The sequence below is a fragment of the Sodalis sp. RH20 genome (assembly GCF_047324205.1).
Taxonomy (GTDB): Bacteria; Pseudomonadota; Gammaproteobacteria; order Enterobacterales; family Enterobacteriaceae; genus Acerihabitans.
On the sequence record NZ_CP178733.1, the window covers coordinates 3,917,427 to 4,032,769 of the forward strand.

97 protein-coding genes and 2 pseudogenes (1 of these 99 only partly in view) are annotated in these 115,343 nt (G+C 58.3%); 42 read left to right on the plus strand and 57 right to left on the minus strand.

The window, feature by feature from the left end; translation table 11 throughout:
- The first annotated feature begins 338 nt into the window (after positions 1-338).
- The gene (locus ACL2XM_RS18080) at positions 339-1,547 is read left to right on the plus strand and encodes a conjugal transfer protein TraF (RefSeq protein WP_410012207.1); all 1,209 of its coding nucleotides are present in this window, start codon (positions 339-341) and stop codon (positions 1,545-1,547) included.
- A 217-nt stretch (positions 1,548-1,764) separates the two neighbouring features.
- Here the strand turns inward: ACL2XM_RS18080 and ACL2XM_RS18085 are convergent, their stop codons facing one another.
- Complete coding sequence (locus ACL2XM_RS18085) at positions 1,765-2,427, minus strand: DUF3313 domain-containing protein (protein ID WP_410012208.1); 663 nt, start codon at positions 2,425-2,427, stop codon at positions 1,765-1,767.
- Between the two features lie 236 nt (positions 2,428-2,663).
- On the opposite strand from ACL2XM_RS18085, the gene ACL2XM_RS18090 reads away from it, so the two are divergent.
- Positions 2,664-3,302, plus strand: a complete 639-nt coding sequence (locus tag ACL2XM_RS18090; RefSeq protein WP_410012209.1) for a TetR/AcrR family transcriptional regulator — start codon at positions 2,664-2,666, stop codon at positions 3,300-3,302.
- A 96-nt stretch (positions 3,303-3,398) separates the two neighbouring features.
- Here ACL2XM_RS18090 and ACL2XM_RS18095 read toward each other — a convergent pair whose 3' ends face one another.
- Positions 3,399-4,493 (minus strand): lactonase family protein, encoded by a 1,095-nt coding sequence (locus tag ACL2XM_RS18095; RefSeq protein WP_410012210.1) that lies wholly within the window; start codon positions 4,491-4,493, stop codon positions 3,399-3,401.
- Between the two features lie 171 nt (positions 4,494-4,664).
- On the minus strand, positions 4,665-5,234 hold the full coding sequence (locus ACL2XM_RS18100; RefSeq protein ID WP_410012211.1) for a DedA family protein: 570 nt from the start codon (positions 5,232-5,234) through the stop codon (positions 4,665-4,667).
- Between the two features lie 211 nt (positions 5,235-5,445).
- Between ACL2XM_RS18100 and yajD the strand changes: the two genes are divergently transcribed.
- Positions 5,446-5,787, plus strand: coding sequence for an HNH nuclease YajD (yajD, locus tag ACL2XM_RS18105; RefSeq protein WP_410012212.1), 342 nt, complete (start codon positions 5,446-5,448; stop codon positions 5,785-5,787).
- Positions 5,788-5,797: 10 nt separating this feature from the next.
- On the opposite strand, the gene ACL2XM_RS18110 is transcribed toward yajD, so the two are convergent.
- From ACL2XM_RS18110 to ACL2XM_RS18250, 29 genes are all read right to left on the minus strand, one after another.
- Positions 5,798-6,484, minus strand: a complete 687-nt coding sequence (locus tag ACL2XM_RS18110; protein WP_410012213.1) for a GntR family transcriptional regulator — start codon at positions 6,482-6,484, stop codon at positions 5,798-5,800.
- Between the two features lie 93 nt (positions 6,485-6,577).
- Complete coding sequence (locus tag ACL2XM_RS18115) at positions 6,578-7,159, minus strand: hypothetical protein (RefSeq protein WP_413722050.1); 582 nt, start codon at positions 7,157-7,159, stop codon at positions 6,578-6,580.
- 81 nt (positions 7,160-7,240) lie between these two features.
- Positions 7,241-7,903, minus strand: coding sequence for a hypothetical protein (locus tag ACL2XM_RS18120; RefSeq protein WP_410012215.1), 663 nt, complete (start codon positions 7,901-7,903; stop codon positions 7,241-7,243).
- Positions 7,845-8,471 (minus strand): type III secretion apparatus protein OrgA/MxiK, encoded by a 627-nt coding sequence (locus ACL2XM_RS18125; protein WP_410012216.1) that lies wholly within the window; start codon positions 8,469-8,471, stop codon positions 7,845-7,847. The genes ACL2XM_RS18120 and ACL2XM_RS18125 overlap by 59 nt, the downstream gene beginning before the upstream one ends.
- Positions 8,449-9,207 (minus strand): EscJ/YscJ/HrcJ family type III secretion inner membrane ring protein, encoded by a 759-nt coding sequence (locus ACL2XM_RS18130; RefSeq protein WP_410012217.1) that lies wholly within the window; start codon positions 9,205-9,207, stop codon positions 8,449-8,451. The genes ACL2XM_RS18125 and ACL2XM_RS18130 overlap by 23 nt, the downstream gene beginning before the upstream one ends.
- Positions 9,204-9,488 (minus strand): hypothetical protein, encoded by a 285-nt coding sequence (locus ACL2XM_RS18135; protein WP_410012218.1) that lies wholly within the window; start codon positions 9,486-9,488, stop codon positions 9,204-9,206. Before ACL2XM_RS18135 ends, ACL2XM_RS18130 begins: the two co-directional genes overlap by 4 nt.
- Positions 9,489-9,658: 170 nt before the next feature.
- Complete coding sequence (locus tag ACL2XM_RS18140) at positions 9,659-9,886, minus strand: hypothetical protein (RefSeq protein ID WP_410012219.1); 228 nt, start codon at positions 9,884-9,886, stop codon at positions 9,659-9,661.
- A 13-nt stretch (positions 9,887-9,899) separates the two neighbouring features.
- The gene (locus ACL2XM_RS18145; protein ID WP_413731335.1) at positions 9,900-11,102 is read right to left on the minus strand and encodes a PrgH/EprH family type III secretion apparatus protein; all 1,203 of its coding nucleotides are present in this window, start codon (positions 11,100-11,102) and stop codon (positions 9,900-9,902) included.
- A gap of 376 nt (positions 11,103-11,478) precedes the next feature.
- Positions 11,479-11,760, minus strand: coding sequence for an acyl carrier protein (locus tag ACL2XM_RS18150; RefSeq protein ID WP_410012221.1), 282 nt, complete (start codon positions 11,758-11,760; stop codon positions 11,479-11,481).
- Positions 11,750-13,942: a hypothetical protein gene (locus ACL2XM_RS18155; RefSeq protein ID WP_413731337.1), complete on the minus strand. Its 2,193-nt coding sequence runs from the start codon at positions 13,940-13,942 to the stop codon at positions 11,750-11,752. Before ACL2XM_RS18155 ends, ACL2XM_RS18150 begins: the two co-directional genes overlap by 11 nt.
- A 19-nt stretch (positions 13,943-13,961) precedes the next feature.
- Positions 13,962-14,999, minus strand: a complete 1,038-nt coding sequence (locus tag ACL2XM_RS18160) for an IpaD/SipD/SspD family type III secretion system needle tip protein (protein WP_413722047.1) — start codon at positions 14,997-14,999, stop codon at positions 13,962-13,964.
- A 49-nt stretch (positions 15,000-15,048) separates the two neighbouring features.
- Positions 15,049-16,122, minus strand: coding sequence for a hypothetical protein (locus ACL2XM_RS18165; protein ID WP_413722046.1), 1,074 nt, complete (start codon positions 16,120-16,122; stop codon positions 15,049-15,051).
- A 17-nt stretch (positions 16,123-16,139) separates the two neighbouring features.
- Positions 16,140-17,924, minus strand: coding sequence for a type III secretion system translocon subunit SctE (gene sctE / locus ACL2XM_RS18170; RefSeq protein WP_413722045.1), 1,785 nt, complete (start codon positions 17,922-17,924; stop codon positions 16,140-16,142).
- On the minus strand, positions 17,921-18,427 hold the full coding sequence (gene sicA / locus ACL2XM_RS18175; RefSeq protein ID WP_410012226.1) for a type III secretion system translocator chaperone SicA: 507 nt from the start codon (positions 18,425-18,427) through the stop codon (positions 17,921-17,923). The genes sctE and sicA overlap by 4 nt, the downstream gene beginning before the upstream one ends.
- 183 nt (positions 18,428-18,610) lie before the next feature.
- Positions 18,611-19,771 (minus strand): EscU/YscU/HrcU family type III secretion system export apparatus switch protein, encoded by a 1,161-nt coding sequence (locus tag ACL2XM_RS18180; RefSeq protein ID WP_413722044.1) that lies wholly within the window; start codon positions 19,769-19,771, stop codon positions 18,611-18,613.
- 2 nt (positions 19,772-19,773) lie between these two features.
- The gene (gene sctT, locus ACL2XM_RS18185) at positions 19,774-20,544 is read right to left on the minus strand and encodes a type III secretion system export apparatus subunit SctT (RefSeq protein WP_410012228.1); all 771 of its coding nucleotides are present in this window, start codon (positions 20,542-20,544) and stop codon (positions 19,774-19,776) included.
- 3 nt (positions 20,545-20,547) lie between these two features.
- A complete protein-coding gene (locus tag ACL2XM_RS18190; protein WP_410012229.1) occupies positions 20,548-20,805 on the minus strand; it encodes an EscS/YscS/HrcS family type III secretion system export apparatus protein in 258 nt (85 codons plus the stop codon).
- 23 nt (positions 20,806-20,828) lie between these two features.
- Complete coding sequence (locus ACL2XM_RS18195) at positions 20,829-21,488, minus strand: EscR/YscR/HrcR family type III secretion system export apparatus protein (protein WP_410012230.1); 660 nt, start codon at positions 21,486-21,488, stop codon at positions 20,829-20,831.
- Positions 21,481-22,425, minus strand: a complete 945-nt coding sequence (sctQ, locus tag ACL2XM_RS18200; RefSeq protein ID WP_413722043.1) for a type III secretion system cytoplasmic ring protein SctQ — start codon at positions 22,423-22,425, stop codon at positions 21,481-21,483. Before sctQ ends, ACL2XM_RS18195 begins: the two co-directional genes overlap by 8 nt.
- A complete protein-coding gene (locus tag ACL2XM_RS18205) occupies positions 22,422-23,387 on the minus strand; it encodes a hypothetical protein (RefSeq protein ID WP_413722042.1) in 966 nt (321 codons plus the stop codon). Before ACL2XM_RS18205 ends, sctQ begins: the two co-directional genes overlap by 4 nt.
- Entirely contained in the window at positions 23,375-23,827 is a 453-nt protein-coding gene (locus tag ACL2XM_RS18210; protein WP_410012233.1) for a hypothetical protein, read from the minus strand. The genes ACL2XM_RS18205 and ACL2XM_RS18210 overlap by 13 nt, the downstream gene beginning before the upstream one ends.
- Complete coding sequence (gene sctN, locus ACL2XM_RS18215; protein WP_410012234.1) at positions 23,811-25,106, minus strand: type III secretion system ATPase SctN; 1,296 nt, start codon at positions 25,104-25,106, stop codon at positions 23,811-23,813. Before sctN ends, ACL2XM_RS18210 begins: the two co-directional genes overlap by 17 nt.
- Positions 25,106-25,507, minus strand: coding sequence for an SPI-1 type III secretion system chaperone SpaK (gene spaK / locus ACL2XM_RS18220; protein ID WP_410012235.1), 402 nt, complete (start codon positions 25,505-25,507; stop codon positions 25,106-25,108). The genes sctN and spaK overlap by 1 nt, the downstream gene beginning before the upstream one ends.
- A 19-nt stretch (positions 25,508-25,526) precedes the next feature.
- A complete protein-coding gene (locus ACL2XM_RS18225) occupies positions 25,527-27,560 on the minus strand; it encodes an EscV/YscV/HrcV family type III secretion system export apparatus protein (protein ID WP_410016634.1) in 2,034 nt (677 codons plus the stop codon).
- A gap of 60 nt (positions 27,561-27,620) precedes the next feature.
- Positions 27,621-28,724, minus strand: coding sequence for a type III secretion system gatekeeper subunit SctW (gene sctW, locus ACL2XM_RS18230; RefSeq protein WP_413722041.1), 1,104 nt, complete (start codon positions 28,722-28,724; stop codon positions 27,621-27,623).
- Positions 28,715-30,415: a type III secretion system outer membrane ring subunit SctC gene (gene sctC / locus ACL2XM_RS18235; RefSeq protein ID WP_410012237.1), complete on the minus strand. Its 1,701-nt coding sequence runs from the start codon at positions 30,413-30,415 to the stop codon at positions 28,715-28,717. The genes sctW and sctC overlap by 10 nt, the downstream gene beginning before the upstream one ends.
- Entirely contained in the window at positions 30,412-31,221 is an 810-nt protein-coding gene (locus ACL2XM_RS18240) for a helix-turn-helix domain-containing protein (RefSeq protein ID WP_410012238.1), read from the minus strand. The genes sctC and ACL2XM_RS18240 overlap by 4 nt, the downstream gene beginning before the upstream one ends.
- A 154-nt stretch (positions 31,222-31,375) precedes the next feature.
- Positions 31,376-31,852, minus strand: a complete 477-nt coding sequence (gene iagB / locus ACL2XM_RS18245) for a type III secretion system invasion protein IagB (protein ID WP_413728925.1) — start codon at positions 31,850-31,852, stop codon at positions 31,376-31,378.
- A 5-nt stretch (positions 31,853-31,857) separates the two neighbouring features.
- Positions 31,858-33,606: a winged helix-turn-helix domain-containing protein gene (locus ACL2XM_RS18250; RefSeq protein ID WP_413728926.1), complete on the minus strand. Its 1,749-nt coding sequence runs from the start codon at positions 33,604-33,606 to the stop codon at positions 31,858-31,860.
- A gap of 1,168 nt (positions 33,607-34,774) precedes the next feature.
- Between ACL2XM_RS18250 and ACL2XM_RS18255 the strand changes: the two genes are divergently transcribed.
- The 4 genes and pseudogenes from ACL2XM_RS18255 to ACL2XM_RS18270 all read left to right on the plus strand — a co-directional run bounded on the left by ACL2XM_RS18255 (position 34,775) and on the right by ACL2XM_RS18270 (position 43,761).
- On the plus strand, positions 34,775-35,986 hold the full coding sequence (locus ACL2XM_RS18255; protein WP_410012241.1) for an MdtA/MuxA family multidrug efflux RND transporter periplasmic adaptor subunit: 1,212 nt from the start codon (positions 34,775-34,777) through the stop codon (positions 35,984-35,986).
- Positions 35,983-39,180 (plus strand): efflux RND transporter permease subunit, encoded by a 3,198-nt coding sequence (locus tag ACL2XM_RS18260; RefSeq protein ID WP_413722040.1) that lies wholly within the window; start codon positions 35,983-35,985, stop codon positions 39,178-39,180. The genes ACL2XM_RS18255 and ACL2XM_RS18260 overlap by 4 nt, the downstream gene beginning before the upstream one ends.
- Positions 39,180-42,284 (plus strand): efflux RND transporter permease subunit, encoded by a 3,105-nt coding sequence (locus ACL2XM_RS18265; protein WP_410012243.1) that lies wholly within the window; start codon positions 39,180-39,182, stop codon positions 42,282-42,284. Before ACL2XM_RS18260 ends, ACL2XM_RS18265 begins: the two co-directional genes overlap by 1 nt.
- Before the next feature lie 63 nt (positions 42,285-42,347).
- Positions 42,348-43,761: pseudogene (locus tag ACL2XM_RS18270) on the plus strand (efflux transporter outer membrane subunit).
- Between the two features lie 45 nt (positions 43,762-43,806).
- On the opposite strand, the gene nirB reads toward ACL2XM_RS18270, so the two are convergent.
- The 3 genes from nirB to ACL2XM_RS18285 all read right to left on the minus strand — a co-directional run bounded on the left by nirB (position 43,807) and on the right by ACL2XM_RS18285 (position 49,041).
- Positions 43,807-46,809 (minus strand): nitrite reductase large subunit NirB, encoded by a 3,003-nt coding sequence (gene nirB / locus ACL2XM_RS18275; protein WP_413731339.1) that lies wholly within the window; start codon positions 46,807-46,809, stop codon positions 43,807-43,809.
- 144 nt (positions 46,810-46,953) lie between these two features.
- Positions 46,954-48,225 (minus strand): nitrate- and nitrite sensing domain-containing protein, encoded by a 1,272-nt coding sequence (locus ACL2XM_RS18280; RefSeq protein WP_410016635.1) that lies wholly within the window; start codon positions 48,223-48,225, stop codon positions 46,954-46,956.
- A 147-nt stretch (positions 48,226-48,372) separates the two neighbouring features.
- The gene (locus ACL2XM_RS18285; RefSeq protein ID WP_410012246.1) at positions 48,373-49,041 is read right to left on the minus strand and encodes a TetR/AcrR family transcriptional regulator; all 669 of its coding nucleotides are present in this window, start codon (positions 49,039-49,041) and stop codon (positions 48,373-48,375) included.
- A gap of 375 nt (positions 49,042-49,416) precedes the next feature.
- Between ACL2XM_RS18285 and bhsA the strand changes: the two genes are divergently transcribed.
- From bhsA to cydB, 7 genes are all read left to right on the plus strand, one after another.
- On the plus strand, positions 49,417-49,674 hold the full coding sequence (gene bhsA, locus ACL2XM_RS18290) for a multiple stress resistance protein BhsA (RefSeq protein WP_410012247.1): 258 nt from the start codon (positions 49,417-49,419) through the stop codon (positions 49,672-49,674).
- A gap of 10 nt (positions 49,675-49,684) precedes the next feature.
- Positions 49,685-49,942, plus strand: a complete 258-nt coding sequence (locus ACL2XM_RS18295) for a hypothetical protein (protein WP_410012248.1) — start codon at positions 49,685-49,687, stop codon at positions 49,940-49,942.
- 762 nt (positions 49,943-50,704) lie between these two features.
- Positions 50,705-51,586 (plus strand): PhzF family phenazine biosynthesis protein, encoded by an 882-nt coding sequence (locus ACL2XM_RS18300; RefSeq protein ID WP_410012249.1) that lies wholly within the window; start codon positions 50,705-50,707, stop codon positions 51,584-51,586.
- 171 nt (positions 51,587-51,757) lie between these two features.
- Positions 51,758-54,730, plus strand: a complete 2,973-nt coding sequence (gene fdhF, locus ACL2XM_RS18305; RefSeq protein WP_413731342.1) for a formate dehydrogenase subunit alpha — start codon at positions 51,758-51,760, stop codon at positions 54,728-54,730.
- The gene (locus ACL2XM_RS18310; protein ID WP_410012251.1) at positions 54,730-55,215 is read left to right on the plus strand and encodes a DUF1641 domain-containing protein; all 486 of its coding nucleotides are present in this window, start codon (positions 54,730-54,732) and stop codon (positions 55,213-55,215) included. The genes fdhF and ACL2XM_RS18310 overlap by 1 nt, the downstream gene beginning before the upstream one ends.
- Before the next feature lie 37 nt (positions 55,216-55,252).
- The gene (locus ACL2XM_RS18315) at positions 55,253-56,674 is read left to right on the plus strand and encodes a cytochrome ubiquinol oxidase subunit I (protein ID WP_410012252.1); all 1,422 of its coding nucleotides are present in this window, start codon (positions 55,253-55,255) and stop codon (positions 56,672-56,674) included.
- A gap of 25 nt (positions 56,675-56,699) precedes the next feature.
- Entirely contained in the window at positions 56,700-57,728 is a 1,029-nt protein-coding gene (gene cydB / locus ACL2XM_RS18320; RefSeq protein ID WP_413728930.1) for a cytochrome d ubiquinol oxidase subunit II, read from the plus strand.
- Here cydB and ACL2XM_RS18325 read toward each other — a convergent pair.
- From ACL2XM_RS18325 to ACL2XM_RS18335, 3 genes are read right to left on the minus strand one after another with little or no spacing between them, the layout of a single operon-like run.
- On the minus strand, positions 57,698-58,753 hold the full coding sequence (locus ACL2XM_RS18325; RefSeq protein WP_413728931.1) for a lysylphosphatidylglycerol synthase domain-containing protein: 1,056 nt from the start codon (positions 58,751-58,753) through the stop codon (positions 57,698-57,700). The two genes, cydB and ACL2XM_RS18325, sit on opposite strands and share 31 nt — an antisense overlap.
- On the minus strand, positions 58,750-59,994 hold the full coding sequence (clsB, locus tag ACL2XM_RS18330) for a cardiolipin synthase ClsB (protein WP_410016636.1): 1,245 nt from the start codon (positions 59,992-59,994) through the stop codon (positions 58,750-58,752). The genes ACL2XM_RS18325 and clsB overlap by 4 nt, the downstream gene beginning before the upstream one ends.
- A 2-nt stretch (positions 59,995-59,996) precedes the next feature.
- Positions 59,997-60,758: an endonuclease/exonuclease/phosphatase family protein gene (locus ACL2XM_RS18335; protein ID WP_413733235.1), complete on the minus strand. Its 762-nt coding sequence runs from the start codon at positions 60,756-60,758 to the stop codon at positions 59,997-59,999.
- Between the two features lie 286 nt (positions 60,759-61,044).
- On the opposite strand from ACL2XM_RS18335, the gene phoA reads away from it, so the two are divergent.
- Both phoA and ACL2XM_RS18345 read left to right on the plus strand, forming a co-directional pair.
- Positions 61,045-62,481: an alkaline phosphatase gene (gene phoA / locus ACL2XM_RS18340; protein ID WP_410012255.1), complete on the plus strand. Its 1,437-nt coding sequence runs from the start codon at positions 61,045-61,047 to the stop codon at positions 62,479-62,481.
- A gap of 194 nt (positions 62,482-62,675) precedes the next feature.
- Positions 62,676-63,770, plus strand: coding sequence for a DNA alkylation repair protein (locus tag ACL2XM_RS18345; protein WP_410012256.1), 1,095 nt, complete (start codon positions 62,676-62,678; stop codon positions 63,768-63,770).
- Here the strand turns inward: ACL2XM_RS18345 and ACL2XM_RS18350 are convergent.
- Together ACL2XM_RS18350 and ACL2XM_RS18355 are read right to left on the minus strand one after the other, a co-directional pair.
- Positions 63,767-64,090: a GNAT family N-acetyltransferase gene (locus tag ACL2XM_RS18350; protein WP_413731344.1), complete on the minus strand. Its 324-nt coding sequence runs from the start codon at positions 64,088-64,090 to the stop codon at positions 63,767-63,769. The two genes, ACL2XM_RS18345 and ACL2XM_RS18350, sit on opposite strands and share 4 nt — an antisense overlap.
- A gap of 238 nt (positions 64,091-64,328) precedes the next feature.
- The gene (locus ACL2XM_RS18355) at positions 64,329-65,078 is read right to left on the minus strand and encodes an SDR family oxidoreductase (protein WP_410012258.1); all 750 of its coding nucleotides are present in this window, start codon (positions 65,076-65,078) and stop codon (positions 64,329-64,331) included.
- Positions 65,079-65,176: 98 nt separating this feature from the next.
- Between ACL2XM_RS18355 and ACL2XM_RS18360 the strand changes: the two genes are divergently transcribed.
- A complete protein-coding gene (locus ACL2XM_RS18360; protein WP_410012259.1) occupies positions 65,177-65,581 on the plus strand; it encodes a winged helix-turn-helix transcriptional regulator in 405 nt (134 codons plus the stop codon).
- Here ACL2XM_RS18360 and umuC read toward each other — a convergent pair.
- Both umuC and umuD read right to left on the minus strand, forming a co-directional pair.
- On the minus strand, positions 65,552-66,817 hold the full coding sequence (gene umuC / locus ACL2XM_RS18365; RefSeq protein WP_410012260.1) for a translesion error-prone DNA polymerase V subunit UmuC: 1,266 nt from the start codon (positions 66,815-66,817) through the stop codon (positions 65,552-65,554). The genes ACL2XM_RS18360 and umuC overlap by 30 nt on opposite strands.
- Before the next feature lie 2 nt (positions 66,818-66,819).
- The gene (gene umuD, locus ACL2XM_RS18370; RefSeq protein WP_410012261.1) at positions 66,820-67,236 is read right to left on the minus strand and encodes a translesion error-prone DNA polymerase V autoproteolytic subunit; all 417 of its coding nucleotides are present in this window, start codon (positions 67,234-67,236) and stop codon (positions 66,820-66,822) included.
- A 350-nt stretch (positions 67,237-67,586) separates the two neighbouring features.
- Here umuD and ACL2XM_RS18375 point away from each other — a divergent pair, with 350 nt between their 5' ends.
- The 4 genes from ACL2XM_RS18375 to dmsD are packed head-to-tail and all read left to right on the plus strand — an operon-like array spanning position 67,587 to position 72,139.
- Positions 67,587-70,037 carry a DmsA/YnfE/YnfF family dimethyl sulfoxide reductase gene (locus ACL2XM_RS18375; protein WP_410012262.1) on the plus strand — a complete coding sequence of 817 codons (2,451 nt, stop codon included), beginning with the start codon at positions 67,587-67,589 and terminating at the stop codon, positions 70,035-70,037.
- Positions 70,038-70,040: 3 nt separating this feature from the next.
- On the plus strand, positions 70,041-70,658 hold the full coding sequence (locus ACL2XM_RS18380) for a DMSO/selenate family reductase complex B subunit (protein WP_410012263.1): 618 nt from the start codon (positions 70,041-70,043) through the stop codon (positions 70,656-70,658).
- A gap of 1 nt (position 70,659) precedes the next feature.
- Positions 70,660-71,520: a DmsC/YnfH family molybdoenzyme membrane anchor subunit gene (locus ACL2XM_RS18385; protein WP_410012264.1), complete on the plus strand. Its 861-nt coding sequence runs from the start codon at positions 70,660-70,662 to the stop codon at positions 71,518-71,520.
- A gap of 10 nt (positions 71,521-71,530) precedes the next feature.
- Positions 71,531-72,139 carry a Tat proofreading chaperone DmsD gene (gene dmsD, locus ACL2XM_RS18390; protein WP_410012265.1) on the plus strand — a complete coding sequence of 203 codons (609 nt, stop codon included), beginning with the start codon at positions 71,531-71,533 and terminating at the stop codon, positions 72,137-72,139.
- Positions 72,140-72,192: 53 nt separating this feature from the next.
- Here dmsD and ACL2XM_RS18395 read toward each other — a convergent pair whose 3' ends face one another.
- Positions 72,193-73,095, minus strand: coding sequence for a hypothetical protein (locus tag ACL2XM_RS18395; protein WP_410012266.1), 903 nt, complete (start codon positions 73,093-73,095; stop codon positions 72,193-72,195).
- A 330-nt stretch (positions 73,096-73,425) separates the two neighbouring features.
- Between ACL2XM_RS18395 and ACL2XM_RS18400 the strand changes: the two genes are divergently transcribed.
- Positions 73,426-74,607, plus strand: coding sequence for a benzoate/H(+) symporter BenE family transporter (locus tag ACL2XM_RS18400; protein ID WP_410012267.1), 1,182 nt, complete (start codon positions 73,426-73,428; stop codon positions 74,605-74,607).
- 168 nt (positions 74,608-74,775) lie between these two features.
- Here the strand turns inward: ACL2XM_RS18400 and ada are convergent, their stop codons facing one another.
- From ada to xylF, 7 genes are all read right to left on the minus strand, one after another.
- The gene (gene ada / locus ACL2XM_RS18405; protein WP_413722034.1) at positions 74,776-75,849 is read right to left on the minus strand and encodes a bifunctional DNA-binding transcriptional regulator/O6-methylguanine-DNA methyltransferase Ada; all 1,074 of its coding nucleotides are present in this window, start codon (positions 75,847-75,849) and stop codon (positions 74,776-74,778) included.
- 155 nt (positions 75,850-76,004) lie between these two features.
- On the minus strand, positions 76,005-76,664 hold the full coding sequence (gene darD, locus ACL2XM_RS18410; protein ID WP_410012269.1) for a darobactin export ABC transporter ATP-binding protein: 660 nt from the start codon (positions 76,662-76,664) through the stop codon (positions 76,005-76,007).
- Position 76,665: 1 nt separating this feature from the next.
- Positions 76,666-77,922: a darobactin export ABC transporter periplasmic adaptor subunit gene (gene darC / locus ACL2XM_RS18415; protein WP_413731347.1), complete on the minus strand. Its 1,257-nt coding sequence runs from the start codon at positions 77,920-77,922 to the stop codon at positions 76,666-76,668.
- Positions 77,913-80,300, minus strand: a complete 2,388-nt coding sequence (gene darB, locus ACL2XM_RS18420; protein ID WP_413731349.1) for a darobactin export ABC transporter permease subunit — start codon at positions 80,298-80,300, stop codon at positions 77,913-77,915. The genes darC and darB overlap by 10 nt, the downstream gene beginning before the upstream one ends.
- Positions 80,301-80,599: 299 nt before the next feature.
- Positions 80,600-81,766: a xylose ABC transporter permease XylH gene (xylH, locus tag ACL2XM_RS18425; RefSeq protein ID WP_413722032.1), complete on the minus strand. Its 1,167-nt coding sequence runs from the start codon at positions 81,764-81,766 to the stop codon at positions 80,600-80,602.
- Entirely contained in the window at positions 81,759-83,267 is a 1,509-nt protein-coding gene (locus tag ACL2XM_RS18430; protein ID WP_413723540.1) for a xylose ABC transporter ATP-binding protein, read from the minus strand. The genes xylH and ACL2XM_RS18430 overlap by 8 nt, the downstream gene beginning before the upstream one ends.
- A 105-nt stretch (positions 83,268-83,372) precedes the next feature.
- Complete coding sequence (gene xylF / locus ACL2XM_RS18435; protein WP_413722031.1) at positions 83,373-84,368, minus strand: D-xylose ABC transporter substrate-binding protein; 996 nt, start codon at positions 84,366-84,368, stop codon at positions 83,373-83,375.
- Between the two features lie 483 nt (positions 84,369-84,851).
- Here xylF and xylA point away from each other — a divergent pair, with 483 nt between their 5' ends.
- The 3 genes from xylA to xylR all read left to right on the plus strand — a co-directional run bounded on the left by xylA (position 84,852) and on the right by xylR (position 89,029).
- Positions 84,852-86,171, plus strand: coding sequence for a xylose isomerase (xylA, locus tag ACL2XM_RS18440; RefSeq protein ID WP_413722030.1), 1,320 nt, complete (start codon positions 84,852-84,854; stop codon positions 86,169-86,171).
- A gap of 110 nt (positions 86,172-86,281) precedes the next feature.
- The gene (gene xylB / locus ACL2XM_RS18445; protein WP_413727234.1) at positions 86,282-87,736 is read left to right on the plus strand and encodes a xylulokinase; all 1,455 of its coding nucleotides are present in this window, start codon (positions 86,282-86,284) and stop codon (positions 87,734-87,736) included.
- Between the two features lie 114 nt (positions 87,737-87,850).
- On the plus strand, positions 87,851-89,029 hold the full coding sequence (gene xylR, locus ACL2XM_RS18450; protein ID WP_413722029.1) for a D-xylose utilization transcriptional activator XylR: 1,179 nt from the start codon (positions 87,851-87,853) through the stop codon (positions 89,027-89,029).
- Positions 89,030-89,097: 68 nt separating this feature from the next.
- Here the strand turns inward: xylR and ACL2XM_RS18455 are convergent.
- Positions 89,098-89,490, minus strand: a pseudogene (locus ACL2XM_RS18455) (winged helix-turn-helix transcriptional regulator); the annotation flags it as partial.
- An 80-nt stretch (positions 89,491-89,570) separates the two neighbouring features.
- Between ACL2XM_RS18455 and ACL2XM_RS18460 the strand changes: the two are divergent.
- Complete coding sequence (locus ACL2XM_RS18460) at positions 89,571-90,428, plus strand: SDR family oxidoreductase (protein WP_413723539.1); 858 nt, start codon at positions 89,571-89,573, stop codon at positions 90,426-90,428.
- A 31-nt stretch (positions 90,429-90,459) separates the two neighbouring features.
- On the opposite strand, the gene ACL2XM_RS18465 is transcribed toward ACL2XM_RS18460, so the two are convergent.
- The 4 genes from ACL2XM_RS18465 to ACL2XM_RS18480 form a co-directional block, all read right to left on the minus strand.
- Positions 90,460-90,888 (minus strand): CopD family protein, encoded by a 429-nt coding sequence (locus ACL2XM_RS18465; RefSeq protein WP_410012280.1) that lies wholly within the window; start codon positions 90,886-90,888, stop codon positions 90,460-90,462.
- Positions 90,888-91,262: a DUF3817 domain-containing protein gene (locus ACL2XM_RS18470; RefSeq protein ID WP_413731351.1), complete on the minus strand. Its 375-nt coding sequence runs from the start codon at positions 91,260-91,262 to the stop codon at positions 90,888-90,890. The genes ACL2XM_RS18465 and ACL2XM_RS18470 overlap by 1 nt, the downstream gene beginning before the upstream one ends.
- Before the next feature lie 176 nt (positions 91,263-91,438).
- The gene (locus ACL2XM_RS18475; protein ID WP_413731353.1) at positions 91,439-92,686 is read right to left on the minus strand and encodes an FAD-dependent monooxygenase; all 1,248 of its coding nucleotides are present in this window, start codon (positions 92,684-92,686) and stop codon (positions 91,439-91,441) included.
- Between the two features lie 353 nt (positions 92,687-93,039).
- Positions 93,040-93,687, minus strand: coding sequence for an L-fuculose-phosphate aldolase (locus ACL2XM_RS18480; RefSeq protein WP_413722028.1), 648 nt, complete (start codon positions 93,685-93,687; stop codon positions 93,040-93,042).
- A gap of 626 nt (positions 93,688-94,313) precedes the next feature.
- Here ACL2XM_RS18480 and ACL2XM_RS18485 point away from each other — a divergent pair.
- The 11 genes from ACL2XM_RS18485 (at position 94,314) to ACL2XM_RS18535 (ending at position 107,497) form a co-directional block, all read left to right on the plus strand.
- The gene (locus ACL2XM_RS18485) at positions 94,314-95,813 is read left to right on the plus strand and encodes a sugar ABC transporter ATP-binding protein (RefSeq protein ID WP_410012287.1); all 1,500 of its coding nucleotides are present in this window, start codon (positions 94,314-94,316) and stop codon (positions 95,811-95,813) included.
- A gap of 3 nt (positions 95,814-95,816) precedes the next feature.
- A complete protein-coding gene (locus ACL2XM_RS18490) occupies positions 95,817-96,797 on the plus strand; it encodes an ABC transporter permease (protein WP_410012288.1) in 981 nt (326 codons plus the stop codon).
- A 53-nt stretch (positions 96,798-96,850) separates the two neighbouring features.
- Entirely contained in the window at positions 96,851-97,810 is a 960-nt protein-coding gene (locus ACL2XM_RS18495; RefSeq protein ID WP_413731356.1) for an ABC transporter substrate-binding protein, read from the plus strand.
- 63 nt (positions 97,811-97,873) lie between these two features.
- Positions 97,874-99,634, plus strand: coding sequence for an L-fucose isomerase (locus ACL2XM_RS18500; RefSeq protein WP_413733236.1), 1,761 nt, complete (start codon positions 97,874-97,876; stop codon positions 99,632-99,634).
- 78 nt (positions 99,635-99,712) lie between these two features.
- Positions 99,713-101,188, plus strand: a complete 1,476-nt coding sequence (fucK, locus tag ACL2XM_RS18505) for an L-fuculokinase (RefSeq protein WP_413731358.1) — start codon at positions 99,713-99,715, stop codon at positions 101,186-101,188.
- Positions 101,182-101,610 carry an L-fucose mutarotase gene (fucU, locus tag ACL2XM_RS18510; RefSeq protein WP_410012292.1) on the plus strand — a complete coding sequence of 143 codons (429 nt, stop codon included), beginning with the start codon at positions 101,182-101,184 and terminating at the stop codon, positions 101,608-101,610. Before fucK ends, fucU begins: the two co-directional genes overlap by 7 nt.
- A 90-nt stretch (positions 101,611-101,700) precedes the next feature.
- Positions 101,701-102,423 (plus strand): L-fucose operon activator, encoded by a 723-nt coding sequence (gene fucR, locus ACL2XM_RS18515; protein WP_410012293.1) that lies wholly within the window; start codon positions 101,701-101,703, stop codon positions 102,421-102,423.
- A gap of 194 nt (positions 102,424-102,617) precedes the next feature.
- Complete coding sequence (locus ACL2XM_RS18520) at positions 102,618-103,871, plus strand: DegT/DnrJ/EryC1/StrS family aminotransferase (RefSeq protein ID WP_413727238.1); 1,254 nt, start codon at positions 102,618-102,620, stop codon at positions 103,869-103,871.
- 114 nt (positions 103,872-103,985) lie between these two features.
- A complete protein-coding gene (locus ACL2XM_RS18525; protein WP_413722022.1) occupies positions 103,986-104,507 on the plus strand; it encodes a 5' nucleotidase, NT5C type in 522 nt (173 codons plus the stop codon).
- A 251-nt stretch (positions 104,508-104,758) separates the two neighbouring features.
- Positions 104,759-106,324: an MFS transporter gene (locus ACL2XM_RS18530; RefSeq protein WP_410012298.1), complete on the plus strand. Its 1,566-nt coding sequence runs from the start codon at positions 104,759-104,761 to the stop codon at positions 106,322-106,324.
- A gap of 33 nt (positions 106,325-106,357) precedes the next feature.
- Positions 106,358-107,497 (plus strand): glycoside hydrolase family 88/105 protein, encoded by a 1,140-nt coding sequence (locus ACL2XM_RS18535; RefSeq protein ID WP_413731359.1) that lies wholly within the window; start codon positions 106,358-106,360, stop codon positions 107,495-107,497.
- Positions 107,498-107,517: 20 nt separating this feature from the next.
- Here ACL2XM_RS18535 and ACL2XM_RS18540 read toward each other — a convergent pair whose 3' ends face one another.
- Entirely contained in the window at positions 107,518-108,627 is a 1,110-nt protein-coding gene (locus ACL2XM_RS18540) for a hypothetical protein (RefSeq protein WP_413731361.1), read from the minus strand.
- A 189-nt stretch (positions 108,628-108,816) separates the two neighbouring features.
- Between ACL2XM_RS18540 and ACL2XM_RS18545 the strand changes: the two genes are divergently transcribed.
- From ACL2XM_RS18545 to ACL2XM_RS18565, 5 genes are read left to right on the plus strand one after another with little or no spacing between them, the layout of a single operon-like run.
- Positions 108,817-109,302 carry a MarR family winged helix-turn-helix transcriptional regulator gene (locus ACL2XM_RS18545; protein ID WP_410012302.1) on the plus strand — a complete coding sequence of 162 codons (486 nt, stop codon included), beginning with the start codon at positions 108,817-108,819 and terminating at the stop codon, positions 109,300-109,302.
- A 5-nt stretch (positions 109,303-109,307) separates the two neighbouring features.
- Positions 109,308-111,404 (plus strand): FUSC family protein, encoded by a 2,097-nt coding sequence (locus tag ACL2XM_RS18550; RefSeq protein WP_413722019.1) that lies wholly within the window; start codon positions 109,308-109,310, stop codon positions 111,402-111,404.
- A complete protein-coding gene (locus ACL2XM_RS18555; RefSeq protein ID WP_410012304.1) occupies positions 111,401-111,610 on the plus strand; it encodes a DUF1656 domain-containing protein in 210 nt (69 codons plus the stop codon). The genes ACL2XM_RS18550 and ACL2XM_RS18555 overlap by 4 nt, the downstream gene beginning before the upstream one ends.
- A gap of 6 nt (positions 111,611-111,616) precedes the next feature.
- Positions 111,617-112,540: an efflux RND transporter periplasmic adaptor subunit gene (locus tag ACL2XM_RS18560; protein ID WP_410012305.1), complete on the plus strand. Its 924-nt coding sequence runs from the start codon at positions 111,617-111,619 to the stop codon at positions 112,538-112,540.
- Positions 112,541-112,542: 2 nt separating this feature from the next.
- Complete coding sequence (locus ACL2XM_RS18565) at positions 112,543-114,048, plus strand: efflux transporter outer membrane subunit (protein ID WP_413728941.1); 1,506 nt, start codon at positions 112,543-112,545, stop codon at positions 114,046-114,048.
- 17 nt (positions 114,049-114,065) lie between these two features.
- On the opposite strand, the gene ACL2XM_RS18570 is transcribed toward ACL2XM_RS18565, so the two are convergent.
- Positions 114,066-115,343, minus strand: partial view of a hypothetical protein gene (locus ACL2XM_RS18570; protein ID WP_413731363.1) — the 3' portion only. Its footprint extends 2,949 nt past the window's final position; the window shows 1,278 of its 4,227 coding nt (coding positions 2,950-4,227); its start codon lies beyond the right edge, outside the window; it ends in the stop codon at positions 114,066-114,068.

Consider the following 115,343-nt stretch of genomic DNA (forward strand, 5'->3'; position numbering starts at 1 on the left):
TATCAATGATTAATATAATAAAAAAAAAATTTCATCTGTGAATAAATAATCATTTATTACCCCTTGCAAAAAACGTTTTACGCCGCATTCCAAACCACCCGCCCTACTTCTGCTTGAACAAAGCGCAATATTCCCCCGCGTCATCTCATCCTATTTTGCTTAAGTAGATATATTACCCTGCCTGATATTCGTCAGAATGCCCGCGATTGTTTCAAACGATTAATGAATTCCCTTCCGCTGCCGATAAAAAAATACCCGGCTGGAAATTTATTTAAGGGAGAAATGAATTGATGGCTTTTACCGCAGTTTATTTTTCTGATAGATAAGGTCATATCACGATGAGTCGTAACGGTATTACCCATATATTGCTGTCCGCAGGCCTGCTGGCGTCCATTTCCCCGGCGCTGGCCGCCGGCACCTGGAGCGAGGCGCGTAATGACGCCATGGGCGGCACCGGAGTGGCATCGTCTCATTACGGCGCGGCGGCGCTGGTGAATCCGGCGCTGTTGACCGGCTACGGCGAGGATGATGCTATCAGTATCATCCTCCCGGCCGTGGGCGTCAGGGTGTCGGATCCGGATAACCTGCAGGATGGGTTCGATAACGTACAGTCCTCTTGGGATAGATTAAAAGACGACGCCAACAAAGGCACGGGCTCGCCCGCCTCGATAAAAAGATTTGAGAACGCCCTGCGCGAGGTCTCCGGCGATAAAGGCAAGGCCGAAGCCGGAGTGAATGGCGTGATTGCCGTACCCAACCCGATCCTGCCCTTCGCCCTGGTCGCCAGGGATTGGGCAACGGCCAACGTCAAAGCCGATGTCAGCAATCGCGACCTGGCGTACCTTGACGCCGTCCAGGCGGGCTTGATCAGGCCGGTGCCGGCGGATCTGGACAAGCTGACGTCACGCGCCGAAGGGATGGGCGCGCTGGTGACGGAATACGGCGTGGCCATGGCCCTGCCATTCACCCTGAACGATCATGCTTTCTCGGTAGGCATTACGCCGAAGCTGCAGCGCGTCGCCACCTATAATTACAATGTCGCCATCAACCACTACGATAAAGCGGATTTTCGCAACGAGGAGTTCCGGCGCACGGAAAACGGGGCCAATATCGACCTGGGATTGTCCGCCAATATCACACCGGACTGGATTGCCGGCCTGGCCGCGCAGAACCTGGTGGCGCGCAGCGTCGAGACCAAAGAGGTAGACGGAGTGCGGGACAGTTTTAACATACGCCCGCAGATCACCGCCGGCACCTCCTGGAGCAACGGTTTTTTCACCAGCGCCATTGATATCGACCTGACCCCTGCCAGTGGTTTCTCGGCGCGGGAGAAAAACCAATACGCCGGCGTCGGCGCCGAAATCAACGCCTGGACATGGGTGCAATTGCGTGCCGGCTATCGCGCGGATATGCGTCATAGCGATAATAATGTCTTTACCACCGGCTTTGGCCTGTCGCCCTTTAATGTGGTTCATCTGGATGTGACCGGCCTGGTAGGTGAAGACCGCACCTATGGCGCGGTCGCGCAATTGAGTTATACCTTCTGATACCAGCCTGTCATCAAACGCATGGCATTACGGGCGCATTATCAGGCAAGGACGCAGCCCAGATCATCCCAGGCAAATGCAGCCGCTCAACAGAAAAGTGGCGGCAATTAAGCCCAGCAAGAATAGGTTGTTCATAACGTTTCTCCGGTAGTCTAAAAATAAAGGCCGTGCCCGGTCGCAACGCAGATCCGGGCCGGCCCTTATGCCTGGATCATGCTTATTGCAGCATGGCGGCCAGTTCGTCCGCGCCTTTATCAATCCCCACTTCGGCGGCGCTCAGCGCCCCGATGCTGGCGCTGACGTTCATGGCGTTCGGGTATTGCCTGGCGACAAAGGCGTTCAGCAGTTGATGGGTGTTGGCGTCATAAATTTCCACCGCGTAATTCACGGAACCGTTCATTAAGCCTTCCTTACCCCGGATGGACTGCACTATGTTATAGGGGCCTCCGCCGATATCGAATTTGGTGAAGGTGCCGATAAACGGCGTCGTGGTATCCGCCCCGGTTAACGTCAGTTTTAACCTGAGGGTATTGGCCGCCGGGGTGATAACTTCCCTAAACCGCGGCCTGAGCGCTGCGCTGAATTTATCTTGCATATAGTTGGCCAGCGCCAGACGGTCTTTCTGCGGCATATCGTCAAACTGGCCGTCCGCGCCCTGGTAGACAACCACCGGTTCGATAATGATATTGGTATATTTATTCCAATCGACCGGAACCGAATACCGGTAAGGGATGCGGTATGCCTTGTCGTCGGTGTTGGGCCGCAGCTGTGATGAGGAATCGATACCGGCGTACTGCACAGGCGGGTTTCCCGCGCAGCCGGCTAATAGCATGGTTAGCGTCAGCATTGCCGGACGATAGGCCTGGTAAAATGTGTACATGTCAGTAATCCTGTATAAAATGCCACCGATAATCGGACTGAAGGCGCGGTTAATAGGCCGTATGATCCTTACGGGTACGGTTTGGCGTGCCACCGGCCGGGGCTTTACAACGCCGGCCCTGGGAGGTACGGTACTGACACTCTCCTAAAGAGTACCGTACGGTTCAGTTTTGCATCATTAGCATTTATCTGTCAAGAAAATGTACAACCGGGTTTATTTATATTGCGGGAGTCACAATGAAAGTACGCACTAACGAGCGCCGCGAAGCGATTGTCGAGGCTGCCGCGCAGCTTTTTCAGGAGATGGGCTATGAGCGCGCATCAATGAACGAACTGGCAAAACGCCTGGGCGGTTCGAAAGCGACGCTCTATGGGTATTTTTCTTCTAAAGAGGAATTATTTACCGCCGTCGTGCGCGCCTATGCCACCCAGCACCTGTCCGATGCCACCGTAGCATTGATGCTGGAAGAACGGCCCGATGAGCCGCTCAAAGCCAAACTGACGCGATTCGGCGAACGAATGCTGGCCGTGCTAACCAACGACGGCAGCGCGATCGCGGTGTATCGTATGGTGGTGGGCGAAGCGGGACATTCCGATATCGGTATGCTGTTTAATGATTCCGGACCGAGGGAGAGCATCGAAAAATTATCGGGCCTGCTGTCCACCGCCATGGACCGGGGCGAGCTGCGTCCCGGGGACGCCTATGTGAAAGCGCTGCAATTCACTTCATTGCTTACCGCCGAGATCCAGCACCGCATCTTTCAACGCCATTTACAGCCGGTAAGCCTGACCCGCATCCAGCAAATGGTTGGCTGCGCGGTCAATATGTTCCTTACCGGCGCCGGGACGTTTCCGGCGCCAAAAGGCGGCAAGTGAGCGGGAAATGCGCCGGCCAGGGGTGGGGCCGGCGCACTTCTTTATTATCGCGCCTGCCGGGGGAGAGTTCCCCCAGGCGGCGTCATGTCCCGCCGATCAGTATTTCACCATTTCAATCCAGTTGGCCCCTTTGCCCACCGGGTACCGGCCAAGGCTTTCCAGCGCGCCGCTCGCTTTATCAATGCGATAGACGCTCATCTGCGGCGACAACTGCCCCACCGCCAGCAAATACTGACCCGAGGGATCGATATTGAACCCGCGCGGCTGCTTTTCGGTAGGCCAGGTTCCTATGCGGGTGAGCCGGCCTGATTTTTTATCCACGCGGTAAGCCGCCAGGGTGCTTGACGTCCGCTCGGAGGCAAACAGGAAATGGCCGTCGGGGGTTAAATGCAGGTCCGCGCCCCAGGGTTTATCGCCGCTGAAATCCGCCGGCAGGATCGATATCGTCTGCACCGGTTTCACCCGGTCGTTGTTCTGGTTGAACGCCAGCACATGCAGTTTGCCGTCCAGTTCATCGATAAGATAGGTAAACCGTTTATCCGGTGAAAAGACAAAATGGCGGGGACCGGATTTGGCCGGCAGCGTATAGGCGGGCGCCTGGTCCTGGGTCAGCTGCCCGGTCTTGGCGTCCAGCCGCAGGCGCAGCCAGGCGTCGGCGCCCAGCACCGAGGCGAATACATAGCGATTATCCGGCGCGCTCCTGATGGCGTGCGCCATGGGACCGGTCTTGATAATCTGCCGGACATCCCCCGCCAGGCCGTCCTGATTGATGGCGTTAACCGCCAGCAGGTTGCCGCCATAAGACGCGGAAAACAGCCAGCGGCCGGTGCGGTCGGTGGCAATATACGCCATGCTTTCCGCCAGCGGCGCCGCCTGGCGCTGGGTCAGGCGGCCGTCGGCCGGATTAATGGCCAGGCTCAGTACCTGATAGGGTTTGGAGCGCAGCCCGGCATACAGATGCTGTTTATCGGGGGACAATGCCAGGGGCATTACGGTGCCGCCCACCGCCAGGGTTTGCACCGGCGTGAGCGCGCCGTCGGCCTCGTTCAGGCTAAAGACGGAGATATCGGCGCTGTCGGCGTTGGAAACATAGGCATAGGTCGCGGCATGGGCGGCGCCGGCCAAGGTGGTCGTTAATGCCGCCAGCAGCAGCAGGCTGAATGGGGTACGTCGGTTACAGGTTATTTTCATTATTATATTAATCCATTGATTATTTTATTTATGGAAAATAAGTATAAATAACCCCTATTCCGGCGACAGCTGTCGGCCGCACAGGATTTATCCACGGCGCGGCGGAATTTTTGGGCAGGTGAATAACCTGATGAGAAATGAATCACATAATCGCCCACCGCCGGTCCGGCGCTAGGCTCCCCGGCGCCGGCGCAGGTAACGAATCAACCGCGGCAGCAGCCAAAACAGCGCCAGCAGCGCCGCCAGCAAAAACAGGTATTTCAGGTGATGATCCACCTTCTGCAACCATGGCGCGATAATCCTGCCGCCCGCATAACCCAGGCTGACAAAAATCAGCGCCCAGAGAACAGAGCCGAGGATATTGAGGGGAATAAATTTTTTCGGATCGAGCCTGCTGGCCCCAATCATCAGCGGTCCGATCAGGCGAAAGCCATACATAAAACGCACACCCACCACAAACCACAGCGGATATTTCAAAATTAACTGATTGGCCCGGGCGATATTCGGCTGGGCTTTTTTAAACCGGCGCAATACCCGCTTACCGAACCGGCGACCGATAAAATACAACGCCAGATCACCCACGCTGCCGCCCAGGGCGGCCACCGCCACCGCCGCCGGATAATGCAACAGGCCCTCATGCGCCGCCACGCCGCCCAGCAACGTGACCGTTTCGCCCTCCGCCAGGCAGCCGATAAACAGCGCCCAATAACCGTAGACGGAAATAAAATGCGTGATATCCATTGGCGTCAGCGTCCCTTCAGCTTAAAAATGTCAGGCGATCCTGTCGATTCAGGTAACGTTTCTTAAGCATAGACCTTATCGCCGCCTGCCACGACCAGGATTGACGGGACCCGTCCGCCCTCTTGGCGCGCCGTAGGTTAATACGTAGCCCGGGAGACCGTTTTGGGTTTAAAATAGCCTGTGTCCCCTATCCCGATAAAACAGGTTCCTTATGGCTTTTATTCCAAAAAACTACGCCAGGCTTGAAACCGGCTATCGCGAAAAAGCGCTGAAGCTATTTCCCTGGGTCTGCGGCCGCTGCTCGCGGGAGTTTGTCTATTCCAACCTGCGCGAGCTGACGGTGCATCATATCGATCACGATCACAGCAATAATCCCGAGGACGGCAGCAATTGGGAAATGCTCTGCCTGTATTGCCACGATCATGAGCATTCCAAATATACCGAAGCGGATCTGTATGGCTCGACGGTGATCGCGGGCGAGGATGCGCAAAAAGACATGGGCGTGGCAACCCACAATCCTTTTGCCAATTTAAAGTCCTTGATGAAAAAATAATCTCTGATGCTCATTTCTCATCGAACCAATCGCGGTTCTGCCGCGAAATCGGCGTAATGGAAAAGATCAGCTCCTGGAGATGATCGCGCATAGCCTGCTCGGCGGCATCGGCATCGCGCGCCTTGACGCCGTTGAAGATTTTGTAATGCTGGCTGATTAACCCCTGCGGCGGCGAGACCTGGCCCAGGCTGAGAAAACGCACCCGATCCATGGTGGCCTTAATGGATTCAATAATATCCCAGGCCAGCGGACAATCGGCTATTTCCGTCAGCAACCGGTGGAAATCATCGTCGAGGCCGAAAAATTCCCGCGCCTGCTGATTTTGCGCCGCCAATTCCTGACGATGCAAATTATGCTCAAGCAGCATGATTTGACGTTCGGTAATATTAAGCGCGGCGCGGCGTACGATGGCGCATTCCATGGCCTGGCGGAGAAAACGCGCGTCCGCCACCCGTTTGGCGGAAATCCGCATCACAAAAGTGCCGCGCTGGGGCAGGATCTGCACCAGCCCCGCTTCGGCCAGTTTAATAAACGCTTCCCTTACCGGCTGGCGCGACACGGTGAAACGGGCGGCGATGTCCTTTTCCGATAACAGCTTGCCCGGCTCAATGACACACTCGACGATATCCTTGCGCAGCAGGCGATAAATTTGTTGATTTACCGGCTCGTTGTTATTAAACGGTAACGGTGTATCCATGCGGGGAAATTAACCCTGTTTAATTATCATGGCGGATATAGTACATGCTCCGCCATGGCAATAGCCATAGGCGCCTGCGCCAGGGGCCGCCGCTTAACGGATACTCATCACATCCGTCGCGCAGTGCAGATAACCGTTCATGGCGGTTTTCCATAAGGGGTCGGTGTTGGCCGGCATCGCCGCCCCCGCTCCCGTGCCCGTGGGCTGCATAACGTACTGCGGGAAATACACCGGCTTGCCGATGGCGTCGACCTGCCGGCACAGGGCGGCAAGCTGCTGTCTGTTGCCTAATGTGCCGTTGGCGGATTGCCAAAACAGCTGCTGCTGGTTGGCGTTGATCATTTTCAACGCCTCGCCCAGCATGGAGGAGTGCGCCTGCCTGGCGGCGTCGGTGTCGAGGCGCAGCGCGTCGAAATAGGAGTAGGTGCCGGCCATGGCGAATAAAAATACCGCGTCGGCTTGTCGTCCCGCTTTAATACAGCTGACCATCCCCTGATACAAAACCGGCGGCGTAAGGGTGGGATTGATGGCGGAGGCACCCAGGCAGCCCGGGCTGGCTACCTGCGCCAGATAGGCGCTCTGCGCCGACTTGCCCGGCGCGCCTGGGCGGGGGGAGGTGGCGCAGCCGGAGGCCAGCAGCGCCAGCACCATCGTTATCATTATTGTTGGTTTCATCTTATGCTCATTATTTGATGATAGCGAAACAGGGTAAATTGTAACCTAACGGCCAAATACCTTTAGCGCGCCGATCACAGTTCAGCCACTTTTCTCCGGGTGCGCGCCGCCCACGGCATGATGCTGCAAAAATACCTCATGCAGGCGCCGCAGGCCGGCCTGGGTAAGGCGGCGGCACTCTTGCGCCATAGCGTTAAAACCGCCCAGTCGCCGCACGCCCTCGGTTAAAAACGCTTCGGGGGCGAACTCGGCTACCTGATGGCCATACTTCATCACGACGCGGTTCTCCCGATGATATTCAATCTGGCCGGCGCCCGGAACTGCCGCGTCGATGCGCTGCCTAAGCAGGGCATGGGATCTTCGCGCCGCTTCCGGCAGCAGCAAGATCATCGGTTCGGCCGCTGTCGCCTCGGGCAATGACGCCAGCCATTCATCCACCAGCGCCAGCACGGTATCCGGGTGATCCAGCGCCATGGACAATAACTGGCGCGCGCGCGCGTTAACCTGACATTGCAATTCGGCCTCGAGACGTTGCGCCTGCGATAAATAGTCGGCCACCGCGGCGGCCGAGGTCGCCATGCCGTCCTGGTACCCTTCCCGGAATCCCTGCTGGCGCAGCTGTCCGGCCTCGGCCTGCGCCTGCTTAACCAGAGTGCGCGCCTGACGGCGCGCTTCACTGACGATATCAAGCGCCTCGCGTTGGCGCGCCAGCTGCCGGCTCTTGATCAATACACCGCCCGACATCGGCGGCATCCGGCGTAGTGGAATATTTTTCGGCATGTTGGAAAGCCAGTTTTATCAAAAGCGGGCTCGGGGCGGGGCGGGGTTCACCGCCCGTTTCCCGATCCAGCTCGGGTGAGAATAACAGGGAGATGCGCTGCCGGATGGCTAGCGGCAATTGCGCGCCGAACGCCAGCAGTTCGCCTCTTCCCCGCGCGATTAAGGCGGCCGGTATCGCCACCGGCATATCGTCGCCATAAGAATCGACAATCGCCAGTCCGGCGAATTGCCGCACCCAGGACGGCAGCTGTAACAGCCCCCCCTGCCGGGCGAGGGAGGCCCGATGGCGCTGCGCGGCTATCAACAATGCCGCCTGCGGCATAAGGCGCCAGTGGCGGATAAACAACGCCGCCGGTCCGTCAACGGCGGCCGGCGGGCAATCCACCGACCAATCATGGGCCTGGATAAGGATGCCGTTGATTATCGAGCGCGCCCTGGCGCCGTTTAACGCCGGCGGCAGCGGCAGGCGCCGCGGATGCAGCCATGACAGCGGATCGTAGAGTATGGCATCAAGCGGCGCGATGCTCTTCATGAGCGTCTGTCTCCTGCTTCACTGAGGCTTTTTCACGGCGCCGGTACCAGGCCAGTCCCGCCACGGCGACCGCCAGCGCCACGCCGGCGGCGGGAGCAAAGCGGAGAAAATGACCGGAACCGTCCGCCTGGACCGCTACCGGCGCATAATGCTGCAGCGGCCCCTGTTTGGAGAGCACCACGGAAATATTGTCGTAATCCACCTGGTTGAAGCTGTTTTTCAAAAACCGCTTGATATCGCTTATCATCAGGGTTGGGTCGACGTCGCTTTGATAGGCCACCAGGGTTGAAATGTGCATCGGCGCCGGCGCCCTGCCGGTGTCGCCCGAGTCGATGTCGTAACTGACATGCACCCGGGCCGACAGCACGCCGTCCATGGTCTGCAATGATTGTTCCAGACGCTGTTCGATGGCCGAGTAAAGCCGCGCCTTTTCCGCCCGCGGCGACGACACCAGCGAGTCGCTGGGGAACAGCCGGGAAATTTCCATGCGCGGCTGCGACGGCAAATCATGCCTGCGCAGCAAATCCACCGCCGCCGGAATATCGGCTTTGCCCACGCCGACGCTATAGCCGGTCTTGCCTTTATCGGCCTTGGAGGCCTGGATATTATTGCGCTGCAAAGTGGCTATCACTTCATTGGCCTGCTGTTGATCCAGGCCTTTAAGCAATGGCTCGTCGTTGCAGGCGGTAAGTGAGAGCGCCAGCAGGGCGGCACAAAATATCGGTCTTAACATCATTGTCCACTCAACACGCTGCGCACGACGTTGACGCCTTTATTTACCAGTGAACTGACCCAGTTCATCGTCAACTGAAAATCTGAGCTCAGCGCATTTCTTCGCAGCATCGCCTCCGCCGATATGTCCTTGGTAAAAGGTTTATCCAGCTCGTTGCGGGCCTGTGTGGCGTCAACCGCCGTGGCGGCCGCTTTCGATGCCAGGAAAGAGAGGGATTCCACCGCATCGTCATGCATGACCGGAATAACGCTGTGAGGCGGGCCGATTTTGGCAATTTCGTTCATGTTGCACCTTGGTTAATTTGATAATTACGCTTAATAAATACAATGAGGCTTCGTGTGAATCCGGAAAATCGTGCAGCATAAGAATAAAATTCACATGCTAAGCATCCCTGCTTACCCTTTTTCAAGCCAGAATGGCCAGCCGGTCATAAAATCCGTTATGCAGACGGCGATTATTTGGCGCCATTTAATAATCCCATAATAAGATCCCTTTTTTGGGTCATGGCTTGATTTAGCATGGTCACAAAGGTCGACAAATCCGCCTTGGTGCCATTGGCTCTTAATATCAACGCTTCGTCAGTGGGATTCGCTTCAAGGTCTTGCTGAGCCGTTGCCGCGGCTGACATTTTGTCACTCACTCCCGTTGAATTACGTGAATAAATATCAGTGATTGTACTCATAAAAAAATCCTCTTCATTTAATGTTAGGGAAATACCAGTGTCCGGGTGTCATTTTCACAAAGCCCTGATGGCCGTATTTGAATGATTTACCCTTAAGCCAATCGTCTTTTAGCTCAATGGCGAATTGGACATAGTTGCCATTCCATTGCCTGGCATATTGCTCGACAAAGAAACGGATGCGTTGCAGCTCACCGTCGTCGATGGCGCCATTAATAACAAAGATTACGCTATCCTGGTTATCGATTCTGGTGTAGTTCACCGCCAGTTTTTTTATCCCCTCCTCGGCCTGCCGTGCCACGGTGTCATCGTCTACGTCGGCAAAATGGACGGCTTCAGCATAGGGCAGAAGACGCATTAACCCCTTGCTGATAGCGTCGCGCTGCGTTTCAGTCAATTGACCGCGCTGTTTGCTTACTAACAGTACCGGCGCCGCCGGTCGGTCAAATTGCAATTGATGAAGATTTAAAGCGGGGAAATTTTGCCCCAGCCAGCGCTCGATACGCTGTTTTTCCTCATCCTCACTATTGATTTTTATCGCCTGCGACGATTTTATACGCACCAGGGATTGACGTCCCCAGGCCGCATCGCGCTCATTATCCGCCAGCACATACATCACGCCGTCGCGGCCCGGGAATATTTGATACTTGCCGGGTTCAGCGCCAAATTGCTGTGTCAGGGCGATAATTTCACGCTGCTGCGCATCCGGCGTCGTTAAGAGGTACGCCAGCGCCAGGGCGGCGGCAACCGCGATGGCCAGAAGGGCCATGCCCCGCTTGCCGGGCCTGCTGCTTATTGTCGCCGGGACCGCGGACGGCATGTCCGGCGTGCCCACCCGGTAGTTCAGGACGTCTTCCGACCAGGTTTCACCGGCGGTCCTTACCGCCAGCGCCAGCGCGCCCACGGTAACGGGGTGATTGGATGCCAGCGGAACATCATCCGCGCCGTCGTTGTCCAGCCTGCGCAGCAAAATGCCATGTTCCGGGCCGTCGGTGCGGATAATTTCAAAATTCACCCCGCCGCCTTCGGTGGGGACCAGCACGCAGTCTTCAGGGAATGAGGGGGACGCGCCGGCGTATTCCAGCGCGCCGCAGTCCGCTGCGATAAATAATGTTTTCCGCGCGGATAAAGGATATTCGCAACCCTTCAAACTACCATTGAGCAGCCTGACAATGGCCACACTCTCCGGGCGGTCTGTTTTACCTTGTTCTGTTTGCATGGTAAAATATTCTTTATACTCTAGGGTTCGTCATGCTAAAGAGTCTACCGCCTCGCGGCCGGTGACTTCATGATGAAAAAATGATAAATTATCCATCAAAACTGAGATATTTAATCATTTACTCCCTAACGAATTATTTAACTATATTATTTCAAATAATTCCATCCCTGATTATTTACGATCACACTGTGGGATGGAAAAGCATGGCTTATTTCACGGCATGGCGAAAATAGAACTTTACAGTATTTACATTACACGCGCAACAACGCCAGCAGTCTTTACTCGCCGGATTAGAATAAGGCCGTTAACATGTCTTATTTACTGGAAATACCCCCGTTAATGAATCATTTATTAACGCGGGGTTTTTAGTGAGAGGCTACGCATAAAGCGCTGCGACGACGATACGCTGAAGATCGTCAACCGTCCGTATTGATAATAACTCAGTTTCTGTAAGTTCAACGCCGAAGGTTTCCGCTATCCCAATCTCAATTTCCATGAGATCAAGCGAATCGACATACAGCTCCGCCGCCAAATTAAGGTGGCCGGCAATATCAGACTCTTTGCGGCCCAAACGGTAGGCCAGCATGGCGTAAAGCTCGCGCTGCAGCGATTCACCGCCGGTGGGAACGGCTACACCCGTTATCAAATTATTCGTCATCAGCAAATTTCCCCTTGTTAATTCGGGTCGCCGGGACAGGGGTGGATGAGCCGGGGCCAGCATTGACTTGCGCCTGACGTAAAGGAGGCATATAACCTGTGCTGCTCAAACCGGCCCTTGCGGCGGCCAGGTTTACGCGATCGTGGTTTAACGGAGCAAACTGCGCCGCCTGATGATCGTTCTTGGGATGATTGGCTTGCCGGGCACCCTGATGGGACAGGATAACCGATGGGGCGTCTGTTTTCATCCGGCCATTCTCCGGCGCCGGCACGGAGGCGGAGGCGGAGGCGGACCGGGTTACCGTGGCTTTCAGTTGGTTGCGCGCCTCAATCAGGTAGGCCGCCATAGGGCTAGACTTAGTGGATTGAGCGGCTGGGGCCGGAATGGGGGTGAGATTTTCCCGTGCATGGCGCAGAATTTCCGCGGTCAGGTTATTCGCTGAGGACTCAGCGGATTGCGGCGCATCCTGGCCGGCGAAAACAGCATGAGTGGTTACCTTTTGCGTCGCGCCCCTTTTGCGAGCCCTATCATAAAGGTCAGAAATGGCGCCCTCATCAGGCCGGCCATTCCCCGGTGCCGGATTGGCATACAAGGAAGACGCGGGCTCAGGGATAGACTCCCAAAGATTCCCCAACGCTTCGGCCACCTCTTTCGCCGCAGCATATAGCGCGCCGGATTTATCGGCTTGCGCCGTATCCTGGACCGGGAAAATGCCATGCGCCGTCCCCTTGGGCGGGGTCTGGGTTGTCGTCGCCGTAAAAGATATCTTTTCGGCACCCTGATTCATCAGGACGTTGGCAGGCTCCTGCACGGTCACACCCCTTTTCGCGGGCGAGCGATCGTTATTTTGTCCTACGCCGGGCGATAACGGCTGGGAAAAAATACTCTGCTTATGCTCAGGTGGGTGGATTCGGCTGCTGATAAGTTCGGCGTGTAATGCCGCCTGCGCGTAATGACTGCCCCGGGCTGCGGGCCTATGTGTTTTGGCGAAAGAGGGCGGGCTGCCGACGTCGGCCCGCGTTTCGGCATCGGGCGCTTGATTAAGCTGCTCGAAAATATCCTGCAAGTTGTCCCGCACATCAACCGACTGCGTTTTACCAGCCTCTTTCTTTTCTGTTCCTGGCGGCCAGTTTATTTTTACCGACGCGTCAATAGTTATTCTCGGCGCATATTTAATGTTAAATTCGACGCTGGGCATTAACCGGTTTTTTTGCGTAGCGCCGGTCTTATCGGTACTGTCGGACTGATCATTTTGCTGAGTGGCTTCTGTCTGCTGTTCCGCATCGCTTCGCAGTCCTGTCCTTAATGGCGGCGGATGATCCTTATAGAGATTTAAAGCGGCCAGTAAATTGGGCAGCTTTAATATCATATCCGTATCACGAAAGATTTTTTCCAGCGATGAAGCCTGATAAGTCTGAATACCTGCTCGGATATTCTGAAAACATTGATAGGCGTTTTTCTCGACGAGCTGCGCAATGTGTTCTTTTTGCACCACGTCGCCATCGCTCCCCGTTTCTTGTACGATATAGTCGACCACAAACGGCTTGATTTTTTCATTGATGAACCGCGCCCCCGCTTCGGCGCCGCCTTCGCCCTGAATTGCGTTGAGCAATGAGGCCAGCTCCTCCTCAAGGCTCTGGCGGCGTACGCAGGCCGCTTCCCGCTCAGGACGGTAGCCGCCGAATACCGACTTTTCACCCAGTCCATCTTTTAACATCATGTCGGTCAATTCATGCATGATGCCGTCAAGTTTCGCGGCCGATTCTTCGGTAGGGCCGAGCTGCCTGGCAAGAAAATGGGCGTTGGCAATATGCTCCAGATGGCTTGGGACCAGTAAACTACGCGAATTCTGAAACAGCTGCGCCAATGTTTCACGTTGGTCCCCGGCGCAGTTAAATAGGGCATTCATACTATTTTGCCGGTATTGCCGCTCAAAATCGTTAATATTGATACACGGCTTTACCGATGCCCGCTCGTGCGCACTCAGGCAGTTCTCGACCGTGGCCTCTTCCGGCGCAGTGTTCTGCCCAGACCCGCTACGCCGCCTGCCGGCGGAATTAATCCGTAAAGGAACATTCCGTAAATTTACCGGGACACGTTGGTGTTTAGCCGTTTTATTGCCCGCGGGTCCTGACTGTATAATTCCCACATTAGGGATATGAATTATTGAATTCGTTATCATCAATGTTATCCCGCTGTTATTAAGAAAAAAGGCGCATTAGCAGATCTTTTTTCTGTTCAATCCAGGTATTGACCTGTTTTGTCCAAGTTTCAACCCTCCCGAGGGTATCACTCAGTTTGGTCATGAATATTTGCACCTGGTTTTTTAATTTTTCCGCCAGCCCATTAAAAGCGCTGTCAAATGCATTATATTCTATAGAGTTCAACTCTTTAAATTTACCCCCGCCCTCGTCTATTTTTTCTTTGAAAAGCGCAAGTATGGACTGCAGGGGCGAGATATCGACCCTAACGACATAACCGCTACCGCTAGGCTTTACGCATGTGGGATCCAATCCCCATTCCTCCGCCCATGATTTCGCCTCCGCTTCACTGGCGACCCCGGAAACAGGAAATAGAATCCCAGCTTCCGTTTTGGTATATTTTTCGATTAATGCTGTCAATTCAGCTTCAATTCCAGGTTTGAAGTACATGAATTGATTGCCTTTATCATCCGTGCGGACATCCAGGTATTTGCTCTTCACTTTCAAAAATTCATTGAAGGCGCTAAAAAAATTAGTGTTGCGCGTTGTCCCGGTTTCATAGGTACGATAATAAGCAACATAGTCTTCCACCAGCCCCATACCGCTTAGCCAGGGATTGGTCTTGTCCTCGGTAGACGTTAACGTGTGGCCTTTATCCAATAAATCAGCCAGTTCAGGAGTGTTTCTCTTAAGAGTGTTGAGTTCCGGATCATTGTCGAATAAGGCGCTGCTACTCTTGATATTAGCCATGGCATCACGCATAAGCAGCATCGCGGCGGGTAATTGCTCAGTCAACGTTTGGTGTGCTGGTGCATTCGGCGCGTCAAGGAGCTTTGCCAGCTGCTCCGTATTATCTGTTACTTTGTCGAGACAATGAAATACATTCATTAAACTTCGTGGCGGGCCAGAGCTTCTTTCGCCGTCATTTATTGCCTGGGTCCTCATGAGGTGTTCCCGAGAGGTATCTAAAGAGGCGGGCGATAAGTCAGGCTTATTTAAACCGTGGGGAGGTAAGGTATATTGAGAGATGCTAGTCATAGAGATTGCCTCGCGCCGTGCTGAATTTACAGACGGCGCCTGTGAAAGATTAAGCGCGGCTGGCCAATTGGCCAAGTGTGGCGACATTGTCTTGCAGTACTTTTTTGACCTGTTCCAGAATCGACTGCATGGCATCCGCCAGTTCTTTAACATTGGCCCTGGCCGTTTCAGACATAGAGGAGAACGATTGGGCATAGTGCGTGTTGAGGAACTCCTCGGCGCCATGGTGTGCTTGATTCATTTGGGTCATGCCATTGATAAAGCCCGGCAACTGCTGGCCTGCCGCCATAGCCATATTTGCTTCATTTCGGATGGCGGCGGTCTTATTGTCCTTAAGCTCGATATCATGCTGTGTGGCTGCAATATCGCGTTCTAAACGCCGCTTAGCCGCCTCATCTAAATGCGATTGATGCTGGGCGCTGATTTGTCCTGCCTGCCTCTGCTGCAAATCGATATTGCCCTGCGTGCTTTTCATCGTGGCAATATTCAGGTCTCCCTGTTTTTTGATAAGGGCGGTTTTATCATGTTTTATGGTCGCGAGATCCATATTATTCGCTTTGGTTTGTTTCCTATACACGCCTGTCGCCATCACGCCGCCGATTACGCCTTGGCTCATCCCTCCTGTAAACGCGTCCATACCCTGTTTAATCTTCGCTGCGGCGGCGCTTTTTACCGATTCATTTTCCAGTAGCGCCAATCTCGCTACCTCACCATTACTAACGGCTTTCCCTTCACTTAGGGCTTTGAAAGCCACGAGTAATGCCTCAATCCGTTTTTGACCACTCAGCTTATGGATAGTGACATCATTGTTACCCTCATGACTTGACGCGATTATTTTCTCCGGCGTCGCGGGCATCAGATTTAATCCGGTCTTAATCATCTTTTCCATTGTTGCGACGGTCACGGGTTCGACCGTTGAATCGGGGCGGCGTAAATTCACAATTTGTGATCCGTCTGATAATAGTTTATTACCGAAAATACTCGCGGCAATATCCAATGCCTCTGGCGTCAAAGAGACGGATGAGTTTTTTCGACGGTCTTCAACAGGCTCTGTTACCGTCGAGGTGTTCAGTATATTTTCCTGATGGAAATTGATTCCGCTGTTATGGGTTATATCGTTCATGGCATTACTCCTGTTAATTAAGCCGAAAGACTGTTATTACTAAACAAACTCAAGGTATTTGAATATGTTTGAGCCTGGCGGCTGGACATCTCTCTGAATTGTTGCTGGACTAATTCCATATCCCCTTTAAAATAATCTATGGCTTCCAGCAGCATTTTTTTCCATTGCTTATCTTCCGCAAGTAACAGACCGTAGGCAGCCAATGTTTCCGCCAATCTTTTTTGAATGACGCCCTGGCGTATCGAGCCGACCGATTGAAACATGCTTGAACCATAGGTCACGGTATTGTTAAGCTTTTCCAGCCGATTGGCGAAGGTCGCCTTCGACAGCCGATCGGTTTTTAAAGACAGCTTATCCATCAATCGCTTAAAGCTATCGGTAATGGCGGCACTGGTTTGCCTGCCCAGATTTTTCAACACATCGGGCACCAATTTCTTGATGGCTTCGGCTATCATTTTACCCAGCGCGGAAGAGGCGATTTTACCGCCGGCGGATTTACCCAGCACCATAACGGCTACGATGAGCGCCGCAGCAACCAAAGCGCCGACAATCGCTCCCACCATGGCCGCGGTGTTGGCATCGACGCCCAGCTTTGCGAGCAGGTTGGTAATAGCCTTGGACAGCATGCTTATCAACGGCTGGATAATCCCTTCCATCAGCGGTCGCATAGCCTGTTCCAGGAAGGATACGCCGGTGATAGCCTTGCCTATCGCGTCCGCCGCTATCAAAGCCAATCCCACCGCCGCCAGGGCCAGGCTGGCGCCGCCGGTGAAAACCGCCGCCACTACGCTGATGGCGGTAATAAGCGCGCCGAGAATTTTACCTACGCACCCCATGGTCTTATTCAATGCTTCGGACTTACGCATATCCTCGGCGGCTTTAGCGGCTTTATGTTTCATTTCGACATGCAGGCTTTCCTGCATGCGCCTGAATAGCGCGGAATCCTCCTCCAATGCCCGCTGGCGGTTCTTTTGCACCAACTTGTTAAATGTGTTCATTAACGCTAATAAGCGGTTTATAGCGCTATCCACTTCAGTCGCATCCAATGGAAGCGCATTCGCGTTTTTGCCTTGGTTATATATATCGTCCAGCTTTGTAATGCTTTCCCTGGCGGCCTGATAAGACGAAGCCATCTTACTTTGCGCCAAGTCCCGTTGCGCAGAGGCCTGGTTAAGTTCATCCTGCGCCTCGCGCACGGATTGCTGTGCCGTCGCGAAGCCTTCATCCTCAGGTGACAATTGACTCAGCGCCACGTTTGCCCGATCTAGCGCCCGTTGCTTTTCCGCCAGTTCATTTTCAGCATTTTGCAGCGCAATCCTATCCGCTTCGGCAGTATCCAGCGCAATTTGACTCGCTTCAATTGCCTGTTGATATTCCGCTGACAGAGCAGAATTGAAAAGGTCAAATGCCGCTTTTTGCGATAGCAATAGCGTCAGTCGATCGGCCAGTTTCCCCAGCGATACATCGACCAATAATTCCTTAACGGTATTGAATATCTCTTGCAAAGATATCCGGTTATTGTTCGGGGTTTGCACGTTACCGGATGGGGCCGCTAATGGAAGGTCAGCCGCGGTCGCCTGTGCGGCGGGCATATTCGCTTGCAAATCGCTGCTGGCGCTGATGGTCGCTAACAGCGCTTCCGTCGCCTGGCGTGACTGAGCATTCAGCGTCAGAGTCTGTTCCCGCGATAAGGGTGTATTAATATTATTATCTTGAGCACCGGTATTCTCGATGGCGTCAAGACGATTATTGACATTAGGCATGGCACTTAATCCATTTAAAATTCCGTGGAATTGCGTCATGTTATATCCTCGCTTTGAGAGGGGTCTTTTTGTTCGTCCATGGGGCATTTCAAGTTATTTATATAAACCTCGGCGCGTTTTTTTAACATCGCGTCGTGGGATTGTTCAATAACAAGTTCAAAGCATTGCCTGGCTTTGTTGGCCTTGCTCAACATTAATTGACACTGTCCACTGTAAAACACCGGGCGATAATCATTTTCCGCCAGTGAAAAAGCCACGGCATAAATATCCGCTGCTTTTTGAAATTCTTTTTTAAGCTGATATACCGCGCCGAGCCCCATGTAATAATCCGGATTATAGAAATCATAGATACACAGGAAACGGAAGAAGGTAGCCGCTTCATCCAACTGCCCTTTGTTGTAAAAATCATAGGCATGCGTGTATAAACCCTCCATCATTACCTGAGGTATATCATGCACTTCTTTTAACGTAATACCGCTATTTACCGCATTCCACAGCAATTCTGCGATGCGGTCTTCACTGACGTTATCAACAACACTCATATATAACTCCTGAATTTGTTATCACCGACAATGATGGTGATTTGATTGAAACATTAAGGGGAATGGAAAACTTTCAATTATCGCTTAATTAATATTGCTTTGGCCGCGGTGGCATTTCCGCCACCGGAAAAACCCCATGCACAAATCAGTTCGATCCTTGACGGGCCAGTGCCATGGCGTTCTTTATTGATCCGTTCCTTTCGCCGCCGATTCGTTAAGTTGCCGCTCAATCCCTGGCACTGCGGCCGCAGGTGTGGCGGATGGCGGCACCATATCGCCGGGAAGAGATTCCGCGCCCACCGCTAAGGTTTCATCGCGCCAAGCGTTCTCAACTTCTTTCAGCCAAACAAGGATATCGATAAATTTCTCAAAATCTTCTGGATGAACATAGGAATACAACTTGTTGCTCTTATAAATCTTCCTTGCCAGCTTGATGTCCGTCACCACCGGCACGCCGATTTTTTCCGCATAAGCCCGCACCGCCAATGCCCGCTGATTAGACTCCTTAATCGAAATAAATGGTGCTGGCACCACATCCGGATCGTAATACACGCCGATGGCGATATGCGTCGGATTCACCAGGATAAACTGGGAATCCTTGATATTGGCCTTGGTTTGCTCCGAGAGGATTTCCCGGTGCAATTGGCGGCGGCGGTGCTTCATCTCCGGATTTCCCTCCTGCTCCTTGTACTCGCGTTTAACCTCGTGTTTTTCCATTTTTAATTCTTTGATATGCAGGAAATAGTCCGCAAGGGCATCCAATATCGACACCAGGATAATGCACAGCAGGCAGGTGATGACCAGCGACAGCAGCAGTTCCCGCCAGATAGTGATCATAGTGCCCACGGTGCCGTGCAACTGGGCGAAGATCAGCAGCTTATTGTTGTGCCAGAAGATGATGGCCGCCGCAATGAAACAGCCCAGATGCAGGATGGCTTTTATGCCGTCTTTAATAGTCCTGATGCTGAAGATTTTTTTAAATCCTTTGATGGGATTTAACGCGCCGAAATTGATTTTCAGCGCCTTGGTGGCCAGCATAAATCCGGTTTGCAGCAAAGTGGGCAGCGCGGACGCCAGCAGGCAGACCAGCACGATAGGCAGGGTTATTTTTAGCCCCAGCAGCATAATGGCCGCACTATAAGCCTTGATATCCATGTGGAAGTTGCCGGCAATGATATTTCTGTAGGCCTCAAGCAACGGCGCCAGCGTGGTGGTCTTGGTAAGGAAGACGATACCGCTTAACAGCAGACAAGCGATAATCAACTCGCGGCATTTAAAGGTCTGCCCTTTTTTCGCCGCGTCTTTTTTCTTTTTCGGCGTTGGTTTTTCCGTTTTGTTTGCCATGGTTAATCAGGTTTCAGCCATATGTCCAATACGCCGGGATGCGGCGCCAGCGTTTTGAAAGCGTCGGGTAAATAGGGTGAGAAATAGAGAATCAGCACCACAAATGCGATAAGGCTTTTTATCGTCAATGAAATGGAAAATGCGTTCATTTGCGGCGCAAAACGCGATAGCAACCCCAAAATTACCTCCGATAACAGCAGGCAGACCAGCACCGGGCTCGCCAATATGATAATCCTGGTCATTAAATGGCCCAGGATCCCAAGCACCGGTTTTAGCGCCGGGGTGCAGGTTTGCAGCGGATCGCAGAGCCGATAGCTTTGCTGGAATGTTTCCATCAGCAGCAGCATGCCGCCGCCGGCCAGGAACAGGGCGCCGGCGAAGAGATTAAACAGATTCGCCAGTTCAGAGGTATCCACCCCGCTCATGGGATCAAAGGTGCTGCTGACGGTGGCCCCGCGCTGATGGTCAATCACGCAGCCGACGCCGTGCATAATCCAGAACGGCAGGGCGAACAGGACGCCCAGGATCAAACCAATAAACAGTTCCTGCGCCAGCACGCCCCAAAAATTGATTTCTTCCACCGGCATCCGCTCAAGGGAATAAGGCCACAGCGAAGCGCCGATAAAGATAGCCACCGGCATGCGGATATTAACGCTGACGATATTGCCGGTTAAAAAGGGCAATAATAGAAACACCGGCATAATCCTGGCGGAGGTTAAAATCATGACACTGAGCCAATGCTGGACATCAAGCCATGCAGACAAATCGTTCATAGGCTAGCGGCTCATCGCCATTCTGATCACTTCCTGGCCAAAACCGAGCAATGTCTCGCCATACCAGCCTGACAAAATAAAAAGACATAGCGTAACGGACAGTAACTTGATACCAAAGGGCAATGTCTGTTCCTGGAGCTGTAATACGGTTTGTAATAACCCGACCATTAGCCCTACCACCGTTGCCACCAATACCGGCCCCGCGGAGAGAATAAGCACCAGGTACAAGGCTTTATTACCGGCAAATACCACGTCATTCATTTTTATACCCTATTAATACTTTTTCAGGTAGCGAGATCGATATATTGCAGAATCAATCCCTTGGAGAGTAATGTCCAGCCGTCAAGCACCACAAAAAGAATGAGCTTAATAGGTACGGATATGGTTATGGGACTCATCATCATCATGCCCAATGAGAGCAAAATACTGGAAATCAGCAAGTCCACCACCACAAACGGCAGATACAGATAAAAGCCGATTTTGAAGGCATTTTTGATTTCACTTAACGCGTAGGCCGGCAGCAAAGCCAGCATTGAAGGCGTTGTTTCCTCATCTTCATAGGAGGGGTCGTCTCTGCCCTGCCGGGACTGCGCTTTTTCAAAAAATTGCGCCAGGTCGGGATCGGCATATTTCTGCAAATAGGCTTTATAGCCGCTCATGCCGTTTTCGACAAAGTCGACCACCGTCTCCACGCTGTTGAACTGGACTTTTTCTTCAGTAAAAGCGTTATAAGCATCCCGCGCCACCGGGGACATCACAAACATGGCCAATATCAGCGCCACCCCGTTTAAGGTCATATTCGAAGGCACCTGTTGCAGCCCCAAGGCATTACGCACGATGACGAATACAATGGAAAACTTAACGTAACAGGTACCGGCGGCAATCAAAAACGGCAATAATGATAAAAACGCCAGTGAGGCAATTATCCCGATTTCATTAGGCATGGGGATCATCCGGGTAAAGTTGCATTATTTCGACCCCCAGGCGATCGTCCAATTGCACTAATTCGCCCCGCGCCAGCAAATGGCCGTTGCTTCGCAGCTCGATCCTGTGCTCGCACGCCGGGTCTAACTCCAGAATTTTGCCGGCAAACAGCGCGTTGACCTCGCCTATCGACAGGAAGCGCCGCTGCAAAATAAACTCCACATTCAGCGGCAGTTCGGTCAGTACGCCGGGCAAGGCCGTGTTATCCAATGAGGGCGCAGGGTCACTCTCCGTCAAAGGATATTCTTCATACATTCCATCTTGGCTTTCATCGATCATTATCATGTCCTCTCGTTGGCAAAAATGTCCTATCCGCCGTCCCTGGCATTTCACATAGCGCGAAAGCGCGGCAATCAATACCACATCGCCAACCGCCACATCGCGCGCTATTGCCGCCGGCAGCCGGCTGGCGCCAAGAATAAATTCCACCGCCAGCGGCAGGTCCTGCAGGCCGTGGCAGGATGGATCCGGCAGCCTGATCCGGCTGCGATCCAGCGCCGTCACCCAGACCGGGCATTCCCGGGCGCTGAGCCGGGGCAATGGCAGGTCGCGGCCCTGGCTAGACGCAGCAGGCTCCCACGCCTGTATATGTCGGTAGTCCAGCGCGCCGTCGGCAAATGTCAGCGGCCGGGGCATGGCGTTAAACAACGCCATGATTTGCCGGTCGTCGCAGGCGGCGACAGCCATGGCGGCCAGCGCCGGCGCGGTCTGCGCCAGCCATTCACGGGGATCCAGCAGCGCCCGCCACTCGCCATCGTCGGCGATGACCATCATCAGTGGTCCCGCCGCCGGAGGTAATGCCAGAGCGACAGCGACGCCGCCCGCCCGCCATCCCGCCAGAGCCGGGTGCCAGGACGCCTGCGCCTTTGGCAGCTTGCGCAGCGAAAGTGTACTCACTCGTCCTCCTCCTGCTCCGGATCCTGGTTCGGCTGTTGCCCGTGTTGCTCATCCCGCACGGGCAACAGCTGGTAATTTTCCGGCATAGGATGAGTAGCCATTTGCTTAATCACTTCCTGACTCGACGGCAACAGCGTGATGTTCTGACCGGCCGATACCTGTACGTGATGATGGCCCGGCACCGAACTGAAGGCATAGGTCAGGGTGCGGTCGGTGTTGGCAGCCTGGTTTGGCTGAGGCATCGTTGCCTCGTGGCCGTGGTTCGCCGGCCGATCCACGGCCGGCTGGCCGGCCCTAACCTCGGCGGCATGATTATTCGCCGGGATTGTCGCGCCCGCGGCCGCGCTTGATAGCAAATCGGCTAACAGGCGCGCATCGGCGGCTTCGCCCAAGGTGCCATCGGTCGGTGCAAGGTTGCCTGCGACGTGCGCGTCAGGCGCAATTATTTTATTCCCCTCCGCTAACACCGCCGGCGTGTGTGCAGCCAGGGCGCGCGTCCCCTTTCCGGGCTGAGCGCTGTTATTCACATCGCCCGCAGGCGCGGCGCCAGGTTCTTCCACCTGGCCTGGCAGTAATTCGCTGCCGCCGGCGATGAGGTTTGATGGCGCCGAACCCAGATTCCGCTGCGCCAGAAACGCAGAGACGTGGGCCGGGCGGGCACTGGCCGCGCCGGCATTCGCCCCCTCGGCATGGGCTTGATCAGACACCAGGGCCGAATGCATGCCCATCATTGTTTCCACCGCCGATAATGCGCCCAGGCTGGAAAAGACACCGTCTTCGCGCGCTATCATCTGCGCGATGAAGGCGCCGGCGGGGTGCTGGTGCTCAGTTGGCGAGAATGGTTTCTTAAGACGCTGGCGCTCATTCACATCGCTTTGCCGCTGGCGGGCAATATCCTTGATATCCTGCACGAATTTGACCGGGTAATTATGCCCGCGGCCGAAGTTAGTTACGGCGACCATGTAATAATCTCCTGCGTTTCATTTTCATCCTGACGTAAGCCGGCAAGCCTGAGCGCTTTTTTCTGCTTTTCGGCCCATGTCAGGTACTTTTCATGTTTACGCTGCCAATGCTGCTTTTCCGCCTTGAGGTCGGAGAGCTGCCGCGTGAATTCCTCGCGCTTATGCAGCAATGTGTGTTCCTGTGCTTCCAGCTCTTTAATTTTTTGCCGGAATACCGCGATACGGTGCTGACACAAAAAAATCCGGGCTTTGTCCAGCCTGCCGCTGGGGCGCTCCTGCTCAATCAATTGCCGCAAGCCGCTTTTTTGTTGGCCCAGCGCATCGGCTTGCGCCTCGTTCTCCCGCAATTGGCGCTCGGCGGCGATGCGCCGCATATCACAGCGCCGCAGGCCGGCGTCGCAGCGGCCGATGAGGACTTTGATATTACGCAACGACGGCATGCATCATCCGCAGCGTGGTGGCGAAGTCGGTGCTTTCCTGCGTGGACTGACGCAGCAAGGCCATGAGTGCCTGCTGCTTATTCATGGCGCGATCGTTTTCAGCGTTCTCGCCGGGGCGGTACTCGCCCATATCCAGGAATATCTGTAATTCCTCAAGCCGGGCCATCAGGCGGCGCACTTCGCCCGCCAGGGATTGGTGCTGCCCATCGGTCACCTGGCCGGCGACCCGGCTGATGCTGCGCAATATATCGATGGCGGGATAATGATTTTGCGCCGCCAGCTTGCGGCTCAGGTAAAAATGTCCGTCCAGAATGGAGCGTATTTCGTCGGCAATCGGGTCCGGCTCGTCGTCGCTTTCCAGCAAGATGGTATAAAACGCGGTAATACTGCCGTGACGGGTGTTCCCGGGCCGCTCGAGAATACGCGGCATGGCGTCGAACACCGAGGCCGGGTAGCCGCGTCTGGCCGGGGGTTCTCCCGAGGCCAGCGCCACATCCCGCAACGCGCGCGCATAGCGGGTAATGGAATCTAAAAACAGCACCACTTTTTTCCCGCGATCGCGGAAATACTCCGCCACCGTGGTGGCCACCCTGGCCGCATTACAGCGATCCAGGGAGGAGAAATCCGAGGTGGCGTACACCAGCACGCATTTATCCTGCCGGCCTGAGCGGCGCAGGGATTCGGTGAATTCAGTCACTTCCCGCCCGCGTTCGCCTATCAGTCCGATAACAAATACATCCGCCTCGGACCGGTCGATCAGCATATGCATCAACACCGTCTTGCCGCATCCCGCCGAGGCGAATATGCCGACCCGCTGCCCGGTGCCGCAGGTCAGCAGGCCGTCGATGGCGCGGATCCCGGAAATAAAGGGCGTGTCGATAACGGCGCGATCCAGATACGGGGGCGCGTCGATATCGATGGGGCGGATTTCCGGCTGCGGGCCGGGCGCCGGGGAATGCAGCCGTTCGACCACATTCCCCATGGGATCAATGACCGTGCCCAGCAGGTCCATGCCGACGGTAATGCCCAACTGGGCGCCGGTGGGATGCAAAACCACATCCCGGCATAAACCACGGCCATGGCCTATCAGGCTCAGCACCGTGCGATTGCCCTGAAAGCCCAGTACCTGGGCGCGAGCGACAATCTCCGCCGTGCGCCAGTCGCGGCGCACTTCGCACATCTCGCCCACCGCGACGCCCGGCAGCTCCGCCTCGATAATCGGCCCCGCTAAACGCAGAGGCTGGGCCTGGCGCCGCAGCAGCCTCATCCGGGCGGTCATTAATGCATAACCTCGATGATACGTTCCAGACGCTCAAAATAACCTTCCAACGCCTTGCTAAAGTTTTCCGCGCTTTGCAGAGAGTCCGGATGTAATAATGCTTTAAATTCCAGATAGCCTTCATTCTGGGCGAACTGAAACTGCTGGCTGCGGATAAACGCTTCGCCTTCCATATGTTCCTTCAATAAGGAATATCCGCATTTTTGCAAGGCCGCCTCATCGTATTCGGCAATGCGCGACCAAAACCAGATATCCTCATCCTGGCTGCTGATGTAGATACTTGGCAAATCATGAAAATCGAGCGCAATAGTTGAATGGCTATCAAAATTAGCCAACAGTTTGGGATCACAACCATTTCCCAATAAGGCTTCGCGCACTAAAGCGGCAATATCAACATACATGTATTATACTCCAGGTTAATTAGATACTTTTAATAACATTAACATTTACAGCTTCAGTTAATTCCCCAAAAGACATGACCTCGAGATCGCGAAAACGCGACTCGATGAGTTTTTTGACGAAGCGTCTGATATCCACCGAGGTTAATAAAACCATATCTTTTTGAGCAATCAATATGCTTTCTAAACCTACGGTAAACAAATCCATTAATTCATCCGAGACCGACGGGTCCAGGTGTAAAAATGCCCCGGACGACGTATTTCTGATACCGCCGCGGATCGTTTCCTCCACCTCCGCCGACAGAATAATTACTCTTAGCTCATTATTAATAGCGAATTTATGGCATATATAACGCGCCAGCGCGCCCCTGACATGCTCCACCAGGGTAATGACGTCTTTCTCCCTGGGCGCCCACAGCGCCAGCGACTCCATGATCAATTTCATATTGCGGGTAGATATGCGCTCCATTAATAAGCGCTGCAACACCTCGGCAATACGTTGCACCGTGGCATGGCGCAGCACCTCCTTCAATAAGTCCGGATATTTATTCTCCATCAGGTCCAGCATATGTTTGGTTTCCTGTACGCCGAGGAACTCGCTGACGTGATGGGACATCAATACCGCAAAGCAGTGGTATACCTCATCCACGGCGGGACGCAGCTGGAAGCCCAGCTGCAGCAGGGTTTCCCTGGCCTCGCGCGCCACCCAGATACAATCTTTGTCGACGCGCATGTCGATATCGAGATGTTGAATCTCATCGGAGGCATTGACCACGCGCAGCATATCGAAATGAATGGTGAAGGCGTCGGCGCGAATTTCGTTGATCAAGACCATGACGGTGGATTCATCGACATTTTCGGCGGCGCGCAGAATCGGTTCCGGCAGTTTTACGCCGAAATCGACAAAAAACTGGCTGCGCAGGCGTTCGCACAGCCGCTCCTGTTGCAATAAGGCAAAATTGGCGCGCGATACCACCAGTATCAGCGCCACGGTCTCGGCGGCCACCTTGTCAAGATCGTCGATAATGTTCAGCCGGGTGTCCATGCCGCTCTCGCCTTGCGCATCCTGGTGAGGGAGTGTTCCGGCACGGCCATCCACGTCGGCCGCCTGCGCCCTGCGCTGCCTGCGATGGCGGAAATAGAACACGGCCGCCAGCGCGCCGGCCAGCAGGATAAACACCGGCAAGGGGAACCCCGGCAGCAGGCCGATCGATAGGGCCAGGAACGCGGTAATCATCAGTGCAAACGGGTTGCCCATGATTTGTTCCATGATCGTGCGGCCCATGTTGTCGCCGTCGCCGTTGACGCGCGTAACGATAAGCCCGGCGCTGATGGAAATAAGCAAGGCGGGGATCTGGCCGACCAGCCCGTCGCCAATGGTCAGCATGGTGTAGGTATCCAGCGCCGTGGACATATCCATCTGATGCTGGCTTATGCCTACGGCCATGCCGCCGATAAGATTGACGAACGTCACCAGGATGCTGGCGATGGCGTCGCCCTTGATAAATTTCATGGCGCCGTCGAACGAGCCGTACAGCTGGCTTTCCCGCTCCAGCACGCTGCGCCGTTCGCGCGCGCCGTCCGCGTCGATCGTGCCGGCCTTCAGATCGGCGTCGATGCTCATCTGCTTGCCGGGCATGCCGTCAAGTGAGAAACGGGCCGCGACCTCCGCCACGCGTTCCGACCCCTTGGTGATGACAATAAACTGCACTACCGTGACGATGGCGAAGATGACAAAGCCCACCACCAGGTTATCGCCGATAACAAACTGGCCGAAGGAGGCGATGATGTCACCGGCGTCGGCGTCGGTCAGGATCAGACGGGCGGTGCTGATGGTCAAGGCCAGCCGGAACAACGTGGTGATCAGCAGCACGGAGGGAAAAGTGGAAAAGCTCAGGATGCGATCAATGTAAAACGCGCCCATGAACACCAGCACGGCGATAACGATATTCAGCCCGATAAGAAAATCCAATAAGTATGTCGGCAAAGGAATAATCAACATACTGATGATCATGATCACCAGCGCCAGGATAAGCAGCTCCGGGCGGGAATGCATATTATGCAGAAATTTTGTCAACACGTCGTTATCCCATGCAAAGACGATGAACTTTCACCGTCATTTTCGATTTAATCTGTTTTCAATGACTTCGCGCTTATACGCCAGGCCGGCAAGATATTCGAACTCAATAAACATACGCTGCGCAGATTCATTGCAGACAAATAATTCATGTGGCAATAATTTACATGCACGAAACAGAGGCTGCAAAATAGCGGAGCGTTCGTCATGGCGGCGCAATAAAAACGTTTCCCCAATTAAATAATGAAGATGATCATCTATATCTTCAGGGAACTGCAATAGCGAGAATAAAAATATCAGCCAATCCGTTTCACTTTTATTTAAACCATTAATCACTTTATTTGATAATAGCTGTTTCATAAACAGATCATCCCCGGAGCGTATCAACCTGAGCTGGCCCAATTTACCGATAAAATCGCCGTATACTGATGCCGAGCTGGGCGTTACCGCATACACATCGGCCATCAGGGCGGCCTCGATAAACGCCAGTATCACGTTGCGATACTGGTGTCCATAACAGGCGATCCAGTCCTGGTACTCCTCCAGCGCCCGGCGTTCCTGTTGTAAAAACAGCCGGTAGCTTCCCCGCAACATCGCCGGATTCAGTTCCAGATGGGCCTGCCCGAATAACCTGGCCTTGAGCGCACAGTTAATGCCGGCGTTGACAAGCCGGGGGTCGGCCTGCGCCTCCACCTCGTCCAGTAGTTGCGCAAGTTCTTTTCCCACCGTTTCGTTCAGCTTACGGCGCCGCAGCAGTTCGCGCAGCACCACCACCAAATCACTATCATCAGGAAACAGGGAGCGGGCAAAAAGCAAAAACGCGTTCTTCTGGAACAGATTGCCGCTGTTAAGCATACGCAGCAGCTGATCCACCTTGGGGATGGCATCGTTTTCCAGGATACGGGCGAAATTCATCTCCGTATCCCGCGCGTATTTCTCGTACTGCCGCCTGCTGGCGAATTGGGCCGCCGCCGACGACGCGCTTTTGCCGGATTGTTCCGCCAGTTTGACCAGGCTGGCGGCGCTGCGTTTTACCTTAACCTTGGTGGCGACATCCTGCCCGGGCTGCCGGCCGGGCAACCTGGCGTCTGGCAGGCTGAACGCGCCGGCGTTGCCGATGCCGCCGGTGGCGTTTACCGCCATTTCTGGCTATCCAGCAGGTTGCGCGACCAGTCCGGCAAGGGGGCGGATCGGCGGCCGGCAATCAGGCTGTCCGCCACGTTGCTGGCGTCGGATTGCAGGGGCTCGGTGATTTCCCGCGGCTCTATGAGGAAAATACGCACCATATTGGACTGGGTATTCTGCTTATAGTTAAACAGGCCGCCGATAAGGGGGATGCTGCCCAACCCCGGGATCCTGCCCTCACGCCCGGAGATTTCATCACGGGTATAACCGCCGATCAGCAGGCTTTTTCCCTGGGGCACCCGGGCCACGGTGCTGATATTGGTGCGCCCGACCTTGGGAAGAATATTGCCGGCGGATACCGTGGTCTCATTGAGTTCGTTGCCGTCCTCGATATTGAGCACCATTTCAATTTGCCCGTCGGCGGTAAAGCGCGGCAGGACGTTCACCATGGTGCCGTAAGTAACATGCTGCAGCTCGACGTTACGCTCGCCGATAAGCTGGGTATAAAAAGTGCGGTTATTGTCAAAGATCGCCGGGATATTTTCCTGGGTCAGCACCACCGGACGCGAGACGATATTGGCGCGGTTTTTCTGCGACAGCGCCTGGATGGAGGCGACAAAACGCGCGCCGTCGAGGGTGGAATAGGAACCGCCGTTAAAGGACACGCCTAACTGGTTGCCGATATTCACGCTCCCCTGCCAATTGACGCCAAGCTGATCCAGATCGTCCCGTTGTATGTCGACAATCCATAAGGAGAGCTCGACATGCCGCTTTGTCGTATCCAGCGCCGCCACCAGATTGGTGATCAGCTGCACCTGTTTGGCGGTACCCTTGACCAGCAGGCTGTTGGTATTGGGATTGGCAATCACGTTGATCGGACTGGCGGCGGATTCGACGCGCAGCGCTTCCGCCAGGCTCGACCGGGGCTGGTAGACCGTGGTCCCGGCACCCAGCGCCTCAAGATTGAACTCGGGCATTTTCGGCGCCGGCATGGCGTCCGGCATCAGCGAGTGCACCGCCGTGCCGGCCGTTTTCGTGCCGCCCTTCAGCAGTTCGTTAATCACCGTGGCCACGCCGGGGATGGTAATTTTTTCTCCGCGCTGCTCATAGACCCGATCGGTGACGAAGGTATTGCTGAGATGGATAACCGCCGTTTTCTCATCACCGGATCCGATGCCGGTGGCGGACTGCTCGTCCATATTTTTGGCGGTATTCATCACCAGATCGACATAGAACGGCGGCCCGGAAATATAAAACGTGCCGCTGCTGTCATCGCCGCGCAGCGGATAGCGGCTGTCGAGCAGCTTGGATTTGCGCAGGAAGTTGTCCAGCGCCGTAAAGGACGTATTATTCAGCGACATCATCGAATTACGCATTTCACTGGCGTCGTAAACGTAAATCGCCTGGCCGTCGTGATACCAAATCAGGCCCAGCTGCTGGGAAATTTTCTCCAGCAGATCCTGGGGATTGCTGAAGTCAAACTCGCCGCTGATTTGCTTGCGCGCCGCCAGCTTGCTGACAATGACCGGCTTGCCCAGACGCGACGACAGCGCGTCGAAAAACATTTTTAAGCCGTCTTTATTGGCGACATAACCTTCGGCGGCGATAGCTCCCCCGGTGAGTGGATTGGCCTGCGCCAGCAGGGGAACCATTCCGCCGATCAGGCACCAACATATCAGGCTTTGCTGTATAAATTTTTGCGCTTTCATTTTTCCAGTTTCTTGTTGATGATGTTCCACAATCCCCGGGGGGAAACGCCAAAAGCATCCCTGATATCATTGGATAAATGGGATGAGGACGCGTAACCGTACCGCATCGCCACCTCCGTCAGGCTTTGCCCCTCTTCGACCACATCGAGCAAGGCCCTGGCGATACGCCAGCCGCGCAGCTCGTTTTTAGCTGAATTGCCCAAGGCATTACGGCATAACCGCCGGAAATGCGAATAGGACAAACCATAACGCGCGCCCAGCTCATGTATTTTGCCGTGGCTGACCGATTCATTTAATAAAAAGCGGATGAGCCAATACCATTCCGTCCGGCGCAGAAAAGATGCCAGCATGCCCATTTCGGTGGGCAGCAGGTTGCTTTGCGTCAACAGCCAGCGCTCGACATCGCCGCAGTTGGCAATAAGCGGATCGCTGTTAAGTTTAATGCTGTCCCAAGGCTGTAAGGGATCGTATTTCAATGACACCCGGCGTGATTCATCAATAAATACCTGCAATTTCACCAGCGCAAATAAAGGCAGCTCCTGCTGGATGGGCGCACCGGAAATAATTTCCAGGTTGATTTTATTCATGACCAGAATACCGTGCCAATCCTGCGACAGATTCAGGGTGGAGGATTCCTGGCCCGACTGGAAATGGATGCGGCACGCCTGATTATGGGTTTGCATCAGCCAGCATGTGGGTTCGGTTATATCCTGTTTATAATTTTCCGCGAGCGGCCTGTGGGGCAATATGATATTCTCTTTGTTCATTATTAACCCCATGCGTTTTTGATTAACCTTGATACTCATGATAATGCCTTTGTGTCTTCCATAAATCATGATGGGAATCTGATTCATCGAGTTAAATTTAATGATGTATAAAACCGCCCAGAGCGAAAGTCGTTAAACAAAACATTAATAACCAGGACTAATATACATTTGCATATATTGTTTAATCACATATTCAGGATGCAGCCGGTCGCGCCATCACCGGCGCGCTGCTCGTATCCAGGCGTTTATAGTGTTCCCAAACGCGTTGGGCATAACGCATGCGCAGGTGTTTGCGGCCCGCGGCGGTTCCCGCGTTATAAGCACCCACCGCTTCCCAGGAATAACCGTAGCGCTTCATCATGTCCGCGAGCACCGAGGCGCCCACCATTACCGAGACGCAGCTATCTTCATACAGCCGTTGCTCATCAATGCCCAACGTCCTCAGCCGGGGCAAATGGAGGCTGTTGATCTGCATCAGGCCGATATCGCGGGTGCCGTTGGCGTTTTTGCCCGTGGCGCGCGGGTTCATATTCGATTCCGTCAGCGCAATGGCCTGCAGCAGCCTGGATTCGATGGAAAAATGACGTTCCGCCTGCGACCAGCAGTCCGCCGACACGGCGGTGGCGCTTAACAGCAAACCGAGCGCGATGAAATATTTACCTGCGGGCATGGTGCTCAACACTCCGGGACCTCGGCCCGCAGGGGTTTAACCCGGGGGTCGTTGCGCCATAACATCAGGCAGGGCGAGGAAGTGCTGGAAAGCTGGTCATACCATTTTTTTGCCGCCCGGTATCCCTGGCACTGGAGGATAACCGGCAGCAGCGCCGACGGCATCATATGCGTGGCCCGCCGCATCAACGTGGCGACCTGCTCGCCGTTGACCGCCGCCGACTGCGAGAACATGCGTGTATAAAGCGCGTTCAGGTAGACAATGCCGTCCTGTTCGCTGCCGTTCATCAGATGGGGGATCAGCTCCGCGGCCCGGCCGGGTTGCCCCTCGCTGCACAGGATGACCGCCCGCATGCTGAGCAGCACCGGATGAGCGCGCTCCTCCGGTGATTGGCCCCCGGCGATATCCAGCGCCGCCTGCGCATTACCGTCGCAATATTCCAGCCACATCATCAATACCTGAACAGCCATCATCTCGGGCAGCATTTTCCGGGCCTGGCGCGCGAAATACAGCGCTCTGCCGGTGTCGCCGACAATAAGCAGATGCCATGCATAATAATAATTAACCGAAGGATTATCCCCGGACATCGCCAGCGCTTGTTTAAACCGTTCGGCCGCCTCGCTGAAAGCGCGATTCAATCCCTGCAGCACCCCGCTTAACGCCAGCGCCTCGGGGTGATCCGCCGTGCGCGCCAGTACGCCGTCGATCAGCGCGCCGCATTCGCGCAACGCATGATCAAAATCCATCATGCCCATTTGCCCGAGGGCGAAATAACATTCCGCCAGATGGTATTGCAGGTCGATATCATCCGGGGCCTGCCGGCGCCCCTGTTGCAGCAGGTCCAGGGCCTTGCCCAGGCTTTCCGGCGTGTAGGCCAGGAAGGCGTCGCGCCCCGCACGGTGAACGGCCCGCGCATCAAGCGTGGACGAAGGCGTGTTTAGGGTTTGACCGTCCTCGCGCAGACAGGGAATATGCTTCAACAGCAGCGGCTTGATACGGCGGTTTATGCACGCCACCGTCAGCCGGCCGTCAAGGTTTATCGCCTCCCGGTGCAGCACCAGATGATCCTGCGCGCGCATCAGTTCAACACGCATCAGCGGCCCGCTTGTCTGGCTCAGCTGGTAGCCGGTCAGGTAATAATCCGGCTTGATCTTTTCCATCAATTCCAGGGTCGTTTGCAGTGATGTGCAGCCAAGCGTCAGCGACGAAGGCAGAACGTGCAGCCCGGCCGCCGCGTAGCCGGTCATTTCCTGCACTATTGCATCATGCAGTTCCAGCGTATCCAGATGCGCGTCCAGGTGAAATGGCAGCACCGCAAAAATGCAGCTGGCCGTGGTCATGCGTTCACGGGGCGTGACGCGGGTAACAGGCAGGGTAAAACGGTAGCCTTTACCATAAACGGTATCGATAAACCGGTTATGCTTGCCTTCCTGCAAAATACGGCGCAGGACATAGATACACCGCGTCAGGGATTCTTCACCGACATTGCCGCCGGACCAGACTTCATTGATCAGCCGGTCCTTGCTGACCACCTCGCCGGCGGATTCCAGCAGCAGGATAAGCACCCCCAGCTCTTTTGGCGACACGCTGATTTTCCGATCTTTATGAAACAGAACGCGGGTAGAGTGAAGGATAAAATCACCAAAGCTGTACTGGACTTTAAAATGGTTCACCACCTCTTTCCTGATCCCTTTGATCGGCAGAGGCGTCGGTGGAATATTCATGGCACGCGGTCGATTAAATACATTACTCATATTTTCTTCCTACCCGAGAATGACGACGGATTAAAATGGCGGTTCGCCCCTGGATAAGCCTAGGGCATGACCTGTGCACATTTCATCAATACACCGATCATTTCTTATTCATATAGCCTTTTGCCGCCCACAATAGCCTTACATTAAAACTACTATACAAAAATTAATGATCCACTTTAACAATGAGAGAAGTTATTATTTATGTAACCAGATGGGGTTTATGTTAATTACATTAATCCACCTTGGTGTTATATATGCATCGCCGGGCGATTATGCTTAAACCCAGCGTCAACCCAGCGTTAAAGTCTGCCGCAAACCACGATTTATGCTGGAGGATTAAGGCCCGGTTCATTTAACGCCAGCTTACAAGGATACGGTATCCATATTTGCAGGGCAGATCAAAAAATTAATAAATTATTCTTTATTTTAACAATACAGTGAGCATCGTTGCCGAAAAAATATTAATTCCATTTCATATATTGTGTATTAAAAAAATGAATATATTCAATCATGCACCCAAGGCATAAATTATTTTTTGCTGGGACGCCCTGTAAAATTAAAACGGATTATATAGTGAGCACGCTTACTGTCAAATAAGCCGGCGGGGGAAAAGTAAAGTTATCTCCATAAGCGGTAGGGAATAACAATAACAAACGTGAATTGCAGTACAAAATAGCGAATAAAAATGGGGATTCGCCACCATTAAAAACATAACGTTAACATTTTTAACCAGAGTGAAACATGATAGCCCGGGGTAAACAACCGTCAATATGCCGCAAAATCCGTGAGCAGCGATTAAAAAGCCAGCGATTCCCAGCGGTTACCGGCATCATTGGCCAACAGGGCAAAAACCCGACAATTATATTATCAAGTTTACAAACACCGGGGGTGACAACGTGCCATTTGCCTGCATATTTAATGCACCTGGTTACCTAATGTTATTTTAAATCAATCACTCTCATCCTTCATTGTGCTGCTCAGCAGAGTCTTTATCTCGGGTAAAAGCGTGGTTAAAGCAGCGCTGATGGCGGGGAGAATCTTTATCGTTATGCCTGTTTCCCCGTATAAGTGAAATGCTTTTTGACGAAACTTTTACAATAACGCGGCCTGAATTACTTTATCCTAGTACGATGATAATTCCCTGACCACTGATGGCCGCCCGTATCGCATGAAAATCCGCTCACAACGTAAAATCAAATGGCGCAATATTCTGTTGTTGTTAATCGTCGTGCTGTTAATTGCAGCCGCCCTGTTCTATTTTCTGCCAAGGCATAGCGGCGGCACGAATGCCGATCCCCGGGCGGGAGGGCCGGGAAGGGCGGGCGCCGGCATGGGCGGCCTGGCCACGCCGGTGCACAGCGGGACGGCGAAACAGGCGGATGTGCCAGTATATCTTTCCGCGCTCGGCACCGTGGTGGCCAACGCCAGCGTCACGGTGACCAGCCGGGTGGACGGCCAGTTGATGCAGGTCTATTTCGTCGAAGGCCAGAAAGTGGCCAAAGGCCAGCTGCTGGCGCAAATCGACCCCAGGAGCTACCAGGCCACCCTGGAGCAATATCAGGGCGAACTGGCGCAAAACCAGGCGTTGCTGAAAAGCGCCCAGCTGACCCTGGCGCGCTACAAGACCCTGTTTGCGCAGGACTCGCTGTCGCGGCAGGATTTGGAAACCCAAACCGCCACGGTCGGCCAGTACCTGGGCACGATCAAAGCCGATCAGGCGCAAATCAATGCCGCCAAGCTGGATCTGGAGTACGCGCGCATTACCGCGCCGGTGTCCGGCCGGGTGGGGCTGCGGCTGGTGGACCCCGGCAATATGGTCCACAGCAGCGATACCACCGGCATTGTCACTATTACCCAGACCCAGCCGATTGCGGTGACCTTCAGCCTGCCCCAGGTTAATTTACCCACGCTGCTGAAATCGCTGCACCAGGGCAATTCCCTGCCGGCCACGGCCATCGATCAGGACGGCATTACCCCTCTCGGCCAGGGCAAGCTGAATTTTATCAGCAATGAAATCGATAGCGATACAGGCAGTATCAAGCTAAAGGCGATTTTTGCCAATGATGACGAAAGCCTTTACCCCAACCAGTTTGTCAACATCCGGCTGCAAACCGGGACGCTGGCCGGCGCGACCGTGATTCCCGCCCAGGCGCTGCAGTTAAGCAGCGACGGCGATTTTGTTTATGTGATCAAGGCCGACAACACCGTTGAGCGAAAAGCGGTTAAAACCGGGCCGGCGTTCGGCAGCGATTTGCAGGCCGTGTTGTCCGGCGTCGCCCCGGGGGACCAGGTGGTCACCGAAGGCATAGACCGTCTCAATACCGGCAGTAAGGTGACGGTGGTGAATACGGCGCAAACCAAGGACGTGACGGCGCAATGAATCCCTCACGACTGTTTATCCAACGTCCGGTCGCCACGATTTTGCTGATGATCGGCGTGCTGGTCGCCGGCATTTTCGCCTATCGGATGCTGTCCACCTCCGCCCTGCCGCAGGTGGATTATCCCACCATCCAGGTGACGACGCTTTATCCCGGCGCCAGTCCAAGCGTAATGGCGTCGTCCATCACCGCCCCGCTTGAGCGCCAGTTGGGACAGATGGCCGGCCTGAGCCAGATGTATTCCACCAGCTCCGGCGGCGCGTCGATTATCACCCTGAAATTTTCGCTGGAGCTGTCGCTGGATGTGGCCGAGCAGGAAGTGCAGGCGGCCATCAACGCCGCCGACAGCCTGCTGCCCACCGACCTGCCCAACCCGCCGACCTATAAAAAGGTCAATCCGGCGGATACGGCGGTCATTACCCTGGCCGCCACCTCCGATACCCTGCCGCTTATCAAGGTGCAGGATTTGGTCAATACCCGCATCGCCCTGAAGCTGTCGCAGATTTCCGGCGTGGGTATGGTGACGCTGGCCGGCGGCCATCAGCCGGCGATACGGGTGCGCATGGATCCCCGCGCCCTGGCGGCGCATAACCTGACGCTGGCCGATGTCGATACGCTGATTGGCAACAGCAATGTCAACGGCTCCAAGGGCGGGTTCGACGGCAAATACCACTCCATTACCATTGATGCCAACGACCAGTTGCGCACGGCGGCCGAGTACGGCAACCTGATCATTACCTACCAGAACGGCGCCGCGCTGCGCCTGCGCGATATCGCGCAAATCGACGAAGCGGAGGAAAACGCGTTCCAGTCCGCCTGGGCCAATCGCATGCCCGCCATCGTCATCAGCGTCCAGCGCCAGCCCGGCGCCAACGTGATCTCGGTGGTGGATAATATCAAGGCCCAGCTGCCGACCCTGCAGGCGGCGCTGCCCGACGGGGTTAAGATCGCGATTTTATCGGACCGGACCCAGACCATCCGCTCATCCATCAGCGACGTGCAGTTCGAGCTGCTGCTGTCCATTGCGCTGGTGGTGATGGTGACGTTTCTGTTCCTGCGCAACCTGGCCGCGACATTAATCCCCAGCATCGCCGTGCCGCTGTCGCTGGTGGGCACCTTCGGCGTGATGTACCTGGCCGGATTCAGCCTGAACAACCTGTCGCTGATGGCCCTGACGGTGGCCACCGGTTTTGTTATCGACGACGCCATCGTGGTGGTGGAAAACATCTCGCGCCGCCTGGAAAACGGCGAAACCCCGATGCAGGCGGCGCTTAACGGCTCGGCGCAGATTGGGTTTACCATTATTTCGCTGACCTTTTCGCTGATTGCGGTACTGATCCCGCTGCTGTTTATGGGCGATGTGGTCGGGCGCCTGTTCCGCGAGTTCGCCATTACCCTGGCGGTGGCGATCCTGGTGTCGATGGTGGTGTCCCTGACGCTGACGCCGATGCTGTGCGCCTACCTGTTGCGCCATATCCCGGCGGAACAACAGAGCCGGTTCAACCGCAAGGGCGGGCAGCTGTTCGACAAGCTGGTGGCCGGCTACGATCGCTGGCTGACGGTGGTGCTGGATCACCAGCGCCTGATGCTGTTGGTGGCGCTATTGACCCTGGCCCTTACGGCACTGCTGTATCTGGTGGTGCCGAAAGGCTTTTTCCCGCCGCAGGATACCGGCCTTATCCAGGGGGTAACCGTGGCCTCGCAGGATGTGTCGTTTAGCGAGATGGCGGCGCGACAGCAAAGGCTGGCGGATGTCATTCTCAAAAACCCGTCGGTGGCGAGCGTATCCTCGACCATCGGCATCGACGGCAACAATACCAGCCTGAACAGCGGCCGGCTGCAGATAAACCTTAAGCCCTTCGCGGATCGCGACCTGCGCGCCGATGCGATTATCACGCAGCTTAAGCAGGCCGTCGCGGATATCGCCGGCATCCAGCTGTATCTGCAATCCGCGCAGGACCTGACGGTTAACGATCAGGTCACGCCCAGCCAGTACCAGTTCACCCTCGACGACGCGGACAGCGAAAACCTGGTCGCCTGGACGCCGAAAGTGGTGGCGGCGCTCGCGGGGCGGCCGGAGTTCAGCGAGGTGGTGAGCAATCTACAGGATCAGGGCCAGGTGGCCTACGTGGAACTGAACCGCGACGCGGCGGCGCGCTACGGCATTACCGCCGCCGATGTGGATACCGCATTATATAACGCCTTCGGGCAGCGCCTGGTGTCGACGATCTTTACCCAGTCCAATCAATATCGCGTGGTGCTCGAGGTGCTGCCGAAGTACCAGCAGTCGCCGGCGTCGCTGGACGATATCTACCTGGCCACCAATCTTACCGACGGCACGAGTACGGCCAGCACCTCGGGCAGTTCGGGTTCGTCCGGCGCCACGACGACATCAAGCGCATCGAGCGGTTCCACCACCAGTTCCTCAGCCGGCATGGTGAAACTCACCGCTATCGCCGCAATCCACCTGCGTACCGGGTCGCTGCTGTACGCCAGGCTCAATCAGTTCCCGGCGGTCACCCTCTCCTTTAACCTGCAACCCGGCTATTCGCTGGAAGACGCGCAGCAGGCGATAACCAACGTGACCGATGAGCTGAAACTGCCGTCCAGTATTACCCTGCGCTACCAGGGCGAAACCTCGGCGTTTCAGAGCGCCACCGATAACACCCTGTGGCTTATCCTGGCGGCGCTGATAACCATGTATGTGGTGCTGGGCATCCTGTACGAAAGTTTTATCCATCCGGTGACGATTTTGTCCACCCTGCCCTCGGCGGCGGTGGGCGCCCTGCTGACGCTGCTGTTCGCCGATACTGAGTTCAGCCTGATAGCGCTTATCGGCGTCATCCTGCTGATCGGTATCGTCAAGAAAAACGCCATCATGATGATCGACTTTGCGCTGGAGGCGGAGCACCACCAGCATCTTACGCCGCGTGAGGCCATCCACCAGGCCTGTCTGCTGCGCTTCCGGCCGATTCTGATGACCACCATGGCGGCGTTGCTGGGCGCGCTGCCGCTAATGCTGGCGCACGGATCCGGCGCCGAGCTGCGCCGGCCGCTGGGGCTGGTGATCGTCGGCGGCCTGATATTCAGCCAGGTGCTGACGCTGTTTTCCACGCCGGTGATCTACCTGTGGTTTGACGGCCTGTCGCAGCGCGCGCAGCGGACATGGCGCCGTTACGGCCGCCAGGAGCGCTGATGAATATCTCGCGCGTGTTTATTTTTCGCCCGGTGGCGACACTGTTGCTGACGCTGGCCATTGTGCTGCTCGGCCTGCTGGGCTACCGGCTGCTGCCGGTGGCGCCGCTGCCGCAGGTGGATTTTCCGACCATCATGGTCAGCGCCAGCCTGCCCGGCGCCAGTCCGGAAACCATGGCCGCGACGGTGGCCACGCCGCTGGAACGCGCCCTGGGACAAATCGCCGGCATCAGCGAAATGACGTCCAGCAGCGGGCAGGGCTCCACCAACGTGATATTGCAGTTTGACCTGGACCGGGATATCAACGGCGCGGCGCGCGATGTGCAGGCGGCGATCAATGCCGCGCGCAGCCTGCTGCCTTCCAGCATGCCCTCGCTGCCCACCTACCGCAAAGCCAACCCGTCCGACGCGCCGATCGTCGTGCTGGCCCTGACCTCCCCCACCCGCACCAGCGGGGAGTTATACGATCTGGCCTCCAGCGAAATCCAGCAAAAAATCGCCCAGGTCGAGGGCGTCGGCCAGGTATCGCTGTTGGGCAGCTCGCTGCCGGCGATACGCATTGAGCTGAGCCCGCAGATGATCACCCACTTCGGCTTATCCCTGGATACGGTGCGCAGCGCCATCGCCAACAGCACCAGCAATTTACCCAAGGGGATATTGCAGGGGGACAGGCAATCCTGGGTGGTGGACGGCAACGGCCAGCTGGATCTGGCGCGCGATTACCGGGCGCTTATCGTCAGCTATCAAAACGGCACCGCCGTGCGGCTGGGGGATGTGGCCACGGTCTACGACTCGGTGGAGGATAAATACAACGTCGGATACTACAACCAGACCCCGTCGGTGATGATTGGCGTGACCCGCCAGGCGGGCGCCAATATGCTGGAAACCATCGACGCCATCAAGGCGCGGCTGCCGGCGCTGTCCGCCACTCTGCCCGGCGACGTCGGTTTGCATATGGTGGTGGATCGCTCGCCTAACGTGCGTTCCTCGCTGCGCGATACCGAAGAAACGCTGCTGATCGCCGTCATACTGGTGATCGCGGTGGTGTTTGTCTTCCTGCGCAACCTGCAGGCGGTGATTATCCCGGCCCTGGCGCTGCCGGTATCCCTGATCGGCACCTGCGCGGTCATGTACCTGCTGGGCTATAGCCTGGACAACCTGTCGCTGATGGCGCTGATTATCTGCACCGGGTTCGTGGTGGACGACGCCATCGTGGTATTGGAGAACATCACCCGTTATATCGAACAGGGCCTGGGGCCGGTGCGCGCTTCAATCCGCGGCGCGCAGGAGGTCAGTTTCACCGTGCTGGCGATGACATTGTCCCTGGTGGCGGTGTTTATCCCCATCCTGCTGATGGGCAGTATCGTCGGCCGGTTGTTTCGCGAGTTCGCGATAACGCTCACCGTCTCGCTGCTGATTTCGATGGTGGTCTCGCTGAGCCTCACCCCGATGCTGTGTTCCCGGCTGCTCAAGCGCAAGCCGCCGGTGACCCGCAAGCCGCCGCGGCTCTATGTGCTGATCGAGCGCGGGCTGGCCCGGCTGCTGGCGGCCTACGCCGTTGCCCTGGCCTGGGTCATGCGCCACCAGCGCCTGACGCTGTTCAGCCTGGTGCTGACCGTGATGCTGAATATTTTTCTCTATACCGTGGTGCAGAAAGGCTTTTTCCCCAACCAGGATACCGGCCTGCTGATGGGCATGCTGCGCGCCGACCAGAACGTCTCGTTCCAGGCCATGAAACCCAAGCTGCAGGAATTTTCGCGCATCATCCAGCAGGATCCGGCGGTGGACGGCGTGCTCTCCTCCATGGGTAGCGGCGGCTTCGGCTCGCGCAACAGCGCCAACTTTTTCGTGCACCTGAAGGATTTCAGCCAGCGGGACGCCAGCGCCGCCGAGGTAGCCAACCGCCTGACCGCCAAAGGTCTTAACCAGCCCGGCGTCCAGCTGTTCCTGATGCCGGCGCAGGATTTGCATATCGGCGGCCGCAGCGCCAACGCCCTTTACCAGTACAGCCTGCAGGCCGACGACCTCGATACCCTGCGGCTCTGGACGCCGAAGGTCAAGGCGGCGCTGGAAAAGATCCCGCAGCTTACCGGGGTGGACGCCGATTCCCAGACCGGCGGCCAGGAGGTGATGCTGAATATCGACCGGGATAAGGCCACCCGGCTGGGCGTGAACGTGCAGATGCTCGATACCCTGCTCAATAACGCCTTCAGCCAGCGGCAGATCGCCACGCGTTATAAAACCCTTAACCAGTACCATGTGGTGATGACCCTGGACGCCGCGTTCACCGTCGATCCGGCGGTCCTGAACGAGCTGATGGTGGTCAATGGCCAGGGCCAGCAAATCCCTATTGCCGCCTTTGCCAGTTTCAGCGGCGCCAACGCCTCGTTATCCGTGGCGCATCAAGGGCAATCCGCCACCAGCACCGTGGCGTTTAACCTGGCGGACGGCGTGTCCCTCGAGCAGGCGCAGCAGCTTATCAAGACGGCCATGGCGCAGATTGGCCTGCCGTCCACCATCCAGGGCGGCTTCCAGGGCACCGCCAAGGCCTTTACGGCGCTGGCCTCCAGCATGCCCTGGCTGATACTCGCCGCGCTGGCGGCGGTCTACATCGTGTTGGGCATGCTGTACGAGAGTTATATCCATCCGTTGACCATCCTGTCCACCCTGCCCTCCGCCGGGCTTGGCGCCCTGTTGCTGTTGATTATCACCGGCACCCAGCTCACGGTGATCGCCCTGATCGGCATTTTGTTATTGATAGGCATCGTTAAGAAAAACGCCATTATGATGATCGATTTTGCCCTGGCGGCGGAACGGACCCAGGGGCTCAGCCCGCAGCAGGCGATTACCCAAGCCTGCCTGATGCGTTTCCGGCCGATTATGATGACCACGCTGGCGGCCTTTTTTGGCGCCCTGCCGCTGGCGCTGGGCAGCGGCGGGGATGCGGATTTACGCAGCCCGCTGGGCATGGCGATTGCCGGCGGCCTGGCGCTGAGCCAACTGCTGACCCTGTTCACCACCCCGGTGGTGTATCTGTATATGGACCGGCTAAGCCGTTCCGGCAAGCGGGCCTGGCGGCGTTTTGGCAAAACCGGCGCGGCCTGAAGCCGGTAACCCGACGATGGCGCCTCACCCTTCTTACTTATGATTTCGGACAACAGTGACTTTATGATAACGATATTCCCACATCCCGCCCTGAAGCTGCTGCCCCTGGCGCTGGCGTTGATCCTGGCCGGCTGTATGGTGGGCCCGGACTACCGGCGGCCGGCGATGACGGTGCCGCTTGAATTTAAACAGGCGAAGGGCTGGACGCAGGCCGCGCCGCGGGATGAGGCGGGCAAGGGGGAATGGTGGGCGGTGTACCGGGATCCGACGCTTTCCGGCTTATTGGGCCAGGTGCGGATTTCCAACCAGAACGTGGCGCAGTATGAAGCGCTGTACCGCCAGGCGCGGGCGCTGACGGCCGCCTCGCGCGCCAATCTGTACCCGACGGTCACCGGCACCGCCGACACCACGCGCAGCGGCACCCGGACCGCCGCCGCCACGACGCATGAGGCGCAGGTCAGCGCCAGCTGGGAGCTGGACCTGTGGGGTAAGCTCAGACGCACGGTGGAGGAAAACCAGGCCAATGCCCAGGCCAGCGCCGCCGAACTGGCCAATATTACCCTGAGCGCCCAATCAGAGCTGGCGCAGGATTATTTCCAGCTGCGGGTCATGGATGAGCAGATAGCGCTGTATCAGGAGAGCGTCGAGGCCTACCAGCGCTACCTGAACATTATCGAGAATAAATACCGCGCCGGGAGCGAGTCCCGCGGCACCCTGGCGCAGGCGCAGACCCAATTGGAGAGCGCCCGCGCTTCCGCGCTGGATTTACAGTGGCAACGCGCGCAGCTTGAACACGCCATTGCGGTGCTGATCGGCCGGTCGCCGGCGCAGTTCAGCCTGCCCGCCGCCAGGCTCACCGCCACCCTGCCCGTTATCCCGGTGGCGCTGCCGTCACAACTGCTGCAACGCCGGCCGGATATCGCCTATGCGGAGCGCAGCGTCGCCGCGGCCAACGCCGCCGTCGGCGTGGCGCAGGCCGCCTATTACCCCGACCTGACCCTGAGCGCCAGCGGCGGTTTCCAAAGTTCGGTGCTGCATAATCTGATTTCCATGCCGAACCGGGTATGGTCGCTGGGACCGGAACTGAGCGGAACGCTGCTGGACTTCGGCGCCACCAAGGCATCCGTTGAGCAGGCGCGGGCCGCTTACGACGCCAGCGTCGCCAGCTATCGCCAGCTATCGCCAGAGCGTGCTGTCGGCGTTTGAGGAAGTGGAAAATTATTTGGTGGAGCTGTCGACCCTGGAGGCGGAAACCGCCGCGCAGCAGCGCGCCGCCGAGTCCGCGCAGGAATCGGCCCGCGTTACGCTTAACCAGTACCAGGCGGGGATGATTGATTACCTGGATGTCGCCACCACCCAAAATACCAGCCTGTCGCAGCAGCAAAACCTGCTGTCGCTGCGCAGCACCCAATGGGTGGCCAGCGTTCAGCTGATCGTCGCCCTCGGCGGCGGCTGGCATGACGAAGACCGTCGGTAGGCCGTGACGGTCCGTGGCGGCCCCGGGCCGCCACGGACGTCGCCCTTATTCCGCCGGCGCCGGCGCGCGCGCCGTCAATGCGCAGGCCGCCACCCAGACGCGCCCCTGGCGGATTTCCACCGGCCAGGCGCTGACCGATAGGCCTGCATCCTCCAGGCAGCAACCGTCGCGCAGGCGGAAATGTTTTTTATACAGCGGCGAAATCACCACCGGCTCGCCTGCGACATCGCCCACCAAGCCGCGCGCCAACACGTTGGCGCCGCTGCCCGCCTCATGATTGGATAAAGCATATACCCGGCCTTCCCCGCCGGCCGGGCCCGCGGCCGACGGCAGGTAAAACAGGGCTATCTGCCGTTGCCCTAAACGCGCGGCGATGCCGGCATGGGCCGGGATATCACCGAGCATGCACACCGGTCGCCAGCCGGTTTCCTCAACGGCGGACGACGGCCCGGGGCCATTTCCTGCCGCGGCTGGCAACGCCCCCATGGACACCTCATAGCGCGCATCGCCCTCGGGCGGCGCGCTTACGCCCGCCCGCGGTTTTTCTTCCGGCCGTGCGGGCCGGATCTGGGATCGCTGCGCCATCATGACCACCGCTTCATCCGGCCGGTCGCTGTTGATAAATCCCCGGAACAACGCCAGCCGGCCGGCATCCGCCAGGGTGATTTGCCATTCGCACTGGTAACTCGCCACTACCGACTGCATTTCCTGTTCAAGCTCGGCGCAGATGCCGAGCGCGTCATCGACGATCACCCGCTGCAGATAGTTTACGCCGCCTTCCAGATTATCCAGCCAGGTGCTGGTGCGCTGCAGCCGATCGGCGGTGCGGATGTAAAACATCAGCAGGCGGTCGATCATGACGATAAGGCCGTCGGCATCCAGATCGGTGGCAAATAAATCCGCGTGGCGCGGTTTCATGCCGCCATTGCCGCAAATATACAGGTTCCAGCCTTTGTCGGTGGCGATAATGCCGATATCCTTGCCCTGCGCTTCCGCGCATTCACGCGTACAACCGGAAACGCCCAGCTTGAATTTATGCGGCGCGCGCAGGCCCTTGTAGCGGTTTTCCAGTCTGATGGCCAGCCCGGTGGAATCCTGCACGCCGAAGCGGCACCAGGTTGAGCCGACGCAGGATTTTACCGTGCGCAGCGATTTACCGTAGGCATGCCCGGTTTCAAAACCGGCGGCCACCAGTTCCCGCCAAATGGCCGGCAGCTGTTCCATCCTGGCGCCGAACAGCGCGATGCGCTGGCCGCCGGTCACCTTGGTGTATAAATTATAACGGGCAGCCACCTGGCCCACGGCAATCAGCCCCGCCGGGGTGACTTCCCCGGCGGGCATGCGCGGCACGACGGAATAGGTACCGTCCTTCTGGATATTGGCGAAAAAACGATCGTTGGTATCCTGCAACGGCAGATGTTCGGGTTGCAATAAAAAGTCGTTCCAGCAGGAAGCCAGCAGGGAACCGGCCAGCGGTTTGCAGATTTCACATCCCAGGCCATGGCCATATTGCGCCAGCAGTTGGCTGAAGGTACGGATACGGTTGACGCGAATCAGGTGATACAACTCCTGGCGTGAATAGGCAAAGTGTTCGCACACGTCTTTTTTCACCACCACGCCCTGTTGCGACAGCTCATATTCCATGACCTGCCTGACCAGCGGCACGCAGCCGCCGCAGCCGGTGCCGGCGCGGGTGCAGGTTTTCACCGCCGCCAGATCGCGCGCCCCCGCCGCCACCGCCGCGCGGATATCTCCTTTGCTGACGTTATGGCAGGAGCAAACCTGGGCGCTGTCAGGCAGGGAGGCCACGCCCGCGGCCTTCGGCGCGTCCCCCGAGCCGGCCGGCAGGATCAGGCTTTCCGGTCGTTCCGGCAGGGGCATGCCATTGAGTATCATCTGCTGCAGGGTACTGAACTCCGCGCTGTCGCCCACCAGCACCGCGCCCAGCAGGCGGGTTTTATCCCCGGAAACCACGATTTTTTTATAGATCTGCCGCGGGCCGTCGGTCCATAGATAGCTTTGGCAGCCCGGGGCGGCGCCCTGGGCGTCCCCCAGCGAGCCGACTTCGACGCCCAGCAGTTTCAGCCGGGTACTGAGATCCGCCCCGCTAAATACCGCCTCCTCCCCTGCAAGACATGACGCCAGCGCGCGCGCCATCTGATAACCGGGCGCCACCAGCCCAAACAAGGCGTCGCGCCACGCGGCGCATTCGCCGATAGCGAAAATATGGGCATCCGAGGTCACGCACCGATCGTCGATAGCCAGTCCTCCGTGCGCGCCGAGCGTCAGTCCGCACTGATGGCCCAACCGGTCCATGGGACGGATACCGGCGGAAAACAGGATAAGATCGGTATCAAGCGACCCGCCGTCGGCAAATTCCAGCCGCAGGCCGTCTTGGCCGGCAGGGGTGATACGGCGGGTGTTTTTGCCGGTGTGCACGGTTACCTGCAAAGCGTCGATTTTCCGCCGCAGCATGGCCGCGCCGCCTTCATCAAGCTGCACCGCCATCAGCCGCGGGGCAAACTCGATCACATGGGTTTCCAGTCCCAGCTGCCGCAGGGCATTGGCGGCTTCCAGCCCCAGCAGGCCGCCGCCGATCACCGCGCCGCGCCGTGACTGGCGCGCCCGCGCGGCGATGGCGTCAAGATCGTCCAGGGTTCGGTACGTCAGGCAGCCGGGTAGATCGCAGCCGGGAATCGGCGGCACAAAGGCATAGGATCCGGTGGCCAGCACCAGCCGATCGTAGGGCGTTGTTCCGCCGTGGTTATCCGTCAGGCATTGCCGCTGACGATCGATGGCGGTAACGGTGGTGGCGCCGCGCAATTCGATGTCATGCAACGCAAAAAAACCGTCGGGCACCAGCGACAGCGATCCCGCGCTGCGCCCGGAAAAATACGCCGACAAATGTACTCTATCGTAAGCGGGGCGGCGCTCGGCGCCGAAGACGATGATGCGGTAACGCCGGTGCAGCTCGCGCGCCACCAGCTGTTCCAGAAAATACTGGCCCACCATGCCGTGGCCGATGACAGCTAATACGGGTTTGTTCATAACAAAAGTCCTTACATAAAAAAAAGGCGTCCAAAAACATGCAATGACTGCATGCTTTTGGACGCCTTTATCCTTGACCCGCGCTACGCCGCCATTGGCTTAACACGAAGTCATATCCTGATGTCGCTTACCCCCGGCCCGCCGTTATGGCCGGCCGGTCAATATCTCTTCCACCGCCAGGATGGCCGCGGCCACTTCCGTCAGCTTTTTATTTTGGTTCATTGCCATACGCCGCAGGGCGTTATAGGCCTCTTCCTCGCTTAACCGCTGATGACGCATCAGCAGCAGCTTGGCGTCTTCGACTTGCCGCCGGTCATTAAGGGTGGCGCGCAGTTGCGCCAGCTCATCGGCCAGTTCCCGCAGCCGGCGCGATTGTTGCCCGACGAGAGATAATACCGATCGTCCCAGCTGCGGGCTGAGGCCGTTATTGCCCAGCGGCTCAGCGGCGTCGTCCGGTCCGGCGGCGGCAACGAATACGCTATACTCCACCGGTTGGTCCATCTGACGCGCCAGCAGGGCTTCCAGCGCGGCATCTCCCGGCCAGTCGCCCGCGGCGTCTTGCGCGGCGTCGATGCCGGCCCGGCATAATTGCATCAATACCGCCGCCAGTCCGTCCTCGACCCCCTTCATCAGGTCGATACGGCGGGTCGTCGCCTCATACCAACGCAGGCTGTGATCCGCGGCGATGTTACCCGTGAGAACGATGCGGCGCAGCCGCTCGACATCGCAATCGCCGTCACGCGCCATCTCGCCCCAGCGCTGCAGGTTAAGGGGATCGCTGAATTCGCCGAAGGTGGCGAAACACCGCTCCTGGCCTTCAATCAGGTCCAGCAACTGTTGGCGGGCGGCGGCGCTAAATGCGCGCGCGGCAAACACCGCCGCGCCCTGCGCCCGTTCCTGCCCCGCCAGCTCTTTGCCCTGCATAAAGCTGAACATGGCGATCAACGCCCGGGAAACAGCCGGCTCCGCCGCCGTATCCGCCGCCTCGAATACCAGCGCCAGCAGGCTGCGGATCACCGCGTTGAATACCGCCGCCGCCTGCGCCTGATCGATCCCGGCCCGCCGGATGCGGCGGCGTAACGCTGGCAAACGTCCCAGCGCATAACATACCGCGGCAATTCGCCCCAGCCTTTGGCTGTCGGACGCCGGCCGATTGACGCCTTCCTCCCGGCCCAATAGCCGCAATACGGCACGCTCGGCAATAACGGCATCGCGCGCCGGTTTTTCAAGCGTATCGGCGTGCAAGCCCGAGCTCAGGTAAAGGGTGGTTACGCCACGTTCGCGTTGCAGCATATGCACCAATTGACTGACCGCCCCCACCAGTTCGCCGGTTTGCAGCAAACGTCGCAACGCCGCGATCTCGCTTTGCCGCGAGGCCTGCAGGAAACGAATAGCGGTGGAAGTATCGGCAATCAATGGGTTCATTTATCCAGTCCGGAATTGCCACGACGTGACCTGATAAACGCATATTACGTACCGCAGGACACCGGCGCCCTGCGCAGAATCAACTTTATCTGCGTCGCGCCGCTGTCTTTTCGGCCGCGCCGGGTCGGCGCGGCGCCGTTAAACCTGTGCCGTATCCCGGGCGGCGGCCGCGCCGATGCGCGCCAGAGTCGGCCACACTTTCATCAACGTGGTAACGATGGTATCCAGATCCGCGCGGGTAGCGCCGTCACGGGCCTGCACCGACATCCCCTGCAGGATACAGGTCAGGTATTTCGCCAGGGTGGGCACATGAGTGCCGGCCGGCAATTCTCCCTGGGCCTGGCGCGCGCGCAGGAAATCCGCCAGCATGTTTTCCTGGAAATGGTGCCGCGCGCGCAGCAGTTTCGCCACGGCGTCGGATGAAGACGAGAGCGCGGCGGACGTACAGATAATAAAGCAGCCCGAGGGCAAATCTTTGTCGGTGTACAGCGCCGCGGTATCGCGCAGGAAATTTTCAACCGCCTGCGCCGCCGTACAGGCGGGGTCGGCCAGCAGCACCTTGCCCCGTTCGGCGAATTTCGCCACGTAGCGTTCGGCCGCCGCGCGGAACAGGCCTTCCTTATTGCCGAACTCGCCGTACAGCGTCGGGGCCTTGGCCCCGGTGGCCTCCACCAGATCGGTCAGCGAGGTCGCTTCGTAGCCGTGGCGCCAGAACAGTTCCAGCGCTTTATCCAGCGCATCGTCACGGTCGAACTGTTTTGGGCGTCCGCGTCCTTTCCGTATGGGCGCAACATGATCGGTATTCATAACATCCTCTCTTATCGCATTTTTATGCCTGGCATCTTGCCGCTTGCACAACGTCCTTGTGGATATCAGCCGGCACCTATATAATTAACGATCATTACAAAAATTACAAGTGCCTTTCGTCACATTGCCCAAAGAATGTTAAATTTGGCGGCCATGCCTGTTCCTCCCTTGCGGCGGCCTCTCCAACCCAAAGTGAGTGAGCGTTGACAATAAAAATAAATTTTTATTATTAACAATGGCTTATCTATTATATTAACGATCATTAAAAATTTAGTTGATCAACGCCGTCAGGAGGACTAGTATTTACTTATCGAACGTTAACAAATAGCGTTGACCCACAAATCCTGCAACCAGAGTGCATAGAGAGATAAGATTATGAAAAACGTAAAATATGCCATCGCCGCCATCGCCCTGAGCGCCGTCTCTTTCGGTAGTTTTGCCGCAGAACTGGCGACCTCCGCCCCGGCGGGTCAGCAGCCGGTAGGCGTCATCAGCGCCACCGGCGGCGCCAACCTGTCTTCGCTGGAAAGCCAGCTGTCCGCCAAGGCTTCGGCCGAAGGCGCGAAGTCTTTTGTGATTACCTCCACCACCGGCCAGAATAACCTGCATGGCACGGCGGTAATTTACCAATAAGGATGGCGCCATGATGAACAAAGTTAATCTTGGTATCGTTGCCCTGGCCGCCATGGTGTCGTTCGGCAGTGTTGCCGCCGACACCATCAATACCGCCCGGTATGAGCCTCACCAGGTGGTATTGACGACCGTGGGCGCCAGGACAGGGTTGCCTACCCTGCCCGGTCATGGCAGTGAACGCGCCGTACGCGTCGATAACCGCGCCTATCCGGTAACGTCGGTGTCGGGGCGCAATAATATGCACAGTACGTCGGTCGTTTATGAATAGCGCTTTACCGGCGAGTCATCAAAAAACCCGGGCTTGGCCCATTCATTATTTTCCCTAAAGCGTTTGCGTAATATCATCGCGCAAACGCTTTTTTTTACGTTGTAACAAAATAACGCTTTCTTTTCTCCTGCCCGTTGCTATCCTCTGTCAGGAATATTCTTAATTATATCTTTATTAAAATAAATAAAAGCCCTAAATAAGCTTTTTCCTATGTTAATGAATAAATTAGCCCTGCCGTTTTCCGCCAAATTTACGCTTCCATGCAATAAACGCAAATAGAAACATCTGTGCCAAATATCTTTACGGTTGCCGCCGTTGACCCCTTTTAACGAATGGATAATCATCTAACGGTAACGTAATTATTAATATATGGAGCAAAACAATGCGTCGCATTTTAGCATTTGTCGGAATTATTGTTCTTAGCGCCGCGCTTAGCGGTTGCCTGTGGCCACCTCCTTGGGGCGGCGGCGGCGGTCATGGCGGCGGCGGCGGTTATCACCATGGCGGCGGACCGGGCCGCGGCTAAGGGTTGCGATCCTCTGGTATAAAACCCATTGAGAGCTGCGCCCCAACTGTCAGGTGCTTTTATTGACAGTTGGCGGCGCAGTTTTTTTTGCCGCCCGTCCGCTGAGGCGGCGGGTTAACCGCTCCCCTGGCCTGGCGGTTATCTCAAAGCGCAATATCCCTCTTACCGTCCTTGCAGTTATCCTGCAACCACGCCAGAATTGGCAATAATCGCCTTACTGTTAAAAAGGATGGGTTATGACCGAGCTGCGTCGATTTAAACAGGTCGATGTGTTTACCGCCACTGCGTTGATGGGCAATCCCCTGGCGGTGATCCTGGATGCCGATGGCTTATCCGATCGGCAGATGCTGGCCGTGGCCCGCTGGACTCATTTATCCGAAACCACGTTTGTCCTGCCGCCTTCGGCCGCCGGCGCCGATTATCATGTGCGTATTTTCTCCCCGGCAGGAGAATTGCCTTTTGCCGGCCATCCCACGCTCGGCACTGCCCATGCGATGCTGGAAAGCGGCTTTAGGGCCAAGGCGGCCGATAGACTCATCCAGGAGTGCGGGGTGGGCCTGGTCGCCCTCGATATCACCCGCGCCGGATGGCTGGCGTTCCAGGCGCCCGAGGCCAAAATCTATACGGTGAACGAAAGTTATTTCCCCCTGCTTAACGCCGCCGTGGGCGGCGCGACGACGGTCACCTGGTCTCCGCCGGTCGTGGTGGACATGGGGATCCGCTGGCTGGTGGCCCGGGCCGACAGCGCGCTGTCTTGTTTGCGGATGCAACCGGACGCCGTCGCCCTGGAGCGGTTGCTCAAGCGTTGCGAAGCGAACGGCCTGGCGGTATATGGCCTGCACGAGGCAAACGGCCCGGCGGATTATGAAGTCAGGGCCTTTTTGGTGGAACAGGGCGCCCTGGTGGAGGATCCGGTCACCGGCAGCGCCAATGCCTGCCTGGCGCGCCTGCTGCACGCCCAGGGATTTCCTGATAATCCGGCGTTTGCCGAGTCCTGGCGCGTCCGCCAGGGCACGGTCCTGGGGCGCGACGGCCAGGTCAGCGCGCGCTTTATCGACGGCGTGCCGTGGATTGCCGGCCAATCGGTCACCGTGATCGACGGCACGTTCAGGCTGTAGCCGTCAGGTAAATGTTAATAACCTGCATCCTTACTGTTAATAATTAGCAACAATCTGCAAACGGTGTGGCTATTGCGCATCAATCATTAACGACTACCTTTAACACTATCTTAGTGGCCGCCATGGCAAAGATGCACATGATAGGTGGTGGTTGTTATTTGAGGTAGCCTGATGAGCCAGACAGACTGCACGATTATTTTTGACGGTGTGCCGCTGACCGGCAAAGCGGATACGCCGCTGGTGGATTTCCTGGCCGCGCGGGGCGTCAACCTGCCCCATGTCTGTTATCACCCGGCGCTGGACCCGCTGAAAACCTGCGATGTCTGTTGGGTGGAGCAGGACCATCAGCTGGTGCGCGGCTGTACCCTGCGCACCCGTGACGGCATGGTGCTCAACAGCCGGGGCGCGCAGGCCCGGGCGGCGCAAGTCGAGGGCATGGACCGGCTGCTGGCCAAGCACGAGCTGTATTGCACGGTATGCGAGCACAATACCGGCGACTGTACCCTGCACAACACCATGGCGGATATGCATATCCCCATCCAGCGTTATAAGTTCGAGCGCAAGCCGTATGCGAAGGACCATTCCAATCCATTTTACACCTACGATCCCGATCAGTGCATCCTGTGCGGCCGCTGCGTGGACGCCTGCCAGAACGTCGAGGTCAACGAGACGCTGAGTATCGACTACAGCGCGGATCATCCGCGCGTACTGTGGGACGGTGGTGAAAAAATCGCCGGCTCCAGCTGCGTCAGCTGCGGTCACTGCGTCACGGTCTGTCCCTGCAACGCCTTGATGGAAAAAACCATGCAGCCGGACGCCGGGCCGTTTACCGCCATGTCTCCCGATCTGAAACGCCCGCTGATCGATATGATCAAAACCCTCGAGAACACCACCGGCGCGGAAATCATTACCGGTATCTCCATGATGGATATGCACTGGCGCCAGCCGGAAATCAAACGCACCAAAACCGTCTGCACCTATTGCGGCGTGGGCTGTTCGTTTGAAATGTGGACCCGTGACCGGCATATCCTGAAAGTGCAGCCGATGGTGGATGCGCCGGCCAACGGCATCTCCACCTGCGTCAAAGGTAAATTCGGCTGGGATTTCGTCAACAGCGAAGCGCGCCTGACCACGCCGCTGATTCGTGAAAACGGCCGTTTCCGCAAGGCCGGCTGGGATGAAGCGCTGGATCTGGTGGCCCGCCGCCTGCTGGAGATACGCAATACCCACGGCGCCGAAAGCATCGGGTTTATCGGTTCCAGCAAAGCCAGCAATGAAGAAGCCTACCTGACGCAAAAAATCGCCCGGCTGATTATCGGCACCAATAGCGTCGACAATTCGTCCCGCTACTGCCAGAACCCCGCCACCATGGGTCTGTTCCGCACCGTGGGATATGGCGGCGACGCCGGTTCCATCCAGGATCTGGAACGGGCCGAGCTGATTATTATCGTCGGCAGCAATACCGCCGAGAACCATCCGGTGATCGCCGCCCGTCTCAAGGCGGCGCGCAAGCACCGCGGCCAGCGGCTGATTGTCGTGGATCCGCGTAAACACGAAATGGCGGAACGCGCGGATCTATTCCTGCGCATCAACTCCAGCACCGATATGGTCTGGGCGTCCGCCATGGCGCGTTATATGTTTGATCATGGCTATGCGGATACGGACTTCCTGGCGGCACGGGTAAACCAGGTGGACGCGTACCGCCAATCCCTGGCGCCTTTTACCCTGGCGTTCGCCGAGCGGATCACCGGCATCGCGCGCCGGCAGTTGATTGACGCCGCCGAAATGATTGGCCGGGCATCCTCCGTCTGCATACTGTGGGCGATGGGCATTACCCAGCACAGCCACGGGGCGGATACCAGCACGGCGCTGTCGAACCTGCTGCTCGTGACCGGCAACTACGGCCGGCCCGGTACCGGCGGATACCCGATGCGCGGCCATAATAACGTGCAGGGGGCCAGTGATTTCGGCTGCCTGAAGGATTTTTATCCCGGCTATGAAAAGGTCACCGATCCCCAGGTGCGCGCCAAATGGGCCAAGGCCTGGGGCGTGGCGCCGGACCGCCTGTCCGATAAGGCCGGCGACGATAATTTCACCATGGTGAAGCATGCGAAAGAGAAAAAAATCAAGGCGATGTATGTGATTGGCGAGGAAACGGCATTCTCTGACGCCGATGCCGCCAATGTGCATGAGGGGTTTACCAATCTGGATTTTCTGGTGGTGCAGGACCTGTTTATGAGCCGCACCGCCGAATTCGCCGACGTGGTGTTGCCCGGCTGCCCGAGCGTGGAAAAAGAGGGGTCGTTTGTGAATACCGAGCGCCGCATCCAGCGTTTTTATGAAGTGATGCCGCCGCTCGGCGATAGCCGGCCGGACTGGCGCATCCTCACCGACCTGGCGGCCAGGATGGGCCATCCCTGGGGTTACACCCATCCTTCGCAGATCATGGCCGAGGCCGCCGGTATCGCCAAGGTCTTCGCCGGCGTGACCTATGAACGGCTGGCGGGATGGCAATCGCTGCTTTGGCCGGTCAAGGCCGACGGTACCGACACGCCGCTGCTGTATACCGACGGTTTCCATACCGAGGACGGCAAGGCCGTCCTTTATCCGCTGGAATGGAAGCCGCCCGCCGAGGCGCAGGACGGCGAATATGATTTAATGCTGAATAACGGCCGGATGCTGGAGCATTTCCAGTCCACCAACCAGACCGGACGCGGAGGTCGCCTCCTCTCCCTGTCGCCGGACTGGTTTGTGGAAATCAGCCCGGCGCTGGCGGCGGAGCGGGGCATCGAGGAAGGCGCCTGGCTACGCCTGGCCTCGCGGCGCGGCGCCGTCGAGGTGCCGGCGGTGATTACCGATCGGGTGCAGGGCAATACCCTGTTTCTCCCCATTCATCTGGGCAAGGACGGCGTTAACGCCCTGACCGGCGAGCATCACGATCCGGATGTGAATACCCCCGCCTATAAAGAGCTGGCGGTTAAACTTACCGTGCTGCCCCGGGAGAACATGGTTTCGCCCCTGCCGCGCCATAATTTCCGCTATGGCTCCCGTACCCCCATCGACAAGGTGCCCGTGGAGCAGAAATGGCGGCGCGACGATTACCTGCCGCCGCCTGAACAAGAACCTCATCCGGAGAAATTCTAATGGCTAAACCTATCGGTTATACGGTGGAGGCTCCGAAAATCGGGCCGGATGCCCATGAGGAGCTGGAACGCTTGCTGCAAACCCTGCACGAGCACGGCGTGCTGCGCCTGGCCAACGACCTGGTGGCCGCCAATAACCAGATAGCGCGGGTGCTGGTCAACGGGCTCAACCGGGAAGGCTCGCTGAACGTTATCCAGAACCTGTCGGTGCTGGCCATGGCGTTATCCACCTTTCCTCCCGGTCAATTCTACAAGATGGTGTTCGCCGTGCGCGATATGGTCGATGTGATAAGCCGCGCGCGGGAAGGAAACGACGCTCCCCAGGATGCGCCGGGAGTCCGGGGACTGTATAAGATGCTTAACGACGACGCCTTCTGGCAGGGGATTACGCCGTTTATCGACGGCATGAAGGCCTTTAGCCGCCGCATGGATGAAGAGGTGGATAAACCCATCTCTTCGTTTACCGGCAAGCCCAGCGACGCCTGAGGTCAAACACGGCAATTGCTGCCGAAGCAAGGGTCCGATGGAACACGTTTCTGCGCTGCTGATTGCGCGCGCCCAGTTTGCCTTCACCATAGGTTTTCATATCGTGCTGGCCGCCTTTACCATCGGCCTGGCCCTTTTTTTGACGGCGCTGGAAGGCCTGTGGCTATGGCGGCGGCGCCAGGTCTATCTGGACCTGTATCGGTATTGGCTCAAGATCTTTGCGCTTAACGTGGCGGTGGGCGTGGTGTCCGGGGTGGTGATGGAGTTTGAGTTCGGCACCAACTGGGGGGTGTTCTCCGCGCGGGCGGGCGCGATTATCGGGCCGCCGATGTTTTATGAAGTGCTGGTGGCGTTTTTCCTGGAAGCCGGTTTTATGGGCATTATGCTGTTCGGCATGCAGAAGGTCGGGCCGAAACTGCATTTTTTCACCACCTGCATGGTGGCGCTGGGTTCCCTGTTCAGCGCGTTCTGGATTATCTCCGCCAACTCCTGGATGCAAACCCCGGCGGGTTTTTTGATGGACGACGGCGGTCGTTTCCACCCGCAGGACTGGCTGGCGATTATCTTCAATCCTTCCTTTGGCTATCGGCTGGCGCATATGCTGCTGGCCGCCGTACTCGGCACCGCGTTTATGGTGGCGGCAGCCGGTGCCCGGCATCTGCTGCGCGACAGCCGCAATCCGGCGGCCCGGGTGATGTTTTCCTGGGCGCTGTGGACCGTGGCCGTCGCCGCGCCCTTGCAAATTATCGCCGGGGATTTGCACGGCGAAAATACCCTGCGCCACCAGCCGCAAAAAGTGGCCGCCATGGAGGGCGACTGGGACCGACCGCCGCCGGGCGCCGGGGAGCCGATGCGGCTGTTCGCGTTGCCGGACATGACGGCGCGGCGCAACCATTGGGAGGTGTCGATTCCCCGACTTGGCTCGCTCTATCTACGCCATAACCTTACCGGCACCATTAAAAGCCTGAATGAGTTTCCGCCCCAGGACATCCCGCCGGTGCCACTGGTGTTTTTCGCCTTTCGCGTCATGGTGGGCCTGGGGCTGGTGATGGCCCTGGCGGGCATCGCGGGCGTGGCGTTGCGCTGGCGGGGCGCCCTGTGGCGCGCGCGCTGGCTGCAGCGCATCATGGTGCCGCTGGCGCCGGCGGGATTTATCGCCATGCTGGCCGGTTGGGTGGTTACCGAGGCCGGCCGCCAGCCGTTTATGGTCTACGGCCTGACGCGTACCTATGAGGGGATCTCGCCGGTATCCATGGCCCTAATCATCGCCTCCGCCATCGCCGTGGCGATGGTTTATCTGCTGGTGTTCGGCACCGGGCTGCTCTTTATGCTGCGCCTGCTGGCGCAACCGCCCCGGCCGGGGGAAGAAGGTCCGGTGCCGTCGCTGGCGCGGCAGACCGGCGATGGCGCGACGTACGCGGGCCAGGACGCCGCGCCGCCGCCGGAGCAACACCCGTAACACGACGAATGCAGGAGTTTATCCTATGCCGGAGCTGATTTTTTCCGCCGCCGCGCTGCAACTATTATCCGCCGCCGCGCTGGCCTTCAGCGTGCTGATCTATGTCTTGCTGGACGGTACCGATTTGGGCGTCGGCATGCTGTATGCGTTTAACCGCGCCGAAGCGGATCGCCAGGTCATGACGCTCTCGCTGCTGCCCGTTTGGGACGGCAACGAGACCTGGCTGGTACTGGGCGGCGGCGGCCTGCTGGCCCTGTTCCCCGCCGCCTACGCCATTCTGCTGAGCGCCCTGTATCTGCCGGTATTTCTCATGCTGCTGGCGCTGATAGCGCGCGGCATGGCGATTGAATACCGCGACCGCGCCGACCCGCAAAAGCGGTGGCGGTTCGATCTGATGCTGATGGGCGGTTCGGCGCTGGCCGCCGCCGGCCAGGGCGTGATCATGGGTACGTTTATCCAGGGTATTCCCCATGACGGCGCGCATTATACCGGCGGCGGCTGGGAATGGCTGGGGGTATTTCCGCTATTCTGCGGCCTGGCGCTGATGGCCGGTTACGCGCTGCTGGGCGCCTGCTGGCTGATATGGCGTACGGAAGGAATGCTGCAGGCGCGCGCACGCGCGCTCGCCCGGCGGCTTGGCCCATTGGCCCTGGCGCTGGTTGCGCTGCTGACGCTGTGGACCTGCGGCCTGCATGAGGAGTACCGCCGGCATCTGTCCGATCTGCGTTTCACCCTGCCCGCCGCGCTGTTGCTGCTGGCGGTCGCCGGCGGATTCCGGCGGGCGCTGTCCGCCCGGGTTGCCCTGCTGCCGCTGTGCCTGGCGCTGGGGGGCGTGGTGCTGACATTCGCCCTGCTGCTGCTGGCGGTATATCCGGCGATGATCCCGCCCCGGCTGTCAATAAGCGCCGCGTCCTCGCCGCCCCTGAGCCAGGGATTTGTGCTGATTGGCTTCGCGGTGCTAATCCCCATCACCCTGGCCTACAACACCTTTGGTTTTTGGGTGTTTCGCGGCAAAATCCACGCTCAGGCCAAAGGCCCCTTATCGGGTAAGTGACCGGCGTCTTCCGCCAGCGCCCCCCGCGCGTCCTTTTGCGCCTTATGGGCCGCTTCCCGTTGCTGGTTTTTTTCCCGCAGCGCCTTGGCGCGGCTTTCAAGGCCCAGGTACAGCACCAGCGCCAGCAGCAGCGGCGCGATGAAATAGATCGCCCGGTAGGCCAGCAGGGCGGCGATAATGGTGCCATGGGACAGATGCTCGCTGCCCAGCATGGCGACAAATACGCCCTCGAGCACGCCGATGCCCGCCGGGATATGCACGATAACCCCGGCGATGCTGCTGACCAGCAGCACGCCGAGCACCAGCGGAAAATCGACTTTGTCGTTCAGCAAAATGTAGATAATGGCGGCCATCGCCAGCCAGTTGGCGCAGGAGGCCACCAGCTGCGCGCCGGCCATGCGCAGCGACGGCAGCACCAGCTTCTGGCCCTTGATGGTCCAGCGCCGGCGTTTGGCAAAGGCGCACAGCCAAAAATAAGCGGCGATCAGCAGCAGCAGGACCACGCCCGTCAGGCGCAGCGCCAGCTCGCCGATACCCCATTTAGCCGGCAGATGCAGCACCCCGAACGCGCAGACGATGCCGGAAAGCAGGATATATCCCAGCCAGTTGGTGGCCAGGCTCAGGCTGAAGATACGGGTGATGGCGCTGTTGGACAAACCGAGGCGTGAATAGAGCCGGTAGCGCATGCCGATGCCGCCGACCCAGGCGCTGAGGGTGAGGGTAAAGGCATAACAGATGAAGGAAACCAGCATCACCTGCTTTTTCGCCAGCTTATGGCCGCAATAGGCGCGGCCGATAAGATCGTAGACGCCATACAGCAGGTAACTGAACACCGCCAGCCCAATCACCATCAGCAGCGCATTGAGCCGGTAGCCGGTAATGGCCTGCTCCACATCATCCCAGTCCACCTTGCGGGCATAGACCACCAGCAAGATAATGACGCCGATAAAAAACAGGCCGGTCAGGATTTTTTTAGCCATCGACCAGGCGCGGTGGCGTTTACCGGCGGGGCGTTTTCGGGTCATGATTTTGCCCCCTCGTTTTCGGGTTCGGCGCGATCCTGGGTTTCCATTTCCGGCTGGACCGGCGGCGCCACCAGCGATAATTTCGGCGTATGGGCGGGAAGCCAGCCGACCCAGGCCGGGAAGTGGCGCAGGAAATGGAACACCAGCACGCTTTTCACCACATGCCAGTAGGTCTGCTTGGGCACCATGCTTTCGTCAATTAACCGGCAATCGTTTTCAATCAGCCCGTTAAGATTGTCGCGCAGTTGCTGCGTGAAGGCGGTGTCATGGATGATCAGGTTGGCCTCCAGGTTCAGCGCCAGGCTGAGCGGGTCAAGATTACTTGACCCGACGGTGGCCCAGCTATCGTCCATGACGGCCACTTTGCCGTGCAGCGGACGGCGGCAATATTCATAGATTTTCACCCCTTCCGGCACCAGATAATTGTATAACATGCGCGCGCCGACCGTCACGATCGGCATATCCGGCTCGCCCTGGACAATCAGCACCATGCGCACGCCGCGCCGGGCGGCGTTGCGCATCTCCTTCAAAAGGCGGTAGCCGGGGAAAAAATAGGCATTGGCGATGATGACCTCGCGTTTTGCGCCGCGCAGCATATCGATATAGTGGCGCTCTATATCGGTATCGTGTTCATCGTTATCCCGATAGACAAACAGCGCCTGGGCTTCGCCAGGCTGGCGGTTATGGGCCGGCAGCCTGGAGCGCCGGCGCAGCCAGCTGCGATGGTGATCTTCCTTATACAAGGCCTGTAGGGTAAAGCGATGGATATCCTCCACCACCGGCCCCTCCACCTCCACCGCATAGTCCTGCTTGGCCTCCGGGCCGTAGTCGCTCAGGTGCTCGGCGGAAAAATTAATGCCGCCGATAAAGGCGATAACGCCGTCCACCACCACGATTTTACGATGCAGGCGGCGGAACAGATTGGTGCGCATGCCCATAAACGCCGGGCGGGGATCGTAATAACGGAAATGCACTCCCGCGGCGGTAAGGGCGCCGACGTAGCTGTCGGACAGATCCGCCGAGCCGTAACCGTCGACCATGATTTCCACCCGCACCCCGCGCCTGGCGGCGGCAATCAGGTTTTCCTGCAGCGCCTTGCCGACTTTATCCTCGAACAGGATAAAAGTCTCCAGCAGCACCTCTTTCCTGGCCTGGCCGATGCGCTCGTACAGGGCCGGGAAAAACGCTTCGCCGTTTTCCAGCAGCTTGATGCGATTGCCGTCGCGCCACTCCATATTCATATTCATAAATGGATCTCCACGGCGAGGGGAGCATGGTCGGATAAATGCGACCAGGGTTGGTTGGCCAGGGAGGTCGGCTCGCTGATGCGGGCGTTCCTGACATAAATACGGTCCAGGCGCAGCAGGGGAAAGCGGGCGGGGAAAGTACGGGCCGGTCGGCCGCGCGCCTGGGTAAAGACCTCCACCAGGCCGGCTTCGCGCCGCAAAAGCGTATTGGCGCGCTGGCGCCAGTCGTTGAAATCACCGGCCACCACCAGCGGCGCATCCGCCGGCAGCGTGGCGATATGCCTGCTCATGCGCAGCATCTGCTCGCGGCGATGCGCTTCCTTCAGCCCCAGGTGCACGCAAATCATATGCAGCTCCAGCTCACGGCCGGGCACCTGCAGCACGCAGTGCAGCATGCCGCGCTTCTCCGTGCCGTCGATGGACACGTCCAGATTGCTTTGGCGGCTGATGGGGAAACGGGAAAGCAGCGCATTGCCGTGATCGCCGTCGGGATAGACCGCGTTGCGCCCGTAGGCGAAATCGGCCCACATGGTGTCGGCCAGAAATTCGTACTGCGGCACCACCGGCCAGTTATCGAAGCGTTGCGAATGCTTTTCGTGCGTGCCCAGGACTTCCTGGAGGAACACGATATCGGGCGCCACGGTACGCACCGCTTCGCGCAGTTCCGGCAGTATAAAACGCCGGTTAAAGGCGGCAAAGCCCTTATGGGTATTGATGGTCAGCACCTTAAAGGAAAATCCCTGCTCCACTTGCGGCATGCCCGGTACATCCTTATTTTGATGATAATCCGTTCGCAGCATGATCTCGAACCCCTGCAAAATTAAGCGGCAAAAACCCACTCCCCGATATAGCGCGGGTAGAATAGGTGAGAAGTCATTATTAGTTAATGTGCTTACTATCTTAGCTGCTGCCGGGCAACCTCGCCAAGTTTGACCGCGGCGGTTATCTCCGGGTGTCATAAAAATGACATCCGGGTTACGTAGACTTACACAATAATAAATTCAGACATACCCTTCTTCTCGTCCGGCAACAGGAGCCTTCTTTATGCCGCATCCGCACCAACCCGTACTTTCCCTCGTCCTGACCCTCGCCCTGGCGGGCGGCAACGGCCTGCTCGCGCGCAGCGTATCGGCCGCCGGCGCGGACAGCCTGCGCGCGGCGCAGGGGGATATTACCCAGCCCGGCGGCGCACGCCGCCTGCAGGCCGATCAGACCGAGGCGCTGAAGGCGGCGCTGAACAACCAGCAGGCAAAAAACGTCATCCTGCTGATTGGTGACGGCATGGGGGACTCGGAAATCACCGCCGCGCGCAACTACGCGCTGGGCGCGGGCAACGCGTTCCCCGGGATCGACGCGCTGCCGCTGACCGGTCAATACACCCATTACGCGCTGGACAAGACCACCCATAAACCCGGCTACGTCACCGACTCGGCGGCGTCGGCCACCGCGTGGTCCACCGGGGTGAAAACCTATAACGGCGCGCTGGGCGTCGATGTGTTCGGCAAGGATCATATGACCATCCTGGAACTGGCCAAGGCGGCCGGTAAAGCCACCGGCAATGTGTCCACCGCTGAACTGGAGGACGCCACCCCGGCGGCGCTGGTGGCCCACGTCAGCTCCCGCAAATGCTACGGCCCGGAAGTGACCAGTAAAGATTGCCCCACCCAGGCGCTGGAAAACCAGGGGCGCGGCTCCATTGCCGAACAGTTGCTGGCGGCCCGCGCCGACGTGACGCTGGGCGGCGGCGCCAAAACCTTTGGCGAAACCGCCAAGGCCGGGGAGTGGCAGGGTAAAACCCTGCGGGAACAAGCCGTGGCGCGCGGCTATCAGCTGGTGAGCGACCTGGATGGCCTGAACGGCGTAGCCCTGGCCAACCAGGACAAACCCTTGCTGGGCCTGTTTGCCGAGGGCAATATGCCGGTGCGCTGGCAGGGCCCGAAAGCCGTCTATCACGGCAATATCGATAAGCCGCCGGTTACCTGTAGCGATAATCCCAAACGCGGCGCCGGGGTGCCTACCCTGGCGGCCATGACGCAAAAAGCCATCGATCTGCTGAAAACCCATCCCAACGGCTTTTTCCTGCAGGTTGAAGGCGCATCCATTGATAAACAGGACCATGCCGCCAACCCGTGCGGCCAGTTCGGCGAGACGGTGGACCTGGATGAAGCGGTGCAAAAGGCGCTGGAATTCGCCCGCGCCGACGGCCATACGCTGGTGGTGGTCACCGCCGATCACGCCCACTCCAGCCAGATTATCGAAGCGGACGCCAAGGCCCCCGGCCTGACCCAGGCGCTGACCACGAAAGACGGCGCGGTGATGGCCATCAGCTACGGCAATTCTGAAGACCCCGAATCCCAGGGACATACCGGCACCCAGCTGCGTATCGCCGCCTTCGGTCCCTATGCGGGCAACGTGGCCGGCCTGACCGACCAGACGGATTTGTTCTATACCATGCGCGACGCGCTGGGCATTAAACAATAATTACCGCCAGGGACGCCTCCCGCCTTACCGCCGTGCCGGCGGTAAGGCGGGAATGGACCAGGGTATCGCGCCATGGCGTATCATCCCTTGTCATTTTCCGTCGCCGGGAAGGATTTTCCGCACGGTGAGACTTGCCTAAACCCGTCATTTTCTTTAGCCTGCGAACTGGCTCCGCTCCCATAAGATCAGGTGACATGTCAGAGCAAAGCGCGCCCGCGCTGAAGGAAATCTTTAACCACGCCCGGCTGCGCGATATCGCGGCGCACACCGCCGCCGTCCACCCCGGTTTTGACGGCGCCCGCTTCCTGGCGGCCACCGGCGACGGACTGGACCAATTATCGCTGATGGCGCGCCTGCGGCGGGTAAGCGTCTGCCTGCACGACGGCCTGCCGGCGGACTATGGGCAGGCGCTGGCGATTTTACGCCGGCTGGCGCCGCGGCTGGACAATCGCTTTGTCACCCTGGTATTGCCGGAGTATGTGGCGATGTACGGGCTGGATGAGTACGATCTGTCGATGGAGGCCCTGCGCTTTTTTACCCCGTTCGGCTCCTCGGAATTCGCGGTGCGCCCCTACCTGCGCCAGGATCTGTCCCGCGGGCTGGCGCTGATGGAACGCTGGTCGCGCGACGATGACGAGCACGTCCGCCGGCTGGCCAGCGAAGGCAGCCGGCCGCGCCTGCCCTGGTCGTTCCGCCTGGAGGCGCTGCGGGCCGACCCGTCGCCGGTGAAACCCATTCTCGACAACCTGCGCGCCGATCCCAGCCTGTACGTACGCAAATCCGTGGCGAATCATCTCAACGATATCACCAAGGATCATCCCGAGTGGGTCATGGACCTGCTGGAGGGATGGGAATTGCATCATCCCCCCACCGCCTGGATCGCCCGTCACGCGTTGCGCAGCCTGATCAAGCAGGGGGACCGGCGGGCGCTGGGGCTTATCGGCGCCGGCGAGGCGGCGCAGGTCAGCCTGGAGGAGATGCGCGTGAGTCCCGGGGAAATCCGGCTGGGAGACAAGGTGACCGTGGCGTTCCGGCTGCGCTCGACCTCGCCCCTGCCCCAGCGGCTGGTGATTGATTACGCCATCCACTATGTGAAAAAATCCGGCGGCACATCGGCCAAAGTGTTCAAACTGAAAACCCTGACGCTGGCGCCGCATGCAAGCGTTGAGATTAGCCGCAGCCAGTCCATCCGCAACTTTACCACCCGCATGCACTATGCCGGCAGACATGCCGTCGAGGTCTTTATCAACGGCGAATGCCTGGCGCGGGGCGCGTTTTTTATTGTCTAGCGCGACAGGGGTTTCACCATATTCACCCCGGTAACGTGGAAACCGCAGGCATCATACAGCGCCCGGGCGCCGGGATTATCGGCCGCCACCCTTAGCCCCAGTTCGGTCACGCCCTGGGCGCGCAACCGCTGATCCAGCTGCGCCAGCGCGCTGCGTCCGAGCCCGCGGCGGCGCCAGGCGGGCAGGATGCAGAAATCGGAGATATAGGCCGCCTCGTCTTTGCACGTGATCCATAAATACCCCGCCACCGTCGGTGCGCCTGGCCGGTCCGCCGCGTCGCCGGCCTCGATGCAGTACAGCTGGTTATCCGGCGTCGCCACCCCCTGCGGTAAATACCCGTCAATGCTGGCGATGGCGTTGATCCTGCCCTGCCCGATATCGTAACCGTGGTTGGCGCTCAGGTCCCGGGCGTATTCCCCGATAAAAAATGGCGATAATCGGGGTATTCCCCGGCGGTCATATTCCTCAGATGAATCATAGCGCTACCCGTTATCATAACGTGCTTATCCACGCCGGCGCCCCTGATGCAAAGCCAGGGCTTATCCGGCCACCGGCACATCATAAGCCGCTGACGCCACCGTCGACAATCAATTCACTGCCGACGACAAACGCCGATTCATCGGACGCCAGATAGACCGCCGCCTTGGCCAGCTCCAGCGGCGTGCCCAGCCTGCCGAGCGGCACCAGTTGCTTGATTTGCGCCAGCAGGGCCGCATAGGCCGCCCCGTCCAGGCCCAGTTTTTCCAGCGCCGGGGTTTGCGTCGGGCCGGGGCTTAAGCTGTTGACACGGATGCCGCGCGCCAGCAGTTCCCCCGACAGGGTCCGGGAGAGCGACAGCAGTCCGGCTTTGCTGGCGGCATACGGGCCGCTTTGCGGCAGGCCGATATGCGCGCTGACCGAACCGCATAAAATCACCGAGGCCGGTGCATGCAGCAGCGGCAACAGTGACTGCACCAAAAAAAACGGCCCCTTCAGATTGGTCGCCATCAGGCGATCCCAGGCGGCTTCATCCCATTCCTCCAGCGGACGGTGGGTCACGTCGGCGGCATTGATCAGCAGCACATCCAGCCGGGGCCACAAGGTGGCAAGCGCTTGGGCCAGGAGCGGCTGGGCGGCCACATCGCCCGCGTCGCTTTGCAGGCATACCACCCGTTCGCCCAGATCCGCGGCGGCGCGCGCCAGCGCATCGGCGTTGCGTCCGGTGATGGCGACGGTGGCGCCCTCGGCCAGGAACTGACGGGCGGTTTCCAGCCCGATACCGCTGGTGCCGCCGGTGATCAAGGCAAATTTATCGGCTAAACGAGGCATTTTTATCTCTCTGACAGGTGAAAAATGCCATTATTTATAAGATAGTATTAAAATGATAGTAGGTACCAATAGGATACTAAAGAGGCGAGTGGGATGAAATGACGACCCGAACGATTGCGCAACCGAAAAAAATATTACCGCCGCCGGCGATAACGCCCTGCCCGATGCTTACCTTTGTCGAGCTGGTGGCCGGCAAATGGGCCATTCCCATCCTCTACCGGCTGATCGTTATCGACGCCCCGGTGCGTTTTGGCGAACTGCAGCGCGGGGTCTACCCCATCACGCAAAAGGAGCTGACGCGTCAGCTGCGCGCGTTTGAAACCAAGGGCCTGGTGCGGCGTACCGCGTTCGCCGAAATCCCGCCCCGGGTTGAATATCAGGTCACCGCCCTGGGTAAGACGCTGAAGGCGCCGCTACAGTCCCTGGCCGCGTGGGTCGACGCGCACCAGGAGGATTTACAGGCCGGCGCCGGCCTAGAGCGCCGCGCGGGGCAGATCGCTTAGCCGGGAGGTATAGGCCGGCGACAACATGTCGCGTTTCATTTGCCAGTCCCGGCGGATGCCCTGGCCGGCAAACCAGATTTGCCCCCGGCCCGAGCGGTTGACCTTATCCAGGGTCGCCATCAGCGCCTCGGCGTTAACGTGCGGCTTATACCGGTCGAACAGGCCGAGCTGCGCCACGCCCCGGTCATAAAAATCGCCCAGCACGACGCCGGCCTTCAGATAACGCCGATCGTCCAGCCACAGGCTATCCAGGCAGGCCGTCGCCTGGGCGATGATATCCCGGGAATCGTTGGTCGGGACGGGAATGCGGCCGGTGGCCTGGTTGGCGTAATAGATTTCGCCGGCCGCGTGCGGACTGGTGCGCACAAAGACCGCGACCTGCCGGCAAAACTGGTTTTCCCCGCGCAGTTTTTCCGCCGCGCGCGCGGCATAACTGCATACCGCCTCGCGCATATCCTGGTAACGGGTGATACGGGAACTGAAGCTGCGGCTGCAGATAATCTGCTGCTTCACCGCCGGCATTTCCTCCACCTCCAGGCAGGGTTCGCCGCGCAGCTCACGCACCGTGCGCTCCAGCACCACGCTGAAATTATTACGGATAAACGCCGGATGGGAATCCGCCAGTTGCAGCGCCGTGCCGATCCCCATCGCCCGCAGCGTTTTGCCCAGCCGGCGTCCTATGCCCCACACCTCCTCCACCGGCATCAGCGCCATCAGCTTACGCTGGCGCAGCGGCGAGGACAGATCCACCACGCCGCCGGTTTTGCTCCACTGCTTGGCGGCGTGGTTGGCAAGCTTTGCCAGCGTTTTACTGGGCGCAATACCCACCCCCGAATGCAGATGCGTGCACTGCAACAGGGTTTGCTGTACCTCGCGGCCAAACTGTTCCAGCGCCCTGCAATGGCCGACGCCGGTGAGATTGAGAAAGGCCTCGTCGATACTGTAGATCTCAACCGCCGGCGCCATGTCCTCCAGCAGGGTCATCACCCGATGCGACATATCGGCATACAGGGCATAGTTGCTGGAAAACACCGCCACGCCATGTTGTTCAAGCAGCCGGCGAATCTTGAAATAGGGCGCGGCCATAGCAACGCCAAGGCGTTTGGCGGCGGCGGAACGGGCGATAACGCAGCCGTCGTTGTTGCTCAGCACCACCACCGGGCGCCCGCGCAATTCCGGCCGGAATACGGTTTCACACGAAGCGTAGAACGAATTGATATCCACCAGCGCGTACATGGCTACAGCGCCGCGTAGATGATAAACGTCACCACGCCGAAGATTTCCACCTGGCTGTCTTCGGTAATGGGAATGGGCGCGAAGGCGGGATTCATCGGCATCAGCCGCGCGCGGGGATGAAGCTGCAGGCGTTTCACGGTAAAGCCGCCGTCGACGGAGGCGATAACAATATTGCCGTGGTCGGGTTTAAGGGCGCTGTCCACCACCAGGATATCCCCTTCACGGATATTGCCCTCAATCATCGATTCACCCGTGGCGCGGACAAAATAGGTGCTGGCCGGATGGCGCACGCAGATGGCGTTGATATCCAGGCGATGTTCAACATAATCCTGCGCCGGGCTGGGGAACCCCGCAGCGACTTTATCGCCAAAAAACGGCAGCGGTACGCCGATGCCCAACGCCGCGGGATAAATCTTCATAACGGCCACTCCATATACTGTATTTACATACAGTATAGATGCGACCGGGGGAACATGTGAAGCTGGAAAAACCACGGCGGCGACAAACGGCTGATAATCATTGGATTTAAGATCACGCGTGGCTGGCGCCCATGCGCCGGCCTGGCGCCGCATATTTGTATGATAAAACGAGACGTAACTCATACTTTTGGTTCTTAAAAACCCTTTTTGTTATGCGACTTTGTTCGGGAACAAGTTTTTCCGCCTGTTTTTCGCGCATTATGCTCCCATGAATTGTAACCCCAGTAACTATCAGGCTTTATAGGATTGCGGGCTGCAACGCTTTGTGTGTGCAATGTGACGGGTGAGAGATGAAGAACAAGACATTAACCCTGCTTGGCGAAGCCGCCATCAGCCGGCGCAGCCTGGTGAAAGGCGGCGTGGCGACCGGGGGATTGCTGTTGGCCAGCAGCGCGCTGCAGCTCCCTTTCCTGTTCGCCCGGGCGGCCGTTACCCCGGCAACGACCGCGGGAACGGCCGATAAGGTGGTCTGGAGCATGTGTTCGGTTAATTGCGGCAGCCGCTGCGCGCTCAGGCTGCATGTGCGCGACGACGAGGTGTATTGGGTGGAAACCGATAACACCGGCCAGGATGAATACGGCGATCATCAGGTGCGCGCCTGCCTGCGCGGCCGCTCCATGCGCCGGCGGATGAACCATCCGGAACGGCTGAAATATCCGATGAAGCGCGTGGGCGAACGCGGCGAAGGCAAATTCCAGCGCATCAGCTGGGATGAAGCGCTGGACGCCATCGCCGATAATCTCAAGCGTATCGTCAAGGATTACGGCAACGAAGCGGTGTATATCAATTATTCCTCCGGCGCCACCGGCGCCAATTTCGCCCGCTCGTCACCGTCGGGCTCGCTTATCACCCGCCTGATGAACTGCTACGGCGGCTACCTCAATCAGTACGGTACCTATAGCACCGCCCAGATCAATGCCGCCATGCCCTACACCTACGGCAGCAACGAGGGCAACAGCACCTCGGATATCGTTAATACCAAACTGGTGGTGATGTTCGGCAACAACCCGGCGGAAACCCGCATGAGCGGCGCCGGCATTACCTACCATCTTGAGCAGGCGCGCGAGCGCTCCAACGCGCGCATGATCGTTATCGATCCGCGCTATACCGATACCGCCGCCGGGCGCGAGGATGAATGGATCCCCATTCGCCCCGGCACCGACGCGGCGCTGGTGTCGGCGATCGCCTGGGTATTGATCAGTGAAAATCTGGTGGATCAGGCGTTTCTGGATACCTACTGCGTCGGTTACGACGAAAAAACCCTGCCGGCCGGCGCGCCGGCCAACGGCCACTACAAAGCCTATATCCTCGGCCAGGGCGACGACGGCATCGCCAAGACGCCGGAGTGGGCGGAGAGGATCACCAGTATCCCCCGCGATCGGATCATCAAGCTGGCGCGTGAAATCGGCGCGACCAAACCGGCTTATATTTGCCAGGGCTGGGGGCCGCAGCGCCAGGCCAACGGCGAGCAGACCGCGCGCGCCATCGCCATGCTGCCGATCCTCACCGGCAACGTGGGCATTAACGGCGGCAACAGCGGCGCCCGCGAGTCCACCTACACCATTACCATCGAACGGCTGCCGGTATTGACCAATCCGGTGAAAACCCAGATCCCGGTATTTTTATGGACCGACGCCATCTCACGCGGCAAGGAAATGACGGCGTTAAAAGACGGCATAAAAGGCAAGGACCGGCTCGACGTGCCGATTAAATTTATCTGGAACTATGCCGGCAATACCCTGGTCAACCAGCATTCGGATATCAATCGCACCCATGAAGTCCTGAAAAACGAGCGCGATTGCGAAATGATCGTGGTGATTGAAAACTTTATGACCTCATCGGCGAAATACGCCGACATCCTGTTGCCGGACCTGATGACCACCGAACAGGAGGATATCGTCCCCAACGATTACGCCGCCAATATGGGGTATCTGATTTTCGGCCAGCCCGCCACCTCGGCAAAATTCGAGCGCCGCTCGATTTACCAGATCACCAGCGATATCGCGCGGCGCCTCGGCGCGGATGTGGCGCAAAAATTTACCGAAGGGCGCACCCAGTCCGAATGGCTGCAATTTTTATATGCCAAGATGCTGGCCAAGGACCCGCAACTGCCGTCCTATGAGCAGTTAAAAGCCCAAGGCATCTATAAACGCCAGGATCCCGACGGCCACTTTGTCGCCTACCGTAAATTCCGCGCGGACCCGGCGGCCAATCCGCTGAAAACCCCTTCCGGCAAAATTGAAATCTATTCGGCGGCATTGGCGCAGCTGGCCGCCACCTGGCAACTGCAGGCGGATGAAAGCATCAGTCCGCTGCCCCGGTATGTCCCCACCTTCGAGGGCTGGGACGATCCGCTGCGCGCGCGTTTTCCGCTGCAGATGGCCGGTTTCCACTATAAGGCGCGCACCCACTCCAGCTACGGCAATATCGACGTGCTGCGGGCCGCCTGTCCGCAGGAGGTGTGGATCAATCCTATCGACGCCGAAAGCCGGGGCATTCGCAACGGCGATAAGGTGCGGGTCTTTAACGACCGGGGCGAGATCAGGATCGACGCCAAGGTAACGCCGCGCATCCTGCCCGGCGTGACGGCCGTCAGCCAGGGCGCCTGGCATCAGGCCGATATGGCCGGGGATAAAATCGATCACGGCGGCTGCATCAATACCCTGACCACGCAGCGTCCATCGCCGCTGGCCAAGGGCAATCCGCAGCATACCAACCTGATACAGATCGAAAAGGTGTAGTGAATGAGCACGCAATACGGTTTTTATATTGATTCGAGTCGCTGCACCGGCTGCAAGACCTGCGAGCTGGCCTGCAAGGATTACAAGAACCTGGGGCCGGATGTCAGTTTCCGCCGCATCTATGAGTATGCCGGCGGCACCTGGCAGGCGGACGGCGCCGGCTATCGCCAGGATGTGTTCGCTTATTACCTGTCCATCGCCTGTAATCATTGCGAGGATCCCGCCTGCGTCAAAGTGTGCCCGAGCGGCGCCATGCACAAAGGCGAAGACGGCTTTGTGGTAGTCAACGAGGACATTTGTATCGGCTGCCGCTATTGTCATATGGCCTGTCCCTACGGCGCGCCGCAGTTTAACGAGGCCAAGGGGCATATGACCAAATGCGACGGCTGCCATGAGCGCGTGGCGGTGGGACAAAAACCTGTCTGCGTGGAATCCTGCCCGCTGCGCGCGCTGGATTTGGCGCCTATCGGCGAACTGCGCGACAAGTATGGCGACCTGGCCGACGTGGCGCCGCTGCCGGCGGCGCATTTCACCATGCCCAACCTGGTGATCAAAGCCAATGCCAATTGCCGCCCGCAGGGCGACACCACCGGCTTTCTCGCCAATCCAAAGGAGGTGTGATATGGGTAACGGATGGCATGAATGGCCGCTGATGTTTTTTACCGTGGCGGGCCAGAGCGTAATCGGCGGTTATCTGGTGATGGCCATGGTGCTGCTGGCCGGCAACCTGACGGTGCAGCAGGCGCGGCGGGTGCATCTGGCCATGTTTTTCCTGTGGCTGCTGATGGGGCTGGGATTTATCGCCTCGATGATGCACCTGGGCTCGCCGATGCGCGCCATGAACGCGCTTAACCGCCTGGGCGCCTCGCCGCTGAGCAATGAAATCGCCACCGGTTCGCTGTTTTTCGCCCTCGGCGGCATCTACTGGCTGATGGCGGTGTTTAACCACATGCCCCGGGCGCTTAACAAGATCTGGCTGGTGATTACCGCGCTGTCGGGCCTGGTATTTCTTTATGCCATGGGCCGGGTCTATATGATTGATACCGTGCCCACCTGGGATAATATCTATACCCCGCTCGGCTTTGTGCTGACGGTGTTTATCGGCGGCCCGCTGCTGGGCTACCTGCTGCTGCAGGCCGCGGGCATCCGCGGGCCGGGCTGGCGCTACCTGCCCTGGATAAGCGTTATCGCGGTGATGATAAGCGTGGCGGCGGTGATGATGCAGGCCGCCGGGCTGGCCGCGATCCACAGTTCGGTGCAGCAGGCCTCGGCGCTTATCCCCGACTATGGCCTGCTGATGGCCGGACGGGTGCTGCTGCTGGCGCTGGGCCTCGCCTGCTGGCTGTGGCCGGTGGCGCGCGGCAACACGCCGCCGCTGGCGGGACTTACGCTGGGCCTGGTGCTGGTGCTCGGCGGCGAACTGATCGGCCGGGCGGTATTTTACGGCCTGCATATGACCGTGGGCATGGCGATTGCCGGTTAGGGGCGATGATATGAATGATGTGAATATGGCCCTGACCGGGCGCACGCTGGGGGCCTTGCTGTATTATCCGCCCCTGTCGGCGCCCAACGCCGGCCTGCTGAAAGCGCTGGCGGCCCCGGGCTGGGAGCGGGAATGGCCTGTCGAGAGCGGCGTCGAAGACGCGGCGGCGCTGATTCGCCAGGGCCTGGCCGCGCCTTGGCATGACGCTTTGGAGGAGACCTTTCAAAATCTGTTTATCGGCCCCTATGCCCTGCCCGCCCCGCCCTGGGGATCGGTCTATCTCGATAAGGAAAGCGTGCTGTTTGGGGAATCCACCGTGGCGCTGCGCCGCTGGCTGGCGCAGGAAGGCATCGCCTCCCGGCAGCAGGACGGCGAGCCGGAGGACCATATCGGCCTGCTGCTGATGCTGGCCGCCTGGCTGGCGGAAAATAATGAAAGCGTGCTGGACGCCCTGCTGGCGCAGCATATATTGCCCTGGTCGGGACGCTACCTGGCATTGCTGGAACAAGGCACGGAGCATCCGTTCTACCGGGGCGTGGCGCGCCTGGCCAGCCTGACGCTGGGCGACTGGCGAAGCAGGCGGAATCTGCAATCACCGGAGAGGGAGTTATACCGTTAACGGCCGCGCGATGAGGCCGTTTTACCGTCAACAGCACCGGATGCCAAAGCGGGTTATGCGTTTTTGACTGTAAGCCCCGGTACATTGCGGTCGCCTTCGAAACGGGCGCTGCCTTTCAATATAACGGTGCATTCATCCCCGTCAAACCTCAATGATTTCACCACTGCGTCATTTTCTATCGTTATGCTATTTTCTTGTGGTTGAGTTATGCGTCCGCTGGTAAAATCGTGATTTTGTGTGCTGAACCTAATATTATTTACCCCAACAAGGTTTAAGTTTCCGGGGGGGAAGTTAACGCCACTAACAATGATATTTATATTGCCAGAGTTGACTCCATTAATACTAATGATTTTTTGGTAATTAGAGTTAATAAAATTTTCTTCTATATTAGACTTTTTCATATAGACTTCATTAACGATTGAGTTAGCACCGATAGTGACATTATTCGAGCATATTTCCAACGTTTTATCTATGACAGAGTCTTTTATTGAAAAAACGCCTGCAGTAATGACATCACCTTTTACATGGCTTTTGTTTTCAAGTGACAAATTACCACTGGCGGTAGTCACACTGTCCGCAATGGAGTTATTAAGCGTAACCTTGCCTGACATTGATTTTATAAATCCGGCCTTTTCGACATTTTTTAAATTAATTTTTCCAGAGTCGGTTTCGACGTTAGACAGAATAACATGTTCACAGCTGATTTTTCCTGATTGAGATTGAACATTACAGTGGATATCTCCTTCAGAGATGGATATAGCACCGCTTTGGCTTTTGATATAAATGTCGTTATTACCCGCGCGAGTAAAACAGTTATGCAAATTTATTTTTTCGCAACCCGTTTCGATTACACTTTTTATTTCCTCGCCTGTAAGGTTGACAGAGTTACCTGAATTGTTTTTTATGATGATGACGTTACTGAGTTGAAAAGACTCATATTGGAAATTCACATTCATATATTAGCATCCTTAAATAAATCAAACGGTTCAACTATATATATTTAATGGCCATTATCAAAAAATAAGCACATAATCTGACTATTTCATAATAATCGTGGAATTATAGCCAATCCTGGCTAAACCTTGATTAAATAACCTAAATGCTACCGGTAGCTTTACATTCCCAGCGGCGTTTTCACGTTCGCCGTTCCCCGGTATGTCGCTCGCGATTGAGTGTTGTCGCGCACAATGTTAAGTTTTAAGGCGACATTGCAAAACACAACCAGAAACAGGGGCGCTATGGCCCCGGTGATTTATAACATTGCACGGCAATAGGATATGATCAGCATGGCGCCTCGCTCCGCATTACGCGACCTCTCGTTTTCCGCCGTCATCGCCGGTTTTATCGCCGTACTGGTGGGCTATGCCAGCTCGGCGGCCATTGTGTTTCAGGCGCTCCAGGCCACGGGGGCCAGCGTTGAGCAAATCGGCGGCTGGCTGACGATGCTGGGCCTGGGAATGGGCATAACCTCGCTGGGCCTGTCGCTGTATTACCGCGCGCCGATCCTCACCGCCTGGTCGACGCCCGGCGCGGCGCTGCTGGTCACCAGCCTGCCGGGCTACTCGATTAACGAGGCCGTCGGCGTCTTTATCTTTGCCTGCGCACTGATTTTACTGTGTGGCGTGACCGGGCTGTTCGCCCGGCTGATGCAGCATATTCCGCAAGCGATTTCGGCGGCGATGCTGGCGGGAATTTTGCTGCGTTTCGGACTGGATGCGTTTATCGCGCTGCAAAGTCATTTTGTGCTGGCGGCGGGCATGTGCCTGGCCTTTTTCCTGACGCGGCGCCTGGCGCCGCGCTATGCCGTCGTGGCGGCGCTTGGCGTCGGCCTGGCCGTTGCCGGCCTGCAGGGCCAGATTGCCTTCGCCGGTAAGCCGCTGACCTTCGCCGCCCCGCATTTTATCATGCCGCATTTTACCCTCTCCGCGCTGATGGGCGTCGGCATGCCGTTTTTTCTGGTGACCATGGCCTCGCAAAACGCGCCGGGCATCGCCACCCTGAAAGCCGCCGGCTATCGCGTGCCGACCTCGCCGCTGATCGCCTGGACGGGGCTGGCGTCGCTGATCCTGGCGCCCTTGGGCGGGTTTTCCATATGCATCGCCGCGATTACCGCCGCCATTTGCATGAGCCCGGAGGCCCATCCCGACCCCGCGCGCCGGTATATGGCCGCCGCCGCCGCGGGCGCGGCCTATCTGCTGGCCGGGCTGTTCGGCGGCTCCATCGGCATGGTGTTCGGCGCCCTGCCCGCGGCGCTTATCCATACCATCGCCGGGCTGGCGCTGCTGAGCACCATTGCCGGCAGCCTGCATCGCGCCCTGCTGGAAGAGACGCACCGGGATGCCGCTATCGTCACCTTTTTACTGACCGCGTCCGGCGTCGGTTTTTTCGGCATCGGCAGCGCTTTTTGGGGACTGGCGGGGGGGATTATCACCTGGGGTATCCTGGCGCTGCCGGGTAAGACAAAATAAGCGGAAACACGCCTCGCCGCCGGTACCGGTAGCGACATTCCTCGCGTCGCTAAGTCGTTGGCGTCCGCCGCCGCCGGCGGTGGATACCGGCATCATCGGGCCGCATCGCGATGACCCGGCTGGCTCATCGCGGGTATTATATGGCCGCCGATCGTGGCGTCACGCCGCTTAGCCTTTGGCCTCCTTATCCAGTAGCAGCCGTTTGCGGTCCACCCCCCAGCGATAGCCGGATAACGCCCCGTCGCTGCGCACCACCCGATGGCAGGGTATGGCCACCGCCAGCATATTGGCGGCGCAGGCGCCCGCCACGGCGCGCACCGCGGCGGGCGAACCGATGCGTTTCGCCACCTCCAGGTAGCTGGCCGTGCGCCCGGGCGGGATATCCCGCAGGGCCTGCCAGACGCGCTGCTGGAAGGCGGTGCCGCGAATATCCAGCGGCAGGTCCAGGCCAAGGGCCGGCGCATCGACAAACCCCACCACCAGCGCCATCCGCCGGGCAAAGGCCTCATCGTCCCCCGCCAGCGCCGCGTGGGGGAAGGTATCCTGCAACTGTTCCACCAGCCGCTGCGCATCGTCGCCCAACAGGATGGCGCAGATGCCGCGCGCGCTCTGGGCGACCAGGATATCACCCAGCGAGCAACGCCCGACCGCAAAGACGATAGCAACGCCCTTCCCTCCCGCCCGGTAAGCGGTGGGCGTCATCCCCAGCAGCGCATCGGCTCCGGCGTAAAAACGGCCCTGGGAGTTAAAGCCGGACTCCAGCACCGCGTCGGTCACCGAGGCGTCGCCCGCAAGCCGTTGCCGCACCCGCTGGTTACGCCGGGCCACGGCATAGGCTTTCGGCGTCAGGCCGGTAACGGACTTAAATAACCGGTGGAAATGGAACGGGCTTAAGGCGGCCTGTTGCGCCAGCTCCGCCAGTGTCGGCATCCCCTCAGCCCCGTCAATATAACGGCAGGCCAGCTGGATTTTCGCCGCCTGTTCCGCCGCTAGCGAAGGCCGGCCCTGGCGGCAGCGTTTGCAGGGACGGAAGCCCGCCCGCAACGCGTCTTCGGCATTGGCGAAAAACAGCACATTCGCCGCCAGAGGCAGGCGCGACGGGCAGGATGGCGAGCAGAATATCCCAGTGGTCCTGACGGCATAAACAAACCGGCCGTCGGCGGCTTTATCGCGCGCGACGATGGCCTGCCAGCGCGGGTCCTGCTCGGTGGGTATCATGGATGCAGTGTTACCTGGTTTCATGGCAAAGCCCCTTTGGTTTCATCATATCGCTACGGCCAGGTGGTGACCAGACTGATGATTAGGGTGGCATGCCCGCGGCGGTTAAACCCCCTGAAGCTTGCTTTTTAATGTATGCCGTTATGCCAATGGCTTTTATCGCCATGCCCGCGCCGGCATTATGCAAGACGCCCGTCGCGCATGGTCAGCACCCGGTTGGCATAACTCGACGCCTCCTGCGAATGCGTCACCATCACCACGGTCGTGCCTTCCCGGTTGATGTTTTTCAGCTGTTCCAGCACGTCGCGGCTGTTCTTACTGTCCAGGTTGCCGGTGGGTTCATCCGCCAGTATCAGGCCGGGGCGGGACACCATGGCGCGGGCAATGGCCACCCGCTGCTGCTGGCCGCCGGACAGCTGCGCCGGATAATGCCCGGCGCGATGCGTCAGGCCGAATACCGCCAGGATCTGATCAACCCGCCGCCGGCGCTCCGCCTTCGCCACGCCGCGGTATTTCAGCGGCAGAACCACGTTGTCATAGACCGACATGGAAGGGATCAGGTTAAACGATTGGAATATATAGCCGATAAGCCGCCGTCGTAAGGCGATTTTCTGCGCATAACCCAGGGCGGCGACGTTTTCGCCGGCCAGGGTCAGACGGCCTTCATCAAGGGGTTCGAACATTCCCAGCACGTTCAGCAGGGTGGATTTGCCTGAACCGGACGGCCCCATGACGGCAAGAAAGTCACCCGCCCCGACGTTAAGGCTTACCGCGTTCAGCGCCAGGGTCTTGATGGTCTTGGTGGTGTAGAACTTACCGCCTCTTTCCAGGGTAATCATATCAATCAAACTCAATGATATTGGATTTTTCGTAATCATTATCCGCGAAGGTCACCACCCGTTGCCCTTCGGCAAGCCCGCCGAGTATTTCCGCCTGTGCCGCGCCCTGCCGCTTTAACCGCACCGGCGTCTTAACCGCCCGCCGATCGTTTTCATCAAACACATAGACCAGCGCCTGGCCCTCGTTGAAAAACACCGCTTCGGAAGGGACGAGCAGCGCGTCCTGCTGCGTACTCAGAAACACATGCAGATCGATGGATTGCCCGCGCTTCAGGGCAATCTGCTGGGGCTGGGACGGCCGGAGCCTGGCCTTGAACTTACCGTTGTCCACCGCCGAGGATACCGATTCAATGGCCAGGGGGATTTCGATGCCGCCGGCCTGCGCCATGACATTGGCCTGGGGCTTGATTTTATCCAGGTAATATTCACTGAAATCGGCTTCAAAGTAGTAGGAATGCAGGTTGTCGACCATGGTAACCTTGTCGCCGGGTTTAATCTGCTGGCCGATTTTGATATCCAGCGATGAGAGGGTGCCGTCGATGGGCGAGACGATAATCAGCTGCTCCAGGCCGCCCTTGATCAAATCCACCAGTTTGCCCAGGCGTTTGATGGAGCGATCAATTTCCTGGAACTGCTGCGGCAGTATTTGGTCCTGCTGCCGATCGTGTCCGGACAAAATGGCGCAGGTTTTTTCCCAATGCGCTAACTCATCCAGCAGGTCTTCATATTTAGCCTTTTCGATAATGGCTTTTTCAAACAGCTTTTTATTGCGCCGGATGTCCTTGACCAGCTTCTGCCGGTTGTAATGGGATTTCTGCAGCTCAAGCTTGGTGTCGCGGCTGTTGCGTTCCAATAACATGCGCATATTGCGCAGATTATTGATCTGTTCGGTGGCGTCGGCGATGCGCGAGGTGACCTGCAGGACAAAATCATAATTGGACAGGCGGGCGATAATTTCGCCTTTTTTGACATAATCGGAAGAGGCTTTATAGATATCGACCACCTTCCCTCCGCGCTCCGTGGAAACGATAACGCTTTCGTTGGGGAGGGCGATGGCGCGGGTAACCAGGGTGTCGGTATAGGCCCCGCGCGTCACCGGATGCAAGGCCACGCTCGCCAACGGCAGGCGCAGGTAATTATCGGTGGTGGCCAGCTTATAGAGCCCTGCGCACAGCAGGATCAACAGCGCGGCGGCGATCCAGGCGATCCATCCGGCGCCCGGAAGCAGGGCGGGCTTTTTATCCAGTTTTACGTCCATAGCCGTGGCCCTCGCCGCAGGCGCGCCAGCCGGCCGCCACCGGCCAGCAGGGTCGCGACCATCACCGCCATCACCGCCAGGCCCAGGAGCATCAGGGCGGCGAAGGCATAGGTAAGGGCCAGACCGGTGACCACGTCGAATTGGCCCAGCCAGCGCCGCAGGAGCACAACCCCGATGCCGAGGGATAGCGACAACGTCAGCGTCAGCGCCAGCATGTTTTGCCGCAGGAAAAAGACCGCGCTGGTAGACACCGAGCCGCCCACCGCCGCCATGATCATCAGGGTCTGATTGAGCCGCCGGGCCTCCGACAGCCCGATGACCATCGCGCTGACCAGCATCAGGAACAGGGAAAGAGAAGCCACCAGCCTGATGACGTCCTGGATCAACAGGCTGTTTTTATAGTGTTCGGCATGCAGCTCTTCCACCGTGCGCACCTGCAGGTCCGCCAGGCCATAACCGCTGAGCGCGGAGATGATGCGATCCCGTTGCGCCGCGGTGGAAAACCCGATAGCGGCATACTTTTCCACCCGATCGTTAATGAACAGCATCAGCGGCGGCGGCTGGCGGGTACGCTCGCCCGGATAAAAGTTATCGACGACGCGCAGCACGCGCAGCCGGCGCCTCCCGCCGTCCACCTCGGCGTAGAAGGTCGTGTTAAGCGCTTCATCATAGGAAGACAGCCCCATCAGCCCGATAAAGGCCCGGGTGGCAATCACATGGCGCACCGCCGGATCGGCGCTTACGGCAATGGCATTTTCTCCGCCGCCCAGGGTTTCAAGGCCCCATACCCGGGTAAAGTGAGGGTCGACGTCGAGAGCGCTGACGGTCACGAACTGATCCTTGGCCTGCTGGCGGGCATGCTGGATAATGAGCGCGGTAGGCGTCATATCAAACGGGCGCCAGTTGCTCAAGGCGATATTGGCGCTGCCGGCGTCCTCTTTGAGGCGGTTTTGCAGCGCGCGCACGCTTTCAAGCGAATGGAGCCGTTCGCTGGGTTCAAACGTCAGCAGGTTCTTTTGGCGATAGCCGAAATCGGCTTGCATGACGTAACGGTTCTGCGCCGCCGTACCGGCCCAGGAGTAGACCAGGACGCCCGAGATCAGCAGTTGCGTCACCAGGGTAAGCCGGTTGAGGTAATAGGCCGCGGTGGTTTCGTGGCGGTGATTTGCCCGTCCCGCGCCGGCGGATACAACAAAACAGCAGAAATAAAGCACATGCGCGGCGATCACCACGCAGCCGATAAGCAGCAGCACCGCCAGGAACAGCGCGGCCAGCAATACGGCGCTGTGATGTGATATCAGCGCCAGGACGTAAGGCGACATGGCGGACGCCCCGAACAATATCAACAGCGCCAGCGCGCAGATGACGGCAAACTGCGGCACGATAACCGCCACCGACTCGGCGGCAAGCTGTTTATCCGACGCGCCCAGCGCGCGTTTGATATTCAGGCTGCGCCGTTTGGCGGCGTTAATGATGGCATTGACGTTAAAATAGTTTACCGCCGTGGTCAGCAGCACAAACAACGCGGCCGCATACAGGGCATGCAGCAAGGGTTTGGCGATAGTCGCGGCCATGTCATCGGCATAACCGTCGTCATAATGCATCTGCTGGATAGGTTTGGCGCGCAGGTGAATGAATGCCGTGGGAGTAATGGGCGTCCCGGATAGCGGCGGGGCGTGAAGCCCGACCAGTTTATCCAGCAGAGCGTTATCAAACGGCGCGGCCGGGGCGGTCCTGATAAAAATAAACAGGTGGCTGTGATACCAGTCTCTCCGCTTATCGTGATAACCCGCCATCGCCGCCGGTGAGAAGGCAATGACCGCCGGCATATCGATGCTGCTGTCGGAACGGGGTTCAAGCACGCCCTTGATCACAAACCGGCCTTTGTCGCCCAGATCGATAGTCTTGCCCACGGGGGACGCCAGGCCGAGATACCGGCGGTTAAAGGCCGGCGTGATATAAATTTCGTTCGCCGCAAGCAAGGCGGGGGCTTGGCGGTAGGGATTGAGCTGCGTCAGGAAGCCTGCGCTGACCGCGAACACCGGTACGCGATGGACAAACCGCCCCTCGCTGCGAACGGTAGTAAACAGCCGCAGGGCATAGACGACGCGGTCAATCCCCGGTTGTTTGCGCAGCGCGTCAAGCAACGGCAGCGGGGCCTGGGCGGAACGCACCTTATCGCCGTTGGGTGGGCAAAACAGGGTTTCGATGCGGTAAAGGCGTTCAGCGCCGGGATAAAACCGGTCTATTTTAACATCGTCGATAAAGAGCAGCAGAATTAAGAAGGTCGTGGCAAAACCGATGGCGGTAATAACGATCGCCAACAGGGAGGCAACAGGATTGGCTTTTATATCGTTAACAAACTCACTCAGGATCATCAGCGGATTATCTCGGTGGAGGGAGTAAAAAACCACTATGCCTTGCAATATATTATTTAATTTGTCTATTAATTATTAATTACTATATATTAATCACGCTAACTGATTGAAAATCATTATACTTATAAACAGGATTATCCTCTTATTGATTTAAGAAGGCATTAATAAAAGCGTCAATCTACTGGGTGTGTTTTTTAATATTATTTAATCTGCGTTTAACTTTACGCCATAAAAACGCGTACCGTTAATGAATAAAAAAACGGGCCGCCCGCCGGCGGCCCGTGGCGCAGAAACAGACCTTACACCCGTTTTTTGGTGGCGGTATCCATCCAAACCGCCAGCAGCAGGATGGCCCCTTTAACGATATATTGCCAGAACGTGGGCACGTCAAGCATGCTCATGCCGTTATCCAGCGACGCCATGATAAACGCGCCCATTACCGCGCCGGCCACGCTGCCGACGCCGCCGGCCAGGCTGGTGCCGCCGATGACGCAGGCGGCGATGGCGTCCAGTTCGGCGATATTGCCCGCCGACGGCGATCCGGCGCCAAGGCGGGAACTGAGGATAAGCCCGGCAATCGCCACCATCAGGCCGTTGATGGCGAATACCGCCAGCTTGGTGCGCTCGACATTCACGCCGGAAAGCCGGGCGGCGTCAATATTGCCGCCGATGGCATAGACGCGCCGGCCGAAGGCGGTGCGGGACGCCATAAACAGGCCGGCCAGCATCAGCGCCACCAGCATCAGCACCGGCGTGGGCACGCCACGGTAGTCGTTAAGCAAATAAATGGCGCCCAATACCACCACGGCGGTAATAGCCTGGCGCGTCATATCCCAGGTCTTGGCCGGCACGGACAATCCCAGACGCTGGCGATTGCCGCGCCGGCGCCATTGCCAGGCGATAAACAGCACCAGGCTGATAAACCCGATGCCGAACCCCGCGCCGCCCGGCAGATAGCTTTGCCCGATCTGCGACATGGCGGGCGATGTGGGCGATACCGTGGTCCCGTTGGTGACGCCGATTAAAATGCCGCGAAACGCCAGCATGCCCGCCAGGGTGACAATAAACGAAGGCACCTTGCGGTACGCCACCCACCAGCCGTTCCAGGCGCCGAGCAGCAACCCGAGCACCAGGGTCACTGCGATGGTCAGCGGCAGCGGCCATCCCAGCCAGACGTCGAAAATCGCCGCCGCCCCGCCCAGCAATCCCATCATGGAGCCGACCGACAGATCGATCTCCGCCGAGATGATGACAAATACCATGCCGACCGCGAGAATGCCGGTAATGGCGGTCTGGCGCAGCAGGTTGGAAATATTGCGCGCGCTCAGGTACGAGCCTTCGGTGGTAAACGTGAAAAACAGCATGATGACCACGATGGCGGCCAGCATGACGAACACCTGCAGGTTGAGGGACTTCCGCCTGCCGCCGGCAATCGCCGCACCGTCGGTGTGAATAATTTTAGACATGGGAATCACTCCTGAGCGCCGCTTCCATGACCTGTTCCTGGGTCAGGTTGCGGTTGATAAGTGAGGCTTTAATGACACCCTGGTGCATCGCCAGCACCCGATCGCTGATGCCCAGCACCTCGGGTAATTCCGAGGACACCACGATGACGGCGATGCCCTGGCGCACCAATTGATTAATCAGCAGGTAGATTTCCTGCTTGGCGCCGATATCGATACCGCGGGTCGGCTCGTCGAGTATCAGGATGTCCGGGTTTAGCAGCAGACATTTCGCCAGGATGGCTTTTTGCTGGTTGCCGCCGCTAAGCCGGCCGATGGCCAGTTCCGGGGAAGCGGTTTTCACCTTCAGCCGCCCGATGGCGTCACGCACCGCGGCCTGCTCGGCGGCCTCGTCCACCATGCCGAACCCGCCGGTGAATTGGTTGAGCGCCGCCAGGGTAATATTGGCGCCGACGCTCATCACCGGCACGATGCCGTCCTTTTTACGATCCTCGGGCACCATGGCTATCCCCCTGCGCATTGCCTGGCGGCAGTTGGCGAAACGTACCGGCGCGCCATGGAGCAGGATCGTGCCCTCCCAGCGCCCCGGATAACTGCCGAACAGGCACTGCACCAGTTCGGTACGACCCGATCCCACCAGCCCGGCGATGCCGAGGATTTCCCCTTTATGCAGGCTGAAGGCGGCATTATTGACGCGGCGGATATGCTGATTGACCGGATGCCAGGCTGTCAGGCCCTCCACCCGCAGGATTTCCTCGCCAATCACGTGAGGCTCATGGGGATAAAGCTCCGTCAGTTCGCGGCCCACCATCATGGTGATCAGCGCCTCTTCGCTCAGGCCCGCGGCCGGACGCGTGGCGATATGCCTGCCGTCGCGAATGACGCAGATCATGTCCGATATGGCTTTGACTTCATTAAGTTTATGGGAAATATAAATGCAGGCGATATCGTGATTGCGCAAATCGTCGACGATATCGAGCAGGATGGCGGTCTCGCTTTCGGTGAGCGACGCGGTGGGCTCGTCCAGGATCAGCAGGCGGACCTGCTTGTTGAGCGCCTTGGCGATTTCCACCAGCTGCTGCTGGCCCAGGCCCAGTTCGCCGACCCGCGTGTCGGGGTCGATATTGAGTTTGACCTGCGCCAGCATCCGCTGGCAGCGCAGGTACATATTGTCATAATCCATGACGCCGTATTTCGCCCACTCGGTGCCGAGGAAAATATTCTCCAGTACCGTCATTTGTTTCACCAGCGCCAGCTCCTGATGAATAATGGCGATGCCCTTTTGTTCGGTATCGCGTACCCCGTGCGCCACCAGAGGTTCGCCGCCGAACAGGATCTCGCCCTCGAAGGTGCCGTGCGGATACACCGCCGACAGCACTTTCATCAGCGTCGATTTACCCGAGCCGTTTTCGCCGCACAGCGACAGCACCTGGCCGGCCTCGATGGTCAGGGACACATTATCCACCGCCTTGACCTGGCCGAACCGCTTGGTGATATTTTTCATTTCCAGCAAATTTGATGCCACGATAATCAACCTCCGCAACCGGGCCGCTGTTTAGCGCGGCCCGGTTCAGTTAACGTCACAGACGACAGCCGGCGTTCAGGCGGATTAGTTCAGATCGGATTTCTTGTGGAAACCATCGGCGATGACCGTGCTCTCTATGTTGCTTTTATCCACCGAGATCGGCGTCAGCAAATAGGAGGGGACGTCCTTGAGGCCATTGTTAAGGGAGGCGTTGGACTTGGGTTTTTCACCATTGCCCAATTGAACCGCTATCTCGGCGGCAGTGGAGGCCAGCTGCTTGATCGGTTTATACACCGTCATGGTCTGGGTGCCCTGGTTAATCCGCTGAATACCGGCCAGATCCGCATCCTGGCCCGAGATGGCCACTTTGCCGGCCAGCCCCTGGGCGGCCAGCGCCTGGATGGCGCCGCCGGCGGTGGCATCGTTGGAGGCCACTACCGCGTCAATTTTATTGTTATTGGCGGTCAGGGCATTCTCCATGATTTTCAGGGCGTTTTCAGGTAACCAGCCGTCGGCCCATTGGTCGCCGACGATTTTTATCTTACCGCTGTCAATCAAGGGTTTAAGCACCGTCATCTGGCCGGCGCGGAACATTTTGGCGTTATTATCCACCGGCGAGCCGCCCATCAGGAAATAATTACCTTGCGGCACCCGCTTAACCAGGCTTTGCGCCTGCAGTTGCCCGACTTTTTCGTTATCAAAGGAAATATAAAAATCCACATCAGCATTATTTATCATTCGATCATAAGCGAGGACTTTTATGCCCTCCCGTTTCGCTTCGGCAATAACATTGCTTAACACTTGTCCGTTGTAAGGAATAATCACCAACACGTCAACGCCGCGATTGATCATATTCTCTATTTGTGACATTTGCGTTTCTTCATTGCCGTTGGAGGATTGAACAAAAACATCGGCACCCAGTGATTTGGCCTTGGCGACGAAAATATCGCGGTCTTTTTGCCAGCGTTCCAGACGCAGGTCGTCCACCGCCATGCCGATCTTGATTTGTTTGGCCATGCCCGGCTGGCTTAGCAATACCAGCGCCGCGCAGGCGGAAAGCAGGAGAGTTTTCAGTTTCATTTTAATTCCTTATGTTACTTTTATAAGAACAAATTCAGCAATGGAACTTGCCGAGCAACGGATAAGAATCAAACCTTTACAAATAATGTTGCGTAGGGGCGCCCAAGAGGCGACAGAGTTAACCCATGTAGTATTAGGGTCGGAAATCAGCAGCGGCAATTGCAAATTTTCACAACGGCATTATGATATTTTACTCAAATGCGTATTCTGTGAGCTGCGCCTTATTTTGCCGGTGAGGTTAAGGCCGGCCAAACATTAACTTCCGTATTTTCCCCGCCAAAAAGCGCTTTTATCCCCTATTCCTTGTGATCCCGCGCACAATTAATAATTTCATGAATGGCGATGTGAAATAACGTAATTGATCGCGCCGGGCGTTATTACCAGAATCAAGCACAGATTTGCTTATTGTGCCGTCATATTTACCCGCCGGCCTGATAAATCCCGTCCGCTTCAGAACGGACCTGGTGTTTCCAAGGAGTCATTATGTCTCAATTCTTTGATCAAGTTGAAAAAATCCGTTTTGAAGGTACGCAAAGCACCAATCCGCTGGCGTTTCATCACTATAACGCCGACGAAAAGATTTTGGGTAAACGCATGGAGGACCATTTGCGTTTTGCCGTCTGTTACTGGCATACCTTCTGCTGGGGCGGCACCGATATGTTCGGCGTGGGTTCTTTCGACCGTCCCTGGCAGCACGCGGGAGACGCGCTGGCCCAGGCGCGGCTGAAAACCGATGTGGCCTTTGAATTTTTCAGCAAACTGGGCGCGCCTTATTACTGTTTCCATGATATTGATATCCTGCCGGACAGTCCCACCATCAAAGACTATCTGAATAACTTCGCCATATTGACCGACGTGCTGGCGCAAAAGCAGCAGCAGACCGGCATCAAGCTGCTGTGGGGCACGGCGAATTGCTTTAGCCATCCGCGTTACGGCGCCGGCGCGGCCACCAGTCCGGATCCAGAAATCTTCGCCTGGGCCGCCACCCAGGTCAACAGCGCCATGGACGCCACCCGCAAACTCGGCGGGGAAAATTACGTGCTGTGGGGCGGACGCGAAGGCTATGAAACGCTGCTGAACACCGATTTACGCCAGGAACGCGAGCAGATCGGCCGCTTTATGCAAATGGTGGTGGAACATAAACACAAAACCGGTTTCCAGGGCGCGCTGCTTATCGAACCCAAACCCCAGGAGCCGACCAAACACCAGTACGACTATGACGTCGCCACGGTGTACGGCTTTTTAAAACAGTTCGGCCTGGAAAAAGAGATCCGGGTTAACGTCGAGGCCAACCACGCCACGCTCGCCGGGCATACGTTCCATCATGAAATCGCCACCGCCATAGCACTCGGGATCTTTGGTTCGGTAGATGCCAATCGCGGCGATCCGCAGTCCGGTTGGGATACCGACCAGTTCCCCAACAGCGTGGAGGAAAATGCGCTGGTGATGTATGAAATCCTCAAGGCCGGCGGCTTCACGACCGGCGGACTGAATTTCGATGCCAAGGTACGCCGGCAAAGCACCGATAAATACGATCTGTTCCACGGCCATATCGGCGGCATGGATACCATGGCGCTGGCGCTGAAAGTGGCGGCGAAGCTCATCGAAGACGGTCGCCTGGAGCAGATGGTGAAGGCGCGCTACGCGGGCTGGAACGGCGATTTGGGGCAGCGGATACTGCAGGGCAACCTTTCCCTTGCCGAGCTGGCCCAGTACGCCGGCAAGCACGCCCTGGCGCCGGAGCATCGCAGCGGACAGCAGGAACTGCTGGAAAATATCGTCAACCAGGTCTTGTTCAGCTAACGTCTCCGGCGGCGATCCCGGCGTCCGCGCTGGCGGACGGCCGCTATAGTCAACCCGCGCCGCCCCCGCCAACGCGGGGGCGGCGCGGTGACAATTCAGAAGGATAGCGTATGTATATCGGCATAGATTTGGGCACCTCCGGCGTGAAAGCCATTCTGCTGGACGAGGCGCAGCATATTCTGGGCAGCCATACGGAACCCCTGACCGTTTCCCGGCCCCGGCCACTGTGGTCCGAGCAGGACCCGGAGCAGTGGTGGCGGGCGGCCGACAGCGCCATGCGCGCCCTGGCCGCCCGGCATGATCTGAGCGGGGTGCGCGCCCTCGGGCTGACCGGCCAAATGCACGGCGCGACGTTGCTCGATAAGCAGCAGCGGGTATTGCGCCCGGCCATTTTGTGGAACGACGGGCGCAGCTTTGCCCAGTGCCGCTCGCTGGAAGACGACGTGCCCCGTTCCCGGGATATTACCGGCAACCTGATGATGCCCGGTTTTACCGCCCCCAAGCTGCGCTGGGTGCGCGAACAGGAACCGCAGATCTTTGCGCAAGTGGATAAGGTCCTGCTGCCGAAAGACTACCTCAGGCTGCGTCTAACCGGGGATTTCGCCACCGATATGTCCGATGCGGCGGGGACGATGTGGCTGGATGTCGGGCGCCGCGACTGGAGCGATGCGCTGCTGGGCGCCTGTGGGCTGTCCCGGGCGCAGATGCCGCGGTTGTTCGAGGGCAACCAGGCGACCGGCACCCTGTTGCCGCAGGTGGCGGCAAGCTGGGGCATGGCCGCGGTGCCGGTGGTGGCCGGCGGCGGCGACAACGCGGCCGGGGCCATCGGCGTCGGCCTGTATCGCCGGGGACAGGCCATGCTGTCGCTTGGCACCTCCGGCGTTTATTTTGCCGTCAGCGATGGGTTTCTCAGCAATCCCGAGCAGGCGGTGCACAGTTTTTGCCATGCGCTGCCGGGGACCTGGCATCTGATGTCGGTCATGCTCAGCGCCGCATCCTGCCTGGACTGGGCTGCCCGCCTGACCGGCATCGGCAGCGTGCCGGCACTGCTGGAAGCCGCCGCGCAGTCCCGCCCCGGCGCGGCGCCGGTGTGGTTTTTACCCTATCTTTCCGGCGAACGCACGCCGCACAATAATCCCAACGCCACCGGCGCGTTTTGGGGGCTGACCCATGAACACGGCCCGGCCGACCTGGCGCGCGCGGTGGTGGAAGGCGTCAGCTTCGGCCTGGCGGACGGTATGGACGCCCTGCACGGCACCGGCCTGCGGCCGGACAGCATCACGCTGATTGGCGGCGGGGCGCGCAGCGAATACTGGCGGCAGCTGCTGGCCGATGTCAGCGGCGAGGCGCTGGACTACCGCACCGGCGGCGACGTCGGTCCGGCGCTGGGCGCGGCGCGTCTGGCGCAGCTTAGCTGCCACCCCGGGACGTCCTGGGCGGACATGCTGCCCGCGCTGCCGCTGGAGGCCCGCTATACGCCGGATAAGGAGCGGCACGAGGCTTATGCGGAGCAACGGAAAGTATTCCGCCGGTTCTACCAGCAGGTGGCGCATTTGGGCGAGTAGAGCCTCGCCCGCACTTTATAATGAATTTGCTAGCTGGCGCACATCCGGTCAATTCTTTCTGATTGTTCAAAGGTATATGCTGGCCTTCGGCAGATTTTCGTGAGAACCCACCGTATGTTTGAAAAACGTTATCGTATAACTCTATTATTTAATGCCAATAAAGTGTACGACCGCCAGGTTATCGAGGGGGTGGGCGAGTATTTGCAGGCGTCGCAGTGCGATTGGGATATTTTTATCGAAGATGATTTCCGCTGCCGTATCAACCGTATTGAAGAGTGGCTGGGCGACGGCGTGATTGCCGATTACGACGATAAGGAAATTGAACTGCTGCTCAGCGAGGCCAAGGTGCCGATTGTCGGCGTCGGCGGCTCTTACCAGCATGCCGAGGAATATCCGCCGGTGCACTATATCGCCACCGATAACCATGCGCTGGTGGCCAGCGCTTTTTTGCACCTGAAGGAAAAAGGCCTGAACCGGTTTGCTTTTTACGGCCTGCCGGCCAGCAGCGGCAAGCGCTGGTCACACGAACGCGAGCAGGCGTTTCGCAAACTAACGGCGGATGAGTATTACCAGCCGATAGTCTACCAGGGCGTGGAAACCGCGGTGGATAACTGGCAGCATGCCCAAAACCGGCTGGCCGACTGGCTGCAGTCGCTGCCGCCGCAAACCGGCATCATCGCGGTAACCGATGCCCGCGCCCGCCATCTGCTGCAGGTATGTGAACACCTGAATATCGCCGTGCCGGAAAAACTGTGCATTATCGGCATCGATAATGAAGAGCTGGCGCGGTGCCTTTCCCGGGTAGCCTTATCGTCCGTCGCCCAGGGCACCCGCCAGATGGGCTACCAGGCCGCCAAGCTGCTGCACCAGTTGCTGAATAAATCACGGCTGCCGCTGCAGCGGATTCTGGTGCCGCCGCTGAAAGTCATGGAGCGCCGCTCGACGGACTTCCGCTCGCTGCGCGATCCGGCGGTGATACAGGCGATGCATTATATCCGCTATCATGCCTGCAAGGGCATCAAGGTCGAGCAGGTGCTGGACGTGGTGGGCATGTCCCGCTCCAACCTGGAAAAACGGTTTAAGGACGAAACCAGTAAAACAATTCATAACGTCATCCATGAGGAAAAGCTGGAGAGCGCGCGCAATTTATTGATCTCCACGTCGCTCACCATCAATGAAGTCTCGCAAATGTGCGGCTACCCTTCTTTGCAATATTTTTATTCGGTATTTAAAAAAGGGTTTGATATCACGCCCAAGGAATATCGTGAAAAATATGGCGAAATGTCTTATTAGCGCCGCGCGCTGCCGGTGCGGCTGACCATTGCGGCATCAGGCACGGCCAGGGCATCCGCTTCCCGCCGCGCCGGTTTTGCCTGCCGCGCCTGCATAATCTGCGGCAAATGGGTTTCTATCCAGTCGGCCAGGTGTTCCACGATAGCGCCGACCTCCAGTCCCAGCCCGCTAAGGCTATATTGCACATGGGGCGGCATCACCGGCAGGGATTGGCGGATGACCAGGCCGTCCTCCTCCAGGCACGAGAGGGTCTGCGCCAGCATTTTTTCACTGACGCCGCCCACTTTACGGCGCAGCTCGCTAAAACGATGGGTACCTTGCGACAAGGCGATCAGCACCAGTACGCCCCAGCGGCTGGTCAGGTGTTTCAACACCTCCCGCGACGGGCAATTGACGTCAAGCAATTCGCCGCGCTGCATTTGCCGCGCCAGCGTGGATTTGGGTGCCGCCTGAAAATTCATATACTTACCTTTTTGTTAGTACTTACTTTAAGTAAGTATAGGGGATATGATGCTCTTTCTGAAGCCCAAAGGAGAAAATGATGATTGTTATTACAGGCGCGACCGGCCAACTGGGCCGTTTAGTGATAGCTGAACTGTTAAAAACCCATCCGGCCGCGGATCTGGTGGCCGCCGTGCGCTCGCCGCAAAAAGCGCAGGATCTGGCGGCGCGCGGCGTTAACGTGCGCCAGGCCGATTATGACCGGCCCGAGACGCTGGACAGCGCGTTTAAGGGCGCGACGAAACTGCTGCTGATCTCCTCAAGCGAACTCGGCCAGCGCACGCGCCAGCATGGCGCCGCGATCGACGCCGCCAAACGCGCCGGGGTGGAATTACTGGCTTACACCAGCTTGCTGCATGCCGATACCAGCCCGCTGGGACTTGGCGAAGAGCACCGCGCAACCGAAGCGCTGCTGCGTGATTCCGGCCTGCCGGTCGTGCTGCTGCGCAACGGCTGGTACAACGAAAACCATGCCGCCGGCGTCCCCGCCGCCCTGGCCCACCACGCCCTGGCGGGCAGCGCCGGCGACGGCAGGATAGCCTCGGCCGCGCGCGCCGACTTTGCCGCTGCGGCGGCAAAGGTATTAACCCTGGACGGCCAGGCCGGTAAAGTGTATGAACTGGCGGGGGACAGCGCCTATACCCTGTCCGAACTGGCGGCGGAAATTACCCGCCAGTCCGGCGTGGCGGTGAAATATGTCGACCTGCCGCCATCGGAATACCAGGCGCTGCTCAGCCAGGCGGGACTGCCCGGGCCGGTTGCCGCGCTGCTGGCTGATTCTGATGCCGGCGCGTCGCAGGGCGGGCTGTTTGACGATGGCCGGCAGTTGAGCCGGCTGATAGGCCGCGCCACCACGCCCATCAGGGATACGGTGGCCGCCGTACTGAAAGCCGGGTAATCGCCCGCCGCGATGCGCGGCGTTGCCCGCGCTACAGCGGCTGCAGCACGATCAGCAGCACGCAGGCGATAAGCGCCACCAGGGTAAAGGCGGCGGCGTGGCGCAGGATGGCCGGGGCCGTCAGTTCGGCGCGGCCCAGGCTGCGGCGCAGCGATCCCGACTGCATACCGTGCAGCGCCGATAACGCCAGCACAAAGATGACCTTGATGATAAGCGACAGGGACGGCGGCCAATTGCCCATCAGGGTCAGCGCCAGCCCGGAAAGCCAGGTGACGATCATGGCCGGCAGCGTCACGGTTTGGTTAAAACGCTGCACGGCGCTGAATAGCCGCAGGCCGGGCGCGCGCTCGGCGGCGGGAGTGTGTTTCCAGGCGGTCATCGCCACCGCCAGCAGCAGCATACCGCCTATCCACAGCGTGAACGCCACCAGATGCAGCGCCTTTATCAGCATATAGGTCATTATATCCGTTTCTCCTTAACCGGCACGCCATCCACGCCCGGCCCGGCTTCACGCCGTTTAATCATGCCCACGTTAAAAAACGTCCCGAAAGGGATAAAAGCCAGGATCAGCAGGCGCGCCACCTGGGCTTTACGCCACATACCGCCGGCGGCGGTATTCACCACCATCCAGGCGTAAAACAGAAAAGCCAGTCCGTGGATCGGCCCCATCGCCGCACTCACCTGAGGAAAGCCGGCGAGGTGTTTTAACGGCACGGCAATGCACACCAGGATAACCAGCGTATAGCCTTCCACCACCGATGCGAGATGCAGGCGTCTTAACAGCGTAAGCTCCGCGCCGTCCAGACCCTGGCGCGATTGATTGTCGATGGCCACGTTCGCCCTTTTTGCCGCTGCGGCGGCGATAGCTACTGAAAAAGTAGGGTTATTCTAACCGCAGGTTGCCATGACGGCAAGCCAGCCGGCCAATGCCGCCGCCGGCGGGTAACACGTCAACCGGGGCAGGCGACGGCGCCGGACCCCGCTGACCGGAGGGCGCCGGCGACATCCCCCTATCCCATAACAGAACGCGTGGCGGTCGCCGGCGCATCGGGCGGCGTGGCCGCGGGCGGGCTGAAGGCGGTGGCATCGTAGGCGAAGACCCAGTGAGCTTCCAGGCCGGACGCATGGGGATTCATCAGGGCCTTGACCTTGTAGCTGAAATCACGCCGGAACTGCTGCCACGGCGAGGACAAATGATACAGCCGGCCCCGCTCGCGCGCCGAAAGCTGGACCCGGCTGGTGCGCGGCAGCCGTTCCGCCTCGTATAACCGCAGCGCCTGGGGGATATCGCCGGCATTGGCCGCCAGGACGCTGGCCAGCACATATCCGTCCTCCATGGCCATGGCGGCGCCCTGGGCCAGGAACGGCAGCATGGGATGCGCCGCATCGCCCAGCAGCGTGATATGCCCCAGCGACCAGCGCGGCATCGGATCCCGATCGAACAAGCCCCATTTCAGCACGTTTCGCGCGCAGGACAGAATGCGCAGCAGCTCGGGATGCCAGCCGCTGAACGTGCGCAACAGCTCGTCGCGATTACTGGGCAAATGCCAGGATGACTCCATCCAGTCGGCGGCTTCGCTGACCGCGACGATGTTCAACACCCGGCCGCCGCAGATGGTATAGGTCACGACATGTCCGTTGGGGCCAAGCCAGACGGCGGAAACCGGGCTGATAAAATCGGCGTGTTCGCCCAGGGTAATGGCGGCGCGCCAGCAGATATGGCCGGTAAAACGCGGCGCTTCGTCGCCAAACAGCGCGCCGCGCACCACCGAATGAACGCCGTCGGCGCCAACGATGACATCGGCCTCGTACTCCGCGCCGTTATCAAAGCGGGCGACCGCCGTCCCCTCATGGTTAAGCACCGAGACGCAGCGCGCGTTGTGGGTAATCAACCGCGCGTCGATAAGGCCGACCAGCATGGCCAGCAAATCGGCCCGGTGCAGGTGATAAAACTCCGCGCCAAACAGCTGCGGGCAGGCACTGGATAATGGCGTGCGAAACTTCTCCCGCCCGGTACGCCAGTTGCGCCCGACAATCGCCAGCGGCAGGTAGCCCAACCGCTGGAGTTCGCCGCCCAGGCCAAGGGCCTTTAACACTTTTACCGCGTTGGGCGTCATCTGCACCCCCGCGCCCACTTCTCTAAATGCCGCTGTACGCTCAAACAGATGTGCTTCCATGCCCCGTTGCTGCAATGATGCGGTCAATGCAGCGCCACCGATGCCTCCGCCAATGACGCCTATACGAAGCTTACGATTCATTCAGTTAACCTTTGGTGAATAAACGTTTAATGAAATAGTGCTACTTACCTTTTGTCGGAACCCGCCCAGGGTTCGCCGGGGACCCGGCGGGCGGGCGCAGCACATGTCGGGAAGCTTGGGGTTAAACGGCCGTCTCGGCATAGGGCGTGCTTATGTCAGTCTTGTTCACCACGGCGGGCGACGCAATGGCAGCGACGTTATAGACATATTGCTTATTATTTTATGAATAACGGCTAGCCGTATACGCTACCCTGAAGACGTTATGGCTGGCGGCCGCGCGGCGCCTCCCGGCGTCCGGCACCCCCTGCGGCCACGGAAATTAACGCCGGCGCGGCGCCGGCGTTAAGGCCCGGTTATTGCTCCACACGCAGGCCGTAGGTTTTGAATTTTTCCACCACGCGCGCAATTTCATCGTTGGACAATACCGGCACCGGATCGATAATCGGCAGGAGTTTTAAGTACAACGCGGCCAGCACCTCCACCTCATGGGCCAGCCACAGCGCCTTGGCCAGATTATCTTCCGCGGCGATAAGCCCATGATGCTGTAACAGGATGGCCTTACGGTGTTTGATCGCCGCAGCCACATGTTCGGACAAGGCCCGGCTGCCGAAGGTGGCGTAAGGCGCGCAGGGAATATCGCTGCCGCCGGCGGCGGCAATCATATAGTGGATCGCCGGAATCGGCCGGTTGAGGATCGACACGCCGGTACAGTTGACCGCATGGTTATGGACCACGGCGTTGGCGTCCGGCCGGGCCTGGTATACCGCCTGGTGGAAGCGCCATTCGCTGGAGGGGATCTTGTCCGTTTCGCCATGTCCCTGGCCGTCGACAAAGACAATGTGCTGCTCCGTCAGCTGCTCATAAGGGATACCGGACGGTGTAATCAGCATTCCGCCCTGGTAGCGGACGCTGACATTGCCGGCGGTACCCTGGTTCAATCCTAAACGCGTCATCTCCAGACACGTGGCGATAATCTCGTGCGCAAGCGTCGTTCTTGCCATGATTGCTCCTCAAGTTAATAAGTGCCATTTTTCCGCGTAATAATTAACTGAACGACTTACCCTGCCGTCGACGAGCATTATAATTGTGATAACATCGACATTATTTTAATGGTCATACGCTTTTCATCGTGCTGAAGTTAAATAGAAATGTCCGTTTAAACGCAGAACCGGCGTAAACGGTCAACCTGCTTTGTCTATTGTTAATAAGTGCCCGTTTTTTTACTAAACCTCTAATACGGTCATTTATCCGCCGCTATTTTTTTCGTGGCAGAAGAAAAATCATTTAACCGTCGTTTTTTTTAGTGATTAACTTCACAATTTATTTACATAACAGGCCTTACCTCTCCCCCGCCGTAGGTTTTTATCCGTATCTGCCTTAGATTTTTTCCAGCGGCAGGCTTTTACGGCAAACACGTTCATTACCCCGCGCCGTAACGTCCCCGCCCGAGAAGAAGGGATAAACCGTCAATAAAATTGTTTTTTATCAGTGTATTAATCTGACTGGCCCGATCGCCATCACAAAAGGGGGATAAATACTTTGTTTATCCGGGAAACATGTCTTAAATAGCTAACTCGAGTTAGCTATAGCGTTTAAACACCCAGAGCCCGTTTTGTCCGGAGGCAACATGTCCGCAGCGTTGTTAACCATGAAACATGTCACAAAACGATTCCCCGGGGTATTGGCCCTGGATAACGTTAACTTCGATTTAAACCGCGGGGAGGTTCATGCGCTGCTGGGTGAAAACGGCGCGGGCAAATCCACGCTGATGAAAATATTATCCGGTGTTTATTCTTGCGACGAGGGCCGGATAGAACTCGACGGCCGGCCGGTGACGATTACCAGCCCCATCCAGGCGGGGGCGTTGGGCATTGCCATTATTCACCAGGAATTCAATTTATTTCCTGATTTAACCGTGGAAGAAAATATTTATATCGGCCGGGAATTTCATCAACGCGCGCCATGGATCCTGGATGACGTCGCCCAGCGCCAGGCGGTCATGAATATCCTGCAGATGCTGAACCTGACCATCGATCCGGCCAGGCGCATCCGTGAATTGACCGTGGCGCAGCAGCAGATGGTGGAAATCGCTAAGGCGCTCTCGGTCAACGCCAAAATCCTGATCATGGACGAACCTACCGCGGCCCTGACCGAAAGTGAAATCGACAGTCTGTTCAAGGTGATCGAACTGCTTAAGTCGCAGGGGGTCGCCATCGTTTATATCTCCCACCGGCTGGAGGAACTGGCGCTTATCGCCGATCGGGCCACGGTCATGCGCGACGGTAAATATATCGCCACCGTCGATTACACCATGGTGCGCATCGAACAGCTGATCGCCATGATGGTGGGACGCGAGCTGGGCGATATCTACCCCGCCCGGGCCGCCATTCCCGGCGACGACGTGGTGCTCGACGTCCATAATCTCGGCCGTAAGGGCGTACTGCACGATATTACATTTGCGCTGCGCAAAGGCGAGATCCTCGGCATCGCCGGCCTGATGGGCGCCGGACGAACCGAGGTGGCGCGGGCGCTGTTTGGCGCCGATCCCATGGACCACGGGGAAATACGCCTGTCCGGACATCGCGTCAAAATAAGCAGCGTGCACGGCGCCATCGCCCTGGGCATCGGCTATCTGACCGAAGATCGCAAAAAAGACGGGCTGGCGCTGGGCCTGTCGGTCGGCACCAATATTATGCTCAGCAGTTACCGGCACTATGCCAACGGCTTAGGGATTATCGACGACAAAAGGTGTCACGCCGAAAGCGAGCGCCTGCGCCGCCAGCTGCGTATTAAAACGCCTGACCTGGAACAACTGGCGGTAAATTTAAGCGGCGGCAACCAGCAGAAAATTATTATCGCCAAATGGCTATGCAAGAATTCGGAAATATTGATTTTTGATGAACCGACACGCGGCATTGACGTCGGCGCCAAGCTCGAAATATACGATTTGATGAACCGTCTGACGGCGGAAGGTAAATCAATCATTATGATTTCGTCTGAATTACCGGAGATCTTGGGCATGTGCGACAGGATATTGGTAATGCGGCAGGGGCGTATTACCGCCGAGCTGTCGGCCGCGCAGGCCACCCAGGAAAATATAATGAAATATGCAACGCTTGAGGGGTAAATCATGATTGGCATAACCAAATATTTACAGAACGGCTCCAATAAAAAAATAAGCAATAAAGCGTTGCTGATGCGTTTTGCTCCGCTGCTCAGCCTGATTCTGCTGATGCTATTTTTCAGCCTCGGTTCGCCGTTTTTCCTGAACACCGAAAACCTGATGACCATCGCCCTGCAAACCTCGGTAATAGGCATCATGGCCATTGGCGTAACCTACGTCATTATTACCTCCGGCATTGACCTGTCGCTGGGGTCGGTGGTGGCGTTTTCCGGCGTGGCCATCGGCCTGGGGGCCGCGGCCGGGCTGCCGCTGGCGCTGTGTATCCTCTGCGGGGCGCTGGGCGGCGCGTTGTGCGGTTATATCAACGGTTTTCTGGTGGCCCGGGCGGCCATTCCCCCCTTTATCGCCACGCTCGGCCTGATGATGTCGGTGCGCGGCATCAATATGGTGCTGACCGACGGCCGCGCCATTTATTTTTCGCAATATCCCGGTTTTAAAACCCTGGCCCAGGGCAAGCTGTTCGATTTCCTGCCCTATCCGGTTATCTACCTGATCGTACTGGCGGCCATTGCCGCCTATATCCTGAAAAGAACCGTTATCGGCCGGTATATCTACGCCGTCGGCAGCAATGAGGACGCCGCCCATTTATCGGGAATCAAGGTGCGGAACGTCAAACTGTTCGTTTATCTGTTCTGCGGCATATTGACCGGCATCGCGGGAGTGGTGCTGGCATCACGGCTGAATTCCGGACAACCGACGGTGGGCGTGGGCTATGAGCTTGAGGCCATCGCCGCGGTGGTGATCGGCGGCACCAGCCTGATGGGCGGCATCGGTACCATCGGCGGCACTATTATCGGCGCCTTTATCATGAGCGTGCTGAAAAACGGACTGAATTTAATGGGCGTGTCGCAATTCTGGCAAATGGTTGCGATGGGCATTGTCGTGGTTGCGGCGGTGTATCTGGATACGCTGCGCAAAAAGATCTGATTCACCGACGTTCCTGTTATCTGGACAGTAAAAATATCACTTTGGAGGTTGTCATGATGAAATTAATCAGGTTGTGCGGCATCGCGCTGTTCACGCTTTGCGGCGCGGGCGGCGCTGATGCCGCCACCGGCGATATCTCTATTCCGGTGGTGAGCAAAGGCTACCAGCATGAATTTTTCCAAACGGTAAAACTGGGTTCGGAGGCGGCGGCAAAAGAATTAGGCATAAAAACCAGTTTTGTCGGCCCGTCCGATGAAACGCAAATCGCCGAACAAATCCAACTGATGGAAAATACCATCACGCGCCAGCCCAGCGGTATTCTGCTCGCGGCACTGGATGCCAACGCCCTGGTGCCGTTGGTGGAAATGGCGCACAGCAAAAAAATCGCTGTCGCCACCTTCGACTCCGGCGTCAACTCCGATATCCCGGTGAGTTTTGTCGCCACCAATAACGTCAAGGCCGGCTCCGCGGCGGCGGACGCCCTGGCGAAAGAGGTGGGAGGCAAAGGCAAGGTCGGCATTATCGCCCATGTGGCGGGCACCACCTCGGCGATAGAGCGTACCGAGGGTTTTACCAAGACCATCAAGGAAAAATATCCCGCCATTACCCTGCTGCCGGTGCAGTACAGCGACGGCGACCCGCAGAAAGCCATGGATAAAACCACCGATATGGTACAGGCCAATCCCGACCTGGCGGGCATCTATGCCACCAACGAGGGGTCGACGCTGGGCGTCGCCAACGCCATTGACAGCCTGAGCCTGGCCGGCAAGGTCAAGGTGATCGGTTTCGACAGTACCGAGGCCATTATCGGTTTCCTGAAATCCAATACCCTGCAGGGTTTTATCGTCCAGGACGCCTACCAGATCGGCTACCAGGGCATCAAGACCCTCGACAGCTTCCTGAAGGGACAGAAGGTGGCCAAGGTCATCGATATCCCGGTGAAATTCGTTACCCAAACCAATCTTAACGATCCGGCTATCCAGAAATTGCTCTATCCGTTCGGCAAAAAATAACCGTCAACGTCACAAGGAATTGCCATGAACAAGACAACAGCTTCCCCACAGCGGCATGACGATATGCCGGCCATCGGCATTCGCCCGGTTATTGACGGCCGTCGCCTGGGCATCCGCGAATCGCTGGAAGAACAAACGCTGTCAATGGCGCGCGCCACCGCCGACCTGCTAACCGCGTCCCTGCGCTACCCCAACGGCGAGCCGGTGGCGTGCGTCATCGCCGATACCTGCATTGCCGGGATGGCGGAATCCGCCGCCTGCGAGCGCAAATTCAGCGGCCGCAACATCGGCCTGACCATTACCGTAACGCCGTGCTGGTGCTACGGCAGCGAAACCATCGACATGGACCCCTTCCGGCCGAAAGCCATCTGGGGGTTTAACGGCACCGAGCGCCCCGGCGCGGTGTATCTTGCCGCCGCGCTGGCCGGCCATAACCAGAAAGGACTGCCGGCGTTCGCCATCTATGGCCGCGACGTGCAGGACGGCGGGGACGGCGCCATTCCCGACGACGTGCGGGAAAAGCTCCTGCGCTTCGCCCGCGCGGGCATTGCCGCGGCATCCCTGCGCGGTAAAAGCTATCTGTCCATCGGCGGCGTCGCCATGGGCATCGCCGGTTCCATTGTCGATCATGACTTTTTTGAATCCTGGCTGGGCATGAAGGTGCAGGCGGTGGATATGACCGAGCTGCGCCGCCGCATGGATCAGGGCATTTATGACGAGGAAGAACTGGCGCTGGCGCTGGCCTGGGCGGACAAGGCCTTTCGTTTCGGCCCGGACAAGAATGCGCAGCGGTACCGCCGCGATGCCGCGCAAAGCCGCGGCGTATTGCGCGACAGCCTGCTGATGGCGATCTGTATCCGCGACATGATGCAGGGCAGCGCTAAGGTGGCGGCCAAGGGCTTTATTGAGGAGTCTTTGGGCTATAACGCCATTGCCGCCGGCTTCCAGGGGCAGCGGCATTGGACCGATCAGTACCCCAACGGCGACACCGCCGAGGCGTTGCTCAACAGCGCGTTCGACTGGAACGGGGTACGCGCGCCGATGGTGGTGGCGACGGAAAACGATAGCCTGAACGCCGCCGCCATGCTGTTCGGCCGCGCCCTGACCGGCACCGCGCAGATTTTTGCCGATGTGCGCACCTACTGGTCGCCGCAGGCGGTGGAACGGGTTACCGGCCACCGGCTTGAAGGCCGGGCCGCGGCGGGCATTATCCATCTGATCAACTCCGGCTCGGCGGCGCTTGACGGCACCTGCCGCCAGACCGATGACGCGGGCAACCCCACCATCAAACCGCATTGGGAGATAACAGAACAGGACGCCCAGGCGTGCCTGGCGGCCACCGCGTGGTGCCCGGCCATTCATGAGTATTTTCGCGGCGGCGGCTATTCGTCATGCTTTTTAAGCCGGGGCGGCGTGCCGTTCACCATGACGCGCGTCAATATCATCCGCGGCATCGGACCGGTGCTGCAAATCGCCGAGGGCTGGAGCGTCGATTTGCCCGCCGGGGTCCACGATACGCTGAACCAACGCACCGACGCCACCTGGCCGACCACCTGGTTCGCCCCCCGGCTGACCGGGCAAGGACCGTTTCGCGACGTCTACTCGGTGATGGCCAACTGGGGCGCCAATCACGGGGTGCTCAGCGTGGGCCACGTCGGCGCGGATTTTATTACCCTGGCGGCGATGCTGCGCATCCCGGTTTGCATGCATAACGTGGCGCCGGAAGACATCTACCGGCCCTCCGCCTGGGCCGCCCACGGCATGGATCCGGAAGGACAGGATTACCGCGCCTGCGCCAACTACGGCGCGTTATATAAAAAATAATCCCGGCGGCGCGCGGCCGGATCCCGGCGCTATCGCGGGATTGCCGGCCCCGCCCCTTGACGCGAGTGGGGAGACGGTATGAAGCAAGATGTGGTTATCGTACTGGACTGCGGCGCCACCAATATCCGGGCGATCGCCATGGCCCCGGACGGCCGGACGGTCGCCAAGGCGGTTATGCCGAACGCCAGCCTGCCGGCGGCGGAGAACCCCGACTGGCAAACCTGGTCGCTGGACAGCATTATGGACGGCTTCAGCCAGTGCTCCCGCCGCCTGGCGGCCGAACTGGCGTCATGCCGGGTGCGCGGCCTGGCCGTGACCACCTTTGGCGTCGACGGTGCGCTGGTGGACGCGCAAGGCGCCTTGCTGTATCCGGTTATCAGTTGGAAGTGTCCGCGCACCGCGCCGGTGATGGCCGATATCGCCCGCTATATCAGCCCGGCGGAATTACAGGCGATATCGGGCGTCGGCCAGTTCAGTTTTAATACCCTGTATAAACTTATCTGGCTGAAACAGCATCATCCCGCATTGCTGGCGAAGGCCCGCGCCTGGCTGTTTATCTCGTCGCTTATCAACCACCGTCTGACCGGCGCGTTCACCACCGATCGCACCATGGCCGGCACCAGCCAACTGCTGGATGTCGGGCGCGAATGCTTTAGCGCGCGGATACTGGCGGCCGTCGGCCTGGACGCCGCGCTGTTTCCACCGCTGGTGAACGCCGGCGATATCATCGGCGCGCTGCTGCCCGCCGCCGCCGCCAGGCTTGGGCTGCCGCCGGGCCTGCCGGTGATCGCCGCCGGGCATGACACCCAGTTTGCCCTGTTCGGGTCGGGGGCCGGGCTGGACCAGCCGGTGCTGTCCTCCGGCACCTGGGAAATACTGATGGTACGCAGCCGGCGGGTGGACACCGGCATACTGCCGCGTATCGCCGGGTCCACCTGCGAGCTGGACAGCTGCGCCGGCCTGTTTAATCCCGGCCTGCAATGGCTGGCCTCCGGCGTACTGGAGTGGGTGCGCGAGCTTTGCTGGTCGGCAACGCCGACCAGCAGGGTCTATCAGGCGATGATTCGCGAGGCGCGCGAGGTGCCGCCGGGGGCGGACGGCGTCAGGATGAGCGGTTCCCTGCTGGCGGCGGGGGCGGGACTGGCAAGCTGGCAGGGACTTGCGCTGGCGGCGCGGCGCGGCCATATTTATCGCGCCGCGCTGGAAGGACTGGCCGTGACCCTGCGCGATAATCTGGCATTATTAGCGCAAATAGGACATTTCACCGTTAGTGAACTGACGCTGGTGGGCGGCGGCGGCCGCAATGCCCTGTGGAACCAAATCAAGGCCGACCTGCTGCAGGTGCCGATCAAAGTGATGGACGAGGCGGAAACCACGGTATTGGGCGCCTCGATGTTTATCTGGAGCGGCATCGGTTATGTTCCGTCGCCGGAAGATGCCCGCGCCCTGGTCGGCTATCGCTATCAATGGTTCAGGCCCGGCGGCGACTATGCCGATATTAAGTGGCCCCCGACCGGGCTCCCATCCCCTCGAACTGGAGTGCATGTATGTTAAAACTGATATCCCCGCTTATCTCGCCGTCGCTGCTAAAAACGCTGGCCGAAATGGGCCATGGCGACGAGATTGTTTTCGCCGATGCGCATTTTCCGGGGCATTCCCTCGGCCCGCAGGTGCTGCGCGCCGACGGGCTGGACATCGGACCGCTGCTGGCGGCGGTGATCCCGCTGTTCCAGCTGGACAGCTATGCGCCGCCGCTGGTGATGATGATGCCCGGCGCAGGGGATGAACTGGACCCGGCGGTGGAAAACCGCTACCTGCAGGCCTTGTTTGGCGCGGGCGAACGCCTGCCGGTGACGCGCATCGACCGGTTTGCTTTTTACGAGCGCGCCCGGCGGGCGTTCGCCATCGTCATGACCGGCGAGCGGGCAAAATACGGTAATATCTTATTAAAAAAAGGGGTAACGCCCATATTTTGACCGTCCGTTGCCGTATCTTATGCCGACAACCGCTTTCACACCCTGGCCTGGGGCGCCGGAAGCGGGACATCGGGTAAGCGGGAGGGCAAGATGAAATCAACACGGCAGCAAGATATCCTGGCGTTAATATCCCAACAGGAGGTCCTGAAGGTGGATGAACTGGCGGCGTGGTTCGACGTCAGCAAGGAAACCATCCGCCGGGATTTCAACAGCCTGCAGGACCAGGGCCTGATCATCCGTCAACATGGCCGGGCCAAAGGCATTGCGCGCGGCAAACCCGACAGCGGCGACTCGTTTAATGCCCGCGTCAAAAGCCATTTAAACAGCAAGGCTGATATCGCCGGCCAGGCCCTGACCTGGGTTGACGAGGATATGGTGATTGCCCTGGATGCCAGCACCACGTGCTGGTACCTGGCCAAAAAGCTGCCTGACATCCCCCTAACCGTGTTTACCAATAGCGTCCGGGTGTGCAGCGAGCTGGAAAAAAAATCCCATATTACGCTGGTCAGCTCCGGCGGCACGTTGCAGCGTAAATATGCCTGTTACGTCAATCCAGCGCTGTTTTCCATCGTCAGGCACCTTGATATCGACCTGTTTATTTTTTCCTGCGAAGGCATTGATAATGACGATATCATGTGGGATTCGAACGCGATCAACGCCGATTACAAGACCTTGATGCTCAACAAGGCCACGCAGTCGCTGTTGCTGATGGACAAAAGCAAGCTCGGGCGCAGGAGCACGGTGAAAATCGGACCGCTGGCCCTGGTGGCGCGGGTCATTTCCGATACGGAGTACCGAAAGCCGCCAACGTGATGCGCCCGCCGCTATGGCCGGGGAAACGAAAAGCGGCGCATGGATATTAAAAACATAATATTTATTGCAAATAATTAAGTATATTAATGCTAAATCATTGAGCGAAAAATAACGTTAAAATTTTAACTTTATGATGATTTTTTTACATTAATGGCATAAGTTATTCTCCCGGCCATCAAGGAAGAATAAGCTATATGCTTAACATTATCGATATTAATCATCACGCACTTGAATTATTAAAGACTGGAAAATCCAACGCACGGGCAACCCATTTACCTATGGAAAGCGACGGCTTAATCAGTATTATTAATAACGAAGCCAAATACGACAGCGGCGCTCCTATTCCATTCCTCCCCTTCACCCGGCTTAATTCGGACAAAGAGCGGGCGGCGTGCCTGGAAGAAATGGAAAAAGTGGTGGCGTCAGGCCAGTTCACCAGCGGCGACTTTATCACCCGGCTGGAAAAACGGCTGGCGGCGTCTTACCGGGCGACGGCATGCATCGCCACCAGCAGCGGGACGGACGCGCTGAAAATTGCGCTGAAGGCCATCGGCGTCGGTGCGGGCGACGAAGTCATCGTGCCGCCCAACTCTTTCGCGGCCACGGAAAACGCCATATTTTCCATCGGGGCAAAGCCGGTCTACGCCAACATCGACGCCAGTTTCAATCTCAATCCAACCGAGATCCCGCGGCTGGTCACCCCGCGCACCAAGGCCATCCTGGCCGTTTGCCTGTACGGCTCCGTCAGAAATATGAGCGCCATATCCCAAGAGGCCAGGCATCATGAGCTGCGCGTCATCATTGACGCGGCCCAGTGTTTCGGCATACCGGATATCATCAACTACGGCGATGTGGTGACGCTGAGTTTTAACCCGTTTAAAAACATCGGCGGATTCGGCAAGGCGGGCGCGTTGCTGACCTGTTCCTCGGCCATCGCCAAACGCGCCCGGCAATTTTCCTATCATGGCTTTTGCGAGGGTAAAAAAAACGTCAAAGCGCAGAACTGGGGGTTTAACAGCCGGATGGATAATATCCAGGCGGCGACGTTATTAGCCAAATTAACTTTTTTTGCCCTGAATGCGTTAAAACGATCTTACCTGGCTTATCGTTATATTAATAAGCTCGCTCTCCTGGAACATCGCGGATTTATTACGCTGCCCATCGAACAAACGGCCAACACCTGGCATTTATTCCCCATCCGGGTCAACGCGGGCAAGCGGGACGAGTTGATACGTTTTGCCAAAATAATGAATATCGAATTTGATATCTATTATCCCATATTAGGGTATGACGGGGCCAACGAGTTTGCCTTAACCTACCAGGATAAAATAAGTTTCGCTACCAGCCGCAGCATTCATGCCACGGTGCTCCATATTCCACTGCACAATCATATGTCCCTGGCAGAGCAGGACCGGATCGTCGGCGTTATCAACCAATTTTTCCAGTGAGCGCGCGCGTGATGCCGGGACAAGCGTGGCCAATTACCCGCTTGTTGGGCTAGTATTGTGCTCTACGATACCGGCCCGCCGCTGCACGGCGCGGCCTGAAAAACCGGAGGAGCCATGCAGACGATAGCCATAGATATGGATGAGGTGATTGCCGATTTCAACAGCAAAATGATCCGGCATTTTAATGCCGAATTTGGCGAACATATCGGCTTAAACGATCTTGCCGGACAGACTATTCAGCAATTGCGTCCGGCGCTGCGCGAGAAAATCAACCTGATGATCGGCGAACCGGCGTTTTTCAGCGATCTGGATGTGATCGCCGGCGCGCAGGATGTGGTCCGGGAATTGAGCGGCAAATACCATGTTTTCATCACTACCGCCGCCATGGAATTCCCCGCCTCGTTTACCGCCAAGTTTAACTGGCTGCAAACCCACTTCGGTTTTTTAAGCGCCATGAATTTTGTCTTTTGCGGCAACAAGCGCATCCTCAACGCCGATTTTCTTATCGACGACAATGTCCGTCATTTTGAGCATTTCGTCGGCGAAGGCATCCTGTTTACCGCTCCGCATAATATCCATGCGCGCGGCTATCGCCGGGTCAACGACTGGCGGGAGGTGGCTGATCTTTTTTTGTAGGTTTGCGCCGCGGCGGACAGGGTTTGCTGATTAAATGAACCAATGTTTCTTAATAAAAGAAATAAAATTTTATAAATTTGAGCTTGATCGCCCCGCTCTTTGTTTTTTTGCCATTCAATCACCGGGTCTGGCAACGGGAGAAAGGTTTCTCGCCGCCCCAGGCGCTAGGGTTGACAGCGACAATGAGGATTACGGTCGGTTGACCGTTTTTTACCATGCCCTGTCAACGCCTTATCCGGGGAAGCATGACGATGAAAATACGCTCCATAGGTTTACCGCAATACCTGGCTTATGGCTCCGGCGATTTCCTGGGCGCGGGCACCACCGCCCTGACCGCCGCCTGGCTGCTTTATTTCTACACCACGTTTTGCGGCCTCTCGCCCATCGAGGCCACCTTTATCTTTGCCTGCGCCCGGGTGCTGGACGCCGTGGTCAGCCCGCTGATGGGCTACCTGACCGATAACTTCGGCGGCACCTGGCTGGGCAAGCGCTTCGGCCGCCGTAAGTTTTTTATCCTGCTCGGCATTCCCTGCGTGTTCAGCTACTGCCTGATGTGGGTCGGCGGCATGGGCTACGGTTATTACCTGCTGACCTATCTGCTGTTCGACGTGGTCTACACCATGATCCTGGTGCCCTACGAAACCCTGGTGCCGGAAATGACCGACGATTTTAAACAAAAATCCAAGTTCTCCGGCGCGCGCATCGCCCTGGCGCAGCTGTCCGCCATCCTGGCCGCCTTTTTGCCCGGCATCCTGCTGTCGCATTTCGGCAAGGACAACGCCATTTCCTTTTTCTACGCCAGCGTGGTGTTCGCGGTGATCTGCGCGCTGGTGCTGACCCTGGTCTACCTGTTTACCTGGGAGCGGCCGGCGGCGCTGAAATCGGAGGCGGTATTAAAGCTTGAGCGTGAAAAACAGCAGCTGACCCTGGGACAAAGCCTGCGGCGCCTGCATATCGAACTGTCCTCCACGCTGCGCGTGCGCATTTTTCGCCAGCATCTGGGCCTGTACCTCGGCGGCTACATCGCCCAGGACGTGTTCAACGCGGTGTTTACCTATTATGTGGTGTTCGTGCTGATGCAAAGCGCCACCGTGGCCTCCAACCTGATGGGGGTGATGGCGATCCTGCAGTTCGTGGCGGTGATCGGCATGATCCCGCTGTGCATCCGCTTCGGACCGGCGCCGTCCTACCGGCTGGTGGTCACCCTGTTCGGCCTGAGCGCGCTCTCCTACGGCGTGCTGTACTACGCCGGCCTGAGCGACACGTTCTCGCTGCTGCTGCTGGTATCGGCCGTGGCCGGCCTTGGCCGGGGCGGCATCAACTATGTGCCCTGGAATATCTACACCTATATCGCCGATGTGGACGAGGCGATCACCGCCCAGCGGCGCGAGGGCATCTTCGCCGGCATCATGACGCTGACGCGCAAGGCGTCCCAGGCCGGGGCGGTAATGCTGGTGGGGGTGTTCCTGCAGCTGTCGGGGTTCGTTTCCGGGCAGAAAGTGCAGTTGCCGCAGGTAAGCCACGCCATCCTGGCCATCCTGTGCATCGGCACGGTGCTGGTGCTGACCGCGGGTTTCATTATTTCCCTGCGCTTTAAGCTGAACCTGAAAACCCACCGCATCCTGCAGCTGGAAACGCAAAAAATGCGCGCGGCCAATCATCCGCTGCCGCAGCAGATCACGCCGGAGGCACGGGCCACCGTGGAGACGCTGACCGGCATGAAATACGAATCGCTGTGGGGCAATAACAACATCGGCTACCTTAACCGCCATAAAGGCGCGCCGGAAAAAGCCGCGCCCACCGGGCACCTGATTTAATCTATCTATAAAGACATCGGCAGGACGACATACATGACTATCTTTAGCGTAAAACACAGCCCGTTGCTCCGGCAGCCTGAATATCTGTTACCCCGCGACCGGTTAAAAGAATTGATCGGCAAGGTGACCGATAACCTGATCAATATCGAGGATCGCACCGGCGAGTTTTTACTGCGCCTCGACGACGGACGGGTCATCGACACCAAGGGATGGGCCGGGTGGGAATGGACGCACGGCATCGGCCTGTACGGCATTTATCAATACTACCAGCAAACCGGCGACGACCGGATGCGGGGGATTATCGACGACTGGTTCGCCGCCAGGCTGGCGGAGGGCACGCCCACCAAAAACGTGAACACGGTGTGTCCGCTGCTGACCCTGGCCTACCGCTATGAGGATACCGGCAATCCAGCCTGGCGCCCTTACCTGGAGCGCTGGGCGGAATGGGTGATGTACGAGATGCCGCGCACCGAAAAAAACGGGTTGCAGCATATCGTCTATAACAATGAAAACCATCAGCAGCTGTGGGACGATACGCTGATGATGAGCGTGCTGCCCCTGGCGAAAATCGGCAAATTGCTCAACCGGCCGGAGTTCGTGGCGGAAGCAACCTATCAATTTTTACTGCATATCCAGTACCTGATGGATCGTGAAACCGGGCTGTGGTTTCACGGCTGGAGTTTCGCCGGCCGGCATAATTTTGCCCGGGCGCGCTGGGCGCGCGGCAACAGCTGGCTGACGGTGGCCATTCCGGAATTTATCGAGTTGCTGGATTTGCCGGAAAAGGACCCCACGCGCCGCTATTTGCTCGAGGTACTGACCAGCCAAATCGACGCCCTGGGAAAATGCCAGGATGAGAGCGGCCTGTGGCATACGCTGCTTGATGAGCCGCAGTCGTACCTGGAAAGCTCAGCCACCGCCGGTTTTGCCTATGGCATACTGAAGGCGCTGCGCAAACGCTACATCGACCCGCGCTACCGGGCAATGGCGGAAAACGCGGTGCGCGGCGTCATCGGCCGCATAAACCAGGACGGCGAGTTGACCGATGTGTCGTTCGGCACGGCGATGGGCAGCGAGCTGGAATATTACCGCCAGATCCCCCTGACGTCCATGCCCTACGGCCAGGCCATGGCCATATTGTGCCTGACGGAGTATTTGCGGGTCTATATCTAAACCCGGCCATCGCCGCTCGCTTAGGCAAACTCCGCGGTATTATTCTCAAAAGAAGCAAATAACGTTGACCGGCTGCCGTCGCGAAAAAAGGCGCGCAGCCCGCTCAACGCGATATCATAATCGTTGAATAAAAAAAGCTTGTGGATGACCCTTAATGGCGGCCATCGTGTCCTTAGCAACCCCGCCGCTATAATGATCTGCGACAGGCTAAGCACGGGGACGGCATCGCCCGGCGTCCCGGCGGTGCGAGGGCGCGCGCTTTTCCAGAGCTGATGTAATTGCGTTGTCAGCCTGTTATAAATGACATCGGCGTATGTATCAGCGCTGGAGACCATATCATAATGCCCTTGGTCATTCACAGAGCATTTTAGTATACAATTAAGCCAGATAAGTTTATTACTGCCTTTGAGCACAGCCGTTAATTCTTGATAATAGCTGTCTATATTATTGTTTAGTGCGAAAATAATATTCACACAGTTGGCCTCGTCCAGCTCTTCGGTAATATGCCCGCGCATGCAGACCTGGCCCGCCAATTGTTTTTCCTGCGACGGCGTCAAATCTTTCATCGCTATCGCCGGCGGCGCCATGGACAGCACAATGGTGGCACCGTCGTCCCTGTCGCCTGCCGCCCAAGCCCCCGCGCCCGCCATAGGATCAAGATACGCCCGCTCGGTGGAAAAAGTCTCGATGCAAGAGCCGGTGCATTCACGGAAAACCCTGATGGCGTCGGCAAAATCCTCATGGGCATACATAACGTCGATGCAGCGCCAGCGAAGATGCGTAAATCCCTTATCGGTTAATAACCGGCTGATGACATATTCCGCCAAAAGTCCGCCGGCACCCAGTGAAATCAGGGTTAGCGGCTGTTGCCTGGGCAAGTCCATGGCAATGATGCGATCGACCAGACAGCGGGTAAAATGGATGCGCGCGCTAAGGGAAGCGGTATCGGCATGTTCAAACCAGCGCATGCCGTGATAAAGGCGATATGCGCCGTAGCGGCAGGGCTGCACATAGGTCTTCAGGATAAAATGATCAAGCGAAAAGCGAGGCGTTTCCGGCGGCCCATCATCAACGGCGTGCAGGCAGGCCGCCTCTCCCAATACATGGCCGGTTAATAACGGATCTGGCATGGCGTAGTCATCCTTATCAGTACGCAACAACGCGTTAGTGGATAGCTATGATCACTATGTATGGGTAATAAACCTAGTCCCGAATCGGCAAAGACTGCATAACGAAAAGCGGCCGATCCGTTGACGCATGCCCCTGATCACCATATAGTTAGCAAACTACCTAATTACATACTAACGATAGCGATGACTATGCCGAAAACCCGCGCGCAGGCGCTGATGGCGATGACCATGGCCCTGGGCCAGCTACAACGGGCCTATCGGGCCAAGGCGGATAAACTGGTCGCGCCGCTGGGACTCTCCTCCGCCATGGCCTGGCCGCTGGTGCTGATAGGCCGTCATCCCGAAGGGATACGTCCCGGCGGGCTGTCGGAAGAACTAGGGATCGAGGGCCCCTCCCTGGTGCGCTCGCTCAACCAACTGGTGGATGCCGGGCTGGTGTTGCGCCAGGACGACCTGGTGGACAAGCGCGCCAAGGTTCTGCACCTGACGCCGGCGGGCAGCGCTATCCAGATACGGATCGAGGCGATGCTGAACGACTTTCGCGCCACGCTGTTCGAGGACGTGCCGCAGGCGGACATTGACGCATGCCTGCGGACTTTTTGCCTGCTGGAACGGCGGCTGGGTATCAACGGATCTTCGTCCCTGGACGACGCGCTAATCAACACGCCGGCCTGATGACCATGACGTTGCCTGCCTTGAGGCTGTTTTCCCGCGCGGAAATGATTTATTCGCTGAAAAGCTTTACGGCGGCGATGATGGCACTCTATTTGTCCAGCCGCGCCGGGCTGCCCAATACCTTCTGGTCGATGATGACGGTCTATGTGGTCAGCCAGCCGCTGGCCGGCATGGTGCGATCGAAGGCGGTCTACCGCCTGTGCGGCACGTTTATCGGCAGCACCGCCACGGTATTTATCATTCCCGCCCTGTCCAACGCGCCGGTGCTGCTGGTGCTGGCCATGGCGCTGTGGGTCAGCGTCTGCCTGTTTATTTCCCTGCTCGACAGAACCCCGCGCTCCTACGCCTTTATGCTGGCCGGCTACACGGCGGCGCTGATCGGTTTTCCATCGGTACAGTCCCCGGATTTGATCTTTAATACCGCCATCACCCGGGTGGAGGAAATCTGCCTGGGGATTTTATGCGCCACCCTGGTACACAGCGTGGTGCTGCCGGCAGGCTTGACGGGCAGCGTCATGGGCCTGCTGGACAAAACCTTAACCGATACCCGGCGCTGGCTGAAGGATATTTTTTCCGCCCCGGCGCCGCTTCCCCCTACCGCAGGGGAGGACGGCGCCACTTCCGCGGCGCGCCTGCGCCTGTCGGTGGATATTACCCAACTGCGGCTGCTGGCCACCCATATCCCGTTTGATACCGGCAATCTGGCCTGGACGACGGGCGCTATGCGTACCATGCAGGACCGGGTGGCGGAACTGATCCCCACGCTCTCCGGGGTGGAGGATCGCCTGCAGGCGCTGTATCGGGCGGAAGGCGGCTGGAGCCCCGATGTGCTGGCGGTGCAACGGCAAATCAGCGCCTGGCTGGCGGCCAACGAACCGCTAATGGCCGGCGTCGAGGTCCGGCTCACCCCGGCGGAGTATCACGACCAGCGCCTGGCGCTGAGGGAATCGGCAACACGGCTGGAATCCGGCGGTAATCACAGCCCGTGGTCGCGGGCGTTGCGCATTTCGCTGGTCAGCTACCTGGAAGAACTGGTGATGAAATGGCAGGAGTGCATAGTGCTGCGCCAGGATATCGCCACCGCCATGCGGCTCGGCGTCATGCCCAGGCGCCGCCTGGCCGCCGTCGGCAACCGGGTGCTGCATCGGGATCTGGGCATGGCGCTGCTTTCGTCGCTGGCGGCCTTTATCGCCATCGGCCTGTGTTGCGTGTTCTGGATCCAAATCGGCTGGGCCGACGGCGCCACCGCGGCCATGATGGCGGCGGTGTTTTGCAGCTTTTTCGCCGTCATGGACGATCCGGTGCCCGCCATCAATAATTTCCTTAAATACACCTTCCTGTCGGCTCCCATATCGGCGATTTATATTCTGGTGCTGCTGCCCGCGGTACATGACTTCGGCATGCTGGTACTGATATGCGCGCCGCTGTTCCTGGTGCTGGGCTGCTACAGCGCCCGCCCGGCCCTGCTTATGGTGGCGCTGCCGCTGCTGTTCGGCGTGGCGGGCACCCTGTCGCTGCATGATACCGCCCATGCGGACGTCACCAGCTTTATCAACAGCACCACCGCCCAGTTATTGGGAACCTTCGTGGCGGCGCGGGTAACCCGGTTATTTCGCTCGGTCGGCGCCGACTGGAGCGCGCGCCGTATCCGCCGGGCAATACGCCGCGACCTGGTGGCGATGGCCAGGGGCGTAAAAGCGCAGCAGCTGCAAATTTTTGCCGTCAGGATGATCGATCGCATCGGCCTGCTGGTGACGCGCATCGCCCAGGGCGAAACCAACCGGCACCATAGCGTCGCCAGGGAAACCCTGCGCGATCTGCGCCTGGGGGTGAATATCATCGCGCTGCAGCAGGCGCGGCGGCATTTTCCGGCGGTGGACTTCGGCGCGCTGCTCGCCCAGTTGTCCCAGTTGTTCCGCTCGGCGGAAAACCTGCCCGCCGTGTCGTTGCATCGTGCCGTCGACCAGGCGCTGGGCACGATGCTCGACATGCCGGAACCCACCCCGCAGTGGCGCAGCGCCATTTCCGCCCTGGTGGGGCTGCGCAATAACCTGTTCCCCGACGCCCCCGTCGCCCTGAACGTTAAGGAGGAGGCGCCATGATTGGCGAAGCCAGTTTTTATGGTCTCTTTTTCCCCTGGCTGATGGTGCTGGCACTGGCCGCGCTGGGGCTATTCTGGGCGGTACGGCGCCTGCTGGCGATGGGCGGTTTTTATCGCTGGGTCTGGCATCCGGCCTTGTTCGATATCGCCGTTTATTTCCTTTTACTTTATGGGATTACCCATGTCACGTATCTTTTGCAGCGATAACCTACGATGAAATCCGACACTTTTGCCTTACGTTCGCGGCAAGCGATCCGCGTATTGATTACCCTGCTGGTGACGCTGGCGGCCATTTGGGCGGTATTGCAGCTATGGGATCATTATGAACTGGCCCCCTGGACCCGGGACGGCCGGGTGCGCGCCAACGTGGTGCCCATCGCGCCGGATGTTTCCGGCCTGGTGACCGAGGTGGCGGTGCATGATAACCAGCGCGTGGCGGCCGGCGCATTGTTATTCGTGGTGGATCGCAGCCGCTATGAACTGGCGGTGCGGCAGGCGGAAGTCGGCCTTAACTCCCAGCGCATCGCCATCGCCCAGGCCCAGCGCGAGGACAAGCGCAATGCCCAGTTGGGCACGCTGATCCCGCAGGAGGAACGGGAACGCACCCGCACCCAGCTCGACCAGGCGCAAAACGCCCTGGCCCAGGCCGAGGTCGCGCTGGACAGCGCCCGGCTGAACCTGCAGCGGGCCCAGGTGCGTTCGCCGGTCGACGGCATGGTGACCAATCTTGATCTGCGCCAGGGCAGCTATGCCACCACCGGCAAACCGGTGATGGCGCTGGTGGATACCGGATCGTTTTACGTCGAGGGTTATTTTGAGGAAACCAAGCTGCCGCGCATTCACCTTGGCGATCCGGTCCGGGTTATCCCCATGGGCGGCAATGGGCCGTTCAAGGGTACGGTGGAAAGCATCGCCGCCGGCATTGCCGAACGCGATCGGCTGACCGGCGATAACCTGCTGCCCAGCGTGAACCCGACCTTTAACTGGGTAAGGCTGGCGCAGCGTATCCCCGTACGGGTGAAAATCGGCGCTTTAGCGCCGGATCAGCGGCTGGTGGCTGGCGAGACGGTTACCGTGGAGGTGGCGGGGTCGTCCAGCGGCATCATTAACCTCCATCCCGTCGCGCAAGGACGCTAGCCATGCCGATGCAAGCCATGATTGCCGGATATCAAAAATTTCCGTTCGGGCCGGCCTGCGCCATAGTGCTGGCCCTGGCCGGCCTGAACGCCTGCTCGTTACAACCGGTCGGGCCGGACTACCGGGCTCCCGCATCAACGCTGGTCACCCGCGCCGGCAGCCTGCCGCTGGTGGATGAAAAAACGAACGCCCCGGCGCAGGCCGGAGCCGCGCCGGCCAGCGCCCAACCGCTGCCGGACCGCTGGTGGCAGCTTTACCGGGATGCCAGGCTTGACCGCCTGGTGGCCCAGGCGCTGGCGCGTAATACCGATCTGCGTGTCGCCATGGCCAATCTTGAGCGGGAGCAGGCCTTGCTCAGGGAAGCCGGCAGCGCGCAAAATCCCACGCTCGGCGTTAACGCCAGGCCTTATTACGGCCATCCGTCCGGGCTGTCCGAATTGCAGCCGGGTTATGTGCCGGATAACGCCTGGCACTACGACAGCGGCCTGAACTTGTCCTATCAGCTGGATTTGTTCGGCCAGATCCAGCGCGCCATCGAGGCCGCCAACGCCGACAGCGAGGCGGCCCGGGCGGCCCTTGATCTGGTCAGAATCAACGTGGCGGCGAACACCGCCCGCGCCTATGCCGAGATCTGCGCCACCGGCCTGCGGCTGCAAACCGCCCGGCGTTCTATCGACCTGCAGCGTCAATCGGTGGCGTTAACCGGCCGGCTGCTACAGGCGGGCCGCACCGGTGAACTGGATACCGTACGCGCCCGCGCGCAGTTGCAACAGCTCACGGCTACCCTGCCGCCACTGCTGGCCCAGCGCCAGAACGCGCTCTACCGTCTGGCCACCCTTACCGGGGCGCTGCCGCAGGATTTTCCGCATGATGTCGCCGACTGCGTGACGCCGCCCCGCCTCAGCCGGCTTATCCCGATGGGGGACGGCGCCGCGCTCCTGCGCCGCCGTCCGGATATCCGCCAGAACGAGCGTCAGTTGGCCGCCGCCACCGCCCGGGTCGGCGTGGCGATGGCCGATCTCTATCCCAAAATCACCCTGGGCCTGGCGGGCAGCTCCGCCGGCTTGATGAACGGCATCGGCGAAAAAGATACCTATGGCTGGAGCCTTGGACCGCTGATTTCCTGGACGATCCCCAATAATGGCGTGGCGCAGGCGCGCATCGCCCAGTCCCAGGCGGCCACAAAAGCCAGTCTGGCCCGCTTTGACGGTTCCGTCCTGACCGCGCTGCGGGAAGTGGAGACCGCCCTGAATAACTACGCCCGGGAACTGGACCGCTACCAGGCGCTGCGCGCTGCGGGTAAAGAAACCCGTGACGTGGCGGAAAAAACCCGCCGGCTGTACGCCAGCGGCAAAATAGGCTATCTGGATGTACTGGACGCGGAACGCAGCCTGGCCGACAGCGACGCCGCCCTGGCGCAGTCGCAGGCGCAACTGGCCGACGATCAGGTGATGCTGTTCCGGGCGCTGGGCGGGGGCTGGGAAACAGCGCAGGGCGCGATAAAATAGAGGCGCACGCCCTGCCGCTAAGGGGTATTGATAAATTCCACCTCGACGGGCAAATGCGCGGGGCGCTGCTTAATCATATTCTTGCTAACGTCGATAAGCTCCAGGTCACGCGGCACGTTGGTCATAATGGCTTTCAATTTATTGTCGGCGATGAAAATCTTTTTTATGCCGGCGGGCAAGTTTTCAGACAGGGACTGGATATGGTTTTGGTTCAGGTTGATCAGCCGCAGCCCGGGCGGGAAGTGGGTGTTTGCCAACGTGGTGATATCATTATGCTGTAGCCCTATAAACCTTATTTTAGGTGGCCAGGTTGGCGGCAGTTCCATGATAAAGTTGTGGTTTGCCGACAAGGTAATCAGCGTTGGCGGCAATAGCCGCTGTATATCACTTATCTGGTTGTTATTGAGTTTCAGATGCAACAACTGGCTGAACTGCCATTGCTGGGGTATTTTGTTGATTAAATTAAAGCTAAGATCCAGATTGGTTAATTTGTGCGGTAATACCGCCATTCCCTGCGCTAAAATATTATTCGCGGCGCTGAAAATAGTTAACGTCTCCGGTAACCGGGGCAACTCGGTCAGAAAATTATGGTCCAGGTAAAGACTTTTTAATTTCAGCTGGCTAATGTCGGGTAACGTGGTTAATTCATTATTATTAAGTTTTAACGACATCAATTTCCCATGGCTAATCAGGTTGACCATATTAATCTCGTTATAGCTGACGTCAAGTTCGGACAAGTTCGGCGCCTGCGTGGCGGGAAGTTTTTGTAACTGGTTGTGATGGACGATAAGGGTTTCCAGCTTATCCGCCTGCACCCGGGGTAACAGGCTAAAACGATTATGGCTGATATCCAGGTGCGTTAAATTGGGCAGCGGAACGCCTTGAAAGTGTCGCAGCTCATTGTGGCTAAGCTTCAGTTTCACCACCTGTGGCGGTAATGCCGTGGGTAAAGACCTCAGGCCCAACCCCCTTAAATCAAGTTCCTTCAGGTTATCTCGCAGGCAGAACTGCAATGTTACCACCGCATTGCCGCGCTGTTCGTGGCTGCTCCCGCCGGCTGCCCATCGATGCCATATGTCATTGAAATGGGCATGTTCTTTTGCCAGGAGCAAATCGGATTGCCGGGGAAAAAGCGCCAGGACGCGATGAGCGTTATCCGCTGCAGGAGAAGCAAGGCCGGTATGGCTTAATGTCCCCGGGTAGGAAGGACCCAGGATACGCTGTTGCATAGCAGGCGGCAGGTCAAGAATGCGACGCCATGTCACCGGCGCGGCGTTTTGCAACATCTCGCGCCC

Coding starts and splice junctions, on each gene's coding strand:
- ACL2XM_RS18520 (WP_413727238.1), top strand. CDS start 102,618: ATGCTTAACATTATCGATATTAATCATCACGCACTTGAATTATTAAAG.
- ACL2XM_RS18460 (WP_413723539.1), top strand. CDS start 89,571: ATGATTGTTATTACAGGCGCGACCGGCCAACTGGGCCGTTTAGTGATA.
- ACL2XM_RS18535 (WP_413731359.1), top strand. CDS start 106,358: ATGACTATCTTTAGCGTAAAACACAGCCCGTTGCTCCGGCAGCCTGAA.
- phoA (WP_410012255.1), top strand. CDS start 61,045: ATGCCGCATCCGCACCAACCCGTACTTTCCCTCGTCCTGACCCTCGCC.
- cydB (WP_413728930.1), top strand. CDS start 56,700: ATGCCGGAGCTGATTTTTTCCGCCGCCGCGCTGCAACTATTATCCGCC.
- ACL2XM_RS18345 (WP_410012256.1), top strand. CDS start 62,676: ATGTCAGAGCAAAGCGCGCCCGCGCTGAAGGAAATCTTTAACCACGCC.
- ACL2XM_RS18260 (WP_413722040.1), top strand. CDS start 35,983: ATGAATCCCTCACGACTGTTTATCCAACGTCCGGTCGCCACGATTTTG.
- sctW (WP_413722041.1), bottom strand. CDS start 28,724: ATGGCGGTAAACGCCACCGGCGGCATCGGCAACGCCGGCGCGTTCAGC.
- iagB (WP_413728925.1), bottom strand. CDS start 31,852: ATGCCCGCAGGTAAATATTTCATCGCGCTCGGTTTGCTGTTAAGCGCC.
- ACL2XM_RS18140 (WP_410012219.1), bottom strand. CDS start 9,886: ATGAGTACAATCACTGATATTTATTCACGTAATTCAACGGGAGTGAGT.
- ACL2XM_RS18110 (WP_410012213.1), bottom strand. CDS start 6,484: ATGGATACACCGTTACCGTTTAATAACAACGAGCCGGTAAATCAACAA.
- clsB (WP_410016636.1), bottom strand. CDS start 59,994: ATGAATATGGAGTGGCGCGACGGCAATCGCATCAAGCTGCTGGAAAAC.
- ACL2XM_RS18475 (WP_413731353.1), bottom strand. CDS start 92,686: ATGAATCGTAAGCTTCGTATAGGCGTCATTGGCGGAGGCATCGGTGGC.
- ACL2XM_RS18190 (WP_410012229.1), bottom strand. CDS start 20,805: ATGAATGACGTGGTATTTGCCGGTAATAAAGCCTTGTACCTGGTGCTT.
- ACL2XM_RS18250 (WP_413728926.1), bottom strand. CDS start 33,606: ATGAGTAATGTATTTAATCGACCGCGTGCCATGAATATTCCACCGACG.
- darB (WP_413731349.1), bottom strand. CDS start 80,300: ATGATCCTGAGTGAGTTTGTTAACGATATAAAAGCCAATCCTGTTGCC.
- fdhF (WP_413731342.1), top strand. CDS start 51,758: ATGAGCCAGACAGACTGCACGATTATTTTTGACGGTGTGCCGCTGACC.
- ACL2XM_RS18485 (WP_410012287.1), top strand. CDS start 94,314: ATGTCCGCAGCGTTGTTAACCATGAAACATGTCACAAAACGATTCCCC.
- ACL2XM_RS18325 (WP_413728931.1), bottom strand. CDS start 58,753: ATGACCCGAAAACGCCCCGCCGGTAAACGCCACCGCGCCTGGTCGATG.
- sicA (WP_410012226.1), bottom strand. CDS start 18,427: ATGAGTGTTGTTGATAACGTCAGTGAAGACCGCATCGCAGAATTGCTG.
- ACL2XM_RS18125 (WP_410012216.1), bottom strand. CDS start 8,471: ATGAAGAGCATCGCGCCGCTTGATGCCATACTCTACGATCCGCTGTCA.
- ACL2XM_RS18300 (WP_410012249.1), top strand. CDS start 50,705: ATGACCGAGCTGCGTCGATTTAAACAGGTCGATGTGTTTACCGCCACT.
- ACL2XM_RS18160 (WP_413722047.1), bottom strand. CDS start 14,999: ATGACTAGCATCTCTCAATATACCTTACCTCCCCACGGTTTAAATAAG.
- xylB (WP_413727234.1), top strand. CDS start 86,282: ATGTATATCGGCATAGATTTGGGCACCTCCGGCGTGAAAGCCATTCTG.
- ACL2XM_RS18135 (WP_410012218.1), bottom strand. CDS start 9,488: ATGAACGAAATTGCCAAAATCGGCCCGCCTCACAGCGTTATTCCGGTC.
- ACL2XM_RS18530 (WP_410012298.1), top strand. CDS start 104,759: ATGAAAATACGCTCCATAGGTTTACCGCAATACCTGGCTTATGGCTCC.
- ACL2XM_RS18155 (WP_413731337.1), bottom strand. CDS start 13,942: ATGATAACGAATTCAATAATTCATATCCCTAATGTGGGAATTATACAG.
- ACL2XM_RS18255 (WP_410012241.1), top strand. CDS start 34,775: ATGAAAATCCGCTCACAACGTAAAATCAAATGGCGCAATATTCTGTTG.
- ACL2XM_RS18310 (WP_410012251.1), top strand. CDS start 54,730: ATGGCTAAACCTATCGGTTATACGGTGGAGGCTCCGAAAATCGGGCCG.
- xylA (WP_413722030.1), top strand. CDS start 84,852: ATGTCTCAATTCTTTGATCAAGTTGAAAAAATCCGTTTTGAAGGTACG.
- ACL2XM_RS18085 (WP_410012208.1), bottom strand. CDS start 2,427: ATGTACACATTTTACCAGGCCTATCGTCCGGCAATGCTGACGCTAACC.
- nirB (WP_413731339.1), bottom strand. CDS start 46,809: ATGAACAAACCCGTATTAGCTGTCATCGGCCACGGCATGGTGGGCCAG.
- ACL2XM_RS18395 (WP_410012266.1), bottom strand. CDS start 73,095: ATGAATGTGAATTTCCAATATGAGTCTTTTCAACTCAGTAACGTCATC.
- ACL2XM_RS18495 (WP_413731356.1), top strand. CDS start 96,851: ATGATGAAATTAATCAGGTTGTGCGGCATCGCGCTGTTCACGCTTTGC.
- sctC (WP_410012237.1), bottom strand. CDS start 30,415: ATGAAAGCGCAAAAATTTATACAGCAAAGCCTGATATGTTGGTGCCTG.
- ACL2XM_RS18315 (WP_410012252.1), top strand. CDS start 55,253: ATGGAACACGTTTCTGCGCTGCTGATTGCGCGCGCCCAGTTTGCCTTC.
- sctT (WP_410012228.1), bottom strand. CDS start 20,544: ATGAACGATTTGTCTGCATGGCTTGATGTCCAGCATTGGCTCAGTGTC.
- ACL2XM_RS18265 (WP_410012243.1), top strand. CDS start 39,180: ATGAATATCTCGCGCGTGTTTATTTTTCGCCCGGTGGCGACACTGTTG.
- ACL2XM_RS18560 (WP_410012305.1), top strand. CDS start 111,617: ATGAAATCCGACACTTTTGCCTTACGTTCGCGGCAAGCGATCCGCGTA.
- ACL2XM_RS18555 (WP_410012304.1), top strand. CDS start 111,401: ATGATTGGCGAAGCCAGTTTTTATGGTCTCTTTTTCCCCTGGCTGATG.
- ACL2XM_RS18080 (WP_410012207.1), top strand. CDS start 339: ATGAGTCGTAACGGTATTACCCATATATTGCTGTCCGCAGGCCTGCTG.
- ACL2XM_RS18360 (WP_410012259.1), top strand. CDS start 65,177: ATGACGACCCGAACGATTGCGCAACCGAAAAAAATATTACCGCCGCCG.
- ACL2XM_RS18380 (WP_410012263.1), top strand. CDS start 70,041: ATGAGCACGCAATACGGTTTTTATATTGATTCGAGTCGCTGCACCGGC.
- darC (WP_413731347.1), bottom strand. CDS start 77,922: ATGGACGTAAAACTGGATAAAAAGCCCGCCCTGCTTCCGGGCGCCGGA.
- ada (WP_413722034.1), bottom strand. CDS start 75,849: ATGAAACCAGGTAACACTGCATCCATGATACCCACCGAGCAGGACCCG.
- ACL2XM_RS18095 (WP_410012210.1), bottom strand. CDS start 4,493: ATGAAAATAACCTGTAACCGACGTACCCCATTCAGCCTGCTGCTGCTG.
- ACL2XM_RS18545 (WP_410012302.1), top strand. CDS start 108,817: ATGCCGAAAACCCGCGCGCAGGCGCTGATGGCGATGACCATGGCCCTG.
- ACL2XM_RS18150 (WP_410012221.1), bottom strand. CDS start 11,760: ATGACGAATAATTTGATAACGGGTGTAGCCGTTCCCACCGGCGGTGAA.
- ACL2XM_RS18225 (WP_410016634.1), bottom strand. CDS start 27,560: ATGCATTCCCGCCCGGAGCTGCTTATCCTGGCGCTGGTGATCATGATC.
- ACL2XM_RS18565 (WP_413728941.1), top strand. CDS start 112,543: ATGCCGATGCAAGCCATGATTGCCGGATATCAAAAATTTCCGTTCGGG.
- ACL2XM_RS18480 (WP_413722028.1), bottom strand. CDS start 93,687: ATGGCAAGAACGACGCTTGCGCACGAGATTATCGCCACGTGTCTGGAG.
- ACL2XM_RS18375 (WP_410012262.1), top strand. CDS start 67,587: ATGAAGAACAAGACATTAACCCTGCTTGGCGAAGCCGCCATCAGCCGG.
- ACL2XM_RS18540 (WP_413731361.1), bottom strand. CDS start 108,627: ATGCCAGATCCGTTATTAACCGGCCATGTATTGGGAGAGGCGGCCTGC.
- ACL2XM_RS18205 (WP_413722042.1), bottom strand. CDS start 23,387: ATGGTCGCCGTAACTAACTTCGGCCGCGGGCATAATTACCCGGTCAAA.
- fucU (WP_410012292.1), top strand. CDS start 101,182: ATGTTAAAACTGATATCCCCGCTTATCTCGCCGTCGCTGCTAAAAACG.
- xylH (WP_413722032.1), bottom strand. CDS start 81,766: ATGTCTAAAATTATTCACACCGACGGTGCGGCGATTGCCGGCGGCAGG.
- sctN (WP_410012234.1), bottom strand. CDS start 25,106: ATGACCGCCCGGATGAGGCTGCTGCGGCGCCAGGCCCAGCCTCTGCGT.
- ACL2XM_RS18525 (WP_413722022.1), top strand. CDS start 103,986: ATGCAGACGATAGCCATAGATATGGATGAGGTGATTGCCGATTTCAAC.
- ACL2XM_RS18500 (WP_413733236.1), top strand. CDS start 97,874: ATGCCGGCCATCGGCATTCGCCCGGTTATTGACGGCCGTCGCCTGGGC.
- umuD (WP_410012261.1), bottom strand. CDS start 67,236: ATGAAGATTTATCCCGCGGCGTTGGGCATCGGCGTACCGCTGCCGTTT.
- ACL2XM_RS18550 (WP_413722019.1), top strand. CDS start 109,308: ATGACGTTGCCTGCCTTGAGGCTGTTTTCCCGCGCGGAAATGATTTAT.
- ACL2XM_RS18120 (WP_410012215.1), bottom strand. CDS start 7,903: ATGTCGGGCGGTGTATTGATCAAGAGCCGGCAGCTGGCGCGCCAACGC.
- ACL2XM_RS18115 (WP_413722050.1), bottom strand. CDS start 7,159: ATGAAACCAACAATAATGATAACGATGGTGCTGGCGCTGCTGGCCTCC.
- ACL2XM_RS18295 (WP_410012248.1), top strand. CDS start 49,685: ATGATGAACAAAGTTAATCTTGGTATCGTTGCCCTGGCCGCCATGGTG.
- darD (WP_410012269.1), bottom strand. CDS start 76,664: ATGATTACCCTGGAAAGAGGCGGTAAGTTCTACACCACCAAGACCATC.
- ACL2XM_RS18090 (WP_410012209.1), top strand. CDS start 2,664: ATGAAAGTACGCACTAACGAGCGCCGCGAAGCGATTGTCGAGGCTGCC.
- ACL2XM_RS18145 (WP_413731335.1), bottom strand. CDS start 11,102: ATGCAAACAGAACAAGGTAAAACAGACCGCCCGGAGAGTGTGGCCATT.
- ACL2XM_RS18100 (WP_410012211.1), bottom strand. CDS start 5,234: ATGGATATCACGCATTTTATTTCCGTCTACGGTTATTGGGCGCTGTTT.
- xylR (WP_413722029.1), top strand. CDS start 87,851: ATGTTTGAAAAACGTTATCGTATAACTCTATTATTTAATGCCAATAAA.
- ACL2XM_RS18180 (WP_413722044.1), bottom strand. CDS start 19,771: ATGGCAAACAAAACGGAAAAACCAACGCCGAAAAAGAAAAAAGACGCG.
- ACL2XM_RS18285 (WP_410012246.1), bottom strand. CDS start 49,041: ATGAATACCGATCATGTTGCGCCCATACGGAAAGGACGCGGACGCCCA.
- dmsD (WP_410012265.1), top strand. CDS start 71,531: ATGAATGATGTGAATATGGCCCTGACCGGGCGCACGCTGGGGGCCTTG.
- xylF (WP_413722031.1), bottom strand. CDS start 84,368: ATGAAACTGAAAACTCTCCTGCTTTCCGCCTGCGCGGCGCTGGTATTG.
- fucK (WP_413731358.1), top strand. CDS start 99,713: ATGAAGCAAGATGTGGTTATCGTACTGGACTGCGGCGCCACCAATATC.
- umuC (WP_410012260.1), bottom strand. CDS start 66,817: ATGTACGCGCTGGTGGATATCAATTCGTTCTACGCTTCGTGTGAAACC.
- ACL2XM_RS18490 (WP_410012288.1), top strand. CDS start 95,817: ATGATTGGCATAACCAAATATTTACAGAACGGCTCCAATAAAAAAATA.
- yajD (WP_410012212.1), top strand. CDS start 5,446: ATGGCTTTTATTCCAAAAAACTACGCCAGGCTTGAAACCGGCTATCGC.
- ACL2XM_RS18130 (WP_410012217.1), bottom strand. CDS start 9,207: ATGATGTTAAGACCGATATTTTGTGCCGCCCTGCTGGCGCTCTCACTT.
- ACL2XM_RS18430 (WP_413723540.1), bottom strand. CDS start 83,267: ATGAAAAATATCACCAAGCGGTTCGGCCAGGTCAAGGCGGTGGATAAT.
- bhsA (WP_410012247.1), top strand. CDS start 49,417: ATGAAAAACGTAAAATATGCCATCGCCGCCATCGCCCTGAGCGCCGTC.
- ACL2XM_RS18465 (WP_410012280.1), bottom strand. CDS start 90,888: ATGACCTATATGCTGATAAAGGCGCTGCATCTGGTGGCGTTCACGCTG.
- ACL2XM_RS18240 (WP_410012238.1), bottom strand. CDS start 31,221: ATGAGTATCAAGGTTAATCAAAAACGCATGGGGTTAATAATGAACAAA.
- ACL2XM_RS18385 (WP_410012264.1), top strand. CDS start 70,660: ATGGGTAACGGATGGCATGAATGGCCGCTGATGTTTTTTACCGTGGCG.
- spaK (WP_410012235.1), bottom strand. CDS start 25,507: ATGTATGTTGATATTGCCGCTTTAGTGCGCGAAGCCTTATTGGGAAAT.
- ACL2XM_RS18165 (WP_413722046.1), bottom strand. CDS start 16,122: ATGAACGATATAACCCATAACAGCGGAATCAATTTCCATCAGGAAAAT.
- fucR (WP_410012293.1), top strand. CDS start 101,701: ATGAAATCAACACGGCAGCAAGATATCCTGGCGTTAATATCCCAACAG.
- ACL2XM_RS18195 (WP_410012230.1), bottom strand. CDS start 21,488: ATGCCTAATGAAATCGGGATAATTGCCTCACTGGCGTTTTTATCATTA.
- sctE (WP_413722045.1), bottom strand. CDS start 17,924: ATGACGCAATTCCACGGAATTTTAAATGGATTAAGTGCCATGCCTAAT.
- ACL2XM_RS18400 (WP_410012267.1), top strand. CDS start 73,426: ATGGCGCCTCGCTCCGCATTACGCGACCTCTCGTTTTCCGCCGTCATC.
- ACL2XM_RS18210 (WP_410012233.1), bottom strand. CDS start 23,827: ATGCCGTCGTTGCGTAATATCAAAGTCCTCATCGGCCGCTGCGACGCC.
- ACL2XM_RS18355 (WP_410012258.1), bottom strand. CDS start 65,078: ATGCCTCGTTTAGCCGATAAATTTGCCTTGATCACCGGCGGCACCAGC.
- ACL2XM_RS18335 (WP_413733235.1), bottom strand. CDS start 60,758: ATGCCGCAAGTGGAGCAGGGATTTTCCTTTAAGGTGCTGACCATCAAT.